Origin of the sequence: Haladaptatus caseinilyticus, assembly GCF_026248685.1 — an archaeon.
Taxonomy (GTDB): domain Archaea; phylum Halobacteriota; class Halobacteria; order Halobacteriales; family Haladaptataceae; genus Haladaptatus; species Haladaptatus caseinilyticus.
Map to the genome: position 1 here is coordinate 461372 of NZ_CP111040.1, position 115343 is coordinate 576714.

General features: G+C 50.1%; 115 protein-coding genes, 1 tRNA gene and 9 pseudogenes. 52 read left to right on the plus strand and 73 right to left on the minus strand.

The window, feature by feature from the left end; genetic code table 11:
* Positions 1-7 precede the first annotated feature (7 nt).
* Positions 8-247, plus strand: coding sequence for a hypothetical protein (locus tag OOF89_RS19290; protein ID WP_266081128.1), 240 nt, complete (start codon positions 8-10; stop codon positions 245-247).
* A gap of 144 nt (positions 248-391) precedes the next feature.
* Here OOF89_RS19290 and OOF89_RS19295 read toward each other — a convergent pair whose 3' ends face one another.
* From OOF89_RS19295 to OOF89_RS19305, 3 genes are all read right to left on the minus strand, one after another.
* Complete coding sequence (locus OOF89_RS19295) at positions 392-1828, minus strand: MATE family efflux transporter (RefSeq protein ID WP_266081130.1); 1437 nt, start codon at positions 1826-1828, stop codon at positions 392-394.
* A 142-nt stretch (positions 1829-1970) separates the two neighbouring features.
* Positions 1971-2129, minus strand: a complete 159-nt coding sequence (locus tag OOF89_RS19300) for a ribbon-helix-helix protein, CopG family (RefSeq protein ID WP_266081132.1) — start codon at positions 2127-2129, stop codon at positions 1971-1973.
* Positions 2130-2599: 470 nt separating this feature from the next.
* Entirely contained in the window at positions 2600-3775 is a 1176-nt protein-coding gene (locus OOF89_RS19305) for a low temperature requirement protein A (RefSeq protein ID WP_266081134.1), read from the minus strand.
* A gap of 256 nt (positions 3776-4031) precedes the next feature.
* Between OOF89_RS19305 and OOF89_RS19310 the strand changes: the two genes are divergently transcribed.
* The gene (locus tag OOF89_RS19310; protein ID WP_266081136.1) at positions 4032-5321 is read left to right on the plus strand and encodes a S8 family peptidase; all 1290 of its coding nucleotides are present in this window, start codon (positions 4032-4034) and stop codon (positions 5319-5321) included.
* Between the two features lie 89 nt (positions 5322-5410).
* On the opposite strand, the gene OOF89_RS19315 is transcribed toward OOF89_RS19310, so the two are convergent.
* The 7 genes from OOF89_RS19315 to OOF89_RS19345 all read right to left on the minus strand — a co-directional run bounded on the left by OOF89_RS19315 (position 5411) and on the right by OOF89_RS19345 (position 12000).
* On the minus strand, positions 5411-5680 hold the full coding sequence (locus OOF89_RS19315; protein ID WP_266081138.1) for a hypothetical protein: 270 nt from the start codon (positions 5678-5680) through the stop codon (positions 5411-5413).
* 810 nt (positions 5681-6490) lie between these two features.
* On the minus strand, positions 6491-6850 hold the full coding sequence (locus OOF89_RS19320; RefSeq protein WP_266081140.1) for a DUF7344 domain-containing protein: 360 nt from the start codon (positions 6848-6850) through the stop codon (positions 6491-6493).
* A gap of 169 nt (positions 6851-7019) precedes the next feature.
* The gene (locus tag OOF89_RS19325) at positions 7020-7238 is read right to left on the minus strand and encodes a hypothetical protein (RefSeq protein WP_266081142.1); all 219 of its coding nucleotides are present in this window, start codon (positions 7236-7238) and stop codon (positions 7020-7022) included.
* A 273-nt stretch (positions 7239-7511) separates the two neighbouring features.
* Entirely contained in the window at positions 7512-8222 is a 711-nt protein-coding gene (locus OOF89_RS19330) for a phosphoglycerol geranylgeranyltransferase (RefSeq protein WP_266081144.1), read from the minus strand.
* A gap of 150 nt (positions 8223-8372) precedes the next feature.
* The gene (locus OOF89_RS19335) at positions 8373-9173 is read right to left on the minus strand and encodes an aldo/keto reductase (RefSeq protein ID WP_266081146.1); all 801 of its coding nucleotides are present in this window, start codon (positions 9171-9173) and stop codon (positions 8373-8375) included.
* Between the two features lie 860 nt (positions 9174-10033).
* The gene (locus OOF89_RS19340; RefSeq protein WP_266081148.1) at positions 10034-10747 is read right to left on the minus strand and encodes a CDGSH iron-sulfur domain-containing protein; all 714 of its coding nucleotides are present in this window, start codon (positions 10745-10747) and stop codon (positions 10034-10036) included.
* A 119-nt stretch (positions 10748-10866) separates the two neighbouring features.
* Positions 10867-12000: an acyltransferase gene (locus OOF89_RS19345; RefSeq protein WP_266081150.1), complete on the minus strand. Its 1134-nt coding sequence runs from the start codon at positions 11998-12000 to the stop codon at positions 10867-10869.
* A gap of 405 nt (positions 12001-12405) precedes the next feature.
* Between OOF89_RS19345 and OOF89_RS19350 the strand changes: the two genes are divergently transcribed.
* The 5 genes from OOF89_RS19350 (at position 12406) to OOF89_RS19370 (ending at position 15660) form a co-directional block, all read left to right on the plus strand.
* Positions 12406-12834, plus strand: a complete 429-nt coding sequence (locus OOF89_RS19350) for a DUF4212 domain-containing protein (RefSeq protein ID WP_266081152.1) — start codon at positions 12406-12408, stop codon at positions 12832-12834.
* A complete protein-coding gene (locus tag OOF89_RS19355; RefSeq protein WP_266081154.1) occupies positions 12831-14474 on the plus strand; it encodes a VC_2705 family sodium/solute symporter in 1644 nt (547 codons plus the stop codon). The genes OOF89_RS19350 and OOF89_RS19355 overlap by 4 nt, the downstream gene beginning before the upstream one ends.
* A 3-nt stretch (positions 14475-14477) precedes the next feature.
* Positions 14478-14843, plus strand: a complete 366-nt coding sequence (locus OOF89_RS19360; protein WP_266081156.1) for a universal stress protein — start codon at positions 14478-14480, stop codon at positions 14841-14843.
* 1 nt (position 14844) lies between these two features.
* Entirely contained in the window at positions 14845-15063 is a 219-nt protein-coding gene (locus OOF89_RS19365) for a hypothetical protein (RefSeq protein ID WP_407661647.1), read from the plus strand.
* Positions 15064-15261: 198 nt separating this feature from the next.
* A complete protein-coding gene (locus tag OOF89_RS19370) occupies positions 15262-15660 on the plus strand; it encodes a DUF5518 domain-containing protein (protein WP_266081160.1) in 399 nt (132 codons plus the stop codon).
* A gap of 172 nt (positions 15661-15832) precedes the next feature.
* Here OOF89_RS19370 and OOF89_RS19375 read toward each other — a convergent pair whose 3' ends face one another.
* Entirely contained in the window at positions 15833-16726 is an 894-nt protein-coding gene (locus OOF89_RS19375; protein WP_266081162.1) for a DMT family transporter, read from the minus strand.
* 123 nt (positions 16727-16849) lie between these two features.
* On the opposite strand from OOF89_RS19375, the gene OOF89_RS19380 reads away from it, so the two are divergent.
* On the plus strand, positions 16850-17053 hold the full coding sequence (locus OOF89_RS19380; RefSeq protein WP_266081164.1) for a hypothetical protein: 204 nt from the start codon (positions 16850-16852) through the stop codon (positions 17051-17053).
* Positions 17054-17792: 739 nt separating this feature from the next.
* Here the strand turns inward: OOF89_RS19380 and OOF89_RS19390 are convergent.
* From OOF89_RS19390 to OOF89_RS19400, 3 genes are all read right to left on the minus strand, one after another.
* On the minus strand, positions 17793-18449 hold the full coding sequence (locus OOF89_RS19390; protein WP_266081167.1) for a dihydrofolate reductase family protein: 657 nt from the start codon (positions 18447-18449) through the stop codon (positions 17793-17795).
* A gap of 296 nt (positions 18450-18745) precedes the next feature.
* Positions 18746-19039 (minus strand): HalOD1 output domain-containing protein, encoded by a 294-nt coding sequence (locus tag OOF89_RS19395; protein ID WP_266081168.1) that lies wholly within the window; start codon positions 19037-19039, stop codon positions 18746-18748.
* A 655-nt stretch (positions 19040-19694) separates the two neighbouring features.
* Positions 19695-19934 (minus strand): hypothetical protein, encoded by a 240-nt coding sequence (locus tag OOF89_RS19400; protein ID WP_266081169.1) that lies wholly within the window; start codon positions 19932-19934, stop codon positions 19695-19697.
* A gap of 503 nt (positions 19935-20437) precedes the next feature.
* Here OOF89_RS19400 and OOF89_RS19405 point away from each other — a divergent pair.
* Positions 20438-21556: a mechanosensitive ion channel family protein gene (locus tag OOF89_RS19405; RefSeq protein ID WP_266081171.1), complete on the plus strand. Its 1119-nt coding sequence runs from the start codon at positions 20438-20440 to the stop codon at positions 21554-21556.
* 661 nt (positions 21557-22217) lie between these two features.
* Here OOF89_RS19405 and OOF89_RS19410 read toward each other — a convergent pair.
* Positions 22218-23165, minus strand: a complete 948-nt coding sequence (locus OOF89_RS19410) for an acetamidase/formamidase family protein (protein WP_266081173.1) — start codon at positions 23163-23165, stop codon at positions 22218-22220.
* A gap of 556 nt (positions 23166-23721) precedes the next feature.
* Here OOF89_RS19410 and OOF89_RS19415 point away from each other — a divergent pair.
* A complete protein-coding gene (locus tag OOF89_RS19415) occupies positions 23722-24051 on the plus strand; it encodes a HalOD1 output domain-containing protein (RefSeq protein WP_266081175.1) in 330 nt (109 codons plus the stop codon).
* Positions 24052-24203: 152 nt separating this feature from the next.
* Here the strand turns inward: OOF89_RS19415 and OOF89_RS19420 are convergent, their stop codons facing one another.
* Positions 24204-24326: a hypothetical protein gene (locus OOF89_RS19420; protein WP_266081176.1), complete on the minus strand. Its 123-nt coding sequence runs from the start codon at positions 24324-24326 to the stop codon at positions 24204-24206.
* 242 nt (positions 24327-24568) lie between these two features.
* Between OOF89_RS19420 and OOF89_RS19425 the strand changes: the two genes are divergently transcribed.
* Positions 24569-24784 (plus strand): hypothetical protein, encoded by a 216-nt coding sequence (locus OOF89_RS19425; protein WP_266081178.1) that lies wholly within the window; start codon positions 24569-24571, stop codon positions 24782-24784.
* A 167-nt stretch (positions 24785-24951) separates the two neighbouring features.
* Here the strand turns inward: OOF89_RS19425 and OOF89_RS19430 are convergent, their stop codons facing one another.
* Both OOF89_RS19430 and OOF89_RS19435 read right to left on the minus strand, forming a co-directional pair.
* Positions 24952-25275, minus strand: a complete 324-nt coding sequence (locus OOF89_RS19430) for a hypothetical protein (protein ID WP_266081180.1) — start codon at positions 25273-25275, stop codon at positions 24952-24954.
* A 1548-nt stretch (positions 25276-26823) separates the two neighbouring features.
* Positions 26824-27318, minus strand: coding sequence for a helix-turn-helix domain-containing protein (locus tag OOF89_RS19435; protein WP_266081182.1), 495 nt, complete (start codon positions 27316-27318; stop codon positions 26824-26826).
* A 266-nt stretch (positions 27319-27584) separates the two neighbouring features.
* On the opposite strand from OOF89_RS19435, the gene OOF89_RS19440 reads away from it, so the two are divergent.
* Positions 27585-29003 carry an amidohydrolase gene (locus OOF89_RS19440; RefSeq protein ID WP_266081184.1) on the plus strand — a complete coding sequence of 473 codons (1419 nt, stop codon included), beginning with the start codon at positions 27585-27587 and terminating at the stop codon, positions 29001-29003.
* A gap of 128 nt (positions 29004-29131) precedes the next feature.
* Positions 29132-31174, plus strand: a complete 2043-nt coding sequence (locus OOF89_RS19445; RefSeq protein WP_266081186.1) for a S8 family serine peptidase — start codon at positions 29132-29134, stop codon at positions 31172-31174.
* A gap of 140 nt (positions 31175-31314) precedes the next feature.
* Here OOF89_RS19445 and OOF89_RS19450 read toward each other — a convergent pair whose 3' ends face one another.
* The 3 genes from OOF89_RS19450 to OOF89_RS19460 all read right to left on the minus strand — a co-directional run bounded on the left by OOF89_RS19450 (position 31315) and on the right by OOF89_RS19460 (position 32721).
* On the minus strand, positions 31315-31692 hold the full coding sequence (locus OOF89_RS19450) for a hypothetical protein (RefSeq protein ID WP_266081188.1): 378 nt from the start codon (positions 31690-31692) through the stop codon (positions 31315-31317).
* Between the two features lie 556 nt (positions 31693-32248).
* Complete coding sequence (locus OOF89_RS19455) at positions 32249-32527, minus strand: MarR family transcriptional regulator (RefSeq protein ID WP_266081190.1); 279 nt, start codon at positions 32525-32527, stop codon at positions 32249-32251.
* Between the two features lie 109 nt (positions 32528-32636).
* Positions 32637-32721: transfer RNA gene (locus tag OOF89_RS19460), tRNA-Leu, on the minus strand.
* Positions 32722-32863: 142 nt separating this feature from the next.
* Here OOF89_RS19460 and OOF89_RS19465 point away from each other — a divergent pair.
* The 3 genes and pseudogenes from OOF89_RS19465 to OOF89_RS19475 form a co-directional block, all read left to right on the plus strand.
* Positions 32864-32986: pseudogene (locus OOF89_RS19465) on the plus strand (HepT-like ribonuclease domain-containing protein); the annotation flags it as partial.
* Between the two features lie 793 nt (positions 32987-33779).
* A complete protein-coding gene (locus OOF89_RS19470; RefSeq protein WP_266081192.1) occupies positions 33780-33995 on the plus strand; it encodes a hypothetical protein in 216 nt (71 codons plus the stop codon).
* 119 nt (positions 33996-34114) lie between these two features.
* A pseudogene (locus tag OOF89_RS19475) lies at positions 34115-34609 on the plus strand (RNA-guided endonuclease InsQ/TnpB family protein); the annotation flags it as partial.
* Between the two features lie 13 nt (positions 34610-34622).
* On the opposite strand, the gene OOF89_RS19480 reads toward OOF89_RS19475, so the two are convergent.
* The 3 genes from OOF89_RS19480 to lrp all read right to left on the minus strand — a co-directional run bounded on the left by OOF89_RS19480 (position 34623) and on the right by lrp (position 36377).
* Positions 34623-35234 (minus strand): response regulator receiver protein, encoded by a 612-nt coding sequence (locus tag OOF89_RS19480; RefSeq protein WP_266081193.1) that lies wholly within the window; start codon positions 35232-35234, stop codon positions 34623-34625.
* A gap of 295 nt (positions 35235-35529) precedes the next feature.
* Positions 35530-35778 carry an adenylyltransferase/cytidyltransferase family protein gene (locus OOF89_RS24655; RefSeq protein ID WP_407661659.1) on the minus strand — a complete coding sequence of 83 codons (249 nt, stop codon included), beginning with the start codon at positions 35776-35778 and terminating at the stop codon, positions 35530-35532.
* 140 nt (positions 35779-35918) lie between these two features.
* Positions 35919-36377 (minus strand): HTH-type transcriptional regulator Lrp, encoded by a 459-nt coding sequence (gene lrp, locus OOF89_RS19485; RefSeq protein WP_266081194.1) that lies wholly within the window; start codon positions 36375-36377, stop codon positions 35919-35921.
* Positions 36378-36757: 380 nt separating this feature from the next.
* On the opposite strand from lrp, the gene OOF89_RS19490 reads away from it, so the two are divergent.
* Complete coding sequence (locus OOF89_RS19490; protein WP_266081196.1) at positions 36758-37156, plus strand: TRAM domain-containing protein; 399 nt, start codon at positions 36758-36760, stop codon at positions 37154-37156.
* Positions 37157-37365: 209 nt separating this feature from the next.
* Here OOF89_RS19490 and OOF89_RS19495 read toward each other — a convergent pair whose 3' ends face one another.
* Both OOF89_RS19495 and OOF89_RS19500 read right to left on the minus strand, forming a co-directional pair.
* Positions 37366-38799, minus strand: coding sequence for a S8 family peptidase (locus OOF89_RS19495; protein ID WP_266081198.1), 1434 nt, complete (start codon positions 38797-38799; stop codon positions 37366-37368).
* 933 nt (positions 38800-39732) lie between these two features.
* Positions 39733-41061 carry a hypothetical protein gene (locus OOF89_RS19500; RefSeq protein WP_266081200.1) on the minus strand — a complete coding sequence of 443 codons (1329 nt, stop codon included), beginning with the start codon at positions 41059-41061 and terminating at the stop codon, positions 39733-39735.
* Between the two features lie 1310 nt (positions 41062-42371).
* On the opposite strand from OOF89_RS19500, the gene OOF89_RS19505 reads away from it, so the two are divergent.
* From OOF89_RS19505 to OOF89_RS19520, 5 genes and pseudogenes are all read left to right on the plus strand, one after another.
* The gene (locus tag OOF89_RS19505; protein ID WP_266081201.1) at positions 42372-42872 is read left to right on the plus strand and encodes a hypothetical protein; all 501 of its coding nucleotides are present in this window, start codon (positions 42372-42374) and stop codon (positions 42870-42872) included.
* The gene (locus OOF89_RS19510) at positions 42869-44371 is read left to right on the plus strand and encodes a UbiD family decarboxylase (RefSeq protein ID WP_266081203.1); all 1503 of its coding nucleotides are present in this window, start codon (positions 42869-42871) and stop codon (positions 44369-44371) included. Before OOF89_RS19505 ends, OOF89_RS19510 begins: the two co-directional genes overlap by 4 nt.
* A gap of 20 nt (positions 44372-44391) precedes the next feature.
* Positions 44392-44631: pseudogene (locus OOF89_RS24660) on the plus strand (3-octaprenyl-4-hydroxybenzoate carboxy-lyase); the annotation flags it as partial.
* 93 nt (positions 44632-44724) lie between these two features.
* Positions 44725-45753 carry a UbiD family decarboxylase gene (locus OOF89_RS19515; protein ID WP_328517197.1) on the plus strand — a complete coding sequence of 343 codons (1029 nt, stop codon included), beginning with the start codon at positions 44725-44727 and terminating at the stop codon, positions 45751-45753.
* Positions 45754-45756: 3 nt separating this feature from the next.
* A complete protein-coding gene (locus OOF89_RS19520; RefSeq protein ID WP_266081205.1) occupies positions 45757-46665 on the plus strand; it encodes an MBL fold metallo-hydrolase in 909 nt (302 codons plus the stop codon).
* A gap of 11 nt (positions 46666-46676) precedes the next feature.
* Here the strand turns inward: OOF89_RS19520 and OOF89_RS19525 are convergent, their stop codons facing one another.
* A complete protein-coding gene (locus OOF89_RS19525) occupies positions 46677-48092 on the minus strand; it encodes a 3-hydroxy-3-methylglutaryl CoA synthase (RefSeq protein WP_266081207.1) in 1416 nt (471 codons plus the stop codon).
* Complete coding sequence (locus tag OOF89_RS19530) at positions 48089-49264, minus strand: thiolase domain-containing protein (RefSeq protein ID WP_266081209.1); 1176 nt, start codon at positions 49262-49264, stop codon at positions 48089-48091. The genes OOF89_RS19525 and OOF89_RS19530 overlap by 4 nt, the downstream gene beginning before the upstream one ends.
* A 152-nt stretch (positions 49265-49416) precedes the next feature.
* Between OOF89_RS19530 and OOF89_RS24545 the strand changes: the two are divergent.
* Positions 49417-49745: pseudogene (locus tag OOF89_RS24545) on the plus strand (aldehyde dehydrogenase family protein).
* Positions 49746-49959: 214 nt separating this feature from the next.
* Positions 49960-51114: an acyl-CoA dehydrogenase family protein gene (locus OOF89_RS19540; protein ID WP_266081211.1), complete on the plus strand. Its 1155-nt coding sequence runs from the start codon at positions 49960-49962 to the stop codon at positions 51112-51114.
* A 314-nt stretch (positions 51115-51428) separates the two neighbouring features.
* Here the strand turns inward: OOF89_RS19540 and OOF89_RS19545 are convergent, their stop codons facing one another.
* From OOF89_RS19545 to OOF89_RS19565, 6 genes are all read right to left on the minus strand, one after another.
* Positions 51429-52283: an enoyl-CoA hydratase/isomerase family protein gene (locus OOF89_RS19545; RefSeq protein WP_266081213.1), complete on the minus strand. Its 855-nt coding sequence runs from the start codon at positions 52281-52283 to the stop codon at positions 51429-51431.
* A 316-nt stretch (positions 52284-52599) separates the two neighbouring features.
* Entirely contained in the window at positions 52600-52791 is a 192-nt protein-coding gene (locus OOF89_RS24810; RefSeq protein WP_456071291.1) for a PaaD-like zinc ribbon domain-containing protein, read from the minus strand.
* The gene (locus tag OOF89_RS19550) at positions 52788-53552 is read right to left on the minus strand and encodes a Phenylacetic acid catabolic protein (RefSeq protein WP_266081214.1); all 765 of its coding nucleotides are present in this window, start codon (positions 53550-53552) and stop codon (positions 52788-52790) included. Before OOF89_RS19550 ends, OOF89_RS24810 begins: the two co-directional genes overlap by 4 nt.
* The gene (locus OOF89_RS19555; protein ID WP_266081215.1) at positions 53549-53758 is read right to left on the minus strand and encodes a phenylacetic acid degradation PaaB family protein; all 210 of its coding nucleotides are present in this window, start codon (positions 53756-53758) and stop codon (positions 53549-53551) included. The genes OOF89_RS19550 and OOF89_RS19555 overlap by 4 nt, the downstream gene beginning before the upstream one ends.
* On the minus strand, positions 53755-54129 hold the full coding sequence (locus OOF89_RS19560) for a metal-sulfur cluster assembly factor (RefSeq protein ID WP_266081216.1): 375 nt from the start codon (positions 54127-54129) through the stop codon (positions 53755-53757). The genes OOF89_RS19555 and OOF89_RS19560 overlap by 4 nt, the downstream gene beginning before the upstream one ends.
* Positions 54126-55046 (minus strand): Phenylacetic acid catabolic protein, encoded by a 921-nt coding sequence (locus OOF89_RS19565; protein ID WP_266081217.1) that lies wholly within the window; start codon positions 55044-55046, stop codon positions 54126-54128. Before OOF89_RS19565 ends, OOF89_RS19560 begins: the two co-directional genes overlap by 4 nt.
* 545 nt (positions 55047-55591) lie before the next feature.
* Between OOF89_RS19565 and OOF89_RS19570 the strand changes: the two genes are divergently transcribed.
* Positions 55592-56074 carry a GNAT family N-acetyltransferase gene (locus OOF89_RS19570; RefSeq protein WP_266081831.1) on the plus strand — a complete coding sequence of 161 codons (483 nt, stop codon included), beginning with the start codon at positions 55592-55594 and terminating at the stop codon, positions 56072-56074.
* Positions 56075-56076: 2 nt separating this feature from the next.
* A complete protein-coding gene (locus OOF89_RS19575; protein WP_266081219.1) occupies positions 56077-56358 on the plus strand; it encodes a 2Fe-2S iron-sulfur cluster-binding protein in 282 nt (93 codons plus the stop codon).
* A 434-nt stretch (positions 56359-56792) separates the two neighbouring features.
* On the opposite strand, the gene OOF89_RS19580 is transcribed toward OOF89_RS19575, so the two are convergent.
* On the minus strand, positions 56793-58445 hold the full coding sequence (locus OOF89_RS19580; protein ID WP_266081221.1) for an acyl-CoA synthetase: 1653 nt from the start codon (positions 58443-58445) through the stop codon (positions 56793-56795).
* Positions 58446-58771: 326 nt separating this feature from the next.
* Positions 58772-59614, minus strand: coding sequence for an acyl-CoA thioesterase (locus OOF89_RS19585; RefSeq protein ID WP_266081222.1), 843 nt, complete (start codon positions 59612-59614; stop codon positions 58772-58774).
* A gap of 224 nt (positions 59615-59838) precedes the next feature.
* Between OOF89_RS19585 and OOF89_RS19590 the strand changes: the two genes are divergently transcribed.
* From OOF89_RS19590 to OOF89_RS19610, 5 genes are all read left to right on the plus strand, one after another.
* A complete protein-coding gene (locus OOF89_RS19590) occupies positions 59839-60723 on the plus strand; it encodes a 3-hydroxyacyl-CoA dehydrogenase family protein (protein WP_266081833.1) in 885 nt (294 codons plus the stop codon).
* A 162-nt stretch (positions 60724-60885) separates the two neighbouring features.
* The gene (locus OOF89_RS19595; protein ID WP_266081224.1) at positions 60886-61095 is read left to right on the plus strand and encodes a Clp protease/crotonase-like domain-containing protein; all 210 of its coding nucleotides are present in this window, start codon (positions 60886-60888) and stop codon (positions 61093-61095) included.
* A gap of 52 nt (positions 61096-61147) precedes the next feature.
* The gene (locus OOF89_RS19600; RefSeq protein ID WP_266081226.1) at positions 61148-61933 is read left to right on the plus strand and encodes an enoyl-CoA hydratase/isomerase family protein; all 786 of its coding nucleotides are present in this window, start codon (positions 61148-61150) and stop codon (positions 61931-61933) included.
* Positions 61934-62087: 154 nt separating this feature from the next.
* A complete protein-coding gene (locus OOF89_RS19605) occupies positions 62088-62672 on the plus strand; it encodes a GPR1/FUN34/YaaH family transporter (protein ID WP_266081228.1) in 585 nt (194 codons plus the stop codon).
* Positions 62673-62804: 132 nt separating this feature from the next.
* A complete protein-coding gene (locus OOF89_RS19610) occupies positions 62805-63311 on the plus strand; it encodes a gamma carbonic anhydrase family protein (RefSeq protein WP_266081230.1) in 507 nt (168 codons plus the stop codon).
* A gap of 53 nt (positions 63312-63364) precedes the next feature.
* Here OOF89_RS19610 and OOF89_RS19615 read toward each other — a convergent pair whose 3' ends face one another.
* Both OOF89_RS19615 and OOF89_RS19620 read right to left on the minus strand, forming a co-directional pair.
* Entirely contained in the window at positions 63365-64354 is a 990-nt protein-coding gene (locus OOF89_RS19615) for an MBL fold metallo-hydrolase (RefSeq protein ID WP_266081232.1), read from the minus strand.
* A gap of 1203 nt (positions 64355-65557) precedes the next feature.
* Positions 65558-65755 (minus strand): hypothetical protein, encoded by a 198-nt coding sequence (locus OOF89_RS19620; protein WP_266081234.1) that lies wholly within the window; start codon positions 65753-65755, stop codon positions 65558-65560.
* A 372-nt stretch (positions 65756-66127) separates the two neighbouring features.
* Between OOF89_RS19620 and OOF89_RS19625 the strand changes: the two genes are divergently transcribed.
* The 3 genes from OOF89_RS19625 (at position 66128) to OOF89_RS19635 (ending at position 67801) form a co-directional block, all read left to right on the plus strand.
* Positions 66128-66763 carry a hypothetical protein gene (locus tag OOF89_RS19625; protein ID WP_266081236.1) on the plus strand — a complete coding sequence of 212 codons (636 nt, stop codon included), beginning with the start codon at positions 66128-66130 and terminating at the stop codon, positions 66761-66763.
* A 91-nt stretch (positions 66764-66854) separates the two neighbouring features.
* Entirely contained in the window at positions 66855-67511 is a 657-nt protein-coding gene (locus OOF89_RS19630; protein ID WP_266081238.1) for a nucleotidyltransferase domain-containing protein, read from the plus strand.
* Positions 67508-67801, plus strand: a complete 294-nt coding sequence (locus OOF89_RS19635) for a hypothetical protein (RefSeq protein WP_266081841.1) — start codon at positions 67508-67510, stop codon at positions 67799-67801. Before OOF89_RS19630 ends, OOF89_RS19635 begins: the two co-directional genes overlap by 4 nt.
* Here OOF89_RS19635 and OOF89_RS19640 read toward each other — a convergent pair.
* The 3 genes and pseudogenes from OOF89_RS19640 to OOF89_RS19650 all read right to left on the minus strand — a co-directional run.
* Positions 67754-67993 (minus strand): annotated as a pseudogene (locus tag OOF89_RS19640) (type B DNA-directed DNA polymerase); the annotation flags it as partial. The gene OOF89_RS19635 and the pseudogene OOF89_RS19640 overlap by 48 nt on opposite strands.
* Positions 67994-68050: 57 nt before the next feature.
* A complete protein-coding gene (locus OOF89_RS19645; RefSeq protein ID WP_266081240.1) occupies positions 68051-68455 on the minus strand; it encodes a PIN domain-containing protein in 405 nt (134 codons plus the stop codon).
* Between the two features lie 3 nt (positions 68456-68458).
* Positions 68459-68740, minus strand: a complete 282-nt coding sequence (locus OOF89_RS19650; protein ID WP_266081242.1) for an AbrB/MazE/SpoVT family DNA-binding domain-containing protein — start codon at positions 68738-68740, stop codon at positions 68459-68461.
* Between the two features lie 144 nt (positions 68741-68884).
* Here OOF89_RS19650 and OOF89_RS19655 point away from each other — a divergent pair, with 144 nt between their 5' ends.
* From OOF89_RS19655 to OOF89_RS19670, 4 genes are all read left to right on the plus strand, one after another.
* A complete protein-coding gene (locus tag OOF89_RS19655) occupies positions 68885-69166 on the plus strand; it encodes a hypothetical protein (RefSeq protein ID WP_266081244.1) in 282 nt (93 codons plus the stop codon).
* Between the two features lie 166 nt (positions 69167-69332).
* Complete coding sequence (locus tag OOF89_RS19660; protein ID WP_266081246.1) at positions 69333-69887, plus strand: dihydrofolate reductase family protein; 555 nt, start codon at positions 69333-69335, stop codon at positions 69885-69887.
* A 334-nt stretch (positions 69888-70221) separates the two neighbouring features.
* The gene (locus tag OOF89_RS19665; RefSeq protein WP_266081248.1) at positions 70222-70620 is read left to right on the plus strand and encodes a cupin domain-containing protein; all 399 of its coding nucleotides are present in this window, start codon (positions 70222-70224) and stop codon (positions 70618-70620) included.
* Positions 70621-71084: 464 nt separating this feature from the next.
* Positions 71085-71909, plus strand: a complete 825-nt coding sequence (locus OOF89_RS19670) for an alpha/beta fold hydrolase (RefSeq protein WP_328517198.1) — start codon at positions 71085-71087, stop codon at positions 71907-71909.
* A 333-nt stretch (positions 71910-72242) separates the two neighbouring features.
* Here OOF89_RS19670 and OOF89_RS24815 read toward each other — a convergent pair whose 3' ends face one another.
* The 6 genes from OOF89_RS24815 to OOF89_RS19700 form a co-directional block, all read right to left on the minus strand.
* Positions 72243-72686, minus strand: coding sequence for a DUF7344 domain-containing protein (locus OOF89_RS24815; RefSeq protein ID WP_456071292.1), 444 nt, complete (start codon positions 72684-72686; stop codon positions 72243-72245).
* A complete protein-coding gene (locus tag OOF89_RS19680) occupies positions 72661-73329 on the minus strand; it encodes a helix-turn-helix domain-containing protein (protein ID WP_266081252.1) in 669 nt (222 codons plus the stop codon). The genes OOF89_RS24815 and OOF89_RS19680 overlap by 26 nt, the downstream gene beginning before the upstream one ends.
* 149 nt (positions 73330-73478) lie before the next feature.
* Positions 73479-73799: a HalOD1 output domain-containing protein gene (locus tag OOF89_RS19685; RefSeq protein ID WP_266081254.1), complete on the minus strand. Its 321-nt coding sequence runs from the start codon at positions 73797-73799 to the stop codon at positions 73479-73481.
* Positions 73800-73915: 116 nt separating this feature from the next.
* On the minus strand, positions 73916-74257 hold the full coding sequence (locus tag OOF89_RS19690; RefSeq protein WP_266081256.1) for a DUF7344 domain-containing protein: 342 nt from the start codon (positions 74255-74257) through the stop codon (positions 73916-73918).
* Positions 74258-74565: 308 nt separating this feature from the next.
* The gene (locus tag OOF89_RS19695; protein ID WP_266081257.1) at positions 74566-76665 is read right to left on the minus strand and encodes a type B DNA-directed DNA polymerase; all 2100 of its coding nucleotides are present in this window, start codon (positions 76663-76665) and stop codon (positions 74566-74568) included.
* Positions 76666-76669: 4 nt separating this feature from the next.
* On the minus strand, positions 76670-76918 hold the full coding sequence (locus OOF89_RS19700) for a hypothetical protein (RefSeq protein ID WP_266081259.1): 249 nt from the start codon (positions 76916-76918) through the stop codon (positions 76670-76672).
* Positions 76919-77721: 803 nt separating this feature from the next.
* Between OOF89_RS19700 and OOF89_RS19705 the strand changes: the two genes are divergently transcribed.
* Entirely contained in the window at positions 77722-78114 is a 393-nt protein-coding gene (locus OOF89_RS19705; RefSeq protein ID WP_266081262.1) for a HalOD1 output domain-containing protein, read from the plus strand.
* 821 nt (positions 78115-78935) lie between these two features.
* On the opposite strand, the pseudogene OOF89_RS19710 reads toward OOF89_RS19705, so the two are convergent.
* The 9 genes and pseudogenes from OOF89_RS19710 to OOF89_RS19750 all read right to left on the minus strand — a co-directional run.
* A pseudogene (locus OOF89_RS19710) lies at positions 78936-79145 on the minus strand (transposase); the annotation flags it as partial.
* A gap of 59 nt (positions 79146-79204) precedes the next feature.
* Positions 79205-79639, minus strand: coding sequence for a RidA family protein (locus OOF89_RS19715; protein ID WP_266081263.1), 435 nt, complete (start codon positions 79637-79639; stop codon positions 79205-79207).
* 1025 nt (positions 79640-80664) lie between these two features.
* Positions 80665-81186: pseudogene (locus tag OOF89_RS19720) on the minus strand (transposase); the annotation flags it as partial.
* A gap of 161 nt (positions 81187-81347) precedes the next feature.
* Positions 81348-82067, minus strand: a complete 720-nt coding sequence (locus OOF89_RS19725) for a metal-dependent transcriptional regulator (RefSeq protein WP_266081266.1) — start codon at positions 82065-82067, stop codon at positions 81348-81350.
* Positions 82068-82132: 65 nt separating this feature from the next.
* Positions 82133-83143 (minus strand): metal ABC transporter permease, encoded by a 1011-nt coding sequence (locus tag OOF89_RS19730; RefSeq protein ID WP_266081268.1) that lies wholly within the window; start codon positions 83141-83143, stop codon positions 82133-82135.
* Positions 83140-83928: a metal ABC transporter ATP-binding protein gene (locus tag OOF89_RS19735; RefSeq protein ID WP_266081270.1), complete on the minus strand. Its 789-nt coding sequence runs from the start codon at positions 83926-83928 to the stop codon at positions 83140-83142. The genes OOF89_RS19730 and OOF89_RS19735 overlap by 4 nt, the downstream gene beginning before the upstream one ends.
* Positions 83925-85019, minus strand: a complete 1095-nt coding sequence (locus tag OOF89_RS19740; RefSeq protein WP_266081272.1) for a metal ABC transporter substrate-binding protein — start codon at positions 85017-85019, stop codon at positions 83925-83927. Before OOF89_RS19740 ends, OOF89_RS19735 begins: the two co-directional genes overlap by 4 nt.
* A gap of 147 nt (positions 85020-85166) precedes the next feature.
* Positions 85167-85352, minus strand: a pseudogene (locus tag OOF89_RS19745) (transposase); the annotation flags it as partial.
* 144 nt (positions 85353-85496) lie between these two features.
* The gene (locus OOF89_RS19750) at positions 85497-85859 is read right to left on the minus strand and encodes a hypothetical protein (protein WP_407661648.1); all 363 of its coding nucleotides are present in this window, start codon (positions 85857-85859) and stop codon (positions 85497-85499) included.
* 210 nt (positions 85860-86069) lie between these two features.
* On the opposite strand from OOF89_RS19750, the gene OOF89_RS19755 reads away from it, so the two are divergent.
* The 3 genes from OOF89_RS19755 (at position 86070) to OOF89_RS19765 (ending at position 87170) form a co-directional block, all read left to right on the plus strand.
* Positions 86070-86378 carry a toxin-antitoxin system TumE family protein gene (locus OOF89_RS19755; RefSeq protein ID WP_266081273.1) on the plus strand — a complete coding sequence of 103 codons (309 nt, stop codon included), beginning with the start codon at positions 86070-86072 and terminating at the stop codon, positions 86376-86378.
* Entirely contained in the window at positions 86368-86784 is a 417-nt protein-coding gene (locus tag OOF89_RS19760) for an HVO_A0114 family putative DNA-binding protein (protein WP_266081274.1), read from the plus strand. Before OOF89_RS19755 ends, OOF89_RS19760 begins: the two co-directional genes overlap by 11 nt.
* Before the next feature lie 89 nt (positions 86785-86873).
* Complete coding sequence (locus tag OOF89_RS19765; RefSeq protein ID WP_266081275.1) at positions 86874-87170, plus strand: hypothetical protein; 297 nt, start codon at positions 86874-86876, stop codon at positions 87168-87170.
* 301 nt (positions 87171-87471) lie between these two features.
* Here the strand turns inward: OOF89_RS19765 and OOF89_RS19770 are convergent, their stop codons facing one another.
* From OOF89_RS19770 to OOF89_RS19775, 3 genes and pseudogenes are all read right to left on the minus strand, one after another.
* Positions 87472-87984 (minus strand): signal peptidase I, encoded by a 513-nt coding sequence (locus OOF89_RS19770; RefSeq protein ID WP_266081276.1) that lies wholly within the window; start codon positions 87982-87984, stop codon positions 87472-87474.
* 39 nt (positions 87985-88023) lie between these two features.
* The gene (locus tag OOF89_RS24665) at positions 88024-88455 is read right to left on the minus strand and encodes a choice-of-anchor W domain-containing protein (RefSeq protein ID WP_407661660.1); all 432 of its coding nucleotides are present in this window, start codon (positions 88453-88455) and stop codon (positions 88024-88026) included.
* Positions 88415-88616 (minus strand): annotated as a pseudogene (locus OOF89_RS19775) (transposase); the annotation flags it as partial. The pseudogene OOF89_RS19775 and the gene OOF89_RS24665, both read right to left, overlap by 41 nt.
* A gap of 51 nt (positions 88617-88667) precedes the next feature.
* Between OOF89_RS19775 and OOF89_RS19780 the strand changes: the two are divergent.
* On the plus strand, positions 88668-90059 hold the full coding sequence (locus tag OOF89_RS19780) for an ATP-binding protein (protein WP_266081277.1): 1392 nt from the start codon (positions 88668-88670) through the stop codon (positions 90057-90059).
* Between the two features lie 309 nt (positions 90060-90368).
* Here OOF89_RS19780 and OOF89_RS19785 read toward each other — a convergent pair whose 3' ends face one another.
* From OOF89_RS19785 to OOF89_RS19795, 3 genes are all read right to left on the minus strand, one after another.
* On the minus strand, positions 90369-90551 hold the full coding sequence (locus tag OOF89_RS19785; protein WP_266081279.1) for a DUF7437 domain-containing protein: 183 nt from the start codon (positions 90549-90551) through the stop codon (positions 90369-90371).
* Positions 90552-91193: 642 nt separating this feature from the next.
* On the minus strand, positions 91194-91634 hold the full coding sequence (locus tag OOF89_RS19790) for a type II toxin-antitoxin system VapC family toxin (RefSeq protein WP_266081281.1): 441 nt from the start codon (positions 91632-91634) through the stop codon (positions 91194-91196).
* On the minus strand, positions 91631-91906 hold the full coding sequence (locus OOF89_RS19795) for a hypothetical protein (RefSeq protein WP_266081284.1): 276 nt from the start codon (positions 91904-91906) through the stop codon (positions 91631-91633). The genes OOF89_RS19790 and OOF89_RS19795 overlap by 4 nt, the downstream gene beginning before the upstream one ends.
* A 75-nt stretch (positions 91907-91981) precedes the next feature.
* On the opposite strand from OOF89_RS19795, the gene OOF89_RS19800 reads away from it, so the two are divergent.
* A complete protein-coding gene (locus OOF89_RS19800; RefSeq protein ID WP_266081285.1) occupies positions 91982-92107 on the plus strand; it encodes a hypothetical protein in 126 nt (41 codons plus the stop codon).
* 330 nt (positions 92108-92437) lie between these two features.
* Positions 92438-93703, plus strand: a complete 1266-nt coding sequence (locus OOF89_RS19805; RefSeq protein WP_266081288.1) for a DUF7504 family protein — start codon at positions 92438-92440, stop codon at positions 93701-93703.
* A gap of 135 nt (positions 93704-93838) precedes the next feature.
* On the opposite strand, the gene OOF89_RS19810 is transcribed toward OOF89_RS19805, so the two are convergent.
* The 3 genes from OOF89_RS19810 to OOF89_RS19820 all read right to left on the minus strand — a co-directional run bounded on the left by OOF89_RS19810 (position 93839) and on the right by OOF89_RS19820 (position 96106).
* Positions 93839-94684: a mechanosensitive ion channel family protein gene (locus tag OOF89_RS19810; protein ID WP_266081837.1), complete on the minus strand. Its 846-nt coding sequence runs from the start codon at positions 94682-94684 to the stop codon at positions 93839-93841.
* 80 nt (positions 94685-94764) lie between these two features.
* Positions 94765-95811, minus strand: coding sequence for a YihY/virulence factor BrkB family protein (locus OOF89_RS19815; RefSeq protein WP_266081839.1), 1047 nt, complete (start codon positions 95809-95811; stop codon positions 94765-94767).
* A gap of 55 nt (positions 95812-95866) precedes the next feature.
* On the minus strand, positions 95867-96106 hold the full coding sequence (locus tag OOF89_RS19820) for an amphi-Trp domain-containing protein (RefSeq protein WP_266081290.1): 240 nt from the start codon (positions 96104-96106) through the stop codon (positions 95867-95869).
* 131 nt (positions 96107-96237) lie between these two features.
* Between OOF89_RS19820 and OOF89_RS19825 the strand changes: the two genes are divergently transcribed.
* Positions 96238-97227: a DHH family phosphoesterase gene (locus OOF89_RS19825; protein ID WP_266081292.1), complete on the plus strand. Its 990-nt coding sequence runs from the start codon at positions 96238-96240 to the stop codon at positions 97225-97227.
* Positions 97228-97797: 570 nt separating this feature from the next.
* Positions 97798-99042, plus strand: coding sequence for an inorganic phosphate transporter (locus tag OOF89_RS19830; protein WP_266081293.1), 1245 nt, complete (start codon positions 97798-97800; stop codon positions 99040-99042).
* Positions 99043-99161: 119 nt separating this feature from the next.
* Here the strand turns inward: OOF89_RS19830 and OOF89_RS19835 are convergent, their stop codons facing one another.
* The 4 genes from OOF89_RS19835 to OOF89_RS19850 form a co-directional block, all read right to left on the minus strand.
* Positions 99162-100388: an RNA-guided endonuclease InsQ/TnpB family protein gene (locus OOF89_RS19835; RefSeq protein ID WP_266081295.1), complete on the minus strand. Its 1227-nt coding sequence runs from the start codon at positions 100386-100388 to the stop codon at positions 99162-99164.
* A gap of 1001 nt (positions 100389-101389) precedes the next feature.
* Positions 101390-101761 carry a DUF7344 domain-containing protein gene (locus tag OOF89_RS19840; RefSeq protein ID WP_266081297.1) on the minus strand — a complete coding sequence of 124 codons (372 nt, stop codon included), beginning with the start codon at positions 101759-101761 and terminating at the stop codon, positions 101390-101392.
* A gap of 558 nt (positions 101762-102319) precedes the next feature.
* Positions 102320-102598 (minus strand): hypothetical protein, encoded by a 279-nt coding sequence (locus OOF89_RS19845; protein WP_266081299.1) that lies wholly within the window; start codon positions 102596-102598, stop codon positions 102320-102322.
* Between the two features lie 815 nt (positions 102599-103413).
* Complete coding sequence (locus OOF89_RS19850; RefSeq protein ID WP_266081301.1) at positions 103414-104355, minus strand: hypothetical protein; 942 nt, start codon at positions 104353-104355, stop codon at positions 103414-103416.
* Between the two features lie 829 nt (positions 104356-105184).
* Here OOF89_RS19850 and OOF89_RS19855 point away from each other — a divergent pair.
* The 3 genes from OOF89_RS19855 (at position 105185) to OOF89_RS19865 (ending at position 107896) form a co-directional block, all read left to right on the plus strand.
* A complete protein-coding gene (locus OOF89_RS19855; RefSeq protein WP_266081303.1) occupies positions 105185-105715 on the plus strand; it encodes a formyltransferase family protein in 531 nt (176 codons plus the stop codon).
* A 405-nt stretch (positions 105716-106120) separates the two neighbouring features.
* A complete protein-coding gene (locus OOF89_RS19860; protein WP_266081305.1) occupies positions 106121-106552 on the plus strand; it encodes a TIGR03668 family PPOX class F420-dependent oxidoreductase in 432 nt (143 codons plus the stop codon).
* A gap of 195 nt (positions 106553-106747) precedes the next feature.
* Positions 106748-107896: a M20 family metallopeptidase gene (locus OOF89_RS19865; protein WP_266081307.1), complete on the plus strand. Its 1149-nt coding sequence runs from the start codon at positions 106748-106750 to the stop codon at positions 107894-107896.
* 97 nt (positions 107897-107993) lie between these two features.
* On the opposite strand, the gene OOF89_RS19870 is transcribed toward OOF89_RS19865, so the two are convergent.
* Together OOF89_RS19870 and OOF89_RS19875 are read right to left on the minus strand one after the other, a co-directional pair.
* Entirely contained in the window at positions 107994-109175 is a 1182-nt protein-coding gene (locus OOF89_RS19870; RefSeq protein ID WP_266081309.1) for a pyridoxal phosphate-dependent aminotransferase, read from the minus strand.
* 2 nt (positions 109176-109177) lie between these two features.
* A complete protein-coding gene (locus OOF89_RS19875) occupies positions 109178-110290 on the minus strand; it encodes a mandelate racemase/muconate lactonizing enzyme family protein (protein ID WP_266081311.1) in 1113 nt (370 codons plus the stop codon).
* Between the two features lie 133 nt (positions 110291-110423).
* Here OOF89_RS19875 and OOF89_RS19880 point away from each other — a divergent pair, with 133 nt between their 5' ends.
* Positions 110424-111578: a hypothetical protein gene (locus OOF89_RS19880; RefSeq protein WP_266081313.1), complete on the plus strand. Its 1155-nt coding sequence runs from the start codon at positions 110424-110426 to the stop codon at positions 111576-111578.
* Positions 111579-111629: 51 nt separating this feature from the next.
* Here the strand turns inward: OOF89_RS19880 and OOF89_RS19885 are convergent, their stop codons facing one another.
* Both OOF89_RS19885 and OOF89_RS19890 read right to left on the minus strand, forming a co-directional pair.
* Positions 111630-112607 (minus strand): LLM class flavin-dependent oxidoreductase, encoded by a 978-nt coding sequence (locus OOF89_RS19885; RefSeq protein WP_266081315.1) that lies wholly within the window; start codon positions 112605-112607, stop codon positions 111630-111632.
* A gap of 112 nt (positions 112608-112719) precedes the next feature.
* Positions 112720-114057 carry a purine-cytosine permease family protein gene (locus OOF89_RS19890; RefSeq protein WP_266081317.1) on the minus strand — a complete coding sequence of 446 codons (1338 nt, stop codon included), beginning with the start codon at positions 114055-114057 and terminating at the stop codon, positions 112720-112722.
* 847 nt (positions 114058-114904) lie between these two features.
* On the opposite strand from OOF89_RS19890, the gene OOF89_RS19895 reads away from it, so the two are divergent.
* Positions 114905-115195 (plus strand): HalOD1 output domain-containing protein, encoded by a 291-nt coding sequence (locus OOF89_RS19895; protein ID WP_266081319.1) that lies wholly within the window; start codon positions 114905-114907, stop codon positions 115193-115195.
* Positions 115196-115343 lie beyond the last annotated feature (148 nt).

Genomic DNA, 115343 nt, shown 5'->3' on the forward strand with positions numbered 1-115343 from the left:
TTTCCACATGGCAAGTCTAAGTAGTGAAGACGAAGGAAAGTTTCTCATGGATGCTGAAGGCGAACAGTTGGGAATCGTGAGTGAGGTCAAAGGAGACACCGCGTTCGTCGATCCGGACCCAAGCATCCCCGAAGCCTGGCTGGAGGTCCTTGGTTGGAGTAGTGCGGATGAAGACCACCTTTCCGTTCCAGCCGATTCGATCGAAACTGTAACGGATAAGGAAGTGCGGCTTCGAGATGATTTGTGAATTCTTCGACTGAATACAAAGTCCAGTGAGAAACGAAACCGGAACTAATGCACTTGTGGGCGGATGTCGGTAGGGTTAGATGGAAATCCTCCGAGCTCATCGACTCTCTGTTTTAGCTCGGTAATGTGGTAAGCTACTGGTTGGCTAGTCGCTCGCCGTCGTCGGCCGATACGACCGACTGATTCGCTTCCAATGACCTCCGTTGAATCGATAGTACGTTACAAGCGCAGGAATGCCGGTTTCGACGACCAACGTGAGGGACAGTGCAACGAGACCGACGGAGGTCGTTGCACCGAGATAGGCGACGGGTAGCGCGAAGAAATACAATCCCAACGTCTGTCCATAAAACGGCCATCGTGTGTCGCCACCCGCACGGAGTGGCCCCGTTGCACTACCGATCACGCCATAGAAAACGACGCTCACACACGTCGCGTAGATTAAATTCTTCACAATCGGAAGGACGTCAGGATCGCTGACGAACACCTGACTGATGGGGTGTGAGAAGAAGGCAACAACGATTGCAATAAGGACGTAGACAGACACTGTAAATCGGAATACGTCCCTCGCATAGCCCTCGGCTTTCCGTTCAGCACCGGTTCCAAGTGCCTGACCGACAAGGCTGCTCGAAGCGAGACTCAATCCCCAGCCGGGTGTGTCCATTAGCGCTCGAATTCGAAGCGCGATAACGAATGCAGCGACAACGTTCGGTCCGAAGAGACCGACAATAGCGATTAAGGGGAGCTGGCCGCCAGTTCGAGCGAGGTTCGTAAGCACAAGCGGAGTTCCAATCTCTGTGATTTGGTGCATGAGTGATTGATCGATAAACGTGCCATCGAGAGTGATCGTCACAGGGAACGCACCGATCAGAGGGAGCGGTCCGACTACGAACCCCCATGCGAAAAGAATCGTCACGATAGCCGTGCTGACGACCGTTCCGATGGCCGCACCAAGGACTCCGAAGCCAAGACCGAAGATAAGAACGGCATTGATGCCGATGTTCACCACCGCGCCACCAGCACGGAGAAGCATGGGAATCCGTGCGTTATCGGCACCGACCAGTGTTCGACTTCCGATCAAGTTCGCTGCTGCGAAAGGTATCCCAAGCGCAACGACTTGGAGATAGGTCGTTCCATATTCGATCGCGAGGCTGTCGGAACCAACGAGTGAAATCAGGAAGTGGGGGAACAACCAAAGAACGAGCGTCAACGGTATCGTTACAGCGACCGCTAAAAACGTGCTCGTTTTGACGATGCGGCCGAGTTCGTCGTATCGGTTCGTACTGAACCGCTGTGAGATAAGCCCGATTGCGCCGTCCGCAATTCCACCACCAAACGAAAACGCGAGGCCCCAAAACGGCGATGCAAACCCGATACCTGCGATTGCCGCCGGGCCAACCGCCAACCCGACCATCGCAATATCCGCTGCCGATTTCGACATCCGGGCAACACCGGTGATGATTCGTGGCCATGCAAGTCGAGTGGTTTGGTAGACCCGATGCTCATCGATCAGGTTCAGCGCAACCAATAGATGGCCAACCTGAAGGAGCACACCTCTCACGGGATTATATGATTTGAGCTCCACAGAATCTACTGCGATATATGGTAGTTACGTATAAATTCCTTGCGGAGCATTGAGAAAAAATCTAATAAATGTTCGTGATTGAGACGAGCTACCAACGATCATATGACTCATGAGAGTTGCATATAATTCTGAGAGTTTTCGATCACTCATCGCGGCCTTTCAACCACTGATCGAGGAGTTCTCGTAACGCTGCATCGCGATTTTCCCGATGATTGGCGAACGCAATGTCATCGACCCGTTCGAGTTCCTCGGATGTGAGTTCGAGCGTCACCGACTCCATGTCGAGAAAATCCTGATTCATCGTAAAACAACACGAGGACCAGTCACAAATAAATTCGTCAGACGTCTGTCGGCTTACGGTCCTGCATTCGATGTTTTCACAAGCAGATCGGCTGTTGTTGTCGATGCTCTCTCTCTCGGGGTCGTCATCGTATGCCCTACCGATTGTAGTTGTGTATTTTCGAAGCATGTTTATGCGTGTACTTAACGCACAACCCGCGAGACTCCTGTTTTGTCATGGATTACCAGTGTATCGACTGCTCGAGTGAGATATGCATCACCGGGGGTTTCAAAGGAGGCTCCTGAACAGAGAGAACACTATTCATGTTCCTCACTATCTATGTTTAGAAGATACGTAGCATGACAGGTCGGGGGGCGATCTGAAGCCCTCCAGATAAACCCGACGTTCACCCCGACCGGCAGTATTATTCGCGCTTACGGTACAATAATAATTTTTGACGCTCGCTGACAAATAAGATCACAATTTTCCTATCACCGCCGTAAATCTGACCTGTTTCGTAGTCGGTTCCTGTGGTCTGACCAAACCGTCTCATATACCGCGAGCCCGACAAGCAAGGCGGTGAGAAGTGCGAGTGCCGCAAGGGACGGAATCCGAATGACCACCGGAGTCAATGCAACCGCTACGATGCCAACGGCGAGTCGGAGATAACTGACCGTGCGGTGGTCGCGGAATCGGAACGCATTGTGGCCGAACAGATAGAGTCCACACCCACCACAAAACGACACGGCTGGTATCACCTCAAGGGGGTGACCAACGTGGGCAATGGTTTGCTCGATACCGACGGCGATGAAGATAATACTCCCGACGATGAGCAGATGGATGTAGCTATAGGAATCACGCGCTAATACCGTTTGTTCAGTTCCTGCTTCCCTACTGAGGCGATTTTCGGCGGCGAGAACGATGTAATCGAAGTAGAGCCACCACAACGCGATGACGAGGATGATCCCAAGCAGCGCGGCTCCGACGACTGTCGGCGTCAGGGTTGTTCCCTCCGCACCGATACCGATAGCAACGAGTGACTCTCCGAGCGCGATGATCATAATGAGACGATGGCGCTCGACGAAATGTGCGACATGGACATGAAAGCCCTCGACACCACGGACGAACACGATACCATAATCGATGACGATGGCGAGGAGCCACAGAGCGCTTTGAATCGTGCCGTCGAAGAATCCAGCGACGACGAGAAGCAGGGGACCGCCGAGAAACCCCGGTGCGACTCGACGGACTGCAGTATAGGTTTCTGATGGTCCAACGACCATATAGAGGACGATATGCAGCAGTCTGACGATGAAGTACGCGAGCCCGAACAGGATCGCATTTTCGCCGAATGCGTCGGGCACCGCCAGTGCGACGATGAGCATCGCTGCCATCGCAGTTAGGACAACTATGCGAGCGAGCATCACCTCCTCGGCGTTAACCTCCCCGGTTAGCCACGAATAACATACCCATGCCCACCACAGAACACCCAACAGTGCGGCACCTTGTGCGAGTCCACCCCACGTGAGGTGATGGATGAGAAAGCTCGATACTTGCGTGAATGCGAAAACGAACACGAGGTCGAAGAACAGTTCGAGCGGAGTCACGGACTGTTCTTGGTCTCCTGCGTCTGTCGGTTTATCTTCCGGTGAATCGATTGAACTCATGATCTACTACTGGAAATGGGTACTGTCCGACTTAAAGCTGAGACGGCAGGTAATTCGGTTTGGGTATCAACATACGTTCGAACTGAGCCACGAGGCTCCGATGATTACCATGCGGTCGGAGGACGGACCGCCGATGGCCTCGAATCGAGGTGAATCTATCGTATAGAAAACTTCAATCATATACAAAAATATATAAATGTATTCTTTCTTTTGTCGATATATTTATTATTATTTGAATTGATTATGGTTTGCAGTAATGAATTTACAAGCAAAGCGCCGCACGCTTCTCAAAGGAATCGCAGCGACGACGGTCGGCCTCGCAGCAACGACATCAGGAAACGCAGCCGAGGAAGAAACGTATCTCGTAACAACGGGAAGTGACAAGGTCGCTCAGAAACTCGAGCGAAAGGGCTATATCGTTCAGAACGAGATTCCCGCCGCGAACCTTCTCATCGTCCGCGGGCCATCGAGCGAGACACAAAGTATTCAAGATATCTCGGGCGTCCGCGAAGCCGCACCGGATCTCGCATACGAAATCGGGTCATCACCGGTCGATTCGATGGCTCCATCGGTCGATGCGCAATACACCGATCTACAGTGGGACAAGCAGCTCACGGATGCCTTCGCCGCACACGACTTCGCAACCGGAGCAGGAACCCGTGTTGCGGTCGTCGATACGGGAGTCGATCACACACATCCCGACCTTTCTGCCAACGTAAACACTGATTTGGGACGGTCGGTGATCGACGGCGAGTTCGGTCCCGACGCCAGCCCAGTCCACCCACATGGAACACACGTTGCAGGGATAGCCGCGGCAACTGGGGCACAGGGTGTAGTTGGAATGGCTCCAGATGCCGAACTCGTTCCACTTCGTGTCTTCCCAAAGGAAGGTCCGGTCATTGAACGTATTAGCGACTGCTTGCTGGCAATCGATTATGCTGCACAGATTGGGGCCGACGTAGTCAACATGAGTCTCGGTTGGGAACCACGTCCGCCACGGGAAAATCAAACGGCACAGGGTGTCCGACGCGTTATCTGTGACAGAGTCATCAAAAGCGTCCGTCGTCGTGGAACGACAGTCGTCGTCTCTGGCGGTAACGAAGAGACCGATCTTCAACATGGCGGTTACCGCGATATGTGGACGAGTCTCGAGAGTACACTCGGTGTGAGCGCGACAGCTCCGAATGATGAGCTCGCGTTTTATTCGAACTACGGCCTCGGCGATATTGACGTCGGAGCACCTGGTGGTGGGTATGAAACCATCGAGAAGACGCTATCGAACGATACAGAATGGCCAAATCCGACGAACCGTATCCTGTCGACGGTGCCGAACGATTCGTATGCCTACTACATCGGCACTTCGATGGCGTCGCCACAGGTTGCGGGATTAGTGAGTCTCGTTCGAGAACTGTCCCCCACCCTAAAACCGAACCGGATCGAGGGAGTCATCAAACGAAACGCCGAAGGAAGTAACGGCCGAAGTGATCCTGAACTCGGTGCTGGCCGAATCAACGCGTTGCAGACAGTCGAATCCCTTCTGAAGTAGAACGGGATTCGATAGGCGGACCAGGTTGGGTAGCTTGAGATCGAATCGGAGAGTAATAGCCCCACGGCCCGCCAAATATACATTGTTACTTAGAGGTACCGCACATCACCACAATCAGTGCAGACGAGACGATCCCGTTCTTCAAGGAGAATACCGCCACACCGACTGCAATCTCCACAGAGGGTCGTCTCGCCGCTGGTTTTATCGACCAGCTCCTCAAGCGCTCGTTCTAAGTGATCGATCCGAGATCGCTGTTCCTTTACTTGTTGTTTGAGGAGACAGACCTGTGCGAAGAGCCAGGGTTGGTTTTTACTGTTGGATAGTAGCCTCTCCATATCGACTGATTGTTCCCCCTCCATATCCACAATCAGTTGGACAGCTAATTACTAATAGGTACGTGAGCCCCGGATGCTACCGAACGTCTGAACACTATTACGTCACTCTGTATTCTTTTTGTTCGAATTACAGGGAGAAAGTTATACAGAAAAGGTCGTGAGTACGATGATACATTGTCATCGGATATTTTAGATCTCATACAACATCAAAGGATACTGTATGAGGAAAATGTCTTATTTATTTTCATTCTGTCTAAATTCATACCATTTCAGGCACCGCATAACAATACCGGAGTCGGCCGTTGAACGAATTGCAAGCGTTACGGGAAGTCTCTCCGACGCCACGCTTCCCGAACGCTTGAACTGACGCCGTGCCCGACGTCATACGCACGAAAATGGTCGTGTCACGTCCCGGCTCGGCCATACGCCCTCCAGGGTTTCCGGGGACGAGAACGGGTTGCTTGTTGGTAGAAGCACCATCGACGCTTCGACTCGTGTCGTCGATGGCGGCCACTCCGTGGCCCCGGTGGTTCGAATCCACCCCCGTTCGTTTATTCGGGGTCATTCGCAGTAACAATCGACAATATCGTTAGTAGAACAGTTACGAGCGCAATCATCGCCAGTTGTAGAATAGACTTGCTTCAGAGTGTTTTCCCAATACAAGTACTATGTGAAATCGATTATTTATTTTGGTAGAAAACACCGATAAGCGGGATAAATGGAGTATCTGAAGGACTTCTAGCTCTGGGTTAGGTGTCGTCGTAGTTCATCGAACAAGGATTCCATTAGCCCTACAAGAGGATCAACAGAAGTCGGGGCATCCACTCGAATCAGCTATCGAATATCGTTCGCTGCAACAAGTTTAAGATGGGCAAGCAAGTGGTCAGCAGTCGCCAAGATCTCTACCGATTCGGAATCTGTATCGTAGTGAATGATTCCAGCATCAACCAACTTTGGAAGGTGCTGGTGGTGAAGCCCCGTGAGGATACGTTCATATTCCTCGTAAGTCGGGGCATCTTTCCAAATGGCAATCTGTTCCGCGAGATCACCGAGTGAAACAGCCCCCACTTTTTGTGAGAGGTAGTGGAGTGTATACCGACGGTGGTCATTTGCAAGAAGGTCAAACATCGTCGTGGGGGGGAGATTAATCGAGTCTGTGCTACCTACCTGTGCATTTGGCGTTTCAGTCTTCATATTGTCTCTAATCCATACTCGGCCTACACCACAGCAGGCGACTCATCAGCGTTTAGCCAACTTCAGCGAGTAGATAATGGTTTGTAGTACTCAATTATAAATTTTCTCAGTTTACTATTTATAAACATGATTTTATAGTTAACAAATGGCGTAAAAATGATGTTGAGACTTATTTTTCGATAAAATCTGGATCGTACGAGGTCTCATCGGTACGAACTTTGGTGATATCGACTGTCCAGTTCGGCACATCGGTGATCGCGGGAGTAATTTCCCAGGAACCTTCGATCGCTGCTCCGTCCGCGAATGACTCTAAGATGAGCGCTTTGAGTTTACTCTCAAATGCTGCTGTTGCTGCACCTGCTTCTTCAAGGTTGTCGGTAGTATCCATTGGAATCGTGGAGACGCAGTGTCAGCGACCTCGCGACCTCCACTGCAACAAGTCGAACTATGAGAACATACGTTCATCGGCCCGAACGGTGTTTAAAGGACGCTCCCAGTAACGTATTACTACGAAGTCCACAAAGCGGCGGAAAATCCCGTTGTTGGCCACGTACCGCTTGTTGATGGTGTTGTTGCACTCATGGGACATCGTCCCATCTTGCTTCCTCCTCGCCTGTGTGTACGCATTCCCCGTTAACACTGTATATCTCTCGTAGAGGATCTACTCGTTACGAGCATCGTCGACCCCATTAACGGTTTCACGAACTGCATCGATCCCTTTCTCGTGTAGTAGATCACCGACAACGACCGTATCAGCGACTGTTGCCATCTCGTATGCCGAATCATAGTCATGGATGCCACCGCCATAGAACAGCGTCGCCGTGGACAGAGCATCCCGTGCCGCCGCAACGATGGCAGGGTCACTAAGCGTACCGGAAGATTCGAGATAGACGATATCCTGTCCGAGAAGTTGTTCGGCAACTTCGGCATATGCAGCGACGTCTACGGCAGTGAGGTCGCAGGTGGCTTGGGTGTACGTGGCGACGGCCGACACAGGATTCAGAACGATATACGCTTCAGGGAAGGTGTGTGTCCAATCGATAGTGTCCGTCGAACGAACCCATTCCATGTGTGCCCCCGTTATCCACGTCGTGTCACCGGCGTTCAACACGAGTGGGATGAGATACCCATCGACAGTAGCGTGGTCTTGGATCGTCGGTCGATAGGTGGGTTCGATATACACCGGAATCTCCGTGGAGGCGAAGACGTCGAGCAGTGGTCGAACTCGTTCTTCGGTAATACCAGTAGTGCCGCCGATAATAATGGCGTCAGTACCTGTCTCGGCGATAGCGGAGTACGCATCCTGCTTGCGGAGTGATTTATCGGGGTCGATCTTGGTGATGTGATTCCATGTCGCCCACCCAGGTGGCATAGCGTTGATAGTGTGATCACAGTCAAACCCTTTACCCTCCTGGACGGGTCACATGAAGATCGGATTGGCCGAAGTGCAATCGGATGAAAGAGAAAGTATCTCCACCCGACTACGAAAAATCATACGTGAAGCACGCGAACGGTTATTGGGTTATTGATTCCATGGCGCATCATCGGGATCGACGATGCGTTCCGTGCGTTCAATACCGTCGATAGCCGCAATATCGTCATCATCCAGATCGATTTTCCGCGCGTCAAAGTTATCCTGCAGATGTTCTTTCGTTGCCGTCTTTGGGATCGCAACGACGTTTTCTTTCTCCGCAAGCCATGCGAGCGAGACTTGATATGGAGTGGCATCGTGCTTCTCCGCGACTGTTTGAATCGCCTCCACCTCGGTCACCGTTCCACGGGCAACCGGTGAGTAAGCGACGAGCCAGTGGTCGTGTTCGCGGGCATATTTCTGCAATTCTTCTTGTTGGAGCAGCGGATGCATCTCCACTTGGTGTGCGAATATCGGCGCGTCGAGGGTGTTGCGTGCCTCGTCGAGTTGGTCCGGCGTGAAATTGCTCACACCAACCCGATCTACGGTCCCGTTGTCGTACAGTTCGTCGAACGCTGGTAACGTGTCCTCGGCTTCGTAGGTGTTTCGCGGCCAATGAACGTACAGCAGATCCAGCTTGTCGACCCCGAGTTTGTCGAGGCTTTCTTCCGTACTCGAAAGCACATCGTCGTACGCGAGGTTATCGTCCCAAACCTTCGTCGCCAGGAATACATCCGTGCGGTCGATGTCTGCCTGTTCGATCCCCTCGCCGACGGGCCTCTCGTTGTCATATTCCTGGGCAGTGTCGATGTGGCGATACCCCATCTCTAGTGCAGTAGCAACGATATCCGTGCAATGGTCGGAGTCGGTGTTGTCGTAGGTACCAAGTCCGATCGGTGGCAGGTCGTCCATACCAAAGCTTGCGTCAGAACACTTGTGAATCATGTGGCCGACTTCATATTAATCAATTAGTAGTGACCGTAACCGTCCTACAGTACCCGATGCGCCTCGGGCTTTTCCTTCCGAATCACTCGGCAAGTCAATCCGAACCCTCACAGACAGTCAGACGTGAATATCCATACCTTCGTAACTTTACTCGTCATTGATGGTTCCAACGGTCGTGGAACCTAGGCATGATCAGGTATGACCGTCTGAAACATCCCACATTCAGACAGCGTGTCCGTATTCACAAGAACATAGATCGACGAATCCACGATGTCGATATTATTTCTTTATATTCTCACCAAAATAATTGTGCCACGAACCCAGCCATATAGATTTCAGAATACGAGCACCCAATCATTTATCCGTATCGCAGTCTGCTACATGATATAGTGCTACCAGCAGATTTTCAGCGATCACAGTCGGAGGATACCGATGATCAGCCGCTTATCGATTGTGATGCGTGTCAGTCTGTCCTCCAACCTGATAGCCAGCAAGCTGTGTCGTTTCTCCTTTTGGACCACCTTCGAATTCCGATTCTCAGCTGTGATGACCATCTTCAGCAGTTCACTTCGATCTGTGAGCTGACCTCCGACGACACAGCGACGCTCCTTCACCACCAACCCGCAGGTGGTATCTCATGCCCTAGCTGTCGTCTCACATCGTACAATTCAGCTCAATCGATTGTCCCTGTCCAAGACGGAGCAATCATGCCGATAGCATGTCCGGAACATCAGTCAATGATCATTCAACGGTTCCAGACCGGTCTCCAGACACACCAACAGCTAACCTCCAGTCTCGATTCGACTACGAGCTATTTCCCGTGAGTTCTATTCTTCCGTCGTGAAGCCAATCCTATCGTGAGTCCCATCACAGAACGGTTTGTTCGCCGACCCACCGCACCGACAAAGTGCCGCCTCATCATGTCGAGTTGATACTCCCTCGCTGTTCCGGAGTTCAAAGGTGCCATCGAGGATAAGCGGCCCGTTTGGCGTCGGCGTCACGATCAACTTCCCATCGGATTGGTCGGCGCTATCTTCACTATCGCTCGGATCTTCGGTATCATCTTCCTCAACTTGCTTGCCTTCGCTACCTTCACCAGCGACTGAGTCTGCTAACTCGTTTCCCGCAGCTTCGAAGACCCGTGCATGACTGTTATCGCAGAGTGGTCCGTTCATCGTATGTCCACAGCGACAGAGACCGATTCGCGTATCCTCTAGAACAACTTCATCATTTGACCGAATCACGATGTCGCCGTGGAGGTACAGTGGCCCATTGACGGTGGCAGTGACGATATTGCTCGACGGAACCGGTTCCGGTGTACCATCGTCGGTTCGCTCGTAGTGAAGCGCTCCCGTCGGACACCGTTCGATTACTCGCGCTACCTCGTCAGCCTCGGCGTTATCGGCATCTACCCAAGGTCGCTGATTCGGGTCAAAGACGCCGGGAAGTCCCTTGACACACTCCCGGACGTGAATACAGCGATTATGGTCATAGCTAACCTCGATGTTCTTCCCGTGGTATTCGTGGAGATCCTCTTCCATGATCATCCTTCGCGAGGCACCGACTTACCAATTGAGACGGGTCGATTGGCACTCACATGAGCGAACCACTACGAGGAGTTGAGTGCCGTCCAATAAGCACCTTTCGCGGTAGTACGACTTCAGTTTTCATCCGGGCTTCTCTCTCGTACCGAAATCCGACTATGTGACCAGATGCGGTTTAACCACGGAGTATGACTTCCGCCAAGTTCGATAACGTGTATCTTGGCCATGAAGAGATAGATCGCCAGCGAGAGAGCGTATACGAGTGGGGTCAGGGTCAGCTGCCACAGAAGGGTCGACGAAAGGTCAATCCCGATCTCTGGACGCCAAACTCTGTTTATTGTCCGGAAGAGACGGATTAATGGAACGTGAAGCAGATATATCCCGAGGGCGTGTTTCCCTACTTTCGGGAGGATCGTGTTTTTCCCCCACTGCGGGTTCGAGAGCACGTATGCAAACAGAGCAAGGACGAAGAATATCGTCGATACAGTGTATTCTGTCATGAATATGTCTTGGCGAAGCACGTGATCACGAATGATGTAGCCGATCGCGTACTGCTCAACGAGTTGAACTCCGGCGAGGAGGCAGGCCGCACCAAAATAGATGTGACTCCGGTTTTCGTTTGGTGTCCAGTTAATCGAGCTGATTTGGTATCCGAGAGCGACGTAGAAGAATCCGAAGAAGAGGGCATCCCGTGTTCGAAACGGAACATTGCCTATTATTTGATAATTTATTCCGATGAGGCCAACGATGTGAACAAGCGCGGCAACGGGCAACAGATAGCGAGTTTTTCCAAACCTGACGAAGCAAGCGACGAAGATAAGGGCGAAGATCAGTGCTGTCAGAAACCATAGTGGTACGGCAAGTGCGCTTCCATAGTATAGGAAATCAATCGTGGAGATGTCGCCGAGACCGCGAGCGATGAGGGCATTCGCTACAGGAACACCTTGGAACAGCGCGAGACCGACTATTGCCGTTATGGAGAGTAGTCTTCCGAACAGATAAATCGATCCCAGCTTCCGAATGGAGCCGCTCACGGTTGAGATGACGTTGTCGACATTCACCGTCTCCGCAAGGAAGTATCCGGATGTTGCGAAAAAGAACGGAACGTCGAACTGACCGATGGTGTCCAATACGAAATATATGTAGTTCCCGTAGGTACCGAAGCCCCGAAATGGTTGAACGTGTGCGATAACAATGAAAAATATAGCGATTGCCCGTAGCGTATCTATGCTGTGAATTCGATCACTCATCGTAATTTCAAAGATCCAGTAAATAGTCGCCTCCTCCTATTTAAGACCCCTACGATTCTAGCAGAAAATCGAACTCAGTCCCGTCTATATAACGTTCAGTGGCCGTCGACTCATATTTCGATAGGGGAAGTGGCGAATATATCCTAAAACGATGGGTATCACAGAGCGTGGTTCGTGAGTCAGGTGCAATTCGGATCCCCAGAGACTTGCCGTGGCTAAGCGAACGGCGTAGCTAATGTAATCGACGATGGATTCGAGCAAACTGGTTGGTATGTCGGATACGATCAGTCAATCACTCGATCCAAAACCGGAGTACGAGGCAATTATTACCGGTCAATCCCATTCATGTCAATATTTCGGCCAAATATGATTAATTTAATGAATGGAAATTAAGGTCAAACGACGATGACAGATAACAACTCACAAGGAGAAACGACGATTCGCGACAACGAGACGGATGGCGGAATCCAGGCTCGTCGACAAGGCGTCAACTATCTGGACGCACAGATCAATATCTTCAAACCATCGACCCCGTTCATGCGTGACCATCTCAAAATCGTCTGGACGATGTTTGTCGCATGGGCAATCATTGTGTTTGGCCCCGTAACGGCGACGTTTTTAGCCCCTGGCGTCATGACGAGCATCACCGTCCTTGGATTCCCACTTCACTACCTTCTGACCGCGATAGGAGCACCCAGTGGTGCACTGATCCTTTCGTTCATGTACGCGCGCAAGCGTGACCAACTGGATCACGAGTACGGCATTGACCACTCCACTAAACAACCCACATCCGATACCGAGACAGTGGTATCCGACGGAGGGGCCGACCAATGATGTCCACCCCACTTCAGTTGCTTCCCGACGCTCTCAACGCCTCATTCAAAATCGTCCCGGCAATCATGGTTTCGGGGATGCTACTGCTGTTCTTGGGCATTGGATATGCGTTCCGCGTGGCCGACACTGAGGATCTGTGGGTTGCTGGTCGCTCGATCGGCAACGTTGAGAACGGGATGGCTATTGGTGCCAACTGGATGTCTGCGGCGTCGTATCTCGGCATGGCCGCGCTCATTGCGTTATCGGGATATTATGGACTCGCCTTCGTCGTCGGGTGGTCGACCGGGTACTTTGTGCTGCTCATTTTCATGGCCGCACAGATGCGCCGATTCGGAAAGTACACTGCACCCGACTTCGTCGGCGACCGCTTTAACTCCGATACGGCACGTGCTATCGGCGCACTGACGACGATTCTCATCGGGTTCGTCTACTCAGTCGGTCAGGCCCGCGGCATGGGGTTGGTCGGGATCTACGTGTTTGGTGGCGACTATGCGACGATGGTCATTCTCATGATGGGGATCACTGTGGGCTATCTCGCACTGTCGGGAATGCTCGGCGCGACGAAGAATATGGCCGTCCAATACGTTATCCTCATCGTGGCGTTTCTGGCCGGACTCTACGCCGTCGGCTACACGCAAGGATATTCGACGTTCCTCCCGCAAATCGAGTACGGTGCGATGTTAGGATCGCTCAACTCGGAGTTCACTGAACCGTTCAGTGGAAGTGGCTACTATCTGTGGATCGCGACGGCGTTCTCGCTTATCGTCGGTACCTGTGGACTTCCACACGTGCTGGTGCGGTTCTACACCGTCGAGAGCGAACGAACTGCCCGCTGGTCCACCGTCTGGGGCCTCTTTTTCATTTGCCTGCTGTACCTGAGCGCCCCCGCGTTTGCGGCGTTCGGAACTGATCTCTACGCGAAGAACGTCGGTCCGGTCTACGGAGCCAACGGGATGAGTGGTGCCGAAGGTGACGTCATCGTCGTTCTCGCATCACAACTCGCGAACCTCCCGACGTGGTTCGTCGGCCTCGTCGCGGCAGGCGGTATCGCTGCTGCGATTGCAACGACTGCTGGACTGTTCATCGCCGCCTCGTCGGCCGCCGCCCACGACATATACACGAATATTGTCAACCCCGACGCGACACAACGTCAACAGCTCATCGTCGGTCGTATCACCATTATCGTCCTCGGTGCCATCGTGACCGTTACTGCACTCGACCCACCAGCCTTGGTCGGCGAACTCGTTGCGCTTGCCTTTTCGCTCGCCGGACTCGTGCTGTTCCCGATGTTCTTCCTCGGTCTTTGGTGGGAGAACGCGAATCGACAAGGCGCCCTCGCTGGGATGACGACCGGACTCATTATTTGGACCGCTGCCGTCTTCAACGAGCTCATCCTCGCAACCGAGGCCGGTCCACTCGTGCCTGCCTACGCCGAGGTATTCCCCGCAGTAGGTGCTGCACTCGCCGGGACGCCCCTCGTGTTCGCGGTTACCATCGGCGTCTCATTGGCCACCGATGAACCGCCGGAACGGATCAAACAAATCGTCCGACAATGTCACAGCCCCGAACCGATGGGGCAACAACAGAGTGCGGAAGACATCGTCGATGCGAAGAGAGGAAACTACCCGGCGGACGACTAACCAATGTACGACCGGATCCTCATACCCACGGATGGGAGCGAAACTGCGGAGCTAGCGGTCGATTCGGCGCTCGAAATCGCCGAAAGGTTTGGGGAGATGGGTGACCTCAAGGCACGAGCGGAAAACGCAACACGGTACGTCGTCGAACAGGGGAAAAAACGCGGTCTTTCCGTCATGGAGCATTTCAGCGCCGGTCAACTGCATCGGAATATCATCGACTTGGCCGAGGGGTACGATATCAACTCGATCGTACCGGAGAGCCACGGTCGCAGCGGTGTTCGGCGCATGCTCCTTGGGAGCGTTACCGAGCGCGTGCTCCGTTCGACCCATCGGTCGGTGTTAGTCGTGGATGACCGGGAGGGGAGATAACGTGCCGTTCGTCAGTACCATCTTCGACCACGTTCGTGAGCATCGACGAGGAATGGTCGTAGACCTCGCGTTCGCCGTCACCTGGGTCGCGGCCGTTACCGCGCTCTTCGACCTGCTTCAGGGGCCGACATGGGCGTATCATCTATCGTTGTTCGCCGGAGTCGTCGGATATTTCGGGTTCTTCATGTCCCTCGAGGCGGCACTCGACGCCGATACGTAACGTTTGGCGTACTTATTTTTGGCAGTTATTCTGTATTGTCAGTTCACGTACTACGGTCGCATCGGATTCCGATCAGCCAACGATACTACAGCACCATATTGGTACTCTACTGACATGATGGTAGAAATGAAAATCCCAAATAAGACAGATGTTTTTATAGAGTACTTATCATGTTATAGCGCCTATCTCTGCCCGATCATGAAAATTGATTGGAGAGCAGTAATCACTGGGTTCCTGACCGCGTTCGTCCTCGGACTACTTGCCGTTTGGTTCGTCCCAATGACAGAGATGTCGGGACTCGTCCAAGCGCTGCCGGGCCTTGTCGGTGGTTTCGTCGCCGGTTACATGGTTGTCGGAGTTGGACGTGGGGCCGTCCACGGTGGCCTCGCGACGGTACTTGGTGGTGTCGTCCTGCTCGTCGTGTGGGCACTGTTCGGGGCCCTGTTTGCCGGTCTCTTCCCGGCCTTTACGGGGCTCGCGCTCGGGCTGTTCGTCCTGATCTTTCAGGCGATTCCCGGTGCCATTGCGGGCGCCATCGGTGGGTGGATGAAAGGACGTCGCGACACGACCCGCGAAACCGTCGGAACCCCTCGCTAAGGGAACAACCGATGGGTCGGTATCAACTTTTCATTGAGAACACATAGACAGCTGGTCGAGAGAACTGCCGAATAATGTCTATTTATCGTTAATTTGACAAATTGGGGAGTTCCCTTTAGATACCGCTCCAAATAGATTCGAAGGAGGAAAGGGATTGTCAGAATTTTGCCCGTCAATTTACGATATTAGCGATTGCTCGACGCTTGAGGAGCAAGAACCCAGTGAACACGATCATGAACCCGATGATAGTGAGAGGTGTGATGGATTCCCCCAGTACGACGACGCCGACAATGGTTGCAACAATCGGTACCAAATAGGAGACAAGCGAGGTTTCGAGTGCACCGCGGACGTCGAGAAGGGTGAAGTAAATGAGGAAGGCGATCGCGGTGGCAAAGATTCCGAGGTATGCGACGGCAGCGCCACTTTTGATCGTGGCGGGGAGTGAAAACGTCTCGCCGATGCTGAGACTGACGGTATGCAAAAACAGTCCGCCGATGAGCATCGACCAGCCGGAGAGCGCAGCCCTATCCAACGTTGGATTCACCCGCTGAATGAGAACGCCCCCGAGGGCTACGCCTGCAACCTGGAGGAGGATCAACAGACGACCGACGAGACCACTCCCAAGTAAGTTGGCCGGGTCCGGACGGATAACCAACCCAACGCCGATAAATCCCAGGACGATTCCGACTGCACCAACCGCTGAGACGCGCTCCTCCGGCAGCAATCGCAATGCCCACAACGACGTCATGATGGGGAGCAGACTCTGTAGGATTGCGGCCAACCCGCTCGAAACAGTCTGTTGGCCGATAAAGAGGAATGCGTTTGCGCCGACGAGGAAGACTCCTCCAGCAAGGACAGCACTAGCGTTCGTTTTGTCAGCAGGAATCCATGTAGTATCATTGTAAAGTGCGTATACTAAAAGAAGAATCGCGGCGACGTCATAGCGATATGCAGCGAAAAGCACTGGCTCGAGCGATTCGAGACCGAGGGAGATCGCGAGGAACGAAAATCCCCAGAGGGTCGCAAGCGTCCCGAACTGTCCGACAACTGTGACACGACGGTTCACGAATCGTCGAATGTTCGTCGGCTAGTTATCGGACTCGCATCACCGCTCGCTGGACTATTATCCCAACATCTTCTACCACTTACCATAGTGATACTAGTTACAGCCGATACCATTGTATGCGTTATGAAACCGGGGTCATGTTGCCTCCTCGTCTTCGAGATAACGCTCCTGTATGCTACCATAACAATACCGGGCAGGGATCACGCACTTGAGGGGCTTCGCGAAGCGATCGGTGATAACTTCGAGGGGAAATTCGTTGATGAACTCCGCCAAGAGGGGCGTGATCAAGCCGTCGACGATGCGGAGAATGATGTTCGTCGAGACTGACTTTCTGCTCGCGCTCGCGAAAGGCGAGTTCGACGAAATTCAGCCATTGTTACAACTCATGCACGATCACACTGACGAGCTCCCCGACAATTGGATATGAATGCATGAAGACCCTCGTCAGTGTCTCTCCTAAAGCTACCAGTATATTCGGTGAGATATTCACTACAAATTGCACACAGATTGGTTCAAAATCCAGGAAAATCTACTTCTGCTTAATTTAATCGAGACTCAGCCGCTCCGCCCGACCAAAGAGTCGCCTTATACGATACCAGTAGGAACGTGGACGATAAAAACAATAGATCGCCACATCGGGTTTAGAGCCACTCATCAGGAAGTTCGTCCGCGTGATTGTGCATCAATTCGAGCAGTGGCTGAACATCGTCAAAACGCGGACCTTTTCGCACCGTATTTAAGTCAATATGTTGTGCATGCTCATGCAAATCGGAGCAGTCCCAGACGATCTCTTCGATGCAGAAATACGCTCGGACAACTGAGTAAACCAATTCACCAAAAAATCTGGGAGAAAAATGGGGTGGGCCGGTCACCTCGACGTCGTATCTCTCATGTTTTGCATCGTTAACGCTTGAAGATTGCAACAAGACTGACTTTTGAGGATTAAACTCGCTAAAGGCCGCTCGAGCTAAGGCAGCGACTGGTTTTTGGTGAATACATTACTCATAGGGTGTACTATTCTTGCTCCGATTTTGCACTAGTGAGGGATTCGCGTTAGCACCGAAACTCACTCCGTTACATCATCCAATGCGAACGAGCCAAGCTCAATCTCGCCCGACCGCTCATATCGAAGCATTTGCACCCCAGTACTCGATGTCTCGGCCGCCGTGAGTTCAAGGGCTCCAGGGATTGTTCCCTCTTCGAACAATCGTTTTCCGTCCCCCACCATCACGGGGAATACCCAAAGCCAGAACTCGTCGATGAGATTGTGGGCAAGCAGTGTCTGAATTAAATTCTGACTTCCCTGCACCAGAATTGTGTCACCTCGATTCCTCTTGAGATCAGCAACAGCCTCCGCAACGTCTCCTGTAAAGAGCGACGAGTTGTTCCACTCTACTCCATCGAGCGTTCGAGAGGCGACGTATTTGGGCATGCTGTTCAGTTTTGTCGCCACGGGGTCGTCATCGCTGTCGACATTGGGCCAGTGCGCGGCGAAAATCTCGTACGTCTTTCTGCCGAGCAGCAGCGCGTCGACCTCGGCAAACTGACCGTCCATGGCCTCGCCCATCTGCTCATCCCAGTAGTTCACCGACCAGCCACCCTGTTCAAAGCCACTGTCACGGTCCTCATCAGGGCCACCTGGCGCCTGCATTACTCCATCGAGCGTCAGGAACGTTCCAACAACGAGTTTTCCAGTTGTATCGTCCGCGTTTGTCTCGCTCATTGTAGGCTTCTAAGACGCTGTATCCGGTAAAGACCGTTCTGGTCCATCGAATCGATGTCCGCTGAAGGTATCTTCTCGATTCAGCACGGCGGTTGTTGAGTCGTCTCATTTGAAAAAATCGAGTGATACAGATGGATCACGAACTGCGCACAGATTATATCAGGGGTGCCATGGGACACTTAAATTCCGCTTAGAATGAACGACTCAGTGAACCAATTGGCACCCTTATCGATAAGGAAGACACAATACTCAATGCCAGCATACGGTCTACGCATGAGAGGTATCGCCGCTCATTCCTAATCCTTTGTACACCTACCGTTTGTGGGATCAATCTCAACAGCACCTTCACTTGACACAGTCACCCAGTAGCCTGCATACTTAAACGAGACATTACCACTCGCCCGTGACGACCCATCGATTTGCGGTGCAAAGAGTGCATCAAGGGCATCTGGATCAATCGTCTTATACAATGGTTCGATCGCATTGACTGAGCGGTCATCCACCTCTGCAATTACGGTGAGAATTTGATTGGATAGCGAACGAGATGGATTATCACGTGGTGATTGTCTGCTGATGTCAGTTGCATCCATTTTGAATTGATCTCTCCCACAAGAACAGCAGCCCTGATATGGCAGGGTGTTATTGTAGCTACTGTCCTCAACGAGTAGGATAACTAGGGCCACTACTAAGTAACTAATGGTGTTTTATTGACCATACCGCTCAGCACTATCCACTGAAACCTTAGTACGACACATTCGACTTGTAATTATTTTACCACGGCGTGCTGGCCAATCTTCTGGAGAGCGATAAGACAATTCCGAGGAGGAAACACCCAATAAATCAGTTCAAGAGCGTTTTTAGATTGTAAATTCGTTAAATTTATTTTAATATATCCGGTGAAAAGTCTCGACAAGTTGGCACATGTGACAATAATTCACCATAAGTGTAAATATTGGTCAATGATTGGTAGAGTGGTTCGATAGTGCGTTTTCAATAGTTCAGACCGCTACTCGGGAAGAGAAGCACATTACAGTTGACAGCAGAGATAGAGAATTTCAGTTCCAGATTATTTGGTTTTTTGCTTGCCACAAAGCATTTAACACAGTATGCTAATGTATAGCATGTGGCGAGGCCGCTCTGATCATCACTGGATCTGGCGCCATCACTCCTGATCCGTCTTTGCCCCGCCACATCCCTCTTGAAAAATAGCTGCCAATTCGTGAGTACTCGGTAGTAAGACGGCCACTACTGCGTAGATTCGTAATCAGTAAGTCGAAGCTTGCCCTTAACTTCGTAGAGATAACCCTTGTTGTAGAGTCGTTCGACAATATCCGTTGCACCTGGACGATTCAACTCCACCTCTTTTTCAAGAATCGAGTACGCTTGCTCGTAACTCACCTCCTCCGCAGCTGGAAACTCTCTTGCAAGCGCATCGAGGGCTTCTTGGGCAAGTGGTGTGAGTGGCAACTTCTCATTAGAACCCATTCGTACTGCCACGTTCGAATTTTGAACAAGTAAATCTCTCGGAAAAGGTCTATTCGAGACCTATATGATTACTTCTGACAAGGGGAATTAAGCACACAGTGTGGAAGGATGGGCTTGGAGTAAACACAGTAATTCATACCGTCTACCGGGTACGCTAACTGCATTTAATTCATAGAATCCGAAGAATAAAGCCTTCAGTCAATCGGAGTAGAAATGAAACTGAACACACACGGGAGAAGTCATCACCCTATATTTCTCACACCGAGAGCACGATTGTTGGAGTAACCATTCATGAGTTAGTCGTGATATTGGTTTGATTAGCATTTCATCGATGACTTGATAGAATTCTTACTATGAGTGAAATATAATTTCGGTACACTCTTGTGACGCCACTGTCTTCCAATGTGACGCATGGCACGCATCGCATACCAATTATATCAACAGGCCGAGGTCCCCCGCTTTGAGAGTACCTCCCAATACCAATCCACGAGAAAGGAGTGTCGATGATTCTCACATCACTTCTCCAGTGGATCGTCAATCAGTTTCCGGGATCTGAGGGAAAGTTTTTCCTATCACTCGTTATTGGTATCGGGGTCATCCTAAGTGAATGGGTACTCTGGAAATCCTCACGAGTTGCGAAGCGCGACTATCCATCCCGCCTAGTAAATATTGGTCTCCTCATCATGAGTCTGATTCTTCTTGGAATTAGTGGGAGCCTTTTTGTCATCATCTGGGAGCAAACAAACCGAGCAGTAGAGAGTGTAGAAGCGCTTGGTGCGGTCAGAAGACTTGGAGTTCAGTTCGTACTAACACTCGGTGTGTGTGCAGCTGCGTACGTGAGCGCTGGAATGGTTGATCGAGTCGTCGACCGACTTTTACAACAGACTGAGGAGATCACACGCCATCAGGGAAAGGTCATTTCGCGATTGTCTATTATTGGTGTATATGTCGTCGGATTTCTCGCAATATTAAGCGTCTGGAAGATAAACCTTCAAGGGCTATTTGTGGGTGCTGGACTGCTTGGTGCTGCAATCGGATTAGCAGCGAATGAAACGCTTGGGTCCCTACTTGCTGGCTTTCAGCTTATGTTTTCCAGACCATTCGAGATTGGCGATTGGGTACAAATCGATGAGCATGAAGGGATCGTGACTGACATCACGATTTTCACGACCCGTATCGAGACATTCGAAGGAAAATACATCATGCTCCCAAACGACGTTGTCAGTAGTAGTACAATCATCAATATTGGGCGGAAAGGACGACTTCGACTCAATGTTGAAGTTGGAGTAGACTATGAAGCAGATCCTGACCGTGCGATGGATATCGCGAAGGAGGCAATGAAGAATATTGATGATATTCTAATGGTACCCAGTCCAGACGTAGTCTTGAAACAGCTGGGTGATTCTGCAGTTCTTCTCGAACTACGGTTCTGGATCGAAAAGCCAAGCAGTCGTCGGAAGTGGCGTGCAGTGACAGCTGTTGTTCGAGCAGTGAAACTCGCCTACGATCGTGAGGAAATCAAAATTCCATATCCACAGCAAGAAGTATCTGCCCGCGAGGAAACTGGTGGGTTTCGGGTAGTCGATGGCGAATCAACAGTTACAATTCCCGAGCATGATTGAGGTACTAAAAAAGAATAGGTGAATCGAACGTCGTCAAGGTTCGACTGGTCGTGGTGATAATCGATCCTTCGGATGAAGGATATTCTGGATGATGCCATCTATGTCGGGGGTAGGCACCTTCTCAGGTTCGTCGGATGGGTAGTGTGGAACGGGCATAGGTTCTCGCCCAAGCCTAAAATACTCGATCAAACGTAATAATTGTTTCTACTATATTGTGAGCGTTGACGAGAAGCCACCCCTAATACCCGCAAACACCGTTATCACTGAACTCACGCCGCGTGCATCGATATTTCATCACTTTTGTCAAGTCTCAATGTACCTTATAGAGTGTTACCACTCCTATTTGTTTGACTACGATGATCGTCATGTACTAAGGCCTCGTTTGTCTTCCCTTGTACCTCAGTAGCTTCAATAGTCAAAATCGGTCGATGGTCGTCGAATTGATCGGGTTGGAACTGGGTCATCGGGAAGAGTGGTTCCTCCCCAGAAACCAATGACCGAACAACGCGCCCGGTTACAGGCGAAAGCATGACGCCCTGACCGTGAAGACCGGTCACGACCGCGGGCACATCCAGCATCCCCTAAGGGTGTCGATGATGAGAAGGCTGTCAAGTGCTAGGTCGGTAAACAGGTAGGCGTTCGTCGCGGGAACCTGTCGATGTTATTGGTTCGGAAAAATCGATCGGGGAACGTAGGCCGAAACGACCCAATTTGGCTTATCGACGACCTCGTTGATTTTCAGGTCAACAATTGCGGAACATAGTAGGTATGCTTCTGTTAGTGTTAAGTCGTGGCGTTCGTACAGATGAGTTATCATATATCGTGTGGCCTTCTTTGTCGCGTCCATCAAACTATCGCTGATACCAGTCGTCGCATACATACACTCATCGCCACCTGAGAAGGGTCCAGTCGTCTCAAACTGCGGCTGTTCGATGTTCATATCCGAGATGAGCCGGAGCCGTACGGTTACTGTCATCGACGCTTCGATGCCCGTGACACAAACTTCGCCATCGCCTTGGGCAGCGTGGCAGTCGCCGATACTAAATAGAGCTTTATTAACTTCGACTGGTAGGTAGAGCGTCGAGCCTGCTGTGAGATGCTTTACGTCGAGATTTCCACCAACACAACGTGGTGGGATCGTGCTATGCTTACCTTCTGCAGCAGGTGCAACGCCAAGATTACCAGGAAACGGATCGAGTGGGACTTCGATTCCATTGACAAAATGACCGATATCGTCATCAAGTTCCCAGACGTGCAGACCGGGGTCGGGGAAATCCTCGGGAAGCAAACCCAATTTCTCCTCACCGGGGTAAAAGTATGAAAAGCCGATCCCCTCGTGCTGGAATTCGAGAAGTTCGACCGCAAGTACGTCTCCTGGCTGGGCATCAGCCACGGCGACGGGCCCAGTTAATGGGTGACCAGTAGAATCGTCTGCGAGGGAGTACACGTCAGCAACAGTCGACGTTGCGTCCAATCGGTTGTTCGTTGCATCGCGACAATCAAATGTCACAATATCATTAGACTCAACTGTTCGAACTGGTTCGTGATCACGGCTCCAGGTTGTATGAATATGATTATCTACTGATGTAATATTGTGGTCGGAAGTCATTTGTGTAGGTCGTGGTGTGTTCTCGGCTAATATAAAATCGCAGTGAGTTGTACTACCGATTGGTGCACTTTATATCGGTCTCACAGACACCACTCAGAGTAGAACAATGCGACTAATCTATTCATTTCCCCCTCTTCGTCACGTGTTCCATTCATATTTACGATTGGCAAGACAGGGTAATGCTCGGTGGCGGCGTTCATTGCGTGCTGTTGGGCCCGGTCGAGTAAGACCGTTAGTCAAAGCATGCGCATTTTCCGTCAACGTTCGCTAGTCAATAATCTCCGAGAGTATCAGTCGAAGTACCATAGAGAAAATAGACTAAAGCGATGGTTAGTTCGGCAGCTCCGTCCGTCCCGTTCGTACACCTAGCTAATACGGGAAGTCATGTCCGTAACCGTCTCATTCTTTGCTTTGTTCGTCACTCGTAGACTCTCTCACCGATTTTGCTGATAGGGCCGGATTTGACCGCATACTGCTAGCTTAGTATCACAGAGTACCGAACATAACCGGTGTTTTGTTTATTGAGCTTGCTACAAACTATGCTGGCGTACGGACCATGAGTAATGACACATCACAACTCAACAAGAATGGAAACCTAGGCACCAGTGACACCCATTCTACGGCGTTTGATCACAGTACAGATAGCGCCAGCGAGGAACTCATCAAAGCTGTCGCAAAGCTCAACGATGCAGATCCCGTCGAGCTACCACTTCTTGCGGATTTTATTGATCCGGAAGCACTTGATGCGCTATTTAGTCCGCGAGAGGATGGAACACCGCGTGAAACCAGCGGGCAGGTGGAATTCACCTATGACGCGTATCACGTCCTGGTCGACAGCCGAGGAATGATTAACCTCTACCCCCATAAATCAAAAGCGGACAGCTGAATTTAGTATCATAAATAAAATAAATACTCGCCAGTTGCGATTTCTATAGAGACCAGATTGATCATTAGCCGATGAACCTCGTTAGCGGTTATCGACGGTTAATAAATGAAAAAGATCAATCCGGCAGTTTTTCATTCCGTTTGCACACATGGTCAGTACAGGAAGCCATCGAGGCCGTCACAGTCGCAGTCTGTTGATTCTGCCTTTCTGACGGGAATGTCGAACGATTGGAATCCAAGTAATTCGTCTTCTTGCGGCACATCTGCAATTGCCACGACTGATGATGTTATTTACATACAGCGACAAAAGCGCGACTGGTGTGTATGTTTCGTAGCGTTATGAGTGCTACAGGATGAACACATCTCGTCTAAAATACGTTCTGTATTAGATCCCAAGAGAACCTTTCTTACACTTGGTTTTTTGATGCATATGTGACTGAGCAAAAATATTGTTCACCGATTCTTATTTGTCATCTTCTCATGCCGCCAGCTCGCCGTCGACGAGTCCAGCAGTACATTTGAAAATAGGTGCGAATATTGGGAGCCTGGCAACGCCGCTCGGCAACCCTCAGAACGCATTCATACTTGCGGAGAGTGGCATCGGCCCGGCGACGTTCGTCACGACGCTTGCGCTAATAACACTCGTCGTGCTTGTCCTCACGACAGTCGTCTTGTGGTCAATTGCTGACGGGAAATCAATGCAAGCGGTCGTTGGCGTACTCAGAATGATCTGAGTCTCCAGGGTAGATCTACGTCGACGAATTTCCTGAGAAATGACCGGAACAAACGATTCCCAGCGTACCGTCTTCGGACGATAGTAGTCACACTCTTCTATGACTGGCTAAGCTATGAATTGATCGTATAAAATAAAAACTGCGTCGACTGCTTTTCGATTCGTGCTTTAGTAATCGTTTCGAGGCTTCTTGCGGTCTTTTTTCTTGTCAACCCACTGGTTCTGCTCGGCGTTGTTCTCAGCGGATGCGACACCAATCTGCTCGTTGTTGTTCTCTTGCTCGTTGTACTGGACCGCAGTCGCGTCACCGTAGAAGGCGTCAGCGTATGCAGCACCCTGGTAGTTGCTGTTACTCTGGTAGACGTCTTGATACTGGTTGACTTCAGCGTTTGCTTCCTGGTCGATCTCCTGTTCATTATCGGCGACTGCCGTTCCAGCGAACAAACTCGCCACGACAGCCATCGCCATCAGGAGTGTAAGCGTTTTCTTCATGGTTGTATCTCCGGGTGGGAGATACGCAATCGAACGCCACGTCGCTCGTGGCGTCGATCCCACCCATCGAGGCTCTCAACTAACATGTATTTGAACGGGGGAAACCGTTGAATCTGTTTGGCCGCTTTACGAACGATTCAATCTCTGTCAAACGAGAGTTTTGTAGATAACTGTTGTACAGCGTCGATCTCAATTGAGATTGTCACAACGATCGATTGTTGCAATTACCGACATTACTCTCCTTCTTCGAACGACTGAATCGTTGGTTAACATGTGATTGAGAAAATTCCCACACTCGTTATGCTATCTTCTTCAGGGAAATATGAACATAACTCGGATAAGACGATATTATTCATGTCGAATTAGACATCAGCCATATTCCCCCGGCGAATCTCTTTGGACAAGTTGTAACTCTCCTGAGTTCCTCCAATTCAGGTATTTTGAGGGCTAATATCTGGAAAGAATAGTGGTCAGAATCGACGCTGATTCACTTTGTGGTGATCTCTTTTCCATACTGACGACAGGTGCAATGGTATTTTGGTCATCAGCAAGTTGAATATCGTGGATGACCACCTCGTCACAAGTTCGACACCGAGTGAGTCACTCCAGCTCCAGTTGTATTCGATCTGTGGGGCGATGAGCATGTGCGCAACGAATCGATCGTCAGTGTCGTTATCAACTGCGGCCATGTTGGTTCTCAGCCGTCGCAGGCGGGGTTGTTGTGTACGAACAGCGAATGATGGGTTTCAGAGTACCAAGCCGACATCAACGCGTCGGTCAATATCACCGATCGCCTCAACCCGTGGAAAAGAGTCCATCGCCGATCCGACAGATGGATGGACTACTAACACAGGAACGGGCAACGGCACTACTCAATTCAGCAACCAACATGCATCGCGATGTTATCAACCATATTCGAATCCGTCACGAACGAGTCTGTGAGTGAGCTACGTGAAGGTCCTATCGGGATCGGCAACCAGTACGTCAAAGCCGGGTCGTTGCGTTCCACTTTCGTGAGGTGGATGTAAGCCCATTCCATCGTCTACTCTTGACCAATTGCTGTAAGCACCAGTACACGATAATGATATTGATTGGGTTGGCTAACACTATTTGGATTGGGTGCAACATAGACCATTATTGACTTGTTGGAGACTGCTCGTACAACAAGAAGCTGGGTCGATCTCAATTCTCTGACCGATAGCAGCTAGCAATCGGATCAATCATTTATCAATGTAACCCAAGCATTGTCCACTGAAATCAGGATTAGTATAGTATACTAACTAATGTATACCAAGTGATGATGAATGATACAGTATCTGGTCGACATACTGCTGAACAGAACACCCAATAACCAACCACAAATTCAACGAAAGAGACAGCAAATTTCTGATTGAAACAACATCTGACACCAGATCACTGCTACTAGAACAGCGGATACTGGCGCGCGAGATGTTTAGCCATCAGTCTAGGGGGCGTAACGCACCGCTAGGGTAGTGGCTGGGATCAACGCGTCGATCAGCAGATCCCAGAAGTAAACAGTCACGGACGCTATTCCGAAACATCGTCAAGATCAGCACCATCTTTCAACTCTTGCCGCTTCTCGCCGGATTCTTCACTACTTGGGACCAATCCGGCCGGATTCTTTTCTGTTGACGGTGCCGCGTTCTCTGTTTCGTTGTCTAAGTCTTCTGGCGGATGCTTATCGCCGTTTTCGTAGACAGTACCATTACCCAGCGAGATTGCAGTCTCCAGTTCATCGCTCAATCGTTTGAGGATCGTGTCCGTATCAACCGACTTTAACACCTCGTCTAGTGGTCGTGGGGCCCACCAGATAATTCCCGAGTTGTGAATCACCAGTCGCTCGATACGGCCCTGATCGTGGAGTTCGGTGAGAGTCATACGAGTAGCTTCTATACTTTCGTTAGTGTGGTCAGCGATTTCTTCGGTCGTTACCGCAGGACTGTCTGCATCAAGCACAGCGTTGTGTGTTCGGTCAAGTGTTTCTTGATGATCGGTCTGATCGGGGGCGTTCTGTTCGTCCATAGGCTACTCTAAACGGCTATGTCGGATAAGCTATCTGGGCGTTTCTTGTTTTCTGAGCGGACTGTCAACAGTGTCGATAGCAGTGCGGAAAAGTCAATGGATATTTTTCCCATCTTCTTTAGAAGTATTACGACTGTTACGGTTATCGAATTCAAAACTCCGGCCCCGAAGTTCACGTAGTCTACGGAACACATTATATGGTAGTACACTGGTGAACATTGGGAAGGGGCCAAACGTTGATAGTCACGGCCTGCGAGCGGAAAGTCATGACGAAGGCGAATGTATTCGAAGACATTGAGAGTGACCAAGGACGTTTGATGTCGATGGCCCAACGAATTTGGGAAACGCCAGAATTAGGTCTCCACGAAGAGAAATCCATGCAGGTACTTATAGACCGATTGGAAGAGGAAGGGTTTGAAATTGAAGTCGGACTGGGTGGGATGCCGACAGCATTTGTAGCCTCCTACGGTAGTGGTGATCCGACGGTCGGGATTCTTGGTGAATACGATGCACTACCAGACCTTTCCCAAAAAGTAAAGCCGGAGCATGACCCCGTCGAGCAGGGTGCACCGGGGCATGGTTGTGGTCATAATCTCTTCGGAGTTGCAGGTGTTGGCGGGGCAATCGGAGTAAAGCGTGCTATCGAACGCGGTGAGATTGATGGAACCATTGAGTTCTACGGCTGTCCAGCAGAGGAAACGCTTGTTGGCAAAGTCTTCATGGCTCGCGATAATGCATTCGATCATCTCGATGCTGCGATAACCTGGCACCCAGGGAGTCTTAGTACACCTACGCTTGACCGATCGCTTGCACTTGACTCGATCCAGTTCACTTTCGAAGGCGTCTCAGCTCACGCCGCTGCGTCACCGGAATCCGGACGAAGTGCGCTTGACGCCGTTGAACTGCTCAACACCGGAGTAGAATACATGCGCGAACACATCTCAGAAAAGGCTCGCGTCCATTACGTTATCACCAACGGCGGCGACGCTCCTAACGTGGTTCCTGCAGAGGCAACTGTCTGGTACTATGTTCGCGCTCCCACACGTGCAGAAGTTGAACGCATTAGTGACTGGTTATCCGATATCGCCGGCGGTGCAGCGGCAATGACCCAGACGGAAGTAAATCACCGATACATTACAGGATGCTGGGACTATCTTCCAAACCACACAGTGACAGAGATCATCTGGGAAACTATGCAAGAGCTCGGAGAGATCGGCTATTCAAATGCCGACCGGGCGTTCGCAGGCGATCTCAAAGAGACAATTTCCAACGAGCAAATTGACTCAAGTCTCAAAGACGTCCCCGAGGAATATAGCGATGAGATCAAAGGGGCAAGTCTTTATGACGAACCAGTTCCGCCACACGCCGTAGGTGACGTTGGTGGAGGTTCGACTGAGGTAGGCGACGTGAGTTGGATTACTCCGACCGGCCAGTTCCGAGCAGCTACATGGGCGGTAGGGACGCCAGCTCACACATGGCAGGCAACTGCAGCCAACGGTGATTTCGGAAAGAAAGGAGCCGTCTATGCTGCGAAAGTTCTGGGTGGAACGGCTTACACGCTGCTTAAGAAACCAGATATCGTAGAGCGAGCGAATAAGGAGTTCGATAACACAACAGGTGAACAGAGTTACGAAACGCCACTGCCACCGGAAGCTGAACCCCCGTTCGATATCACTACACAGTAAGAGAGGTGAATCCATCAGTATGACGGTGCTGCTTTCCTGGAGCGGTAAACCAGAGCATTAGATCGGTTTCTAGGAATTTTTTCAAATACAAAGATTAATATTTTTAGACCCTATAATTGTATTCAAGAATGATCATACCGACACGACGACAACTCTTAGGCGCTACTGCGAGCTATATTGGAAGTTCTACAATTGGATTCACTGAGCAGAGAGCACAGGCTTCCCAGGCATCGCAACAATATATTGTTGGAACCACATCACCTGAAGCAGTTAAAGCAACAAATCGACGGGCTACGGCTGTCTCACGTGTTCTGGACTTTGAATGGCTGGGGAAAGCTATTGTCGGTAAGTTTTCACCACAAGCAATTGATGCCTTACGTCGTCGATCCGGTGTTTGCTACATTGAACGCAACGGCACTATGAGGGCTGTTAATCATGAGACAACCGCAGGTCAGACTTTGTCGTGGGGAGCAGACCGCATCAACGCTGATCATGCAAATCACAAAGGATATTCTGGTAATGGAGCTGATCTTGCAATTCTAGATACTGGACTCGATAGCGATCATCCCGATCTTCAAGCGAATATCGGTGATGGCAAAGCATTTGATGTTGCATGTGGGCAATTCTACGCCGGTAATTCGTGTCCAACAAATGAATTAAATGGAAACACGTGCCATTATTCATGGGACGATGATGACGATCACGGGTCGATTATCGGGGCAATAGCTGGGGCCCTAGACAATACGACAGGTGTTGTTGGGGTCGCTCCAGAAGTTACACTCCATTCACTCAAAGTATTGGATTGTGCCGGAATCGGTGATTACGCATCGATTGCCGCAGCAATAGCATATACTGCTGATCAAGGATGGGACGTTGCAAATATGAGTTTCGCTGGCGAGCCATCCCAAATCGTTCATGACGCATGTAAATATGCATATAAGAAGGGTGTTTTACTCGTCGCTGCCGCTGCAAATCGCGGCTGCGACGGTTGTGTTCGCTATCCAGCAGCGCATCCCGAAGTGATCGCGGTCTCTGCTACGACACGATCTGACACGATTACATCAATCTCCTCTACAGGCCCTGAAGTGGAACTTGCCGCACCAGGTGAGTATATCCAGTCAGTGGCTTCTAACTCGTATGCGGTTGTCACCGGAACGTCAGCAGCCACCCCACATGTTAGTGCAACGGCTGCTCTCTTAATGGCAAATGGACAAAGTAACGCCAATTCGAAAGTGTATGATACCACAGATACCCTAACAATAGAAAGCTATACGAATCCAGGTGGCACACGAGAGCAGCTCCGTGCGACCGCAGAAGACATCAATTTGGCTCCAAACGAACAGGGATATGGCCTTGTCAACGCTGAAGCTGCGATTGCTATTGGTCAACGAGGGAAAATCACCACCAACCAACCAGCTCGGAGCTCGTGGCAATTGTTAACATTCGATAGTTTCTTCGCAGACCCTGTTGCGATAGCAGGCCCTCTTTCGACGAATGGGTCCCAACCTAGTCATATCCGACTACGAGAGGTAACAAATACGAGCTTTAACTACCAGATTGAAGAATGGAGCTATTTGGATGGTTCTCACACACAAGAAACGTTCTCCTATGTAGTATTGGCACAAGGAGCATATACGACACCGTCTGGATCCCGGATGGAAGTAGGAATTGTACCAGCGACTCACGCATTTGACCGGCACTCGTTTTTCCAGTCATTTACCGAAGTTCCAATTATTCTCTCGAATTCTCAAACAGTCAATGAAACAGATCCAATTGTCACACGTTCACGAAATGTTTCAAATATGGGTTTTGACCTTCGACTACAAGAAGAAGAGGCAGGCGGGCAGCACGCCACAGAAACTGTGGGTTATTTGGCGTGTGAGCCAACCGTGAGTTCGATTAATGGTGTGTCGTTCGAAGTTGGTCGGACACCAAATGCAGTTACTGATGACTGGTACTCGCATTCATTTGAACAAGACTATCAGGTTCCACTCATCTTAGCTGATCTTCAAACGTCTGATGGTGGTGACGCCGCAGGGGTCCGATATCAAAACCTGAATAATTCAGGTGTAGAATTCAAAATTGAAGAAGAGCGAAGTAGAGATACAGAATCCGGACACACGACTGAAGAAGTAGGCTATCTCGTATTTGAGGGCCAGGGGCTTATCTAAGTGAATCCAGGAAACAACATCATACAATCAGTGGTGTGGTCGGTTACCACTTTTTTCAGTTGTTTCTATATGTGTAAAAACATATGACGGTGCGATATCGTTCATTGACTCGTGAAAAGAGAGGCAGAATGATCGATGACTTACTGCGCTTTAGGCAACTCGTCGGTGGGCAGGGTGAAGGTGATGTCCTGGTCCTTGTTCAGATTGACTAGCTTAGACTGGCTGCCAGCAATAACTTCGTACTGACCACGTGGAAGAGTGACATCAATCTGACCAGCGTTGTCAGTTGTTCCAGTGAAAACCTTGTCGCCAGTCTTTTTATTGATGACTGTAACTTGTTTGTCGGCGACTGGATCGCCATCGTCACCATTAACCAACACACCGAGGTTGTGTGTACCCGCACAGAAATCATCGACCATCGCATTTGCTGCAACTGTGGTACCGATTGAACTGTATATAAGCCCAACTGCAAATACGACAGCAAGCAATTGTTTTATTCGTGTGTACCAATTCAACATCTCAATTACAAAAACGACCCAACCATTAATAAATTCTATGTTTGAAGTATGAAAAATAAGAGAGGATAGTGGGACTCACATATTGTGAGAACAAGCAAAGTCACACCCATATTCATTATTTATTATACTATTTTCAGGCATGGATGACAACTAAGCATAGAATGGCTGGGAATCTGCTGGCGTTACTCGCGCAGTTCGAAATCATCGAAGTATTCAGTAAGCGCAACAATAGCAACCGCTACGTCCTTACTCACTATAATCGCAACTAAATGGACACTCTCAGCCAGGTTCTTCAGGGAATTCGTGAATCTGAATTTCTGGTAGTGACGGTCCGATGGGTGGTAAATACGCTTGAGAGCGAACCGAGCCTCGGCGTATCGACAGCTTGAGGAATTTTATGAGGGTGAGAAAGAGAGCCCACGGGTAGTTGTCTAGTTGATTCCAGAATGGATACACTAGATACCGAAGTTAGTGACTGTCATTATTTATACTTCTTTTTAACTTAGTTTCGAGTTGATTGTAGAGAGCCGTCGTCTCTTACGCCAATTGTGCGTAGTTAGTCGAAGGTAAGAGAATAGCAGCGTTTTCGTGCGTCGGTAAATAGGAAACGTGAGTCGACGAGATCGTGTTCTTCGAGTCGAGTAAGTGCGTAGCGAACTGTGCGTGCTGGGAGCAAGGTTTCATCGGCGAGTTCAGCTTGCGTGAGCCCATCTCTGTTGTATTCGAGTACTTTCGCAACCAGCTTTGCACTTGGTGGAAGCTCGGAAAGCAAGTCAGTTGGTGGCTTTGTATTTCGTTCGTCTGTGCTCTCTGGAGCTGGGGCGCGTTGTTGCATTGATCACCAAATGTAACTAGTAACTCAAAACACCGTTGATATGGCAAAGACATCTGTCAAGTTGAAAGGGCACGCCACGGATATCGTTCCGGTTGAGTGTGAATCCGAATGCGAGGGATGGGATTCGAACCCATGGACGCCTACGCGAGCGGGTCTTAAGCCCACCGCCGTTGGCCTAACTTGGCAACCCTCGCACGCCTGTCGATTACTTCGTTCAGAATAAGTGGTTTTCTACTTGTAGGAGAGCGCTAAGAGATGGTTTTGTGCCGAGAACAATATCAACCGAATCTCGTCTAGGTGGAATAGCGAAAAAATCCAAGCACTAGTGAGGCAGAGGTTATCACAATTGAAACACAGTCGAAGATGGAGGAGGCCGTATGGTTTCGGAATATCCTCGCTCATCACTACACTGATGTCAACCACGAAATCGTCTTTGCTGTCCTTACTAATGACCCCTAGTGGTTCGAGCGGTTTCAACAGGAACTGGCGTAGTGGACCCCGCAACACAATAGCACACAACCAACCAAATACCTCCTTATCTGTCGGTCGGAACGTGTATCGATACTCGTCCCATCTCCTCTCAATCTGATTGCTGTGGCTCATTACAAGCAGACACGACTACCGGAGGACCATTCGGTAACCTGGGGTCTTTCCTAAATATTCCAATATAGAAAAGATCAGTAAAAATTGGTGTGAGTATTGGTTGAGCCGGCCTCCCATCACCGAGACAAAAGTTGATGTTCAGTTACGGTCTGTTTGGAGAGGATAGTACGTCGCTCTCCAGAATTTTCTTTGCGGGACGAGTCTCAAAACGTCCGGAAGAACCGGTCGTCAGTAGCCTGATCTGATCGTTTCTGATTGGAGTTTTCGATAGCTCAGAATCCACCAACGCTCACTGGTAAAAGGCAAGGAAAGCCAATGCGGGGCTCTCACGCTTAGCCAGATGCGTCAGCGTCGCATGATGGTACCAGCAAGTCGCTTTGGCCAGTTGTGAGAGCGCGGTTAGATCATCAGACGGTGAAATAAAATGCCTTTCGGAGACACAAATATAGATTGTAGTAACCCACATACGGAATCGATGGACACTACGAAACATGTTCCGAGAACTGCTCAGTTTTGAACCGCAACATGAATAGCTACAATTCATAAGTTATGGGTTGGTTCTTTATATTTTATACTACAATAACCAAGAACTTCAATAGTAGCTATACAGAACTCTTATGTATCTGGATCCATTATTCTAATATAGAGTATGGCAGGGTATTATGACGTTATTCTTGGCTTGATTCCACTCACATTGATCGGTATCACCGGTGTAGTCAGTGTTGCTGGACTTTCGCTGACAACAGCTGTACTAGTCGGTGCAACCGTGTCTATCCTTCTTATCGGTCATGCACTATTTATAAACGGACCTGTTACTCCTGAATCAAAATCAGCTACTCCTCTCCGGACTAATTCGGCTGACTAAATTCCCTCCCGTACAGTCTGGTTTTCGAGATGGGCATTCGAGTATACTATTCTTACCGCATGTCACATTTTTATTTGATTTAGCTAACTTCAGGCGCTAAGCCCCCTTTCTCAGCGAGCGCCGACCACCGACGGAAGCGTCGGGACTTCCTTCAAAGGTTGTCGAACTACTATGCCCGCGAGTACGACTTCGTGGCGGTCGAAGATTTGAACATCGTGGGAATGATGCAGTTCGATTCAAATTCACGCAACCGAGCATCCGCCGCGTGGGGCACTTTTCTCCGGATGCTCGAATACAAGTGTGAACGGAAAGGAACGCACTACGTTCCAGTAAACCCTCGAGGGACGACCAAAGAGTGTGCGACGTGCGGTGTGTCGTCGGACAAACCGCTATGGGTGCGCGAACACTCATGCCCGTCCTGTGGATTCACGGCGGATAGGGACTGGAACGCGGCGTATAACGTCCTTATACGAGGGTTGAAGAACTCAGATGTAAGAGCGGGATGCTCCGAATCAATGCTTGTGGAGACTGCGCTCCCTACGGGAGCTGCTGTCGTTCCTGCAAAGCGCGTCCTCGAAGCAGGAAGCCCCGTCCTCAACGCGCAGAGCGCGTAGGGCGGGGTAGTTTTCACTTCTTTCCGGGAGACGCATCGAGTGCATCATCAAGACCACTTTCCAGTGACTTGCGGATAGATTGGCTAGGTCCCGAGTCAGCAAGCGCAGCTTCGAATCGCTGTTGATATTGATGATCAACGGCAGCAGCGGCCTGTTCAGAATCGAGGATCCTGTGATATCTTCTAACTGTACTCTCGCTCACATTGAGTGTTTCAGCAATCATCTCGGTTGAGCTCTCATTCTCACGGAGATCTCGAAGCTGGTCTAGATCAAAAGGGGAATCAAAATCTGTCTCGCGTAGTAAGTGAAGATGAATTCGTGCACGTGTGACGGTTTTGTCTCGGCTCGCATTCCCCAGTTCACGTGCAATCGCTGTATCAGTATATTCGTCGTAGAATAGTTGGACAAGCGTTACTAGTTCTTCTAATTCGAGTGAAGTTCGAAATTCATATTCCTGCTTTATCTCCTGAATGATGGTTCGCAGTGACTCATTGGGTCCAGAATTGTCTCCAAGCGTTCCGGGAGCCTCTTTTTGATCCTCGGTAAATGTAGGATTGTCAGCGATATCCAGAAATATCTCGCGGAGTTGCTCAGTTTTATCCTGTGTAAAATCTGTTTTAGCCATTTCAGGCTAGAAAACTAGTCACTGTATCCATATCAAACTGTCGAACATGATCTCCAAAGAAGTATTCGTAGTAGAAATTAGTCCTCATTATTGATATCCTCCTTGCGCTCAAGCGCGAAGATTCCCCCGAGTTAGGATATTACGTTTCACAGTCAAACAACCGGTTCTCGTGAAACGAAACAGCCCCCATGGCGGTCGAATAAGCGAACCGCTGTATCACAAAGAGGCGTTTCACGCGTGGATTGTTGCTGTAAACAACACCGAAGTGCGGACACATGCTCACTACGTGCTGAACTCACACGGAACTACGGTTGATGTCAACCACTGGAAACAGGTAGATCTGAATCTCAAATGACGAGACAACGTCTGAGATCATTTGGGTCTGCTCACCACCAGTAAATGGATTTCGAACAGAGTGTGATTTCTCCGCACTGCCAATTCCAATGATCTTCTCATCAACGTCCGCCGCTATTTGCTCGAGAAGAGAGAGATGTCCAGTATGAAATGGTTGGACCGACCAATCAGCAGTCCCCGCATTATTCAGTTGTTCGAATCAAGGGATAAATAGACTCTGTTACGGGCGATTGTTTGACTTAGCAGCCATCTTAGATAGATTCACAACTAGAAGAATAATATAGGAACACTCAGCCACGTGAAGAGAGGTTATTCAACCAATTGTTTATCTTAGTTCTCCGCTTCAATTTCGAACTGTTCGTGCTCACTAGCGGCATTCAGGACCACGCTAGTATTGCTTTCATTAATGTCTGCATCACTAAGCAGCGTTTTGATCTGTTGATTCATGTCATCGGTATCTGTGTACTTTCCGACCGCGATAATGTCATGGTCGCCAGTGACTTCGTACACGCTGATCATTTGTGGTTGTTCTTGGAGTCGTGCAGTGACGTCCGGCAATGCCGTTCCTTCTACTTTGAGTTGGATGACAGCAGTTACATCATAGCCTAACGAATCATAATCAATCCGAGAAGTGTAACCGACAATGATACCTGCGTTTTGCAAATTTTCGAGATGATTTGAGACAGTAGTCACCGAAACATCCAATTCTTTGGCAATGCTACGGAGGCTAGCTCGACCGTCGTTCAACAAGACATTGATTAATTCTGTATCTAAATTTTCGTAGGTCATTACGCATATGATGTCTTTCCAGGACATTATTTCTTAGCCAGTGTCCAAATACTGCCGGTTAAAATACATCCCATCAATTGTCCTACTACACACCGAACAGTCTCCCTGTGTTTGTCGATGGGTTTAGTACTCATACGATCCATTTAGAAATTAACTTGCACAAATCAACAAGTCCCGTGTCGCGTGGATATACAATGACAATGTCGTCGGCAATACAGATCTAACGACTCACGATGCACTACAATTCATCCTGACTACCTTACTACAGTGCGTCCGCATAGGGAACGACAATCGTACGACTGGCCATGGCATCAGTATCCATCACCTAATCCTTGTGAATTGATATAATGCTTATGTCGTTGCATTATATGGCATAAAGCATGGAAATTCCCGATACGTTACTCTGCTTGTTCAGCGAATCCATCGAAGAACAGCAAGGATCCTATACAATAACTGTCCCTAAGCAAGAGGTGACAGACGGAGATATTCACGAAAATGGCTCGTATCGAGTCGCACTAATTGGCTCTCGAGAGACACGTACAGATAGCTCAGACGGATCTGACGAGTGGCTTGAACCACCCGTCGAGGAGGGAGATCGACGGAATGTTGAAATCGACGATATTGGGAACCAAGGCGATGGAATCGCCAGTGTTGAACGTGGCTACATTGTGATCGTCCCCGATACAGATCCCCAAGAGCAAGTAACGGTTGAAATTACGTCTGTGACTTCCAGATTTGCGTTTGCCGAGGTTGTCGACCGCGAGATAGATGAAGAATAGTCACTGGACGACTTACTCACGGGAATCTAAGTCGTTGAACTCGGCTGCAGTGATCATCTCAAGAAATTCAACACAGATATACCGATACTGGATGCTGTTTGTAAATCCACGGCTGATGTATGGCTTTTCTTACCTACAAATTTATAATAATAATCCAAAGAGTGTGGGTTGTTAATTTGTTCAGGTAAATAGCGGGAAGACCATGTCCGCTACTCTCCGGCGCGTTTGACGAGGCGCTTCAGGTTGAGGTGGCCAGCACCGTGGTAGGTCTCCCCACCGGGCGCGCTATTCGCAGTTTCCTGAATGAGTGATTCGACCTCTTCGACACTAGCGTTGGGCCGAAGCGAGCGAACAAGTGCAACCGCACCTGCGATTTGGGGAGCGGCCATCGAAGTACCTGCCTTCCAGCCGTAGCCAGGGACGGTATTACCGCTCTCGTCGGTCTCGTAAATGGTGGAGTAGACAAGGTCATTTTCCGAACCGGGAACTTCGTTATCGAGTGCCTCGAGGTCGGCATTACCGCCGGCAGCGCTGACATCGACTGCACCGCCGTAGTTAGTGTAGAAGGCTGGCTCGGTCGTTGGCTCTTCCAGTCGATTGCCTGTGAGCCACTTTTCTTCATTGTCACTGTGCTTGTTCCCCCAGCCAACACCGATAGGGCCGGTTGCAGCGACGCCGAAGACGCCCTCAGCCTCTGTTGGGATGCTGAGGGTGTTTTCGGGACTCATGTCGAGCGAGTCATTACCTGCGGAGTTTACGATGACCGTTCCTTGTGAGCGGACGTACTCCGCGACTTGTTCTGCGATGCGGAGTTCTTCCGTCAAGAATGGATACTGGTCGACGTATACATATGGCGCGGGGAAGCCGACGCTGTAGTTGATAGCATCACAGCCCGCTTCGGCGGCTTTCACCCACCCGGCGTAGCCGTCACCTTGTTTCCCTTCCTCGCCAGAGAACATCCGGTAGGAAACAATTTCAGTGTTGGGAGCTGTCCCGAGAACACCGCCGCCGGGACCGTCGTTGCTATTGGTTGCGGCGATGATGCCAGCCACATGTGTTCCATGGCTGCCCGCGCCGTTGGGGCGCCAATCGTACTCATCTTCTGAGACGTTCTCAGAGAGCTCATCATTGACGACGTCCGCGAGATCAGGGTGACCGTCATAGACGCCGGTATCGACGACGGCGACTCGGGTACCTGCACCAGTCGTCACGTCGTGGATAGTCTTGCCGTTGCCGGGTTTGTCCGTCAAGTCGTTGTTGATGTTCTGTACACGTTTGTCCCACTGATACTCGCTGTTTGAGGCTGAGCCGTCGTGATTGTGGTTCGAACCCTTGCCGCTGATCGCTGGTCCGTCCCGCGATCGGACAGCACCGATGCGGTCATCCCCTCGGTTGATAACACGATCGGCGACCGTTGTGCCATTCACGCGCTCTTGGTCGCCGCGTGCAACAAGTACATCCGCCTGCGAGAGGTCATGGATGATCTCGATGTCGTCGGGGATTTCTGAGCGATCGACATCACGGAGGTTGATAAAGAATCGCGAGTCTGAGGTGGTTGATGTCGCAGTACTGACGCCGAATGTCGCCGCTCCAAGTGTTGTACCAGTTAATTGGAGAAATGTCCGCCGGTTATGTTGTGGCATGACATATTCATTTATGAATTTCTTATTATTAAATATTTCTATTTATCTAATAAATTTGATTGTTAATAAGTGTGATTTGGTTCTTACGCGCCTTATTTGAGGTCAAGATTAGCTGTTCAGCAACGTTTCTCAAGACGTAACGTGGAGGAGCAACAAAAGACGAAAGCCGAACAGCTTCATGACAGAAACAGTTAGAATTGTCCGTTAGAGGGCAAGGGCTAATCAGCAATCTCGTTTGATTGTGTAATTATTGACTGGGAACGTGTGAGAATGGATCTCCGGGAGGGAGGCTACGCTGGATTCGAGTTTGAGGGTGGGGAAACCGCTGTGCCGGGGTTATCCGGTGCAATAGCACCGCACAGAAAAGAAAACTAGTGGCAGTGCGATACTAGGGGACAGTACGCAGCGGAAGCGACTGACAACGATATTTCCACAGCGATGCATGAGTCGGATTTTCCGGCGGTAACCACTCGAACGAGATCCGGCATAGAGTGAAAAGCGACTTTACTGCGTCCGACCGCTATATCGATATCGCAGAATAGCGCAAGCGTATCGCACCAAGGAAGCAAAGGTGAGCGAGGCAGAGCTGCAGAATCTCACTTAGAATCTTCGCCTCGAGTCAGAGGAGATATCCGAGATATGTGAGTGCGTATTTCAAAATACAGCTACCGCGACATCACTGGGATTCACTTGGTATGGACCATTCGTAATTATCAAGTTGGGAAAGAGTCAGGGGGATGTCAGTCGATAGAGTCAGATAGTCGAAAATGCGGCCCAGGATAATCCAGAGCAGAAGTGTTACCGGTAGGCCGATTATAACCGGGAGAAGTACAGTACCAGGACTCCGCCCTCGTACGAGGACATCCTGGGAGACAGGCACGATCCACATCGCAACAAGTGCAATTGTAAACCAGTGTCGTTGGGAGAGTACAGTCATTCCCAGTCCCCCTCTGCAGAGGGTAATCGAGAGACGGCAATCGCAAGAAACAGAAACACCCAGAAGGAATGCGTTAACACAGCATTCGAAGGTGCAAGGGCATTCAGGGGAAAGACAAGCAGCATAGCAAACATCCCGATGAAGAGTGCGCTTCCAGAGTTGAGTGCGCGAATCCCTAACTCATAGCACGTAATGGCAAGCGTCGTGAGAAACGTCACAACGCCGACAATGCCGAATGCACTGGCGAAATACAGAAGCCAGTTATGCAACTCACCGGTTTGTCGGGTGGCAATCTCACCGCTTGCGACTGCGGCTTGCGTATTTCCGACTCCGACGCCCACACCATACGAATCCACAAAGAGACTGGCACCAGCACGAGCGAGCTGCCAGCGTTTCCAGAGCGAAAGGGTTGACTCTGAAAAAGGATTCGGCAGGACGACCAATAGGAGAATGATTGCAAATCCGGCGAAAACACTCCCGACAACGACGTTTCGTTTTAGACGTTGCGACCATTCGACTCGGTCGATGGTTCGGCGAAGCACGACCAGACAGACCACGAGACATACGGTGAGTAGCATCGAGACGAGCGCCAGCCGAGAGCGGTTTGCCCAGGCAACGACCACCGAAAGGAAGACAAGACCGATACATCCGGCCCGAGCGATTGTGGGATAATTCCGATCGGGAACAATGCCATATGCAGTGAGTGGCCCAACTGCAAACGCCAAGAAATATGAGAGGTTGTTTTGGTTATTAAACCACGCAGAGGCTGCATCAGACCCGAGGCGAGCATGGCGGGGCAGAACCTCCTTAACAAAGAGCCGACTTGTGTGTAGGTGTGAATCAGTAAAGATTTCCCAAAAGGCGATGAGTTGGGCGCTCGCCACAAGTGCGAATATGACGACGAGATATCGCTTGACAGCAGCTTGCGAATCTGCAGTGAGACAAAGCATTGTTCCGACGAACAGTGCCGTGAGAAGGGTGATGAGTTCGAATAGCGCGCGTGAAAGTCCAGATACAAAGACGAGACTAAGTGTTGCATACCCGCCTAATCCGATCAACAACCACACTGGAATTGGAATGGTCATGATGAGAGGTTGTACTCGGTTATGAGTATAGAGATAACGAGCGAGTAAAAGGCCGTAAATCGGGGCATAGAGCCGGAATACGGAGACGGAGATTCCGCTAATTGTGACGATGGTGAGAAGTGGTCCGAGGATAGCCGTGACCATAAGGAGGGCTGTTGCGGCGGTGAGTTTTGTGGTGATTTGGCTATCCCACAGGTAGCGTGCGGGCAAGGTTTGGCTTTCGAAGTGCCCAGACTTCATGCGTCACACGCCTCAATACGATCTAACAAACCGGCGATCGCCTCATTTGAGTTATCAAAGCTGTGAGCTACGCGGTAAATATACAATCGCCGTATGATATCTGGTCCCAATTGGAGACGCGATGAGTTTTGTCGTTCGATCATAATTGTACCATTGATACTTCTATTGTGTGTGTACTTTAGATATTAATATAAAGCTAATGCCAGTGATCACGTGAGTTTCGAGGACAAATTTCGAATACCATCAGTCCAGACAAGTCTCATAATTAGCAAGTCAGAACCTCTACGCCCCCAGGCGTACAAAATGATCGACGTTCCGCGTCACTACAAACTCATCAACACTTTCCAGTCGCCGTTCGCGGAATTAAGGGAACAGGATGGGTGTATTTCCTCGCAAGTGGAATGATGGCCTATATTATTGATAGTCTCGGGGTTGTCCTCCTTGTCGCCTCCATGGTTGCAACACAGGTTGTTGGCAAAATCGCGCGAACCGCTCCCTATCGGTATGACCTTGACTCACCGATAACTAAATCAGGTCCCAGCCATGTCTCCAAAGGAAAGTTCACTGGTCACGGACTGAGTCTGGGAATCTTCGTCCAATTCAAAGTGGAGATACTGCATTCGAACCTGACTCCGGAAAACTTCCAATTCAAAAATTGACGGTATGGGTAACTAAATTGGTCACCATCTACCTTTTGCCCAAGGTAGTGGGGAGAAGTTAGCCAGAGTATTTGAAAATTATGACCTAGTGTACATTAGACAATCATACATAAAAACTGACTGTTTATAGATCCTAATGGTTGTGTACATAATATACAATACCATGGAGGAATTTAAAGAGCTAGTTTATAAGTGTACGACCATTATATGAATATATCCAGTTAGATTATAGAATTGTGATAGAATTAGAAATCTATTCCCATGCCAGTATATAATAGGAGTAAATTGTTAGAGGTAAAGCTCACGATCTGATCGTCAAGGTAGATCTCGGAGGGGAAATAATGGAACAGAGTTTAACGTCAAACATATCATCTGTCATCATAACTTGCTCTAAAAATCGGGAGCAGTCATTCACAAACATACAATATAGAACCATTGTGGAAATGTTATTTTCTACCGTCAATAATATAATATTACGAGGATCGTTTGCAACGGGTAGCTACAAAATGGGTTTCTGGTTCTGTTAATTCTTATTGTTTCGTCGTAGGACCCAAGATCAATCCCCTAAGAGTAGAAAGAACTTATATACTATCACACGGTGTTCATTGACATGGACTATATTTCTTCCAAAAGCGCAAAAAGGTGGGAACGGTGACCGCTTACACTACCTCGGAGGAGCATCTCCCAGAGGATCCTAATGGGGAGGTGACTTTACAAGTCACAGATGGGGACACGAAAGAGATATTCACAACACGAGCGTATATTTCACAAGATCCAGAGGAACTCGCCGATCCAGAGTCACTTACAATCGTTCGAGGTCCACATGAGAGTGTCGAAGAGGAGTGGTTCATCGAGATTATAGAAACAGAGATCAATGAGATTGAAATCGACCAAGAAGTATTGAGCGAGTGCATTAAGCAAAGTAAAGAGAATTCAAATGTTGTTAACGCCCGATCGGATGAAGTTCGAGCGCTATTACTGTATTTAGTCGAAACGAATAGATACGGCTCCGTCTCAGAGGCTGTTCGGGGTTTGTTAGAAGATCACCTCGCTGATCACTATCCGGATCTCGTGAACGAATACGTCGACATCCGGACAGAGCTTGAGCGAGAAGAGCTGTCCTCTCAATTAGGTGGCAACCGAAACAAATGAGCGCAGAAAGTTTTCGCGATTATCTTTCGCTTCTCGATGCCGCAAACAAGACAACACGGATCTCTCAGCCGGTGTCTTGGAATCTTGAGGCAAGTGCCCTCACGATGAAGGCAGATCTCACTGATGCCGAGATTCCGATTTTCGAGAATGTCGGAGGTCAAGGATCTGCCGATGCACGACTCGTTGGCGACCCCTATCGTGGTCCAAGAGGCCGTCCATGGGATCGAATGGCTATAGCACTTGACGTCCCAACGGGATTAACCGGTGATCAGTACTACAAGGCGATTATCGATCGGCTACAATCACCGATTCCACCCACGACTGTTGATAGCGGATCAGCCCCTTGCAAGGAAGTTGTACGGACAGGCTCTGAAATCGACCTATTTGATTTTCCGTGGCCATATATTCATGAAGGTGATGGAGGACGATATTCGAATCTACATACCGCAATTACAACCGACCCTGATTCGGAATGGACAGACTGGTCGTACCACCGTGCGATGATCCATTCTCAAAAGAAAGCGAGCATTCTCCTTCTTGCTGGTGAACAGACGCCAAATCTCTACTATTACAAATACGAACGACGCAACGAACCCATGCCGATCGCAATTGCGCTCGGATCAGAACCGGCAGTATATTTTTCGTCGGTGATGTGGATTCCAACCGGTCGTGATGAGGCAGACTTTGCAGGAGCATTAAAACAAGAACCAATTGAACTCGTCAAGTGTGAAACCAACGATCTTTTGGTTCCTGCCAGTGCAGAATTCATCATCGAGGGAACGGTATTGCCTGACGAACGATTAGACGAGGGCCCGTTTGGAGATTATTTTGGATATATGAATGGCCCTAGGCGATCAATGCCCGCATTAGAGGTCGATGCTATTACACACCGTAAGCGACCGTATATCCCGTTTTGCGTAGAAGGGGCCGGTGTCGGCCACACACACAACTCAAGCTCGACTATGGAAGTGGGTTGTGTTGGGCCCGATGCAACGCTTGGGCTTCGAGCTGCGGGATTTAATGTGGAAAAATGTGTTCCTTGGCGGTTCACTCCACGGACGGCGTACACAGTTTCTACTGAAAATCCACGACCAGGCTATCTCCATGAACTCGCGAATTTTATTTTCACGACCTGGGGAATGCTCCATATCGATTTCTTTGTCTTCGTTGATTCAGATATCGATCCATTGGACCAGCGTGCTGTTCTCGAAGCGATTACTATCAACGCAGACCCAAATCAAGACTTCCATCAATTCGGTGTAGAAACGATGCCGAAAGTACCACTCAACATCTACCAAACCCCTGAAGAAAAAGGAAACGTTGAAACGGGGACTTCAAAGACAAAGACAGCAAAGGCATACATCGATGCCACAAGCGATTCTTCTCAAGTAAAGTCCGGATATCTCGACGATGATGAGATCATAGATGAAGCACGAAAAACCCTAGAGGAGGCGGGGTTAGCGTTCAAAGCAGTATCTTCTCCGGAGACCTCACGATGACTGTTCGAAACCTCATTTCGATGCTTGAGTCACAGGATGATCTCCTCCACATAGAACAGTCTGTTCACTGGGCTAATGAAGCACCGGCAATTGGAGCACAAGCAGCGAAGGAAAACGGATCAGCAATCCTTTTCGAAAATGTTCCAGGAAAGACACGGTTGGTGAGTGGGGCGTACGGTGGACCGGATCGAATGCTCCCGAGGAATCGAACCCCATGGTCACGACTTGCGATGGGAGTGGGGTTGGATAGTGACATACCATACGATCAGTTCGCTCATTGGTTTACGAAGCCATCAACCAGAGATTCATTGCCTGATTCTGTGTCTCTTGAGGCGAATCCAGTTGGAGTCGACATGTACTCACTTGGATTGCCAGCCCTTTCGGGCGAAGCACCAACAATCACCCTTGGACTGTGTGCGGGACCTATCGACGATAAAACGGTGTGGGCGCCAATCCACGCGCGTGTAGAGGACCATGATAGCCTCATCGCCTCAATTCCTGCAGCACTCGGAAAACAATTGACTCATGGTACCGAAATCACTATTGCGATTGGAGTACCCACCGCATGCCTCATCGCTGCGAAATTATCGTGGATTGGTGAGACAAACACAGGAAATGCCCTCTCAATGGCACGAACGTATAGCGATATAGCATTCGCCGATGAACAAGGTGGTCTCATTCCGGCAAGTTCCGAGGGTGTCATTAGTGGAACGGTAGGTGAGAGATCCGACTATCAACCACGGCACAGAGAAGGATGGGAGAAAGCGACCGAAACTACGACCCTGAAAATTCACGTCACCGATCTAGCGCTACGTGAGGAAGCAATACTCCCCTTTTCACCACTTGGAGCCCCTCTTGCAGACGATATTCATTTGGCAAGCATCGTAGAGTCGGTTCGGTTGCTACGGCGATTGAATAACTATTGGGGAGTGAGTCCCGTCAAATGGATCCACCTTCCAGCGGAAACCCACCTCGGGATGTGTCTCGTGGCGACAGAGATCCTCTATGCAGGATTCGAGTGGCAACTCGCGAATACCCTCTTTGCGTTTTCACAGTTGTTCGACAAAGTACTCATCCTCGACGAAGATACACCACCTGGAAACTTGGCGAGAGCATTCGACGATATGTGGATCAAAGCACATCCATCCCATGATTGGCATTTCAGCGAACCACAGGCACCTGCTGCAACAGCAACTGCCTACCGGCGCGATGGGAGGACTGGATCAAGGTTATTTATCGACGCAACATGGGATCCCCGATGGGATGACGAGTTCATCGCACCGCGAGTAGATTTCGAATCTTCGTATCCAGAAGACATTAGAGCGTTCGTGCTCGACAATTGGGATGAGATGGGATTTTCAACGGATCCAGGAGGGCAGTGACAGATGGAACGAATCGGTGTCGGCAAGGGAAGCCCCGAGGGAACGAACAGCGCATATGTCTTCCCAGAACGGAAAGTGGTGATAGACCCAGGGCCACCAGGTAAAGACTCGTGGCAACAACTGAAAGATGGCATTTCTGCTGCGGGTTTGCAACCGGCAGACGTCTCAACAATATTTGTTACCCATTGGCATATTGATCACGCTGGACTCGCCCCTCGGCTAGCCAAGATAGCCGATGCTAACATTGCTATGCATAAAGCAGATGCACAACTCGTTGCGGAATATGGGGATGAACGAGAGCGCCGGGTTGAACGTGACATGCAGAATCTTGAGCAATGGGGAGTTCCAGAGAATATCATCCGGTCAGTACGGGACCAAGATACACCTTCACCTCTCCCAGACCGAATTCCAGTTCGAGAACTATCCGATGGAGACCAATTCAACGGGTTAGAGGTGATTCATACACCGGGTCATACTAGTGGACATGCATCAGTGACAGTTGATGGGCAGCTATTCGTTGGTGATGCTGTCCTCCCAACCTACACTCCGAACGTAGGTGGGAGCGATACACGAATCAAACAACCACTCCAAACATATTATCAGACACTCGACCGGCTCCAAACACGTGAAGAAATTGCGTATCCAGGCCACGGGAAAAATGTCTCTCTTGGGGATCGGATTGACGAAATATTTGCCCACCACAAGAAGCGCTCAGAGCAAGTTTTGGGACTTGTTCAGAAACAGGGACCGGTGACACCATGGGAAATCGCAACAATTCTCTTCGGGGATATGAGCGGAATTCACGTTAAGCTTGGCGCTGGAGAAGCAGCTGCCCATCTTACCGACCTCGCTGAGAAGGAAGATATCGAATTCGTTGCAGAGGATCCAGATACGTATTCCTCCAAGAAATAGAAAATTGCAGTCTATGATTCAACCGGGCTGAACTTAACACCGTATCGTGGAACACCTTCTTGTGTGTAGATCCGTCGAATTAGCGCCCGAACATCGTCACCGACAGCAACCGTCGTAGGATCAGTGTCTGTGAGCTGTGCTGGCAGTGTAATGCTATCATCTTTTGCGAAACCAACCTCAATAATTGCAACCCCGTACTCTCCATTTCGTCGCTGTTGTTCAGTGAACTCAGGTGGTGCCCCTCCTTGTCCAATGACCGTCACTGCTCGAATAGTACCTTGACGTGGGAGTTCGACCTGCTCGAATTCAACGCTACAGTGGCACTCTGGACAGGTTCCTTCCGGTGGAAACGCAAGCCCAGAACATTCCGGACATCGACCAGCTACAAGACGATACCGCTGGTCGAGCGTTCGTCGCCAAGAGGGTAGACTAACGTGAGCACCTCCGCCGGAGACATCAATAGTCCCAATGTAACCCCGGTTGCGGAGATACGTCGAGTAGGAGATCTCTTCGGTATGGGATTCTTGCATCCAGTTATTGTCGATAGCTCCGCAGAATAGCATTGCAGTGACGCCACCACCACTCCCAAAGAATATGGCGAGAGTTCTCTCATCACGATCAATTGCAGAGAAACTCTTAGTCAATGCGAGTGGTACACCGGCAGCACCAACATCGCCAAACTGGTCTGCAATAATACCTCTATTTACGGCTGTTTCATCGATCCGGGTACCACTTATGATCCGAGAGGGAAATCGAGCGTCAGGCTGATGAATCGCTGCTGCAGCGATGTCATCAACATCACGATCAAATTGCGAGATGGCTTCCGTGACACACCGTTTGATCTCACTGCGTTCATACGACGTTATCTCAAGCTCTTCGACTGATTCAGTACCTTGCTCCCGATATCGAATACCGGGAAGTTCATCGACAACAGTAGCTGTTTCGAGGTGCTCTACCTGTGCCGAATCAGTGATGAGAAATGCCGCAGCACCGGCTCCAAACGGATGATCTATGTCCGCTGGATCGCCTCGTGGTGCATCTGCTGCAATAACAAGCGCAACTCCATCGGTTTGGAGCGCTGTGGATAATGCTGGTGCTCCCGAACGAGTACTTTGGGTAAACGTTCGTGCCGAGATAGTCTCAGAAAGTCCCAGCATACGAACGAACCGTGGAATGAGTTCTTCCTCTTCAAGAGGAGGAGAAGTCGTCGCAAAATGAACAGATGAAACAGTATCGACATCAAACGAACTGTGATCAATCGCAGATTCAGCTGCGGCAACAGCCATCGTCAAAACGTCTTCGTCCGCTGTTGGTACACGCTTTGTCTTGATACCAGAACCATTGTATTGGCCCCACGAATCAGCGACTGTTTTGGAACTAATCTCGTAGCGAGGGAGATATCGGCCTACGGTTGCAATTCCCCTCATACTACGCCCTCCTGCATGCGTTCGAAGACATGGACGGTCGCACTTCCACCACTCCCTCCGACGTTATGGGCGAGCCCATAGCGTGGCTCTTCGACTTGTGTGTGTGCCTCACCGCGGAGCTGTTCGAAGATTTCTACGATCTGGCCAGTGCCAGTTGCACCGATGGGATGACCTTTCGATTTCAACCCGCCGCTTGTATTGACTGGCAGTCGCCCAGTGGGATGCGTTACTTCATCACGAAGAAGTTTCCCTCCCTCGCCACGGTCACAGAAGCCTAGATCTTCATATGCCATGATTTCTGCAATGGCAAAACAGTCGTGGACCTCTGCAAAATCGATGTCATCAGGACCAATTCCAGCATCATCATACGCGCGTTCTGCCGCACGTCTGCTCGCGGGAATGTCTGTGAATGTATCCCGTTGGAATAGGCCGACTCGATCGCTCGAAGCACCCATACCTGAAACACGAACTGAGATTTCATCGAGTTCGTTTGCCACCTTCTCGCTTGCAACCAGTACAGCACTTGCACCGTCCGTCGTTGGGCAGCAGTGATACAGATTGAGTGGATCAGCGACGGTCGGTGCTCCTATAGCGTCTTCCAGAGTACACTCGAAACCCAGTTGCGCATTTGGATTTGCTGCTCCATTCCGATGGTTCTTGACTGCAACGCGTGAGAGATCCTCAATAGTTGTTCCATACGCGGCCATGTGCGCACTTGCCATCTGTGCATAGACCCCAGCAAATGTCGTGCCAGAAAGCCGTTCCCACTCAGTCTCGCCACTCACCCCGAGCCACCATTTTGTATGGTCGGAGCTCATATCGGTCATGATCTCGTATCCACCGGCCAGTACGAGATCTGCGATACCGGCTCGAACAGCCGTTACGGCATTTCTGAATGCATAGCCGCTGGCAGCGCAAGCATTTTCGACACGGGTAGTTGGAATCCCATGAAGTCCGATATACTCAGTTACCGCTGGACCACTCAGACCAAGTTGACGTCCGCCAACTCCGAGCGTTCCGATAAACGCCTCATCAATACGATTTCGGTCGATACCAGTACCGACACTTGCAAGCGCACGATCAAATGCAGTTGCAAACAAGGATCGATAGCTCTCATTGGGGAAGGAGCCAAACGGTGATTGGCCAGCCCCGATAACATATGCCTCCGTCACACTCGTTGAAGGGGATGAAAGATAAAAAATATACTGGATAGCTGCCCTGTTTCAGTTGATCACTTAGGTTGATACTTAGATGGAAGCTCGTCGTACTAGCCAGCCGGGCAGAGGGTACGCTACTCGGAAGCGGTATCCATGATAGTGCTCGAATGGGTCTCGTTGTCAGCGAAGACCAGCGCCAAGAAATCCTTGGATATATCGAAACAGGAAAGGAGGAAGGAGCAACGCTTGTCACGGGCGGCGATGTTCCAGTCAAGAAAGAGTGGGACTTTTTCGTCGAGCCAACAGTGTTCATGACGTCACAAACGAGATGACCATCGCTCGTGAGAAGATTTTCGGCCCAATTCTCTCGGTAATACCGTTCGAAGATAGAAAAGAAGCGCCCGAGATTGCGAATGAGTCTCCATACGGACTTCTGGCCGGTATCTGGACGTCTGATTTGACCCGCGCTCATACAGTCGCAGAGTATCTTGAATAGAGGATGATAAGTGTCAATAAATAACCGGTGACGTTCCCACAGACTCCGTTCGGTGGATACAGAGAAAGTGACTATGTCGAAACATGGTCGTGAAGCAATCCACGAGTACACACAGATGAAAATGTCAACGTCAATTTTAGATAAGCTAGAATCTTACTTGAAATCGTATCTCGAAAGGTGAGGTTTTATTCGCTGTACCATACTATAGATACATATGGCTCTCATCGAGAGTGCGTTATCAACAGAGAACCGAGAGATACGTGACCGAGCAGCGGAGTTTGCAACGGACGTCGTTGCCCCACGCGCAGAAGAGATCGAGGTAACCGACGAGTTTCCACGAGACATAATGGAGGCCGCTGGAGACTACGATCTGCTTGGAATATTGTTACCGGAAGAATACGGTGGGTTGAACTCAGATTTCGTGTCGTATTGCCTTGCTGTTGAAGAGGTCGCCCAAGAGAGTGGTGCTGTAGCAGAAAGCATCCAGGGGCACACATTCGCGGCAGTCCCCATCGCGCAGTTTGGAACGGAACAACAATGCGACGAATATCTTCCATCGATGATTGAAGGCGACATGATGGGGGCAATGCTATTGACCGAGCCAGGAGCAGGAAGCTCTCCATCTGAACTCTCCACTACTGCGGAAACACACGCCGGAGATTATATCATTTCCGGTGAGAAGGCGTTCGGGACAAACGCAGGGGTTGCTGATCTTCATCTCGTCGTTGCTCGTGTCCAACCGTCCCCCGATGACTCACACGGTGTGAGCGTCTTTCTCGTCCCGGGGATCAACGAAACATCCGGGTTCACATTCGATCGAACAGAATTCATGGGGATGCGTGGTCACGTGACAGGTGACTCGACGCTTGAAGGCGTTGTAGTACCGGACAATGGACTCCTTGGCGAGATTGGGCAGGGCTTCCGCATTGCAATGGGAACAATAGATATGGCCCGAACAGGGCTCGGTGCCATTGGGACTGGAATTGCTACTGCAGCATTCGATCACGCAGTTGAATATGCTGGTGAGCGTGAACAGGGTGGTCAACCTGTCGGAACCTACCAGGCCGTTCAGGTTCTGATTGCCGAGATGGATGCTCAGCTCGATGGTGCTCGACACCTTGTGTATAATTCCGCTACAACGATCGCTCATGAATCGGGCGATACACGAGCGTCGAGTAAGGCAAAGTTCGTCGCTAGCGATGTCGCTGAGTTTGTCACGCGAAATGCCTTGCAGGTTCACGGCGGGAGAGGCTATAGAAAGGATCTCCCACTTGAGCGCTATTATCGCGATGCGAAGATCCTTAGCATCATCGGAGGAACGACGGAAATCCAAAAGACGACTGTCGCTAGTGCTGTGCTTGGGCTATAATTGGTGAGCTAAAGGGATTCCAGGATGATGGTCCCTTTCACTACTACAAAGGCTACGCCACTGAAGTCGGGTTCGCAACCATAATTTAGAGTTTTGGTACATAATTTTAGCGAGATTGATATACAATGTCGACTCAATGAATAATACGGTGACGTAGTGTCCGATGGCGAGAAAGAAAATAAATACCCCAGCATAAGTTAGCTCTCCACTATTCGCCAGTCGGAGAGCAGTTACTGAGCTACGACGTCTGGGAGCTTTGACGGTATTTGATTGATGGATGAGTACTGGGGTATTTGACTCGTGGGATCACTGACTTAGCGTTCGGATTCAACCTGGGAGAGTTTCTTAACTTCTTTGTCACCGAGTTCAGCACCAACGAAATCCGGATCACGTTTTTCGAGGAATGCGGCAATTCCTTCTTTTGCACCTGGAGTGTCAAAGAGTTGGTTCTGGAGTTCACGTTCGTGCGCTAGTGCGTCCCAGAGGGACAACTCCATACCTTCGTTGACAGCTAGCTTGTCGAATCCAACTGCCTTGTTCGGGAGTTGGGCGACCTCCTGTGCAAATTCGAGTGCTTCTTTTTCTGCGTCGCCTGCCGAGACCAATTCATCGAACAATCCGATGTCGTGGCCCTCTTCTGGATCGAGTGTTTCACCACTGATCATCATTTTCAACGCTTTCGAGCGACCAACATAACGGGGGAGGAGTTGTGTCCCTGCCTCTCCGGGGATAAGTCCGAGATCAACTTCGGGCACACCAATGTTGTACTCCTCATCGTTACCGATGTATCGCAAGTCGCATGCGAGTGCGAACTCGAGACCGCCACCCATACAGTGGCCATCGACGGCAGCGATGAACAGCGTGTCCGTCGTTCGCATCTTCATGATCGCCTCTTTGCTCGTCTGGCTCGCTTTTCCAATGTGATCGGCACTCTCGTCCTGGAGCACATTAATGTCAAACCCGGTCGAGAAGAACCGGTCGTTCCCGCTAGCAAGAACGGCAACACGAACCGTTTCGTCGAATCGAACGCTTTCAACAGCCGACTGCAACTCGATGATCATATCGAGGTCGTGTGCGTTCGCCGGCGGGCGGTCGATACGAAGGATGCCAACGTGGCCATCCATTTCTGTGCTAAAGTTCTCTAGCTCTAAGTCTTCGAATGACTCCATACAATTATACAGTAAACGCCCATCCACATATAGGTTTGGAAGGAAGATTGATGATAATTCTCAGTTCAAAAAAGCAGTATCGAGATGAGACAGCGATCAGGGCTCACTTGAGGGAAATCCAACCACAGTATTCGATCACCAACTCGGAATCTGTGTCGAAATTGATACCTCGGTAAACAATAACCCCAGGTCGATTGGTAGGGAGCATTGCCGACTATCGAATGTAGGGGGCGAATTCGAAGTGAAGGTGACAAAATGTCACGTGAGCACGTGAGATGGGACGTGGAGTGGTTGGGAGTGTCCGAATACCGTTGTGTTATCGATTCGTATCCGGGCGCTTGCCATCATACTTGAGCCGTTCAAACATGGTTTGACAGTTGTCACAGTAGTACTGGGCCTTCGAGATCTCGGACCCAAACGCGGACTCTTGCTTGACGTTGGTTGACATGCAGAAAGGGCAGGTCGGGGTGAACTCCTCCTGCGTCGTGGGGTCATTCATGGTACTCATTGCATGGCGAACTCCTTGTTATGTTCACCAGTGAGGGATTCGATAACAGACGAAGCGATCGTTTCACTTCCCACGCGTCGTCGAGTCGAGTTCCAATCATCTTGGGAAGGACCCGTACTGTCGATAGCTACAATCGACACTGCAGTATCGTTGAAAAGGTCTTCATAGTGTGAGAGGATGGCAGTCCGAAGTTCCATAGCAGACCGATCAACAAACCCATTCTGTACCAAGGGATCTTGCTCATCAGTATACGATTCCGGACCAATGAACGATAGGACTGCTGGGAGTGTTTGTTCCAGGGCTTCTTGAAGCTCATCGGGTTGGCTTTCTGCAAGCGTCGTTAGACGTGCATCGTGGTAGTCGAGATGGAAGTATTCGTCTTCTCCAATCTTTTTCACGAGCCCGTCGAAATCATCTACGGTGATTGATTCGAGCATATACCATGCTGCGCGATCAGTAGTTGCAACGGCCACGATATACTCAAGCCAAGTTTCGTTCGATGAATCCAACGGTGGTGGGTTCTGAAATTCCTCTGGTTCACGAGCTCCTTCGAGCCAATCAGAGTCTCGACCTTGCTGTTCAAGCAGACGCATCAGCTGTCGAATGTGCCCTGCTTCATCTTGGGCAGCACTGGCACCACCGATATTGTCCTCGAGAGACGGTCCCGCCAACATCCACTCGGCGTAGCGGTGGGACAACAAGAGCTTCGTATCGGTGATTGATTGAACATATTCCAGTGCTTCTGTAGACCATTCACTCATAACTCTCCCTCCGGGGTTGGTATATCATGCTCGCCAGTAACCTCCAAGAGGTTTTCTTCCGCGACGACTGCCATGTAGTTCCAGTCCTCTTCATTGAACGTTGTTCTCGCGTACGATTTTGCTAGACGGCTGTTATCCGCTTCAACCCTACCAACGTGATTAATCTCGTCTCCAGGTTTGATCTGTGCAAACACTTCGTATCTCATAGACTGATTCCGGCGTTCCGCATTTTTTCCTGGACTTCTGGTTCGAGCATGTCTTTCGACCACACGGGGTCCCAGACGATATCTATCGTAACGGATTCGACCCCTTCGACTGGACGAAGGATACTCTTGATATCGGTCTGAATGAACTCGTATGCCGGACAGCCCATACATGGGAACGTCATCTCGACTGTGACATCACCATCTGTTTCGTTGACTTCATAGATCATCCCCATTTCAACCAAACTAACCGGAATATGTGGGTCGGGAATCTCGTCAATCAACGTCCAGAGTTCCTGCTCGAAGGTCGATGTTTCCTCATCTGGCCCAAGCGTGAATTTGTCAGTATTCGTCGGTGCGGTGTTTATGCTCATGTGAGTGCCTCCAATTTCCCGGACTGGATCATGTTAACGTATTTTTCGTTTGCTGGCCCACGAGACCGCCAACGGTCGATGACATCAGACCACGAAATTGGTTCGTCGAACAGCCATTGTTTGTTTTCCTCGTCAAAGGCAACCGGAAAGTCATACTCAAGGACGTACTCGCCTGTTTCATCGTCATAATGCGCTGGAACTTCGAGATCGAGTTCATTGCACAACGGAACCGTTCGTTCCATCCATGCTTGGCGGAGTTCATCGTTGGTCAAGCCCTTGATTTGATAGTCGATTTGATCGCTATGCTTTTTCTTGTCGTCCGGGAGTCCAAACCATTCGATAGCGATCGGGAACATCCAGTCGACTGCTGACTGAAGTTTTTGTTTCGTCTTGTCGTTTTTCGTCGCAAGCCTGCGCATCCACGTTTCACCATGTCGGAGGTGGAATTGTTCTTCTTTGCTTACCTTGGTGAGGGCGCGCTTCCACGGTGCATACGAGGTATTTTCGTGGATATCGCCGAGGAGCACGATCCCTGCTCGGTCAAACATCCCGTGTGCGGACACTAGTTCTGCGAAGTTATCGATGTGTTGGTCGAAGCCGTACGTATTGCGAAACTCATGAGGTTCGCGTCCGTAGACGAGCTCTTCCCGGTTCATACCGAGATCCTCGAGTAATCGGTAGGCGATATGACCATGGCCAAGTTCGTCCTGAATCACACTCACACAGGAAGTTCGAGCATTCAAACTCGGTGCATTTAACGACTGCTCGTAATAGGCTGGGGCACTCATCAGTTCAGTGTCTCCGGACACTTTGAGGATCGTGATCAGCGCATCTCGATAGCCATCCGTCATTTCATCTGTCGATTCAATCATTCGCCCATTTTGCAGTTCTTCCTTGAACTGCCGTTCGCTAACCATCGTGATTACCTCGTATTCCCATTATTTACGGTAACATATAATACTTGCCATGCCATAGCATATTTCGACAAATTTCTGTTCGATAATACATTTTTGAAGGCATGAGATGCCGATCACAGTGGTATGAGTTTCCCGGTCAGCCACCGATTGTCACCATTGATATGTATGTTCACACAAATTCGTTCTGGTGGCTCGAAGACGGAATTCATTCACCAATGCCAACGCAAACGATCATCACGAGAATCCAGATATACGCGGCCTCGTGGGATAACGAGTTCTGTATGAACGCTGTGAACTAGCTAGCATCCCGATAATGATCCACACTGGAATTAGAACCAATATTCAGGCGATTCAAAACCTCGAGCTGCCACAACAACCGATCGATGTAACTCTTCGCGGCAATGCAGAGCAACAATAGGGCCGTGAATGATTCTGCCCTGTTCAGCATCGCCTTGCAATGTCCGTGGAGGAGTGTGGAACGCCTCATTTTACGTCTCGGATTGAGGGGGATAACTTATTTACCCCACGTATTCAATTTCATACTCATGGATGTAACAACCAGACATGCAGATGCTGAAGATGGTACTGCACTTCTTGACCTCTGGCACGGCTTTACCGACCATCTCTCAGAATACGATGATCGATATCGTCACAAGGAGAACGCAGACGAACGATGGCTCACCTATTTCGAGAATCAGTTAGTCGATTCGAAATACGGAACCGTCGTAGTTGCAGAATCTGACGGTGAGCTTGTTGGTGTCGTCGAAGCCAGGATCATGGGCAACCACCCCATCTTCCGTCTCGAAGATCATGGCTATGTTAACGGTCTCTATGTAATCGAACCTTATCGCAATGAGGGGGTTGCAAGATCAATGCTCGAGGCTGCGGTGGAGTGGTTTCGTGCCTCGCCTCGGCATGTGAACTTCTATCGGATCAATGCGATAGAGGGTGATGAGACAGCACAAGAAACGTACGAGGCGCTTGGGTTCACGCCCGTCGAACACGTCTATGAAAAGCAACTGGAGTAATCATGAAAGAGAAACATGAAGTAGAATTCATTAACGAAGAGACCACCATCGAGGTTTCCGAGAACCAATCAATTCTGGAGGCCGCAGAGGAATCTGGTCTCGATCTTCCCTATCAGTGCCGCATGGGCGTTTGTGGTGTCTGTTCTGGGCTCGTCATTCAAGGCGAAGTTGATCAGACTGAAGCAATGTTTCTCTCTGATTCGGAGCAAGATGAAGGATATGTGCTTACCTGCGTCGCTAAACCGCGTTCCGATGTGAAAATAAAGACGAATACCGGCCCATAGCTCCCTCTTACGTTGAAATTTTTGGTTTTCGGTATCATAGTGAAGAGGAGAGATTATGGAACCCATCTGTTTACAGGAAGTGTAAACACCAACTAACGGTGTGATACTCTGCTTAGGGGAAGAACCAAAGAGAGCCATCCATTACATAATTAGTGTTGTAATTCCCTCTCGACCCACCCATTACAAATCTAAAACTGTAATGGGGAATGGTGGTAGAACCATTACAAAGAGATGAGGGTGAAGAAGTAGCAAGCGTGAGTTCGGAGGAATATGAGAGCTTCCTTTATTGAAAACAATAGGCATAAACAGATGTGTAATCAAAAAGTGTAAACACCAATGAAACCCCTCAAAATCGGTGCTATCCAGGTGATTGAGAACAAACTACGGATGCACTATTCAAGGAGTAAAATGGAACTCTGGAGTCGTTACTTCACTCAGGCTGGGTTTTCAGCATGATCTTGTTCCTGTTCCCGGAGCTTTATTCGTTGTATCTTTCCTGTCTCAGTTCTGGGGAGTTTATCAACGAATTCGATTTCGCGGGGATACTTGTACGGCGCTAGCGTTTTCTTGACCGAATTTTGCAATTCGACTATAAGGTCGTTATCCGCGCTTATCTCATCGTTTGGCACGATGACTGCTTTAACGATCTGTCCCCGCTGTTCATGTGGGCTACCAATCACGGCAACTTCACTCACTGATTCATGTTCTTCAAGAATTGCCTCAACTTCGGGGCCAGGGATATTGTATCCGCTAGAGATAATCAGGTCATCATAGCGGGATTTATACTCAAAACGGCCATCCTCACGTTGAACGAAGATATCCCCTGGAAGACTCCATCCATCATCAACAACTTCTGTCTGCTTGTCTGGCCGATTCCAATATGTCATACCGGTTGGCCCACGTACAGCAAGTAACCCTGGTGTTCCGTGGGGAAGATCTTCACCCGTATCCGGATCGACAATCTTGCACTCATATCCTGGTACTGGGAATCCAGTAGCAGTCGGATCAATTTCGTCAGTGTGGCGGTGACTGACAAAGATGTGCAGCATCTCAGTAGTACCAATGCCATCGAGAATTTCGATTCCATACTCTTGCTTTATTTGTTCGAATGTCTGCGGTGTGAGCGGCTCACCGGCGCTTACACCCAGTCTGAGAGAAGAGATATCGTACTCTTTAGGTCCATTTGGATGCTTCGATAAAATCTGATTGTACGCTGTTGGAATTGAACAGAATACGGTGATGCCGTGGTTTTCGATGGCTTCAAGCAGTGTTTGGGGGTTGGCATTCTCGACAAGACTCGTACTCGCACCGAACCGTAACGGGAACGTCACTAGATCTCCATACCCGTAGGCAAACGGAAGCGGTGGATTACCACCGAAAACGTCGTCCTCCGTTGGTTCAATACAATACCGGGCATAAGTGTCGGCGGTCGCCAATAGTTGTCGATGGGTATGGTACGTCCCTTTTGATTTTCCCGTCGTTCCACTGGTGTATAACATGAGCGCAGGATCTCCCCGGTGTGTCTCGTGTCCACTGAGTTCAGGGGAAGCGTCGTTGATCAAGTCATTATAACTGTGAAAGTCATGGCCGATACCATTGCGTTCGGCGACAATAATCTCCTCAAGCGTCTCGAGATTATCGTGAGCCGCCTCTATCTCATCCAAGAGGTCATCGTAGACAACGGCTGCGATTGCTTTCGCATCGTTGATGATATAGGTGAGCTCTTTTGCTCGCAACAATTTCATCGATGGGAGTGGTACAGCGCCAATTTTTTGAGTCGCAAGGCAGGAGACGATCGCTTCTGGTCGGTTCGTAAATCGAACAACGACTCTATCACCTGGCTCAACTCCTAGTTCTAAGAGCGCATTTCCTAATCGGTTAACTTGCTCTTGGAGCTCACTGTATGTGATTTTCTCGCTCTCAAAGTGAATTGCGACGTTATCTCCACGTCCCTCGGTTACATGTCGATCGACGAGTTCAGTTGCAGCGTTGACCGTCTCAGGGTAGTGAACCTCCGGTACTGCGTGTATCAGGTCAGGATGCTCCGCTTCACTCGGGAGATATGACTGTGGAATTTTGGCTTGCATAACGCTAGATTGTTTATTATGGTTTCAGATAAAATACCTTCCGGTTGGAATCGTATTTTAACCATACGAAAACAACCATCTAGATCAAAACCAGTCTGGATTAAACTCTGAGCCACAGGTTACATATCGTCCGTAAGAACCTCATTCCCGGCAAAACACGTTCTATACAGCGCATCCCAGGGGTGTTATCTCATCCACATCGCGTCAAACACTGAGGATGCGGTCAAAAGACGGCCGCTATGAATCACTTAAAGAATTATTATTTTTGCAATTGTAGATCTTCTGGAAACAGAATGTGCACTCCTGGATTCGAGGTACGGTAATTGTCACTCCCCAAATGGCGCGAGCATTGGCGTATCAAACAAGACGGGTTGTCCTGACTGATCGTAACACCCATATTCGGTAATACCTTTGATATTCGTCTGACCCCCGCTCGTAAACTCGTGTGCGATTCGAATCGTTTCCTGATTAACTTCGAGGACATCAGACGAGACGGATAATGTCGACTCGAAATACACAGGCGATAAAAATTCCCAGCTCCAATTGCGAAGGAGATACGGTTGTTTTTCGCCTCGCAATTCGTTCTGGCTTGTTCCCTGTTCGCCGAGGAACTCTTCAAGCGAGATATCCGCAAACCGGGGATATTCTTCGAAATATGCTAACTCCGCTCCCTCAATATGGGGACTACGGATCTCGAATGACGTCGAAAACGAAGGCAGTTGTTCGCCGCTAGAAGTCTTTGTATGAACACCAACTGTGGCATCGCGATCATCACAAGCCTTGATGAAATCCGAACGCGCCCTTTTAGGTAATGCCAACGCAGTTCCGGTTGGTGAAATCGTGACGTGGGTCATTTGGGCCGTTGCCAACCGCTCACCATTACCGTCTATCATCTCATACAACAATTCAATACTTGAGTCGCCTACGGTTTGTGGTGTCGTTTCAACGGATACTGTTTCACCGATCGTGGGATAACGGTCAACTGACGTATCGACAATCACTGGTGCGTATGGAATTCCATCAGCAGCAAGGATTTGTTCAAACGAATAATCGAATGCCGCTGCAATCTTCTGTGTCGAGATCAGCTGCCAGTCAAAAAACGTTGCGCCATGGACAAGCGGTCCTGCAAGTTCGCCGAATTGCACTGGCTTATCAACGATAGTTTGCATGTTTCGATACGTTGCGATCAATGATTATTAAGGTATGGATCCTAAATTTAGATATCAAGATCTTGCTGTCGTTGTGACTTCTCTCCCGTGCGTACAAAGGCGATTAATACGACGGTACATACGTAGAGGACTCGAGCACAAACTGTGTCTCGCTTTGGCCCGTTCTTGCCAGGTGAAGCAGTGTAATGTCAAAGGTTAAGTTGGCGGCAGTACCGTTCATCGATATGCGAATGACAGTACTAGGCGCAGGTACAATGGGTCATGGCATCGCACAAGTCAGTGCAATGGCTGGGCACGAAGTAGTCCTGCGGGATCTCGACGAGGAGTTAGTCTCAGAGGGAATCGATGCCATCCGGGCAAACCTAGAGGGGGGTGTCGAACGGGACAAAGTAACCAGAGAGGAAATGAGATCGACGCTCGACCGCATTGCCAGCAAAACAGATCTGCAGTCAGCAATCGAGGGTGCCGATCTCGTGATTGAGGCGGTACCAGAGGACCTCTCTCTAAAAAAGAACGTATTGTCAAATTCCGAGGGATTTCTCGACGAGGAAGCAATACTCGCGACAAACACCTCATCGATTTCTGTGACTGAGCTGGCTAGCGCACTCGAACGGTCTAGCCGGTTCGTCGGGTTACACTTCTTCAATCCGGTGCACGTCATGGCGCTTGTCGAAGTTATCATCGCCGAACGAACAAGCGACAAGACCCATACGTTCGTAACGGACTATGTTGCTAGTCTCGAGAAAACACCGGTCACTGTGCAAGACTCGCCAGGATTCGCCTCATCCCGACTTGGAGTTGCTCTCGGTGTTGAGGCGATTCGAATGGTCGAAGAAGGAGTGGCATCACCGCAAGATATCGACACTGCAATGGAACTTGGATACAATCATCCGATGGGACCACTTGAGCTGACGGATGTCGTAGGGTTGGACGTGCGCCTCGATATTCTCGAATATCTTCGGGAGGAACTTGGAGAGCGGTTTAAGCCACCGCAATTGCTTAAACGGAAGGTGCGGGCTGGCAAGACCGGGAAAAAGTCCGGCGAGGGATTTTACGTTTGGAAAAATGGCGACCGTATCGCGATGAGCGACGAATGGCACTTCCAATGACGAACAACACAGTTACCATATTGGCTGCGGATGCTGTCTCGAATCATTGGTGTGGGGCAAGCGATGAAGTTTATCGTGTCGGGTGGTCTTATCGATACCGAAGAGGCTGCTGAGATTGGCTTCGTTGATACAGTTTGTACATAGGAAGATATCGAACGTTGTGTGAACAGTCTCGCCGTGTCGATCGCGGAAAAGAGTCCTGTTGCACTGGAAGTTGCTAAAGAAAGTATTCGTGTGGCCTCGCGAATGGGAATCGATGTGGGTATTGATAATGAGGTAGAACTGTTTATCCGACTGTTTACCACTGTTGGTAAAGACAAGGGTATCGACGCCTTTTTCGAGGGATTTGATACACAGTGGAAGAGGAGGTAGGGGCGATTTTCGTCAGGATCATTCCCATAAAACCATATAGTTTGACCCTCGTATGAGCACTATGCAGTTTGAAACGCTTACTGTCGAGATATCCGATGGCATTGCAACGGTGGCGTTATGCAACGAGCCTGTGAATACTATCAGCCAACATGTTCGTCATGAACTCGCAGACATCCTCGAGATACTCCGCGAAGAGCGAGTACGAGTCGTCGTCTTCCATGGCGCTGAAGATGTCTTTTCTGTGGGTGCTGATATCGGACTCTTCGAAGAAGCCCAAAACTGGACAACACAGGAATTTCGGACAAACTCTCGCATCCTTGGCCGCGTATTTGAGGGTCTTACCCAACTCGAAAAACCAGTTATTGCAGCCATCGATGGCACTTGCGTTGGTGGGGGACTCGAGCTTGCATTAGCCTGTGATGTGCGAATTACAGCACCCGATGCAACCTTTGGATTTCCCGAACACAATATTGGTCTGATCCCTGGACTCGGTGGCTGTTCTCGCTTTGTACAATTAGTTGGCCCTGGTAAGGCAAAAGATTTCATCTTTACCGGAAAATTGTTTGATGGCGAACGTGCCTGTGAGTTAGGAGTCGTTGAACGGATTGCAGATGATCCGATGGATGCAGCCGAGGACTATGCACGGGACCTTCTTCAGCAACCCCCACAGGCCCTCGGTTTAGCAAAGCGCGTGATTGATTCGAATACGAATCAGAACCCACAAACAGCAAGCTTGCTCGAATCGCTTGCCCAGAGCACGCTTTTGCAAACCCAGGATCATGAAGAAGGAATCAAAGCGTTTCGAGAGAAGCGAGATCCCAAATTTACGGGAAAATAGCTGGGATTCCCTTTTGGTCAACTAAATAATAGCAGTTGCGTAATAGCTGCCAAAATCGAGGATAAACCAGACTCCATCAGAATATAACAGGCACATATAGCCGTTAGCATAAGGTATATCTATACCATTACCAATTATTGGGTCGTGTTGAATCATGACACAAAGTAAGTCCGTCAATCCTGGAATCTTTCCCCTACTACTATTCGGATATTCGCTTGCCGTATTAGGGGCAGAGCTACTCATCGCGCATGAAGCAGCAGGCGCATTAGTATTCGCCATCTTCATTGCAGCAATTGGAGAAAGTATCGGTGGATTATGGGAAATTTCACAGGGCAAAACCTATCTCGGGTCAGTTGTCACGACATTTGGCATCTGGTTATTCGGCTTATTCATGCTCGAGACGGTCGGTCAAGTCTTGGGGTTAGTAACATCACAAGCATTGGCGACCTATTTTCTGGTTCTGCTCGTTCCAATTATTCTCTTAGGCTATCCAGCCTTCAAAAATCAATTAGGATGGCAGATCCAAGGTGCATTCGTATTCTTGTTTCTGCTCGTGTTATTCGCTGGTGTAAACTTCATTATCACGAGCTCAGTACTCAATCTTGCAGCCGGCACGTCTGCATGGTTAGCGGCAATTTGCATCTGGTTGCTTGCCGCAGAAGATATCTTTGCCATTGATATTGGATCAGATATCGAAACAACATCCGCAGAAATAGGTGAGACACAGCATCTTGAGTGAACAAACGATAGTTCCAACAAACACTGAGCACGTCACATATAGACCGTGAAGTAGGCATTTATCCCACGAAGAACAATAATGCCGAATCTTTTCCCGATACAACTTTATTACTCGGCTAATGGTACTCAGCATATGCAAGAATCAATCTTTGGTGTGAAACCAATCGTAGCAGAATCTGCATTTGTTTCAAAGATGGCTTACCTGATTGGTGATGTAACTGTGGGTGAACGATCCAGCCTGTGGCCGTTTGTATGTTTGCGCGGCGGTGAACGAAGCAATCCGACAATAGTCGGCGAGGAATGTAACGTACAGGAGTTTACGATGCTTCATGGAGCGTCGATTGGAGATCAAGTCTCGATCGGGCATAATGCCGTTGTAGATTATGCAACCGTTGAAGATCATACACTCATTGGAATGCAAAGTACAGTTCTCGCCGATGCAACCATTGAGTCGAATTGTTTAGTTGCAGCAGGTAGTGTCGTTCTACAAGGTCAAACGGTTCCAGAAGGGCATTTAGCATATGGAGCGCCCGCTCAAACACGACCGCTGACTGATGATCAGCGAAATGAGATCTCACGGGTCCACCAACACTATGTCGATCTTGGACAGGAATATAAAGACACAGAAAGATATGAATGAAATACGCTTAACGTATACGAATTATTTGTAAGATACAAACTATTTACAATAGACTATAATTCAGCAGTATCGAAAAGATCGTCAAGATGAGCTGCTGCATTTGGTTTTGTTGTATACGTCCCTTCTTTTTCAGTCAATAAGTTGTTATTAGTAAGATGGTTCAAATGAGCGTACGCCTCACCCGGACCATGAAGGATATGAATGCCTTCTAGATCCCCGAATAGCTCTGCACTAACTGTCCATGCGTCCATAGCAGAATTCTCAGATAAGATGTCGATAATGCGTTGACTCCGCTCATAATGATGATTGATGATTTCCTGAGCACGAGCTGTGGGATCATCTATGACGTATCGATGTCCCGGGTAAGCACGTATGTAACCACTATCTCGAATCCGGTAAAGTGTTGTAAGATATGATTCGAGCGGATCTGAAACGCGCACATCTGCTCCACCAACGTTCGGCGTATAATGTGGTAAAAGTGAATCACCAGCAAACAGTGCCGTTCCATTATCGGTTTCGAACGTAAATCCAATATGACCAGCTGTATGTCCAGGCATATGGACGACAGTAAGCTGCTGATCTCCGAGCGTAATAATGTCACCATCAGTGTGTGTTATTGGAGTAGGTGGTTCACCACGAAGTTCATCATGGTGGTCCATGAAGTCAAGCAACTCGCGCTGTGCGGTCGTTGGCATTCCCCAGCTATTGAAAAATGCACGCTGTTGTTCGCGAAATTGGTCAACTGCCTCCGGTTCTCGTGATATGAGTGGCGCATCAATAGGATGAGCATGGACAACTGCCCCGCTCTCTTGTTGGAAAGAGCCCGCAAGGCCAATATGATCTTCATGTAAGTGTGTCAATAGAATGTGGTCGAGATCGGCCACTTTTACACCGTGATCGGCGAGTCCCTTTCGAAGTGCCTCCTCTGTTCGAGGCAATGAGACGCCTGTATCAATAAGGGCGGTTTCGCTACCACGCAATAGGTAAGCATTGTTCTTTCCCTCAAACTCTGTATTGCTCAATTGGACTGCGTCAATGTTCACGATTAGTGAGATGCCTTACTCCGTAATAATAGTCTGGGGATTATTAGAAATAGGAGGCCAGGAACAGTCTAGTTATATTACATTGAGAAGCAAGCAATATTTTGCACTTATATGTAGACAAGTATGTGAAGGCCAGTTGGGAATATAGATTAGACCACTACCATTGTTGCCCTATGATTGTATAATTCATACAATATTGGTGAGGGAGCTATCTTCTATATTTCACTAAATCATCAGCCAGACAATAATCCAGTGATCGGATTATCTAAACTGGCCGAGATGAAATCGCTTTTTAGCTGTCCATAATGAATTGCCAATATTATGATCACCCACTTAGTTTTCATTGAACTATAATATTTTATATATTAAAATATTTATTCTTATTTTAAATTATTATACTGGAGTATTAATTCTAGAATTAATTATTTATTTAAAGAATTTCATAGACGGAATTGTTGTATATGTCCATTACTATAGTCAGCAAAGAGGGCACGATATTATTTATAATTTATATAAGTGTTTGGCATATTCGGGCTAACTCACTACGCATGTTCGCATTGAAGAGCTCTAAACAATATTATTCGAACGTACTGATTCGATTCAGATTCACACGGAAAGGCACACGCTCACGGGCGTTGTCTATCATGTGTGAGCATTGCGACCCGGAACTCACCTGTCGAGGGCCAAAGTCGGTCGAGCACGTCTTGTACATCGCCACCCTAACTCCCGGTCTATAGAGACGACAGCGACGGTGGTGAATGCTAGAGGTCTAAGGGAGAATAACACCGTTGCAAGGAGAACACAGAACGAAAAGTGGCCAATCGTCGGAGCTTACAACAGTAGTCATATTGTGAAATAATTCTCAATAATACATAATATTTGTTCGATGAACCCATCTGCTAACCCGTTTGGTTTTTCGCTTACCACAAAGCATTGCCATTAAATGGATCGAAAACGAATTTCCAACATATTGACAATCAAGAGAAGGGCGAGGTCTGCGAATTTTCTAGTGAAGCTAAAAGCTCGTCAGTAAGAATTCAGAGATGATCAACAACTTCTAGTCTTATCAGGGAACCAATACAGCTACTAGTACTAAGGTGAGAGAAGATGAAAATCATACACAGTTACAAAAAACGGTGCGTTATTTAATCAGGTTTGTCTAACATTTAAACAATTTGACCAACTCCAAACTCACAATAGTATCTATGCGATCTGCTCATCTCTTTGAACTAATTCGTTCATAACCCCAACAGCAATCCCTGCACCAATACTCGTTAGAAGAACTTCTGCTTGAGGGGGGTGAAACAATAATCCATTCACGAAAACAAACAAAACGCTAAATCCAATTGAAAAGATGATTGCCAGAACCACTGAATTTTTGATGAGCAGTGGACCAGACATATAAAATGATAAGCAACCTAGCAATAAAAAATCAATTGCAAACACGATTTCACCCGTTGAGATATGTTTTCCATTGTTATATGCGATTTTAAGGCCGTGATATCGCCTTTCGTACCTCGAAAAAGTCCAAAGAAAGGGGGAGGTACGAAGAGCGAACAAGCAGATGTGACGAGTGGGCGTTCACGGAAACTCAAAGATTACCGAGATCGCATAATAGTCAGTTTCAGAGTATAGATCAAACAGACGGTGGACGCGATGCACGAACTCTCGAATGGACGTCTCGGGAAAACCAAGCGCCATCGATTCAAGTCGTCAATAACCTGTTCCACCACCCAAATAGCAAAGATACTACACACTAATGATTCCGGTACAATGCCTTCACTCCTCGAACGACTCCTCGGCAGTGACACTCCAGACGAGCAAGTCGATTTGGAATCGCGACAGAACAAAGCGGATGAAGCACTCCACGAAGCCGTTGAACATGACGGCTATGCCGTTGAAGATTGTGGTGTGACAGGTGTCGCGGTTGTCAACGAAGGGCCTGACGGAGAACCAATCGTCGTGCCAATCGCTCGGTTTTCTCTCGGAGAGGATGTCGAGAATCCCGATCAAGATCTCGTGTGGGATCTCGTCGGCGAAGCTGCACTCGCGATGCAAGCCCCCTTCGACGATATCTTCGTCCGTCACTATGATATCCAATTCACGTTTGATGGCGACAAGCTCTTCGAGGCAGAGGAGTGTCGGCGCGTTCTCCTAACAGACGAACTCGTTGACCGATATGCAACTGACGCTAGCTTTATGCTCGCAGATCTGCGTGACGCTGTATTCGCTGCGGATGATATTGACGATGAAATTGCACCAGTCGCATGGAGCGAGTGTACGAACTATAGCCAGACGAACAATGCAGCGATCATTGTTGCCGGGACGACTGCAGCGGCGAGCGCAAGTGCGAGTGCAGCGAGCTGTGCTGGTGCCGGAGCGGCTGGTGGTGCAGGTGGCACGTGCTGACTGGTTGCTCTCTGACCTGCCTACAGAGCGATTAGGTGCCATAAGCACAACAAATATATGGGACGTAAACGTTTATGCCACACATAACAGTATGCGTGTAGAGTTACGCCTCCCATTGCCAGACGAACAGATATTCAGGTATGAAGCGATGGACGATATCCTCGAAATTACGGCTCAAAACCCGACACAAGAATTCTCGAATCGTGAGTTACAAACACTCACCGGATTCGGCGGTCCAAGCGTTTCGAAGGCACTCACACTGCTTGCCGCACTTGGGTTGGTCACACGCCGGAACGCTGGTCGAAAAACCCTCTACCAAATCAACGATGATCATTTGCAGGAAGCCGACGACCCATTGCTGGAAATTCCCCAGACTACCTTCCGACAACCGCTCGAACGATTCAGAGACCGCGTCACCAAGGAACTCTCATCAATCGCTGGCATTGTTTGCTTTGGCAGCGTTGCACGCGGCGAGGCGGATCGCGTCAGCGATATCGATCTGTTCGTGCTAACAGACGACGACAACGAACTCGTAGCCACACGACGAACAATTTCGAAGATTAAATCGGATCTCGAAACACAGGCGATCAACGGGCAGCGATACGAATTCGAAACCTTCGTCGAATCACCTGCCAGTGCCCGCCGACGAGGCGAAGATCTTCGACCGATCTTCCAAGAAGGAGTCGAACTCTACACAACAGACATGCTCCAGGACGTCAAACAAGGGATCTTCGGAGGGAATGAATGACGTCGAAAGAAATCGAGAACGCACTCGCTAATGCTGAAGACGCGTTCCAACGCTCACCTGACAATCCAGAAACAGGGTTGGAATTCGTGACCGATCCAACTATTCTCCAATTGCGGAAGGCCTGTCGGTTGCTCGATGCAGCCCAATTCCTTATCGATCGCAATGGCCACTACACGGTGATCATCGAAGCATCATTCGTTGCAATCGAGCGCTCAATCCAATTCTATGTCGAAGCAAGTGGGTACGATACCGAAGTATTTCGTCAATACACCAGCATCCGAATCACGTAACGGGACGAACGATATCCAGTCGTAGTGAGCTTCATGCTCAAGCCGAATTGCCACCTCTTCAGAAATCTCAGAGACAAGCGCAGACAGCGATGTCTGTTCCTCCCCGTCGATCGGTGTCACCCACACGCTATCGACGATGCCGTGCACAACGCGCCAGCCATGCTCCTCGAGCACTGCTTTCGTCTCCAATAGATCGTCTGTGTTAGTATTAGGTACTAACAACCGGTCAGTCGAGAACCGACCGTAGAATCAATCATCCACTTCTGACGGAGCAAGCGGTACCCGTTCAAGACCAACAGTATCGTAATCTAGTTCGGTTGAGAGTACCTGCTCGCCCTTTGTCGCGACAAGACCAGCGTGGAGAGCATCGAATGGCGTCATATGATACTCGTCGATATACGTTGCAGCTGCAAGAATCGCATCTTCGTGAATTTCTGGGACGATAGGAACCAGTTCGAGCAAGTTCGTAATAGCTCGCGGCGCATCGATCTCATACTCTGCCTCAATGTGGTCATAGAAAAGGACCAGAACCTCGGCGTACGAAAGAATGGAGGTGTGGATGTCATCGTACTCTTCGAGGGCCCCCAGTGCCGAGTCTTGGAGCCAGTCGTCGTCTTTCACTAAGGCGGTGAGAAAATCGGTCTCAACGTACACAAGCTATTCCTCACTCTGTTCGTGTTCTGCCTTGCTGCGATCACGGTGACGCTCGTTGATCTGTTGAGTCGCAGACGTTCGAGCCGCTTCTTTCAGCTCGGCGGCGTCTTTGTCAGCAAACGCATCCCCGACAGCGTCTCGAAGGCCTTCGAGCGGATTGTCATCAATCGGAATGAGTTTGATCCCGTTCTCTAATTCGACGAGACGATAATGCTCGCCAAATCGTTCGCGTGTTTTTTTCGGTATCGTGATACGACCGCGTTCATCAGTAGCTATTTCGGACATACCCATTATTAGACTAGAAGTGGGCATGTATAACTCTGTTCCCACACCAGTGGCAAGTACCCATATACATATCTAGTCAAGGTCGACGCGAGAAGCGCACGGAGAGCCAGCAAGTCGACGATAGAAATCTCAACATCGTTGAACATGAAGAACGTCGCCAAGACAAACGACGAGATGGTCGCACGACTCGGATATCGCGAAGTCGCGACGCACTACGGGTGTGCGTACAAGAACGATGGCTATCGGGTCATGGAAGAGATGGCCGAGCGCGTTCCTGGCGTGACCTACAAGGAATCTCGAACGTTGTCAGTGGACGATGCAATGGGCGTCGGTGGGTATCACATCGAAATCACGTTCGCCCATCCCGACCTCGCCGGGTGGATACGAGCACACGAAGCAAACGCGGAACAAAACGGAGGACGCTAATTAGAGCGTTGTAATCACGGGGGTTCGTCGAACCCCCGCTCGAACGCGGTCCCATCCGGCCTCGTGGCTGCCTTCGAGCAGGTGCGCGACGTAGATACATACCGTTAATCAGTTCCCGGCCCTTCTGTCGTCTATATTGAATAGTCGTGACGATCAAGAGGATACCATGGCCAACCTCATCTACGTTATCAACACATCACTCGACGGCTACATCGCCGACGAGAACGGCGACTTCGACTGGACAGAGCCATCTGAGGACGCGCATGCCTTCTTCAACGATTTCCAACGATCGGTCGGTACCTCCCTTATCGGCCGTCGCATGTATGAAACGATGCGGGTGTGGGACACCTTTAACCTCGACGACCTCTCCGAGGTAGAACGCGAGTTCGCCCAGGCGTGGCGGGATACCAGCAAGGTTGTCTATTCAACCACCCTGGACACTGTGCCGGAACCACGGACCCGTCTGGAGCAAACGTTCGACCCCGAAGTGGTACAGGCCATGAAAGACCAAGCCGACCGCGACCTGTCCATCGGTGGTCCCGGTCTCGCTTCCGAGGCCATCCGCGCAGGTCTGGTCGACCGGTATATACTGCGCTTGGTCCCGACGATCGTCGGAGGGGGAACCCGATCCCTCCCCGACGCAACGCGGGCCGACCTCGCTCTCAACACGACACGTCGTTTCGACGACGGCTCCGTCCTCGTCGATTACAGCCTCCGATAACCAAATTGCCCTCTAAACAGGCAGTGGGATAGACCACCAGTCAGTTCAACGGACCGGATCACCTTCACCTAGAAACTACGCGGGGCTATCTACGGACAATCTGCGACCATCGGCCGTGCAAGATATGCGCTCTGTATCTTGCAGCCACTCAACAAATTGACGAGCTGCTGGCACAAACGACGATCTGGACATTGAGGCTAAATTCAACAGAACTAGACCGACTCCGGAATAGTAGTTCGGATAGGGCTATACACTTTGCCAACGTATTCATTTTATGGCACCGAAAAGGTCACAGACAAACGAATCGAGAGTGATTACTAGGCCTGGTGTCCAAATGACACTGCTCGCCACCAGTGACGATACCAATGGTGCGTGGAGTCTAATCGAGAACGAGGCCGACCCCGGCCAAGGCCCCGCACCCCACTGGCACGAGGAGATGACGGAGGGAATCTACATTCTAGAGGGGGAGGTCAATTTCGAAATCGATGGCGAAGACCGGCAAGCGGGGCCAAGCGAATTCATCTTAATACTACCTCGGAAGGTTCACACGTTCACCGTAGTTTCGAACGAACCGGCGAGGTATCTGATCCTGGCCTCACCCGGTGGATTCGAAGGATACTTCGAGGAACTCCAGGAGCTAAGAGCCGAAAAAGACGAGTGGCCTCCGTCGGATATGACCCCCGTCATTGAGGTGATGGAACGCTACGACACCTACCTCCCACCCGTCGAGTAATACATACCAATGGACAGTTCCGCAATCGAATGTCTTAGTTGGTGACTGGTCCATGCCTTGTATTCAGCGATACCAATAGCTCATCACTGATCGAGAGTTTCGACACAGGTTTGATTTTGGTTCTATGAAGATGCAGACGTGCAACAGCTCCTTCCTTTAACCTTATACTCGTTAGAGAAATGATTTGATAATCGCCTGTATCGAGGTACCGTCGGTGACGTGTTTTCTCCGAGAGAATCAACTCACAGCGGGAAATCCGTCACCGGAATGACGGTGCATTCTCGAACTGCTGAAACGTCTCTTGGAGCGCTTCGCGAAAGAACTCGAGACCATCCGTTCGGTCGGAGCGAACGTGCCACTTGATACTATCATCGCCCATCGGAAGCTCGACGTCGAACGTCGCCCACCATTCACCAGTCAGAATAGTGGGCCAGAGAGAATGCAATCATCACAAACGATTTTCGATGCGCAACGCGAACTTCGAGGTCATGGCAGTTATCCAGTGTAATGGAGCGACCCTCTATTACGAGGAATACGGAGATGGGCAAACGATCATATTTCTCCATGGGGCGTGGGCGGGACTCAGGTATTTCGAACCACAGCTGACGGCACTTTCGAACCAGTATCGGACGGTCGCCCTCGATTTCAGAGGGCACGGTCGATCGGAGAAAACAGAGCAGGGCCACACGGTACGACAATATGCCCGCGATGTCCACGAGTTTCTCGATCGATGTCACTTTGATAATGTTGTGCTCGTCGGCTGGTCAATGGGCGCGGCCGTGACCTGGGAGTATGTCGACCAGTTTGGGACCGAGCAGATTCGAGGGCTGGTAAACATTGACGCCGAGCCATCCCCATTGCAGCAACAGGACGACAAATTTGGACGAATGAATCTAGAGGAACTCAGTACCGTGTTCGTCGACATCCAAACCGACCACCTAAATCTCATCGAGCGGGAAAACCAATTACTGGTAAAAGATTCTCCGTCGCGGGATCTCGAAACGATGATGTTCGACGAGGCGTCGCGTACCCCGCCACCGATTAAGAGCGCGATATTTGCCGATGTCCTACGGAAACCGCCGTACAATCTCAGCGATATTGATGTCCCAACGCTGGTGTGCGCTGGCGCGGATGAAAAGTGGCGGAGCGTCGCCTCCGTGGAGCACGTCGCAAATCTCATCCCGGATAGCAGGTTCGAACTGTTCGAAGAAAGTGGCCACTGTATCACCGTTGAGGAGCCAAAGCGTTTTAATCGAGTCCTGAGCGATTTCGTCGACTCTGTTTGCTGAATACGCGCTTTGTATATTGGCCGATGAATTGAACAGCAAAACTACGGACGATAGTCCGGGCCACAGACGGGTTGCCGGAGATTAGCGTGGCCGGGACGAAAACACGCCCGAGAGCGATACGAATCTAACACAAAATCACACAAACGCGGTTGTTGACGTCCCGAATTGACACAGTTCGGGACAGACGCCGTTCGGCTACTCGTAAGTACGGCAGTTGTATCGGCAGCTATCGGCTAGAAGTTAGCGGGAAGGAGAGGGGCGATGCTGACCATCGCGTCTGTGGTCGGAGAGAAGCAAGATGGAGGTCACACACTGGAAAAATTCGGACGAAATTTATGCTGAGCAATCACTGATAGGGATAACTTCGAGAAAATCTTCAAGTAGCATGCCATTGCGATAGCGGACGTCCTCATTTCGTCGATCGTATTCGATAACCCCATGATCAGCGAGCTTTGGAATATGGGTATGGATGAGTGAGAGCCGGACTTGTTCAGCCGTCGTGGCTTCATCACTTTCCTCAGAGAGGTATGTAACAAGCTCGTTGAGATCCGCTACATCAGTGTCTTCCGCCATTAGATACCAGAGAAGCTGGCGTCGGCGATGGTGAGCGAGTATCCGACAAATTTCGTCCAGTGTATGCAATGAACGATTTTCTGAAACCATATTGCTGGATGTATCAGGGTAAGATACACAAGCAGTAGGGCTGTTCACACGGGGTATCTTTAACCAATAATGAACAGAACCCCCTCCTTCAGATGGCATCGTCCCCTGATGCATTAAGCAATGCGTGTTCGAGCAGCGCCTCGTTCCCGCGTCGGATGAGATCGGAGAGCGACTGCTGACTGATATCGAGCTCCGCAGCTAACTCAGAGAGCGTGATTTGCCTGGGCGTCCGAAAATACCCACGTTGAAGCGCGAGTACCAGTGCATCCCGCTGTTTTTCGGTGAGCACACTGTCAAGGAAATGGTCACCCGCTTCGGTGAGCGTGTGCAGCTGGCCAAGTGTATACTGGATATCGTTCTCACGACAGTGGTTGTGGAATGTGGTAAGATCCTCCTGAGTGGGAAAGAGAATTTCGAACTCCCACGCGTGGGAGTTATACCCATATGCACTTCGAATGATTGTCTCTGCGGCGGTAAATCCTTCAAAGAAGCCGTCTTCGGGAATATTCCAGTTTAGGAGATACAGACGGCGATCATCCACCTCCTCGATTGCCACGAGTTCTTGGACCTGCTCATGAGCCCGGACGCGTTGTTCAAATCCGTCCAAATCCGTATTCCATGCCCAAAATAAGGGGATGACATTCGTCCCAACAGGGACGATGCGCTCGAATTCGATGTGGGTTTCTGTCCCTGCGGTGAGGAGACGACCAAGCGGGAAATTCGTCGCTGGAAGAGAGAGTTCAATAATGGTTGCCATCGATCCGTCCGGTATTCATTCCACAACTCCTTAATCGCTCGTATGGAACCGAGTTTAGCGGATTCCGATTCGAAACTGTAGACGGAAAGGTCGAACTGTTATGTGCCATAGCCTGGAAAACCAGCGAACACGGCACTTCGTCGTCGTATCTATCGGTCAGGAGCGTCGATTTCAACAGCGCCCTCACTCGACACAGTCACCCAATAGCCTGCATACTCAAACGAAACTTCGCCACCAGTATGTGGCGACCCATCTGCTCGCGGTGCAAAGAATGCAGTGAATGCGTCTGGATCGATCGCCTCGTATAACGGTTGTAGTTCCTCCCTGGATTGTTCGTCTGATTCTGCAACCATTCGAAGAATTTGCTCAGTTACCGAGCGAGGTCTACTATTGTGCGATGGTCTATTCTCGATATCAATTGAGCCCGGTTTTATGAGTTCCTCACAAAAGAACAGCCACGGTGATGTCACAAGGTCTTATTGTGGCAACTGTTCTCAACGAGTCCATAAACTGGAACCACGAATAAGGAATTATTGAGGTTTTCTAAACATTTGGGCACAGCATCGTCTCTGGGAAGACTAGACTCTCATTCCGTCGTGCGATTACTCCTACTCCTTCGTTCGCTAACTTCTAGCAGTGCCTCAAGCCGATCATTGCTCTGATAGCGAATGGTTCCTTCCTGCCAATTATATTTGATTAGACCGTAATTAGCCATCTTCGGCAAATGACGGTGGCGCAGATTCATCCGAAGACGATCACGAGATATCTCAAGATCGTCGATGAGCACATCAACGAGTACTGAGACTGCAGTTGAGACCCCGTCCATCTCCGAGAGGAGGCAGAGAGTATAGCGGCGCTGTTGGTTGGCGAGGATTTCAAACAGTGCGTCGAGCGATAGTTCCGCTGGATCGGTGGTATCACGTGTCATTGTCTGTTGCTCAGTAAAATACTGACGAACATCTGTAGCCATAAGTTTTCTTTTTGATATTTTTGGAGCATGGGTCGATATCCGCCGAGTGGTGTTTTTTCATAGGAATGTTAGCTAGCATTTTAATCTTTTGGCTAATAATATATAAATACTTATTTGTAAGCAATAATGTGAAGGAGATCATTTAACCGATTAATTTCACCACATCACTCTGTGCTGCAAGAAATCGGGGTGCCATCTGTCTTATTAGCTGAGGTCTTCCTTACTTTCGATGGACCCTGAGTTACTGAATGGAGACATTCCTCTAATCATCCAAACGACGCCAAGCTAGACTCGGTATACTGCCCTAACTCCTGCTCGATATCCGATTCGCGCCACCCAAGCGGTGACAATACACTCGCTGCTGCCCGAACCAACAACTCTTGATAAAACCCGACATCATACTCGTCCACCTCTTCATTTGCCAACATTACCCGCTCCCGCAATTTCTTCGCATCATCAACCACCACATACGACACACTCTGACCAGGCGCACGCGCCAACCCCAAATCAGACGCCCGCTCCAGCGCTGCTACACTCCGCGTTGATTGCGTATAATCCTCCTTCTTCTTCGAAACGCGATTCGTGATCACCAACTCATTCGGATCAACCGCTCCACGCTCAAGGCGATCGACCCACGACCGCAGTTCCTCACAAACCATTTCCGGATCACGATATTCATCCACTGCCTGAATCAACGCTTTCTGCGCATCGTCGATGTACGACGGCGTACTCCTTTGACGACACTCAATGCCCCGATATTTGTACTCGTCTTCAGCAGCGACTTTCCCGAAGTACTTCGTCAACGCACCGGCATCCGAATCACGTAACGGCACAAACGATATCCAGTCGTAGTGGGCTTCATGCTCAAGCCGAATCTCTACCTCCTCGGAAATCTCCGAGACAAGCTCCGAAAGTGACGTCTGTTCCTCGCCTTCAATCGGCGTCACCCACACGCTATCGACGATACCATGCACAATCCGCCATCCATGCTCCTCGAGTACCGCTTTTGTCTCTAACAGGATCTCCCGAGCAAACGCGTTAATCGCTTCGTGGCACTCGATCCGCCCGAACTTCGCATTTGAAAAGCCCTGATAGCCGAAACAAGACACCAGAATCCACTTGATCGCACTGGATTGGCCTTCCAATTCATCACGACGCTCTTCGTCCTCAGTCTCTCGAATCTCAGCTTTGATTGCATCCCTGTCTTCAATCAGCGGCTCAAGCACATCCGGAAGATAGCCCCGCTCGTTACAAATTGAATACCCGATGCCCGGCACGTCCCCTCGACCAGCATGGCACTCACACCGAATCTTTTCCGGACTCACGTTCCGCGTGACGATGATATTCGGATACAACGACGAGAAATCGAGTTCATGAACGTTCTCGTGCATGCCGACATCCGGTGCAAAGGTGAACCCACCACGGTCGGCGTCGTGCAGCTGGCGCATCGTTTTGAACTTCTCGTGACGCCACGATCGCCAGGGCACGAGCACATCTCGCCTACATGCTTCCTGAATTTGAATTCCGGTCAAGATGTTCCCAATCGACGACCACGCCAACTCCTGCAGTGGTTTTCCCGACTGTTCGACGAGATATAGACAGCCATCGAGGTTGGTCTGATTCCACATGAACGTGTTCGAGCCGTCGATGATAACTCGTCCAGGAAGATTGTACCGTGCTGGTGAGTGCCCGACCTGTCCGTAGCTTTCGTAGGTCGATTCACCTGCCAACTGCTGCCATCCGGGCCGTCGTCCAAGCTGGAATTCCATGTCGAGTCGATCAGCCTGCTGGAAGAGAACCGGAATGAGATCGCTGGTATTCAAGAAAAGAACGTCCGGGTCAACCGACTCAACACGAGTCGAAAGCGTCGTTAGCACGTCCTCCCCACTCCCAGTCACCGTCTCATCGTCAATTGTGAGTTCAGTAACCCGCTCACTCGCGAGTTCTGTCTCCGAAACAGCAATCTGCATCTCCGAGAGTTCGTGGGTCGGCAGTGGGTCAATTTCCTCTTCGAGACAGTAGCGGAACTCCCGCGAGAAGTCGACGTTGTAGCAGCGATACTCACCGGGCGAGCCCCACTTACTTACCATTCGTGCCACCGAATTCACCGCCTTGAGGTCGACTACAGCCACTTGGAGTACTTGCTCGGGGTCGTGCCGGAAGCTCACGCGTTCTTCGACGATAGCAACCCGAGCAACAGCGGGATGATCACGGAGTGCAGCACGTGCCATGGAAAACTCACCATCGTTATGCACAGAGACGTAGATCGTCGGCGTATACGAGTCATCGACCTCGCAGGTCACCCCCGTCTCGGTTAGCGACCATTTGAGCACGTCGTCGTTGACGTAATCGATTTTGTACACCATCGCCTCATCCCTGATCGTTCAAATCGTCCTCTAAGTGATCGAGTCGATCCACCAAGTCGTCGATTTGGGTCTGTTGTTCGATCAAGATCGAGATGAGGGTCGGCGTCTCGACAAACAGAGGTTTGTGGACCGTGCTGGGGTCGGTATGCAGCTGTGCGTACTCCAAGAGTCGATCGAGGACTACTCGATCAGTTGGTCGAAGTGACCGGCGATACTCGTCCCATCCTGCCTTGATGTGGTTGGTGTAGCTCATTACAAGTAGACATAACCACCGACATACCCTTAGGCAAGCCAGGGTCGCTTCCGAATGTTCCAATACCAGAAAGTTCGATAGTAATCGGTGTGGGTGTCGGTCGTGCTGGTCACCATATTGGAGAAAGAAAACACTCTGCTCACTCGCTATTGTCTGCCGGTCGAATACAGCAATAAGAACCCACTGGAAACTCGAGATATCCCTGGAATTTGGCGGGGTGAATTTCATATTCTGTTCGTAAAATATCGATGCGGGCGTAATGTTGTCGAATGTATTGGTGGATGAGCTGGTGGTGAATATCACGCTACTTCAGGATCGTACGAAAGATGATTGCAGATGGTTCGGTACCTCCTCAATTGACGGAATGTACCCTAATCTGCTATCGTCAGTCACGATCCGAGAGACCAGCTAATAGCCACGAAATTCGACCTATTCCGTTCGTTTCCGATTCAGGTTTCCGAAACTCCAGTTCTCAATACGGGTTCACTGACCAACAGATGTGCTCACGTATCGAAAGAGACAGCGGGGGAAAGGGAGAACTAGCCCTCACAACCACGCACCACCACACAATTGGGTGATGGCGCCAGACGGTGTCGTGGTGCTGGCCTGTGTGAGAGCGTATCTCCACCAATGGGCCAAGAGATAAAATAAGTTTGTCAGACATAGATTGATTTTATTATATAAATTGTTCAAATAACTAGACAGCAACCACCACACACGATTTCTAGTGTCGCTTTCTTTCAATCCAGTGAATTCTGGGGTAAGCGGGCGTTACTCAAGGTTCTGGAGAGCTAGTAGAAAGTATGAACAGCAAATCAATGAGAACCAAAACGACCAGCTGGTTCGGCACCACCACAGAGCACTCTGGACTGAGTCAACCCCAATATACACTGGTCGCCTTCGAGACGATCGACCTCGAATCATCGACGTCGGAGCTTGTTACTAGTGTCGTCGACACACTCATTGACGTGATCGAGCCAGCAGACGGTCAGACCACGCTCTCGCTGTACGAATATGTGAATCCAGATGCACTCGAAGATATCATCGCAGCAAGCGCATCAAAAAAGAGTGATGTCGAAGTTCGATTCACGGTTGAGGACTATCTCGTTACTATCCGAAGTAACCATACCGTTCTTATCTACGAACCGCTCAGAGCACAACGCGATACTGGTGAAAACTCATTCCCGGCTAGTTGATCGAGGGAAGCGATACAAGCTACTCGATTACCCTTACCCGCGTTCACAGATGAAATCGACCTAGCCATTCAGAGCCGTAATCAATGAGTCGGCGTTTTACCCTCAACTTCGTAGAGCTGGCTCCTTATTGTACAGCCGTTCGATAATATCTTCCGCAGCAGGCCGCTCGAGATCTTTTTCTCAGCCAGAACAGCATAGCTTACTCGTAAGTAGATCTACCACTTAGTAGAGTTGTTCTCGCAAGCGCCTCAAGCGCTTCTTGTATAAGTAGTGTTCAACACGTGTCTCAAACACCCTCTGCTGAGTTCCAGTATTTGCTTCGTTGTCTTGTAACCCGATCAAGAGGCCCGATCCGTAGTCAGAGCCATTCACTGTATGGCTCCGATATTTTCTGAGACTCTCTTTCGAGAATCGTATCCCCCCAGATTTCAGCGGAAAACCCTCCTGTACTGGCGGTACGGGTTTTGTGCTTCGCAGAGGGTGTCGACCTGGTCATTTCCACTTCCCATTACTAAACTAAGCGGAAGTAGATCCCAAAAGAACCGATCTATCGAAAACACGCGATAGACGCCAATACGCGCAGAAATTAGAAAGTATGAATTATATAATGCTATATCAAATTCTGATTTTCGGAAGTTGAGACTACAGTAGGTATAGAGGGTCCAGAATGTACGATTTGAGGTAATCCCCCTTTGCCAGCGTCTCAAACTGAACCACAGAAGCCGACTCCAATCAATCATCTAACCATTTGGCGAATTAACGACGATTTAAACCAGAGCTGCCGCTGCTCATCCAGCGTTCATTACCTTGAAACAGGGTTTCTAGCCAATTCCAGTCCGTTTCAGTAGTGTGAGCACTGTGTTTGCCGTCACAATCGGTGATTGTTCGTACTCACCGGTCACGTCGATCTGCACCAATAGATCAACAGCACGCTAAATCGAATACAGCAAACAGGCAAACACGAGGTAGAAGAATCGCAGCACGAAGTTTTTCGACGTTGTCGCAGTCATGAACCGTTTGATTGATCTATATCATATTAACGGGGAGAGCACTACTATCCATTATATCACAGATATGGTGTTAATCTGAATCACTCATCACTTGGTAAATCGAGAGTCATCGTCTCCACCTCCCACTCACCATCAGGGAGACGTGCTTCCACTTCGAGTTCAACAAGCATCCCATCGTCAATTAGGTCCGCGACGCCGACCATCGTACTTGCGGGGAAATGAGGAAGCGAAAAGAATTCATGACGTACCTCATGGATTCGTGCTCTTGTTTCTGCGGTAAGAACCGACTCCCGAATGTAAAAACGGGTGACGGTCACGTCGTCCATCGACCCATCCAAATGATCCACAAGAAGTACCTTTAGGAACTCGAGTAGTGTGCGAACCTGCTTGGGCGCAGTATCGTCCTCAGGCCAAGCGAGGCCCGAGAATTCGACATGACGGTGGTCATCGTGATGGGTGATAACCGCAAGTGATGACGCGGTGGTCTCGGCCGATCCGTGTTCGAGATCGCTCAACTCAGGCGCGAGGATGGTTTTTTCATATCGATTTCACGCGGTGACGATAGAAAAAGATACCCCACAGACATTAGCAGGGAAGACTCTCACGCTTCCATCTCACAGAGCAGAACAGCCTCCATGCTGAGTGGATCCATTATATGCTGCACAACGCTGTGAATTCTCCCTTGGGCGTACAAGGTACTCTGACAATACATAGCCCCAGTTACCGAGTAGCTGATTCAGTAGCAAGCACCTCGAACGAAACCTCGGAGTCGCCCTGCCCGTTTGCATTGAGACCAGCCATCTCAACTTCTGGCGCCAAGTGGAAGATGAGACTATACCGGCAAGAGCATTGTAGATTACTCCAGACAGCCAGTCATGTTTCTGTATGCACGGGAATCAATCGGATATGATTCTTGTTTTTACTGGAGGCCAAATGTAAACTCGTCACCCATACATAATATTCATTTATCGCATGGTCTTATTGTGAATATGAATAATTCGGCAGAGAAGCGTGTAGATCAGACGATCACGATAGGAGCTGCTGTCCTATTGGCTGTGATGGGTCTCCCTGCAGTACTTTATTTTACTCTCTCACACTTTATTGGGGCATTCACCGCGAATATCGTCGCGTTAGCAACTTCGTTACTGGCCGCCCTAGCGGTAATATATGCATTCAGAAGAACAGGCACTTTCTCGGGATAAAATCTGTCTCGTTTCGACCACTAATGAGCTGGCTGTCGATTCTAGAGTACTTCTCAACTCCGCCAGCAAATATTATTGAAATTGATAAGCGATAATAGCTCCTTCTCTATGCATTGAGCGCACTAGTCTCATCTTCTGCTGATTTTGGAAGTTGCGACTATACGGGCTATAGCACCGCCAGAATGCACGATTTTAGCCGAACCAACGACTCAACCCGCTTCAAACTCCGGTCGAGACACCGGTTCTAGTTAGTATCCCAACTAGAATTGCATATTTAAAGAAATCAGGCCAGCGCTGCCGCTCATCACCCCAATTATCTCTGGCTCAATACAGAGTGATTACCCGATTCCAGTCTCCTTCTTCAACAGCGTGAGCGTATTGTCCGCAGTCACAATCGGGGAGTGCTCGTACTCACCAATCAACTCAACTAGAACGAGTAGATCAATTGCCCGCCAGATCGAGTAGAGAAGACAGGCGAATGCAAAGTAAAAGAAGCGGAGTCCAAAATCCTTCGACGTAGTGGCGGCCATGAACCGCTTGATACTCCGATAGCCACTTTCGATCTCCCAGTGATACCCGTACTCGCTGAGATATCTCTCGCCACCGTTCGACATGAACACCGAGTACTGGCGATGATCAGTGTACTCGGTATCCTCTTTCCGGCGATAGATTAGTGTCGTACTGTGCCACTCGTCGCTGCCGAGATGGGGATTTCGGTCGGTTACATACCGGTTTTGATCCCACTGGAGGAGCCGTTTCGCTTGTGCTTTCTCGCTGGTCTGCATCCGCTTTGGGACGACGTAAGTGAGCCCACGCTGGCTGATCATCTCCAGCACATGCTGGCTGTCGAACTCACGATCCGCTCTCAGGGTTCTCGCGGTGCTCTCGTCGTCCCAGCACTCAAGCATCGGTTCCAAAGTGACGGTGAGCGGTTCTTGGGTGGTCATAACATCCGTCTCCGAGAACTGTTCGCTCTTTGCCTAAACAGTGCCAGCGTTCCCATGCTATCACCGGCTACGGATTATGAATCATCCAACGGTGTAACCAGTATCTGTGAGGCGAGTTTTTGTGGGAGACTCGTCTGTTCACCGACTTCTCCGATAGTGACGACCACCATTCCAATTGGCGTGATTTCATCGAGGTAAAGGCATTCAGTCGGTTCCAGCCCAATCGAAACAAGATATTCCAGCACCTCGTCATTCTGTGTCAGGATCCGTGTCACCACTACACTCGCCGATTCTTTGACCTCGACCAGCGAGGTAACGTCTTCTGACTGGGGGAGGTCAAGATTGCTGTCAGGTATCGGATCGCCGTGCGGGTCGATCTCCGGCATATCGAGTTTCTGTTCGATTGCTCGACAAAACCGGGGACTGAGGTGATGTTCCAAGATATCGGCTTCGGTGTCGACCTCACTGATCGTGTACTCGAACAACTCCGAGAGCATCGTCTCCGCGAGGCGGTGTCTGCGGATCACTTGTAGTGCGAGTTCTTCACCCTCGGTCGTAAGACGAATGGGGCGATACCGTTCTCGGTCGATCAGCCCCCGATTCGAGAGCGTACTGAGCATACTCGTCACTGATGCTTGAGTGACGTCAAGCCGCTCAGCAATCTCCGAGTTGGAGACTCGGCCGTCGGCTTCCTTTTCAAGCCGGTAGATACGACGGAGATAATCCTCCATCTTTGGCGTGGCTGGTGGTGACAACTCGGGCGTGTCCGGGGGGTCAGAATCGGCGGAACTCATTTAGTCTATTTATCATCGGATGGTCAATCTTCGCACTATTTCACTTTCTGGTCGGGGAGCAGTCGTCAGTCCCCACTCGATTCGGTTTCGCCGATGTCGATGCTCCCCATCTCAGGGGTTGCGTCCTCGCCGAAGGCAGTCTGGAGTTTTCCAAGTACGACGGCGATAACGTAAATCGCAACTGCGACGAGGACGATAACGCCCCCAGCAGTCGCCTCGCCGTAGTACGACGCTCCAATTCCGAGAATGACGGCCAGTTCGGCAAGCACGACCGACACGAGTAGGGACTCGTTGAAACTCCGAGCGACCTGACTCGCTCCCGCAACGGGGACGACGAGCATAGCGGCGACGAGGATGACGCCCATGATCTGCATCGCGCCGACCACGACCATCGCTGTCAGCATCACCATGATTCGATTGTACCAGCTCACCGAGAGGCCCGAGACCGCCGCGGCAGTTTCGTCGAAGGTGACATACAGTAACTGATTGCGTGTAAGTCCGACCACACCGATGATGATCATGAACAGCGTCAGCAATATCGCCGCGCTCTCGTTCGAGACCGTCGACAGGTTACCGAAGAGGAACTGATTCACGCCGACAGCAAGTCCGCCCGCGTTGATGCTAATCAGCGTCGTCCCCAACGCGAAGCCCGATGAGAGCACGATGGCCATCGAGACGTCGTTGTAGGCGTCGGTCGCCTCCGAAATGAGCTCGATGAACAGGGCCGCGATCATCGCAACGATGACTGCCGTCAGATATGGGGAGACCCCGAGGTCGATGACGGCGTTGAGGAACAATCCCACGGCGACGCCAGCGAATCCAGTGTGCGCGAGTGCGTCACCAATTAGCGCCAGCTGACGGTGAACGAGGAAGGTTCCGATCAGGGGAGCCATCACACCGATACAGAGCCCCACCAGAATCGCCCGGTGCATGAAGCCATACTGGAGCAGTTCTAACCCGGTCACACCAGCGATCCAAGATATGAATCCCGACCAGAGCTCCAAGAACCAGTACAGTGGCCCAAAAACGGGATCCAACGGTCCCGCTTGAAGCGGAGTAATGGGTAGGTGGGTCATCGAGAACCACCCAACAGGTTCGCCGTGGTGCCAAAGGCGCGAGCCAAGGCGTCACTCTCGACGAACTCACTGGCTGGTCCGTCGAAATATATCTCACGGTTGAGACAGATGACGCGTTCGGCGTGTTCGGTGACCGCGCCCAGGTCGTGTTCGATGAGCAGGATCGTGATACCGTTGCTATTCAGCGAATCCAAGAGGTCGTAGAACGCTTCGACCGATTCCATGTCAACGCCGACGGTCGGTTCGTCAAGCACGAGCAGGTCGGCCTCGCTGGCGAGCGCTCGTGCGATAAACGCTCGCTGGCGCTGGCCGCCAGACAACTGTGTAACACGACGATTGGCAAACGCCGTCATGCCGACCGTGTCGAGCGCCCGGTCTACGATGTTCCAGTCCTCGCTGGAGAGGCGTCCGAAGCCAACATGCGGGAATCGTCCCATCTTCACGACTTCCCGGACGGTGATCGGCATCTCCTTCGAAGCGCTGGCATGCTGGGCAACGTAACCGATGCGAGAGCCATCGTCAAACTGGTGTGAAAGGTCGCCAAACAGCCTTGCGATTCCATTGTCCGGTCGGAGCAACCCTAACATCAACTTCATCAGCGTCGATTTCCCCGATCCGTTCGGACCTATGACCGCAGCGTACTCACCGTGGTCGATCCGAAGTGAGATGTCCTCAACGACCGGGGTAGACGTGTATCCAAAGTCAAGATTGGATAGCCTGATGACCGGTTCGACACTGCTCGCCGTCCTCGAATCCGTGGAAGTTGTAATATTCAGTGTACTCATTGGAAGTTCATCCACTCGTTGGCCCAGCCGTTGGGTCCGGCCTTTTCCGGCTGTTTGTTGCCAAGCACGACCTCGAACGTGGGCATGTTGATGTTGTAGGCGATCTCTTCGTACCCCCAGTTGTTCTGAACCCAATCTTTCCGGACGCCTGCGTACGGCGTTACAGGGAGGTATCCCTCGACCTGTGTTTCATTGAGCAGCTGCTTCGCGGGCTTACGCGACTCGAAGACACCATTGGCGATGTACTTGATGTTATTTTCTTTGATGACTTCTTTCGCCTCGGCGATGTCCGAGGGCTTGACGTCACCACTGGCTGCGAGATTCGTAACAAGTGGAACCATCTCTGCGTCGTACTTGACGCCGATGTACTGGAAGGCGTTGTGCGCCGCCAGTTGAACCACGTTTCGGTCAGCCGCGTCGAAGATTGCCTGGTAGTCCTGATCGATCCGTTCGAGGACGTCGGATTTGTACGTCTCAGCGTTGTCCCGGAGCGCACTTTCCTGATCGGGCGCGAGTTTGGCGAGCCCATCGGCGATGTTGTCGACCGATGCCTTCGCTCGGTTGGGGTCGAGCCAGAAGTGTGGATCCTTGCCTTGCTGCTCTCCGACACCTTCCTCTTCGGGATCCAGGGTTGCCGCGAGATCGACCAGTTCGACGCCCTTTCGGACGTTGATCAACTGCGTGTCGACATTGTCGTCTTTAAGCGTCTGAATCGCGCGGTCGGCCCACGGTTGGAATCCTGGACCGACGTGGAGAAACGCGTCCGCTTCAATGATGTCTTTCGTGACGCTCGCATTCGGCTCCCATCCGTGACCGTGCAATCCGGTTGGAACGAGGTTGTTCACTTGGATGGGCGTCTCGTCGACGATCTTCCGTGCAAAGTCGTAGAAACTGAAAAACGACGCGACTGCGACGGCAGGGCCGTCTCCAGATGCACCCTCGTTGCCAGAGTCGCTCCTAGGTGTGGTATCATTGCTACCGCCACTGCTCGTACATCCGGCGAGACCAGTTGCAAGAAGTCCTGCACCGGCAGTAATGGCTCTTCTGCGTGAGAAACTGTACTGCGATTGCGACTGCTTCGTGTCGTCCATCGTCGGCTAGCCACTGATAGGGCAAATAATATAGTAGTTTCTATCAAAACTACAGTTTAGACTAGTCTAATTCTCTTTTTGTCGTAGCTCTTGTCGAAATTTCACTGCCAGCAGCGTCGTTAGTTTCGTGAGAGCAACAGCACGCTAAATCGAATACAGCAAGCACGCGAATGCGAAGTAGAAAAATCGCAAAACAAAGTTCTCCGATGTTGTTGCGGCCATAAGCCGCTTGATGCTCTTGTAGCCGCTCTCGATTTCCCACGGGTATTCATACTCACACAACAACCTCGGATTCCCGTTCGTCATGAACACCGAATACTGACGATGATCGTTCTATCCCACCAGAGACTTACTATTTGTTGGAACCGTCGTGCAAGGCATAGAGAATGTACGCAGCAGAAGACTTCTGTAATTGGTTTCCAGCGAAAACAGGTTGATTATCTGAAATCGAAACGAACTCAAACAAATTGGCGAACATTAGTCGGCTCTCCGGGTGAACAAGTAGCCAAGGCTAGATATCACCAGTAGGTGAATGGCCACTCCCGTGAGGAGGAAGACCGGCCTCCCGAACGTAGCGATTGATCGTCGCTTCCCACCGTCGTAGCTTCCGGTCGTGTCCTTGCCGTTCGTGACTTCGAGTTCGTAGTGGCGGCCGTCGTCCATCCGCGAAATGTCCAAGGGGGTAACGCCGAGAACTTCGGTCACGCGAAGGCCGCAGTCGCCCATCAAACGAATGGCGATCTCGTGTTTGAACGAGTCGGCGGCGCGTGGAATGGCAAGATATTCCTCTCGACTGAGCCAGACGTTATAGGTGCCGTCTTTGTTCCGTTCCGTCCTCATTGCGTGTTAGTCATGAGTTTCGTGCAATGTAGAGGCTGGGGACGGCGCTATCGAAATGGTGAATCGCGTGGTTTCGGGCGTTTCACGGGTTGGTGACTGTTTGGTTTGTATCTACACAAACACGAAATTGGGGCGACTCGCGGGTTCAGTTGTATCGCCTGTTGTAGTTGATCACAACACTCATTGTGTTGGGGCACATAGCAACAGTAGATGACACAGGACGATTCGGGCGCCGAATTGTTGTTCCGAGAAACGGAGACGTTTGCCGAAACATACACCGACGTTCGTGCGTGGGACGTACCTGTGTCAGATCGCTATCCCGAAGGGGTGAAATATTCGATGCAATACGGCGAGCGCGATGGTGTAACCATCATCCGGTACGACAATTTTCCTGACCATCCAGGAGCAGCCACCCACCACAAACATATCGGTGAAGATCGTGTCGTTGATATCGAGTTCACCGGTGTGTTCGACGTATACAAACAATTCAAACAGGAGGTAGACGAGCATGAACACTAATACCCAGTCCGATGAGCGAGTCCTGCACATTCGCTTCCAGCGAAGCGATAAGAAGCGTACCAAGGAGGCGCTGAAAGCGATTGATCGGGGCGAGTCTCCGAAGCCGTACTTCGAGACCGTCTTTCACGAGATCGAAGATCTCCAGACAGTGACGCGTCCAACCAGCCTGACGCTGCTGCGAACAATCGCTCGCGAGCGGCCCGCAAGCATCCGAGCAACCGCCCGGCTCGTTGATCGCGACGTGCGCCAGGTCCATCGAAATTTGGAGGAGCTCGCCGAACTCGGTGTAATCGATCTCGAAATGGACGGCCAGACGAAACGCCCGACTGTCTGGTACGATTCCATCGAGGTTGATCTTCCTCTCTTCGACTTCGAGACAGACTCAGAAACGCCCGCCGAGGCGTGAGGAAAAGCGTAATTAGCCTCCCCCCAGGTACGTATTTCTGGATGGGCTTGCAACTTGGTCTAGGGTGTATTCGCTAGGCCGTGGCAGGTATGGACGACACGTTTTGTATAGAAGTATTAGTTGTCGCGAGGGCATATCCAGAAATAATGACACACAATACCGTTAGTATGATTAGATACGGTCTCGGTGTTGGGATCGGACTGCTGCTTATGGGGTGGGCTCTTCAGACGTTTCTATGGACTGGGTATGCAAAAGCAAATCCTGCTTACCAATCAGTCTCTACATCAACTGGATTTGTTCCATTCTGGGCGGCGATATTTGTCATCGGAACCATTGTCACATATGTATACTTCATGGAGGGGTTGGATTACATTATCAATGGGTAGCTCCAGAAGCCGTGTTGGTTCCTAAAAGCCAATATCTGGGAGTGAGAAATAACTAAACAAAGCGATTGTGCATGAACCACAGTGGCACACTGGAGAGTGTCTACTGCCCTATGTTGCACTAAGCAGCTGTCGGCATACAGGGAAATAACCCTAATACATTGGGAAAGGTCGGAGCGTAGAGGATCCAGATTGAAAGAAGATGGATGACAATTATTCTGTACACGAGTCCAATCCCACCAAGATGATGGGCGGCGACACGCCCAACCGTATATCTTCGCTCTCAATATGCCTTCATCAAACTCTAGAGTTCGTTGACGATCAAGAGACCCATTGGGAGTCCAACTAGAGCAAGGTTGCCGAGTGGTGTACTCGCAAAGGCGATGAAATAGCCAAGCAGCGGGATCTGGAACGTGACAACCCCGATCAGTGCTGAGGCGGGGATTGGAACTGGATCAACTTCTTCGTTCGCGTCACCTTTCGTCTGGAATTGTATCGTCCCATTTTTGTGTGAAATATTAGCAACCCGATGCGTAACAACCTGACCACTACCACTCGTCGTCGTGTTGTTCACTTGCTCAGAAAAGGTGATGATATCGCCTCTCTCAACTGCTTGAGGGGAAACACTATCCACAAAAATTGCATCGCCTTGTCCAACGGCAGGCTCCATACTTGAGGAGACGATGACGTAGCTGTGATCTGCTCCAACGACCTGTGGCACTGCAAAGATTGTGAGAGGCGTGAGACAGAGCAGCACGACGACTGCGAGGATGATCGTTCCACAACGCTTTTGTAGTACTGTTGAAATTGAAACCATGATATCGGTAATTTGGGTGTGATTAGTAGCTATTACTATTCATGTGACTTGCCCTACTCGGAGCTCAACATACTGATTATTTGAACTTGGCTTGATCCCCGTCCATGTCATGCGTGCAGATCCTTGGAGGACAAATCCAGAGGCGAAGGGGACGTTGGTGATGCGTAAGACTCTGATCCCATTCGAAATCGAGAGCGATTCTGAGAGTGCTGTTCCATTTAATGTGAGGTTTGAAATCGTCATTGTCTCATTTGATGCACCACGAATCCTGATGAACAAATCATTATACGGTCCTCGATTTGATGGTGAGTAACTCACAGCATTCCCGTTTTGATTGACGAATTGCGCTTGATTGCTGGATCGTATGTATCGGAAAGTAAAGGGACGTGTTTCGCCATTGGACCAATCTTGATATGCTGTTTGTGTTGTCTGAGATGGATTCGAGCAGGTGCTGGCTGGCGAACCCTCGATCCATCAGCATTCCGTCGATATGAACAAAATCTTTCACACTGTCAAGCAGATTTTCAACGATCTCGCGGCGGCTGTCTCCCATTTTGACCGACCGAGTCCAAAACCAGCAGAACCGCGTTGCCGACCAACTGCACTGTCGCCCACTGATAGGCATACTCGTTGCACCTGATGGAAATAGCTAAGTCATTATCGTAATAATCATTATCGTACGAATGTTCTACAATCGGAGTAGCGAACTCGATGCACTCCAGGCGGAACACAATCGCGACCAGTTCAGCCTCATTATTATCTACGGACGTCGGCGCGTCGGAAAAACAGAGCTCATTAAAGCGTTCTGTAACGGGAAAGAACATCTCTATCATCTTGCTACGCAGGACTCTGCGAAAGTTCAGCAAGAGAAACTCGCCGATGAACTCGCAACTCACCGTGATCAGCGGGTACCGCGACTTGACGACTGGTATGACGTGGCCGGCTACCTCGAAGAGACGCTCGCCGACGGAAAACGACTAATCGCTCTCGACGAATTTCCATATCTCGTCGCGTCAAGTGACACGGTGCTCTCGGCGTTCCAAACGCTCGTCGATAGCCTTCAAGGTGAGTCCTCCTCAACGCTCATTCTCTGTGGGTCGAGTATCAGTGTCATAGAGTCAGAGGTGATGGGTCACGAGAGTCCGCTCTACGGCCGTCGAACCGCCCAGATAGACCTCCAGCCGTTTTCGTTCGCCGGCGCGCTTGCTGTTATCGACTATTCGTTCGAAGAGAGCGTTCGCTCGTTCGCAGTCACGGGCGGCATGCCGATGTACCTCACCCTGTTCGACTACAACGAATCACTCAAATCGAACATCCTCCAGCAACCGCTCTCGAAAACGTCGATACTCTACGATGAACCCGAATTCCTCCTACGGACGGAGCTTCGGAATCCTTCCCGCTACATGAGCATCCTCGAAGCGATTGCGAACGGTCACACGACGCCGAACGAGATTGCAGGCCAAACCGACATCGGATCCGGACCGCTTTCGGGATACTTGCAACGACTTCGTCGCCTCCGGTTGGTAGATCGGGAAGTCCCGGTAACCGCACAAGAAAAGAAGTCGAAGCGACCGCTGTACCGCATCGGCGACGAGTTTCTTCGATTCTGGTTTCGGTTCGTTGAGCCGAACCGGTCGGGTATCGAGCAAGCGCCCGGTCTCGTCCTCGAGGATCGTATCTTACCAGAACTCGATCAGTTTGTCGCGGCGACGTTCGAAGATGTGTGTCGGGAAGCGCTTTGGGAACTCAACCGCACGGAACAGTTGAACGGCACATACGGCGCAGTCGGTCGGTGGTGGTACGGTGATCAGGAGATAAATCTCGTTGCACTCGACGACCGGACACCGTCAGCACTGTTCGGCGAGTGCAAATGGACAACCACCCCAGTCGGGATAGGTCTTGTCGAGGATCTCCGCGAAAAGGTAGATGACGTGCGGTGGAAAACGGGTGAGCGAGACGAGGAATTCGTGTTGTTTTCGAGAGCCGGTTTCGAGGACGGACTTGCGGACCAACTCGATAGTCGATGGTCGTTGTTTGATTTGGAAGCGATGGCAGCCGTGTTCAAAGACAATTAGCTTCTGCCGATAGCGCTGCACGATATCCATCGTACTCGAAACGACCGGGTTTACATACGCAATCTCATCCGCGAATGTGGCCCACCCACGATCCAGGGCGAGATCAATCGGCTCATTTGCTGATGTGTATCCTCCCGGTCCACCACTCAACTCTTCGTACACTCGCTGTGGAATCGTGAACACGATATCGTGTTCCTGGACAATACGCTCTAGAAACGCGAATCGACCAGACTCGGGGCGTACGAAGGCAATGAAGATGTTGATGTCGGCGATATGTGTTTCAGTATCAGGGATAATTGAGAGAGGTATTTACTCAGAGTGCTCTGGAAGATCCTCGTCGTCAATATCCACCTGTGCGTCGATTGCATCGAGATCCAGATCGTCCTGGGCGTCTGGCTCTACATCGACAATGATCTCACGAAGTTCTTGAAGGATGGTTTCGGCCTCGAGTACAGAGAGATCCAACTCACGAGCCATGATTCGCGACGTCATTTTGCATTTGACATACGCACGTGCATACTCAATCGCAATTGCGAGACCTGCTGTGCAGACTGCCCACCCGCCCGCGACTTCCCCATCACTTGGCTTTCGAAGGTTCGAATCGGGATGATCAGTTCTCTAACGAGCCGACCGATGGCAGCGCCAAACGGTGTTCTTGGGCGTGTGTAGAAATGCACCGGGTGTTGTCGCACCCAGCACCAGTCTTCCAAATACCACGGCGGGAAGACCATGAGTACAAAACAAATCGCAGCGCTTGAAGCTGACGAGACGTCACAGAAACGCGCACAGGCCGAACAATTTGCCTTCGACGTCAATGGGCCTCGGACTCATCGAAATTACCAACGAGAGTCACGACAATCCCGCTGAGCAGCAACTTGTCGTCCTCATCGACGACCTGGCCGAGGAACTGATGGCCTGCACGTGCCCACATCACGTCCACCGAAACACTGACTGCAAGCGCATGGCCGCCGTCGAAACCGCAACCGACAATGGGACGCTCGATGCGTTCCCCTCCGAGGACGACAACGATACCGAACCCGAAAACTGCAACTATGAAGGCCTCGGTGACTTCCCGTGCTGGCCGTGCGTGCGAAGGGGCGGAAGGAACTACCGAACTGATTCTCTTCTATCTTCTTATTTCGTAGACATATGGGAGGGGTCTGTTCGATGGACGATTCCATCAAAATCTGAGTCAAAGCTGAGGATAGAATCGATATCATACCGTTCACAGAGCGTCACAAGGCTTGCGTCAGTCACACTTAGATCGTGGTCTTGATACTGGATCCATGTATCGACTGTCGCATTAAAGTCGTCGTGCCCCATCTGGATTATCTCGAATATCTCTGGAAATGATTTGCGTCCAAGAATGCGGTCGGAGACGGTTTTTGCAGACTCAAATGAACCAGTCCGCATTCGAGTTAATGTGACTGTTTCATCATAGACATAGTCACTGGTGTACGGTTGTCCATACTCACCAGTAAGTACTGAATTCATCGCAGAAATAGCAACATCATGGCGTTCTGAGTCTTTATCGTGATGTGCGTAAAAAACACCAGTGTCGATAAGAACGCTCATCCGTACAACTCTTCGTCGATATCTGACTCCGATGTTTTCACGCCAGAAGAGACCATTCCTTGATGGAATGCTTCTCGCTCGCTCGGATCCAGTGTTGGCATTTCATCGCGAAACGAATCGATGAGATCTGCTTTCGAGTCAACCGCCTGTGCAACGATCCGGGCGAGAATTTCCTGCTGTGTAACTTGCTTTCCTGCTTTCAGACGAACCTCTGCTTGGAGTTTTTCCAAATCAGACTTCGTTCCTTCGTCCATTTTCACCGACGTTGCCATGCTAGTAGATTCTTCTACTCAGCAATAAATGCTACTCTGTTCAGTAGTAGTATTGTGTCGTCTACTGCATAACACATGGCCGCCGTCGAAAGCGCAATCGAAGAAGGTACGCTCGAGGCATTCCCATCGGACGACGAGCGTGTCAGTGGCTCATACACCGGCTACGACAGGTACGGCAATATCGATCGCAAGTACTGGTAGTATGGTGGCTGTGGCGCGGAAGCCACTCAAAAGGCCACGCTCACCGACTGCCGCTAGCTCACTCGCTTCTTTCATTTGTGGCACGCCAAACGAAACTAAAGGAAGTGGTCCAGCGAACGCTCATAAGGGGTGAATGCGTCGATTGATCGTACTCCAATGAGTTAGTTTCCATTTTAATACTCTTCTTCCAATCTTAAACTGCAATATTAGATATACCCTTCAACAAAAAGATTGGCAAAGTCAATACTACTGTACTTATCACAACAAGCCACGATACCACACCCCACACCAACAAGCTTTCAGTCCCGCAACGCGATAAACGCTATTACTATGGTCAGCGAGCAGCACACGATTCGCGATATCTTCCAATCAGAGCACTGTCAGCACTTCAGCCCAACTGAAGACAATGGTTCCCTCAGTACTCAGCTCAGTGAAGCAATGGGAACTGTCATGGATATCGATCCACGGATACTTGATCCTCTCTACAACGAGATCAACCCCGAAGCGCTCAACGAAATATTCACTCTTGATTCCACTCACCAACGTACACCCGAAGTCATCTTCTCGTGGCATGATCATGCGATCCAAGTTCGACAACCAGGTGAAATTTACATTACAAATGAACCGCTCGTCCCTGAGCTTGACGCAGATCTTCCACTAGCTACTGAATTCGCTGGCGCTCCATTCGGATCAACAGATGCTATCACATACGAATATGCTCCAACCGATGATCTCGGAACGGAAGTCGTCCTCGCTGTTACGAATGCAATTGGGATTGACTCTCAAGCAGTGACAGAACGGCTCGCCGACCGAATCAATCCAGATGCACTCAACGAGCTTTTCCAGCCGTTGGCTGATGGTACACCACGAACCAATGGCTATGTTTCGTTCGGATTTGAAGGGTACTTCGTTACGGTTTCAGGAAATGGGATGGTTACCATCCGATCTGAACTTGGACAACTCAAAGAGAAAGGCGGAAACATTCTAGTCGTCGGGGACGTTCCAAGTGATGTTTTCGATGCTGAACGTTCCTATCTCATGAACGATCCCGATTCGACCCGCTATGATCTATTTGCGTTACTCGATCGCTCTCCAACCGCGCTTCAACGCCAAGCGACACCAGCTCAGCCACCGCTGAACACTGTTGAAATTGTTGATTATCAAGCAGCAGTCCGATCAACGGCGGCGGCAGTAACCAGTCCACAAGAAAACGTCCAAATAACTCCTATCAGTGGGACTCTAACCGATCTTCAAACTGCTCTCATTCATTCAGTAGCATTGCAGGAAGAGTATGTTAGGGATGATCGGCCAATTGACGTTCAACTCTACGTCGATACGCTTCAACCGGTGGTGGAAGCAACGTCGACTGACATTGCGATGTTTCTAACTCCCATCTGTCGTGCCGTCCGTGGCGTTAGGGGACTGGGCTATTACACGCTTCCACAGGATCGAGATTCATTCCCAATGGATGAAATCGAATCAGTATTCGATGCAACAATTGAGCTTCGTGTGAGTGAACGGGGTCCTGAGCAGCGGTGGATCCTCCCAAAAACAGGATACACGACGGAGTGGTTCCCAATAATCGAGAACAGATAGCGAGCGAAACATAGTCTGTTCATCTAATTTATCTCGGAATACCTCTCTGAGTTCACCATCATTTTAATCCGCATATGAACCATCGAAAGCTAGTAACAAAAGGCCCCTTGTTAGATGACGCCGGGCCGTTTCCAGTTACTCCGTGACCTCGATCGACCCTTCAAGTGTTCGAACCGGATAGGGCATGTCAATCGCTTCGGCATCTAGCCGCTCTTTCACTGCTTGAACTAGCTCTGACCGAATTCGTGTGAAGTTTCCTCGCCCGGGCTCACCGATCCAAAACCGAGTTTGCAACCCGACATACGAATCAGCGAGTTCCGTCACCCGAATATCGGGTGCTGGATCTGCGAGAATTTCATCGTGTTGTCGTGTCTCGTCGAGAATTACATCCTTTGCATGGTCGATGTCGTCATCATAGCCAATTCCAAAGACGAATTTCTGCCGGAGCTTATCATAGGCAACTGGATTCTTCACCGCATCATTCGCTAAGTCGCCGTTCGGAACGGTAATCCGCTCATTATCGAACGTCCGCACTCGTGTTACACGTAAATCGATATCCTCGACTTGTCCCTCACCGCCACTCCATTCAATCCAATCACCGATCGTGAACGGCCGGTCCTTGAGAATAAAGATTCCAGCAACAAAGTTGCCAAGGAGTTCCTGTGCGGCAAACCCAATCGCGAGGACAATTGCACCGGCAAACACACCGAATGCGGCGATAACGCCGCCAAAGCCAGCAACCGTGAACGCAAGCGCGATAGCGAGTACCCAGACGAGGATTCCTGCCACATTTTCTGCCAAACTCCGAACAGCTGGATCGTGCCCTTGTTCTTTCAGTACCCGTGTGAGCAGTGGAATGAGGACACTCCGTCCGATCAGATATACCACGACGAGTGTTACGAGGAACAGTACTGCGGGAATCACGTAATTGCCGACGATGGCCGAAGTTGAGAGTGTATTACTTGCCTGCAGTGGGATCATTGAACTCCAGTCCAACACTAAATTCAGTACCATAGTTCGAATCGACAATCGGAGAGACGTTTTATGAAGGTTTTCCCAAATTAGACCTCTTTCTCATCGCTATTTTCGTTCCACCGCACTCGAATCTCATACTGGTTGCCATCATCTGTTTTCGATATTTCCTCAACCAACTCAACTGTAGCAGGCCGCTCCGTGATCGAGTTCAAGAACGATTCATCGGCTGGAACTTCTATCGCTTCCATTCGCTCATAGCGTCCGAACATTCGTTCACGAACGAGGCGAGCATACCGAGCAGCTTCATCGCGGTTGAGTGATCGTTGTCGTGTTTCTGTCTGTGTGTCAGCTGTTTTCGTTTGGTGTGCGAGGACGGCATTTAGCACTGCTCCAGTGAGCAATACTAACCCACTAAAGTAGAGCCATGTCACCAAAAGAAGCACTGCACCGAGAACACCCGAAGCGCTTGAGCCAACTACGTGTACGTAAATCTGAAACAAGCCCTGAAGTGCTGTCCATCCCACTGCCGCAAATACCGTCCCAGGCAAGACCGCACGTGGTGTGGTTTCGACCCCAGGGAAGAGATAATACATTGGGAAAAAAGCGATGACGAGTGCCACGATCAATACGATCGGGTTGAGCAATTCGATAAATGGAACTGCAGGAAAGAGGGCGAGCAGTGTGCCTGCAACAATCGTCGCAATCACCGCAAACCCAATCGCGAACAGGACGATAAGGCCGTCACGTATCTGGTCGAGAATGGATCCGTTTGTTTCAGCTGCGTAGATTTCGGAGAAGGCAGTATCCAATCCCCGGAAGAGTTTCAACGCCCCCCATGTGAGCGTTAGTATTCCCACGATCGAAGCGCTTGCTTGTCCTTGTTCACTGTTGAGTGTTGTTTTAGCAAGCTGCCCAATCTCGGGAGAAAGAGATTTCGCAAAGCTGACCACCTGGGTCTGCAAGTTGGTGCTTCCAATCGCTGCAAATGCCAGAAATGCAAGGAGCAGGAGCGGTAGAAGGGAGATGAAGGCATGATATGCGATACTTCCTGCGAGAAACGTCACCTGTTTCTCCTGTATTTCGGTCCGAACCGACTGAGCGACTATGATACCGTTCTGAATTGATGGAGACATAATCAATAAAGGTAGTCTAATCTCAAAGTGCTACCAACGATATACAATTGTTCTCCTATTTGGGTTTCCAGTCCAGTTTGATCGTCACCGACTCGCGACTCCCGCGGAGGACGGATGAAGATTCTCGAGTGCCGATTTCATACCCGACAGAGTCTGCTGGTGAGAGGGTCACCGTTTTATTTCCGACATCGATGTTGGCATCTCCACCTTCTCGAAGTTCATGTGCAATTGCTTGCAATCGATCAGCGACTTCTTCTCGCGATATTTTCTCTTCGTGGAGTGTTTTTTCGGACATCAAGAATACCTATCTCAAACAGTTCGGATAGGTGTTTTGGGCAAGGAGTTCGGGTGAAACGGATTCCTGTGCTGGTGCTCAACATCCAACTGGCCTATAGATTCATGCCAGAGTAGTCAAGTATTCTTGTTGTGACTCGTGTACAGCAGGTAGTTGACCATCTTCAGAATCAGGAATCTCTGCTTATCGTCTGCCATAACAATCCCGACCCTGATTGTCTTGCGAGTGCACTTGCGCTTAAACGAATCGGAGAGTACTCTGGAGTTGAAACAGTCACTATTGCATATAATGGTGGCATTTCTCATCAACAAAATCGAGCCCTCGTCAATCGTCTTGACGTCCCATTGGTGAACTTTGACGACGAATTGTTAGAGAACCACGATAGTGTGGCATTTGTCGATCATTCGGTTCCTGGCGAAAACAATGATGTCCCATCAACTGCTGGCATCAATATCGTTCTCGATCATCATCCAGCAACGCATGTAACAGCCGATGTTATTGACCGTCGTGAAAATGTAGGTTCGACCGCGACAATTTTGGTTGAATATCTACACGATCTTCAGATCGTCCCCGAAAGTGCTCTTGCAACCGCACTGTTGATCGGGATTCGCTCCGATACACTCGGGTTTACACGTAAAGTATCTGCCCAAGAATATGCTGCAGCAGAGTATCTCCATCCGTTTATTGATCAGGGCCTTTTCGCAAACCTATTGAATGTCCCGTATACGTCAGAGACGATCGATGCACTGAGTGAAGCAATTGAAAATCGCAAGATCCAGCAATCATCCTTGGTCTCTTTTGCTGGAGTGACCACCGAGCGAGACGCTCTTCCTCAGGCAGCTGATTTTCTGTTGAACCTACAAGGGATCAATATTACAGTCATTTTCGGCGTGATCAACGACGAGGTTCAGTTTAGCGCACGGTCGGCCGACCCAGCTACCCACGTCGGGGAATTGCTGGACCAAACGTTTGGCTCGATGGGTAGTTTGGGAGGTCATCAGCAAATGGCTGGTGGGTGTGTTCCTCTACTCAAAGGCGACAAAGACCATAGACAGATAGTTGAGATTGCAATCTCGATCATCACCAATCGCCTGTTCCACGAACTCACAGAGTTCGATTGATTACTGATAAAACCCGCTCAGCGAACCTGATAAGCGAGGTACTCGAAGGCTATTGCGCCCATGATACACACGGAAAATCTTAGTGAACTACCCTGCTCGGCTTGACAGCCTCGCTGAGGACAGGGCTTCCTGTTTCGATGACGGCGCTGTATCCCCCTCCCTACTCGATCGCGGTGCTCGTTCCTTGAGGAAGGGTCCTTAGCGCCTGTATTCAGGAAGGTGAAACACGTTCAAATGCAAAGCTAACCGAACACAAGCTCTCACTGTCTTCAGAATTCAGAGGGTTCTGGTGTGCGAATAAGATGCGAAGCATCTTTTTAACGCTGTAAACGGTAGGGTAACCTCGCCATTACATGTATGACGGATAGCACAAACACCCATCAATAGATGGAAAACAAATACTGAGACAGCGTACGAATCCACACGCTCAAAATATGCAGACTTTGGAATAGTGACGGAGAAGAATTGAAGTTTAGGATAGTGAATAACAGCAGGCTGGACAGTACAATCCCAGAGCTGGTTTCCGGAATTTTATATAGGTGCTAGCAACGTTGATTTAGAGAGAAACCAATGGTATCAGTGCTAACCGTCGCCGGGGTGGTCGTCGCCATATTCGTTGGCTTCAATATTGGTGGCTCATCGACGGGTGTCGCGTTCGGTCCAGCAGTCGGCTCACGCCTCCTACGGAAGGCAACCGCAGCAGCCCTGTTCGTTGGCTTTGCCTTTCTCGGAGCCTGGACCGTCGGTCGGAACGTCATCGCAACGATGAGCAGCAGTATCGTACCGGCAACCCAATTCACGCCTGCCGCAAGTGTTGCCGTCTTGTTCTTCACCGGTGCTTCGCTCCTTATTTCGAATCTCTATGGCGTTCCAGCCTCAACGTCAATGACAGCCGTTGGCGCTATTGTTGGATTGGGCCTTGCGACGAACACACTGAATAAGGCATTGATGTTTACTATCGTCTCAGCATGGATCGTCGCACCACTGATCAGCCTCAGCATTGGAATCGTTGTCGGGCGTTATATCTACCCGTATCTGGATCGCTATGTTGCGTTCACAAAGTTTGATCTCCACTTCATCCAGCTCGACCGTTCTGGGGCGATTCCTCGACTCTACTTGAATCCAAACGCGACACGACAGGATATCATTGGATCGATTTCGGTGGTTGTCATTGCGTGTTACATGGCGTTTTCGGCGGGGGCGTCAAACGCGGCAAACGCTGTGGCTCCCCTCGTCGGCGAAGGAGGGACACTCACTGTCAGTCAGGGCGTCCTGCTTGCGGTAGTGGCCTTTGGTCTGGGTAGTTTCACCATCGCCCGACGCACACTGGAGACGGTCGGAGACGATATTACAGAGCTACCAATTCTCGCTTCATTGATTGTCTCCATAGTCGGTGGCACAGTCATCACGATTCTGTCCTACTTCGGGATCCCAGCAAGTCTCGCAGTAAGTACAACATCGACGATCATTGGACTCGGATGGGGACGGGCAAGCCGAGCAGCGACGCTCGTGGAGTTTGCGACGCCAGAACGTGAACATCCGGATTTAGAGGTCGCAACAGGAGCGCTGGTCACCTCTCGCGCTGAGGATATGCCTGCAAGTCCAACAATTGGCGATGTTGCTCGTCATGAGGAACCAGCAGAGAAACCGGAGGAACTGCCAGACGTGCCTGACGTTGGTGCAGAGGGACCGGCAGACCTCGATCAGCGGAGCCTGTTCGATCCAGCGGCAGCCAAACGTATTGTTACAATGTGGGTGTTGACGCCCTCGTTAGCTGTTGTGACTTCCTATCCGGTATTTGTATTTTTGCTGTGAACGCCGTTTAACTGATTTTGCGTGAATAATATTGACGACGTGACCGACGTCGCAATGGCCTGCACGTGTCCGTATCACGTCCACCGCAACGCCTTCTGCAAACACATGACCGCTGTGAACTACCCCGCCCTGCTCGGCCGTATGGCCTCGCTGAGGACGGGGCTTCCTGTTTCGAGGACGCGCTTTGCAGACACAACCGTGTCCGTAGGGAGTGCAGTCTCCACAGGCGGTGATTCGGAGTGAACCGCTCCTACTTTGGTGATACCGCGAGAAAGGATGTTCCACGCCGCATTTGCGTCTCTATCCGCTTCGAACCCGCACGCCGGACACGCGTGTTCGCGCACCCACAGCGGTTTATCGGTCGAAACGCCACAGGATGCACACTCTTTCGTCGTCCCACGTGGGTTCACTGGAACGTAGTGTGTGCCGTCACGTTCACACTTGTATTCGAGCATTCGGAGGAACGTCCCCCACGATGCACCCGCTCGATTCCGGCTGTTGTCTGGGAGTTCCATCAGTCCTTTTGCATCCAAGTCTTCGACTGCGACAAGGTCATACTCTTTTGCGTAGTAGTTCGACAACTTGTGCAAGAAGTCCCGGCGCTTCTGTTTCAAGTCGGTGTGACGTTCTGCCACCGCACGGCGCTGCTTCTCCCAATTCTTGGAACCGTGTTGCTTCCGTGAGAGTGTACGTTGGGTGCGTTCCAACCGGTCGCGTTCCTCGGACAAATCCAGCGATTCGACTGCCGTTCCGTCGGTATCGTGTGCGTACTTGAGAATTCCTACGTCGATGCCAACGCACTTTTTGGGATTCGCCGGTTTCTCGGGAGCTTCATCGGGTGTCTCGACACCGAGGATAGCGTACCACTTTCCAGTGGGTTCCTGCTTAATCGAGACAGTCTTAATGTCCGCGTCGTCGGATAAGTCGCGGTGGAAGGTGATGGGTATGTCACCGAGTTTCGAGAGCCATAGTCGCGTCTGACCGTTCGTGTTCTTGAGCTTGAAGCCAGATTGACTGTAGGTGAAACTTCGGTACTCTTCGGGTGCCTTCCACTTGAGCGTCCCAACACGGTAGCCGTTGTCTTTGCGACCACGGAGCGTTGAGAGGTTATCGTACAACCGCTGAACGACCTTTTGAAGCACTTTCGAGTGAACGTCTTTCAGGTCGTTCCACCACTTTTTGAGACTCGGCAGGAGTTTCTGTTCGGAGTATACCGACGTGTCGCCGTTCCGGTTCAAACGGTGGAGAAAGTGGTTGTAGACCTGTCTACAGGTATCGACCGTCCACGCTAACCGCTCTTCAATATCGGCGGGTGGGTTCAGTCGGTATCTGTAGTTGTAGTTCATCTACGAGTGGTCTTCGATGTGTTCGTCAAGTTTCGCTTGAACGAGGAGAGACTCATGTGGTTTTCCTGAATCCACTCCTCTTGATCGTCGCGGATAGAAATAGTTTTACGTTTTACACAAATAATTTATGAAATCTGCATACAAATAGTTTGTGATTACGTGGGCCTGCAACAGAGCAGTGGATGAACAGATGATGACGGCACTGTATCCCCTCCCTACTCGCTCCCTTCGGTCGCTCCTTTAGGAAGGGGCCTTAGCGCCTGCAACTCAGGTAAAAACCACAATCGAAGAGGGGACGCTTTACGCATTCCCGTCGGACGACGACTGTCTCAGTGGCCCGTACACCGGCTACGATACGTATGACTGGGTCAATCATAACTACTGGTCGTGTGAGGAGTGTGGCGCGGAAACTACCCAAAAGGGAACATTCATCGACTGTAGCTGATCCATTCACCGTTTATATTTGTGTCACATTAAGCAACGCTCTCCGATGTGGTGGCCCAGCGAATGCTAACCGAGTGCGCTGTTGGTTCGACCCAACGCGACGACACACCGACGACTGAGCGCGGCTTGTTCAATCGAGCGTAAGCACACACGGCGGACGTCGCGGTCGAGTACTTCTCCTTGCTGGTCAAACCTATCGATTGGGAATTCCACATGAAGCACAACGACGACCAAGCGTCACAGAATACAATCATCGATAAGGAATACTGGTAGAGCCTGCATTGGCAGGCTTCGTCCTTATACGGATACAAATCCAATATATATGTGTGGGGTGGTAACATACAACAAGAACAATTGATACTCAACCTACGATGTTACACATGGTAGTCATCGTTGGACGGAAATTTTCTCCATTAGGCGTGAGAAAACCATCGTCACTACTGATGTGCTCATTTATCTCACGTCTCATTTTATGATACACAGTTTTCACTACAGTCGAATTCATCGTGGCAGCCCCATACTGTCACTGGAAAATTCTGATAAGAAGCAGCCCCTCGTCAGTGCTGCTCATCATCCAGCGATTCGAGAGCAGCTTCAACTATCGAATGGCTCCGATAACGAACCATCTCTGATCGTGTATCGTACTCGAGCACTTTTCGATCTTCGAGATACGGCAGATGTGTATGAATCAACTCCGTGCGTAGTGACTCGACCTCCCACCCCTCGTATTCCGTTCCTTCGAGTACCTGTGGATTCTCTCCGAAGGTGCGACAGAGCGCGTCGACAGAGATCGTGTCCTTCTCTCGGTCAGAGAGTTCTCTAAGAGTTTCTCGTCGAAGCGGATCTTTGAGTGCGGTGAATACACGTTTGAGTTGGGCGTCGGTCGGATCACTGGCGTCCGTGTCAAATGGATTGTTCTCACTAGTCATGGTCATTATCCGGTGGTGAAGTGCAGTATCACGTCGCCGCATGCTACAGAACCGTGCTGTCGCTAGTTATTGTGCGGCGAAATACTACCGATAAGCGACCGGTCGCTACGTTGTAATATACGTCGATTGACTATAAATAGTTTTCTGAGTATCGAGATAACTTATACCACAGTTCTACGCTCTATCGATTGCACTCACAGCCAGAGTGGTCATTTTGGGTGTTCAGCCAAGAGAATCATTCCACTCTACCTCCCTCGCAGTCCATAACCGACACCGAAAATGTTGGATTGCCATCCTACATATCCCTCATCAGGAGTTCATATCCGTAATTCTCCTCCCTGGATTGCCAACCAAATATGGGGTTTCACCGTCCGAAAGCTGATTGCTACACCGGGAACACGCCCATTTCGTCAAAGACATCTAAATCGGTGCGTAGATAGTGTATGTGAATTTCGGTCAATTTTCGAGCGGTAGCGATTTCACCCGCTGTTCGTTCTCGGCTCGTGTGTACCAACCCACAAATCAGTCACTCATTTGTAGGGCAATGTGTGATATTAGCTATTGTTCAGACGACTCAAATTGCTCAATCTTCTCTTGGAGATGCTGGTAATTCAGCTGCTGTGTGTGCATGTACTCGCCTTGGATGTATAGCGCCGCTTCAAGCAGTTCACGAGACCACACTGACAGCTGATCATGTTCAGGATGCTCGTCCACCCACCGATTGATGCATTGAACAGAATCTAGCAACTGTGTCGTCGCGGTTTCCAGATCCGTGATCTCCGATGCCGTCATAATTTGTCGCTCGACATCATCTGCATCCCAGTCTATCTTACCCATAATCTTTGCTAAGAAATAGTATTCAATAGAGCTAGGGATTCCTCGAAATACTGTCTTCTGTTTATATCGAGTTCCAAATAGCCTCAAAGAAGGCGGCGACAAAAGCGAAATTGCTGAACGAGCGGTGTGAACACCAATCTCCACAAACCGTTTGAAACCACTGACAAGCCTGGAAAACCGTGAGCCAACTACTGGTTCTTCCTTGTTCAGTAAATCGTTGAGCCAGTGAGCGTAAGCTACCCCGCACCAAACCTCTGCATGTCGAGCGAAAACAAGTTACTCACAAAAAAGATGGTGTCAGCTCGACAAGCGTGGGTGGAATTAATTTCCTGCGGACGACTGCCCACTCCACGTTTCAAGATGGGACCGGCAACATTCTCGTGTGGTTCGGACACGGAAATAGTGCGCCGAGTGCTCAGTGAAGCATAGGAAGGCGCTCTGAACGACTTAAAAAGCCATACGCTGACTTCCCCCTTCCTGCGTTTCGGATGGCTACGAATGTTTCCGAACTAGAGAGGTCCTCGTCAGTGCTGTTTATCGTCCAATAACTTGAGAGCAGTTTCAACTACCGAATGGTCTCGATAGCGGATCATCTCTTATCGTGCATCGTACTCGAGCACTTTTCGATCTTCCAAATATGGCAGATGCGTGTGGATCAACTCTGTTCGTAGTGACTCAATTTCTTATCCCTCGTATTCCGTTCCCTTGAGCGCTTGTGACTTCGCTCCGAACGTGCGACAGAACGCATCGATAGAGATTGTGTCCTCTTCTCGTTTAGCGAGTTCTCGAAGCGTTATTAACACTATTTGATGTTCTCAAAATAGATTGGCGAAAAAGGAGACTACTCCGCTTAATAGAGATGCAAACCAATCCACAATACCGCCAAAGAACGATTGTCCCCCATCGTCAGAAGTGGCTTTCGGCGATTTCTTTGGGGTAGTTGTTTCTTTTTGTTTTGATGCATCTGCTGCACCTTCCTGTTTCGTCGAGTTTGCTGGCGTTTGTCCTGGACACGGTTCACTTTGTATCGTAATTGGTTTATTCATTTTGAGCTTCGTTCGCGTAGGATTGTTTGGATTACCCGACAGTACTTCCCAGGTCGTCAATTTCTCATAATTTGTCGGTTCTTCATTCCAGAGATTTGCTTTCTCGTTGAACGCCGGATTGATTTTCAGTTTAAAACCGTTGCTGAGGCCGCGGAGGATTCCACCATCAGATCGATCCGTTTGCCAAGTCCAGTGGACAACACTGCTTGCGGTCTTCTTTCCATCCCAATTCCTATGTTTTGAAAGATCAAATGAATCGTAATTCGTCTGTGCATCGTAATTATCGTCCTTGACTACCCACTTGCTATCAAATGGTAAATTGCTCATCCTAAATGTAACTGCACCAGCACTTCCACCACTATTCACCTTATCATGTACGATGACAAGACTTAGTCCGTTGGCGCCTTTGTAAAGAAATAAAATACTCGAATTTTTTCGCTGAAGACTTTCCGTCCCGAACGACGCATACAAATATGTTGAGGGATCCGTATCTGGTGTTCGGTAATCGTAGAAGGAATCGACGGGGAGCCCATCGTATTGCAGAGGCTCGATTGGTATACATTTGCCATCTTGAATGAGTGAATATCGTGTTCCAGGTTGCTGTGCACTGCCCGATGCCATACCACTAATGAGCGCGGATGAAAATGCTGTTGTTTGAATAAACTGTCGTCGGTTAAGAGTCGGTGCGCTGATGGAATTCTTTGACACCATTAACTCCGATATGATCTCCTATATCTTTGTTACACGCCATAAGAGTAGATGCCATCACTGATTATTCAAATACAGGACCGCTCTACCCAACTATTAGAATGAAATTAGGCAAAGATTACAGATAGTCACGATTTTACAACAGATGAGGATTATCACCCACCTGTAACCAGTCCTCTCAGTACTGTTGTGATCCCCATTCGGCCGTTAGAGAACCCATTCAGACCATCCCAGATGTTCCGAAACCTTTTCGAAAACTCTGTTCAGGATTTGAATATCTATCAGAAAATTTTCCTAATGAGGAGATAACTAAGGAAAACCACTCTAATTCAGAACTCACGGTTAGTACCACATGTCACCATCAAGATCTCCAGTAGAAGAACATTCATCTTCAGATTCGTCCACACAGAATCCGGAAACAGTACACTCCAATCCAGATGCCCCGCCCCCGCAGGACGACCTTTCAGTCGGAATCCTTCTTTCCGGAAATACGATACCTGCATGGCAAAAGCGTGCTATTGAAAAAATGATTTCTCGACCGGATGTCGAAGTTACGCATCTCGTTATTCGAACTAATTCGTCACCGGCTGATCTTAATGAGTATCTATTCAACTTATTTCCAGCTGGGCTCTACAATTATGTAAAATGTTGTTATAACCGACTTCAATCACATACACTATGGTCGCTACTCGGTGTGTTCCGGCAATTATCGAGTACACCGAACTATCGAAAACCGAAGCAAATCGATTCAATCTCGTGTCTGTCCGACGCAAAACGGATGTACTGTTCAGCAATTCCAACGTCCGGATTTGGAAACCATCTTCCAGACTCAGTGACAAACGAGATTGGTGCAAATACAGATGTAGTCATCCGATTCGGATTCGGTATCCTTACCGATCCGTTGTTATCAATGCCGAAACACGGTGTATTGAGCTTCCATCGCGGAAATTTGAGAACCTATCGAGGACAACCTGGCGGTCTCTGGGAATTTCTCAATGATGAATCAACGGCCGGCGTAACACTCCAGCGAATCGGAGACTCGCTTGATGCCGGGGAGATCATCGTTGAAAAAGATGTGGATATTTCGACTGCACATACGTGGCGAGAAGTTGAACGACGGCAAATAGCGGTTTGTGAGGAGATGCTAACCATCGGTATTGGGCGACTCCGAGATTCAACGTACGAAGCAACAACGCCGGATTCGCTTGGAGAAGTGAAGACGATACCACGTGGAAAAGAGAGTCTTCGGTATCTCAAGAAAACGATTCTTGGAAATCTTCGTGCGCTCACTATTGGTCGATTTATACCCTCGTATGATGCTCAAAGAGGACGATCTCACTGGCCGATCGATTATACGGAGTGACGCTCTCGCGGCTCACGTGTCCGCGACAATTTGGTGGTTCCTGTTAATACACAAACCCTCAATGAAAGTCACAAGAAGCCTGCAGATCACCAGCACGTGGTCTCCATCGACGACGTGATGGCCTGTACATGTCCACACCACGTCCATCGTAACACCTCCTGCAAACACATGGCCGTTATCGAGAATGCTTCCAGTGGCTAGAGCATTGATTTCTTCATACTTTCGATATTGATGATCGAAGATGGCCATAACTTGAGTGGTGCACATGTCCCGATTCCAAAGATTGCTTGACATCGAGAGGAGACCGTTCGAAAAACTCTCCTGTATAACACCACCTGAAATCATTCAGAGATAGTACTAATATGGCGACAACGATATTTTGAAGTCTGCAACCGTAAATTCGGTATGTTCGATAAAGAACAGCGCGACTACATCACTCGTGCTCGAATTGGTCGACTATCAACAGCCGACGGGGATGGTCGACCACATTTAGTACCTGTTTGTTTTTCCTTCCTGGATGAGACGATCGTCACCCCTATCGATGAGAAGCCAAAAAAGCGCTCACCGACAACACTACAGCGTAGCCAGGATATCAATGAAAATTCCCGTGTGGCTCTCCTTATTGATCACTACACGGAAGATTGGTCGAAACTTGGTTGGGTTCAAATTCGTGGTACCGCAACTCACCTTCTTCCAAATGAACCGGACCACGCTCCAGCAGTCTTCTCATTACGACAGAAGTACGAACAGTATGCAAATCATGAGCTAGAGGAACGTCCAATCATCCGTATAACGCCAGGGAGTGTCCTTACTTGGGGGGAGCTCACTCACCAGTGATGGGGTGTCAATCGACTACAATGACGACTCCGATTCTACCGGGCGTCACTAATAGTAATCAGTCGAAATACAGCGAGATGACCAGCATACCACATACCACCGAGTCTATTTCTATTATCGTACAATACAGTCTGTACAGGCCAGTAACCGGCGACAAAAATACGCAACCGAACAACGCGCAAGACACACGTACTGATGAATGAGAAAATTATCGAATTAACGAGCGATCTCATCAGGCACAAAAGCGAGAATCCACCGGGCAATGAGCACAGTGTCGCCGACTATCTCAAAGCCCGCCTGCAATCGTCACCAGTGCCGTTCGAGATCGAATCTTACGAGGTTGCCCCTGGTCGTCCAAACGTCGTCGCTCGTGTTGGAAATCCCTCGAACGGTTCCGTGCTCTTGGCGGGACATACCGACGTCGTTCCGGCGCATGCAACCGACTGGAGCGCCGATCCATACGAACCTACTGTCCAAAATGGACGTCTCGTAGGCCGCGGAGCCGCTGATATGAAAGGAGCACTCGCGGCGAAGATACTCGCAACCGAAGCGTACTACAACGAAACCGACGAACCGGGTCAAGTAATAATCGCGTTTGTCGTTGACGAAGAAGCGAACGGAGCAGGGATGAAGACCCTCGTTGATCAAGGTATCGATGCAGATGCTGCCATCATCGGTGAACCGACCGATCTCCAAGTCTGTACTGCCCAGAAAGGAGTTGTTCGCTACAAAGTGACAGTACGTGGTGAAAGCGGTCACTCTGGACGACCGGACGACGCTATCAATGCAATCTCGGGTCTGAACCGAGTCATAGAGCGTATCGAGACGTTCGATGATCGTCTTCGTAAAGAAGAGAAACATCCATTACTGGCTCCAGAAACGATAACGGTTACCGAGGTCGAGGGCGGTATCGCTCCGAACGTGGTTCCAGATATGGCGACTGCGACGGTCGATTGGCGATTCCATCCCGGGAGGACCGATCCAGATAAATTCGATCATCGCCTTCGGGAACTGCTTGATGGAATCAATCTCGATAACAGGCCATTGTCTATCGAATTGGGACGTACGGTCTTTGCTCGAGCCGCGGAGATTACCCCAGATCACGAGTTTGTCGATATACTGTGCGATGCGGCTCAAACGGCTGGCGTCTCTGCTGATGTAATTGGATTCAATGCGGCAACAGATGCCCGCTTTCTCATCCATGACGCAGGGGTCCCGACCGTCCTTTTCGGCCCTGGTAGCATCGAACACGACGCCCATACTGTCGATGAGTCGGTTCGGGTCACTGACCTCACAGTGACCACTGAGGCGTATCGGGTAGCGCTTACTCGCTTCCTTTCCTGATCGTTCGTGTGTACCCCTTCGATCAACGAGATCGATAATGAAATCCCGAGCTGACTCTGCTATCAGGCTATCAAAATCACACTCGATCCGAATAACATCACTGATGGTCGACAGCGAATGCTTTGATACGATCGAGCCCCTCTTCGATTCGGGATAGATTGTTCGCAAAGCTCAATCGCAGTTGTCCCTCACCAGCCTCGCCGAACCCTGCCCCTGGCGTGGTGACGACATCATAGTCTTCAAGGAGTTCTTTTGCCATCGCAAGACTTGAGTCGCCGAATTCGGTCACGTCGATGAATACGTAGAAGGCACCTTCGGGTGATGGGCAGGAAATCCCGTCGATGTCCGCGATTCGATCAACAACATAGTCGCGTCGCTCTTCGAATGCTGACCGCATCGCATCGACCTCGTCCATGGGACCGTTAAGTGCCGCAATCGCGGCATGCTGGGAAATACTCGAGGTGCAGGCAGTCGTGCTCTCTCGTAGGACGGTTGCCGCAGAAATCGCATCCTCAGGGCCCAATAGCCACCCAACACGCCAACCGGTCATTGCAAACGTCTTCGAACAGGATTCGACAGTCAGAACGCGATCTGGAGAATCAACATAGCCTGCAATTCCAGTCTGATACTTACCGTACAGTAGTCGGCTATACACCTCGTCAGCGATTACGTATGCACCACGATCTACTGCGGCATCAACAATTGTTCTGACTGCATCTGGATCGGCTACCCGTCCAGTGGGATTGGACGGTGTTGCAAGCACCACTGCTGCAGTCCGATCGGTCATCGACTCGATCACTTGTTCAGGATCGAGTGAAAATCCGTCATCGGCATCGAGTGGAACTTCAACCGGCGTTGCACCGGCCAAAATCACTTGCGTTCGGTAGTTTGGCCACGAGGGTGAGGGTAGGATAACCTCATCACCTGGATTAACCGTTACGAGCATCGCAAGCGCAAGTGCCTCCATCGCACCAGTTGTAACGAGTACTTCCTCGGTCGGATCAACCGTGAATCCGTGGGCCGTGTCGGTCGATTCAGCGATCGCTTCGCGTAGCGCCGGGAGACCAGCATTCGAGGTGTAATGTGTCTCCCCAGCGCTCGCTGCGTCAAAGGCTGCCTGTATGATGTGAGAAGGGGTATCGAAGTCCGGTTCGCCAATCTCGAGGTGGACGAGATCCTCATTACCCGCTGCCTCCACTCGTTTGGCGAGATCGAACATCTGCCGGATCGGTGATTGCTCAACCGCGGACATACGGTCGGCTAAACGGTTTTCAGTCATGCTCATTGCCTCTCGATGACCCTTCGATCGGTCCGTAGTTCATCGAGGTCGTCGCGATCGATTTCGACGCCGAACCCAGGTCCTTTGACGCTGATTTCTGGAACCGAAAAATCGAGGTTAGTGATATTCGCCGTCGTCATGAACGGCCCAACCATCTCGTTCCATATCACGTTCTCAAAGGCGAGGCAAAAATGCACTCCGGCAGCAGTCCCGACACCTCCTTCGACCATCGAACCAATCTGGGTGGGTCGGTCATCAGCTTCCGCGACGGTATTCACCCGAATCGCTTCTTCGATCCCGCCAGTCTTCATCAACTTGATGTTGTAGATGTCGCCAGCCCCACGATTCACGAGGGCAAGACAGTCGCTGGCTGTTTCGACCGACTCATCCGGCATCACCGGAATATCGACACGATCACGGAGTGCAATGAGGTCATCGACGTTTTCCTTGACGACTGGTTGCTCGATCACGTCAAGGTATTCAGTGATCTCCCGAAGTGCACAAAGGGCTGTCTTTGCGTCTCCCCACCCCTGGTTAGCATCTGCTTTGAGACTCACCGATTCTGGAACCGCTGCGGCGATCTGTTTTACCCGTTCGATATCGGTTTCTGGCTTGCTGCCGACCTTGATTTTTATCTGCTCATATCCAGCTTCGACAGCATCGATTGCGTCTGCTACCATCTCATCCGGATCTTTTATTGATAATACTTTGGGCACGTCAATCACCGGCTCCGTGGCATTACCCCCTAATAGTTGGTACAACGGCATCTCAGCAGCTTTCCCCCGGATATCTTGGAGCGCAAGTTCGATCCCAGCGTGAGCTGTTCGCGAGCCATCAACGAGGGCCGCCATATCGCCCACGATTCGTTCGATGTTGAGCGGATTCGTGTCGAGGATGAGTGGTGCAAGAACATCCTCGATCACAGCCGCGGTCGATCGTTGGGTTTCACCGGTCACCTCGTAAGCGGGAGCTGCCTCTCCCAACCCTGTAATTCCAACGTCGGTTTCGATCTCGATGAGGACGCGCTCAAGCTCAGGAATCGGTTTGAGCGCGGTTACAAACGGCTCTTCGAGGGGGATGTCGTATTGGTGGACAGTCACTCGCTCTATGCGCATAGGTACCACTACTACAGATGGGGGGATCCTTGAAGACTCGTTCGCCCAAGCTTCATTGTAGAAGAGACACACACTGGTTGATCGGCGCCGTGTCGCAGCATATATTCAATACACAGATCGTTGAACCTCGTCTATGGAATTCGCAGCATGGTGTTTCCCCTGGGATCTACTTGACGAGGGTGTCGAGAACGTTGTAGACCGGTTAGCAGATATTGGCATTAGCGAGGTCAACTTAGCGACCAATTACCACCATGTGCAGGCGTTTCTACCACATAACCCAAAGCGCCGTACGATCTTCGCTCGTTCGAGCTCCTATTTCCAACCAACCGACGACTACGGGCGGCTCACACCAATTCCATACGAAGGAATGAACGGAGACGATTGGCTGGAAAGGATCGACAGTGAACTCGCAACAACGGATCTGTCACTCAATTCTTGGACGGTCGGGTGTCACAACTCACGGCTCGGCCTGCAGTATCCGGATGTGACGTTACAGACACCATATGGAGATTCACTGGCGTTCGGACTTTGTCCGTCAAACCCTTCGGTGCAGGAATATCTCCGCTCCCTGCTGACCGATCTCGATGAACGAGCATCCTTTGAACGAATCGAACTCGAGTCGTTTGATTACTTCCATGGTCGTGGGTTTGGCTGGCATCACGATAAATTTCACACAGATCTCGGCCGTCTCGGAGAATTCCTCTTTGGGCTTTGCTTTTGCGATCACTGTCAGGCAACCGCATCAAGTACTGGCATTGATACCAAAGCGGTTCGCAAGACCTGTGTCGCTACGATCAATGCGATTGCCGAGGGGATACTTCCTGCCGATTTCGATCTCACCAGTTGGTTTCGCGCACACCCAGATGTCGCCGAGTACACTGCTGTTCGGACTGACACCCTCGCAAACCTTTTTGCTGAGTTTCGTGCAATCGTCGAAGCCGATCTCGGCTACTATGCTGGCTTGATCAACATTGCAGACACGTGGATGCATGGGGCCGATCTCTCGAAACTATCCTCTCATCTCGACTTTATTACGGTTACCGCCTACGAATCCTCATCGACGGCCGTTCTCGACGAGTTTCGAACGGCGCACACGCTCGCCCCTGATGCGGAGTTGCACGTCGGAATCCTTCCCGGGCACCCGGTCATTCATGACCCCCAATCGGTGGCAGAAATCATTGATGCGCTGGCTAACGAGGGTGTTCCACGGGTATCGTTCTACAATTATGGATTGCTGCCGGAACGAAATCTCAATTGGATCGCCAACGCGACTGAACCTTATCGATGAATCAGCGGACAGACGCCCGTGGACAGTTAGGGGGACTCCGCTCATGTTCACCTATTTTTGAAATTGCGGGAGAATCTCGTTCGCAAACCGACGGACGCTGTCCATACCCGTTTGCCCATCCATTCCCGGGAATTGCGTCCGGAAGATCAAATGGTCGACGCCGATGTCTCGATATGTCGCGACCATCTCTGCTACTTCGCTGACCGTCCCGATCATCGTCTGTTCTTCGATGTCCTCGAAGCCTGGTCGCCCTGTGAATTCTGGATTTCCCCATTTGATGTATTTTTCAGTGAGGTCGAGTAGATACGGATCGACCGCATCGTAGGCAGCCTCGGTCGTCTCACCGACAAAGCCGTCGACCATGATCGTCACATTGCCTTCATCAGGATCCTTGCCAAACTCTTCTAACGACTCGCGATACAGCTGAATATCGCGTTCGAGATCCTCCGGAATGGTTACCGCAGCAGTGAACCCGTCACAACGGTAAGCCGCCCGCTTGATTGCCACGCTGGCGTTTCCACCACCCCAGAACTTCGGTCGGGGATTCTGTACTGGCGTAGGTCGAACAAAGCCATCTTCAAATTGGTAATAGTCTCCACTATGGTCAAAGCGCTCTCCCTTTAGCAGTCGCTTGAGGATTTCCAACCCCTCGATGAATCGTGGAACACGCTGATCCATCGGGACGCCGAAATTGACGAGTTCGCTCTCGCGGTACCCGAGGGAGACTCCCCACCGAGTCCTCCCGTCCATTAGGTTATCGATGGCGCTGATGCGCTCGGCGAGGTGGATCGGGTGGTAAATAGGCAGAATGAGAATATTCGCCATTAAATCGATTTGGTCGACACGAGCGGCCATTGCCGTGAGACAGGAAAAGGCATCATAGAAACCGTCGTCGTAGAAATGACGTTCGCCGACTGCTGCGGTGTCATATCCTAGTGTTTCAATTTCGGTCGTCTGCTCTAGCATTTCCTCGAACGAAAAGTCCGTTCGACGGTCATCGTACTGATTGAGATATACCCCGAATTCCATGCTCGTAACTTCGACCCAATCGTCAATAATTATTGCTTAGGTTGTCTTCGCCAGTTTGATGGACGTAAAATCACTGAAAACCCGTCAAAAGTGATGGAAACACGGTCTCAGTTCAATCAGCAGTTCGAGTATCGGTTGGGACCCGGTTGCGAATCCACCCCTCAATTGGGTTCTTGAGTGTGTAGTAGATGACTCCGGCGACAACTGCGCTGGTTAGTGCCGGAACAAGATAGGGAGCCCCCGCAAGACCAGGGATCCATCCGTTTGCCCAGATTGCATAGATTGCACCGACGAACCACGCAATTATGGCAGCAGGATGCCAACCATGTAGATACCAGTATTTACCGCCACGCTGGAAAAGGGCCTGATCGTCGATCCCGTGTTCGAACACATAGTAGTGGACGAGCATCACCCCAGTCGTCGGAACAAGTGTAATCGTCAGTGCTCCCAGGAAGGCTTCGATACCACCGAAACTAAAGATACCTATGATTGCCAGTATCGTTCCGATGGCACCAGTGAGCATCGTCATATTCACACGTTTCATACCCGTGAGTTGGGAAAGAGCGATTCCACCGACGTAGACGTTGGTCACGTTTGTCGTCCACGAACCGGCGATAAGGAGTATCAGTCCGACCCATCCGAGGCCGAGCTTGACCATGATATTCACTGGATTCCAATCACCTGCCGCGATTGCTGCGAGGATACCAATTACAGCTAAAGCGATACCAAAAACGATCCACGCAAGTGTCGCACCCCACGACGGCTTCTTCGGGTCCACAGGTGTGCCGTAGCGACCGTAATCCATGGCAACGATAAAGAATGCCGCTGTCGCAGCAGGGAAGACATTCAGTGCCACCCAGAACGACATTCCGCTCCCACCACCGCCTTCCAAATTGAGCCCATATTGTGTGAGTATTTGATACACTACGAGCGCGAGCAAAACAGTCATGACTGGCACTGCGATCTTGTTCAGCACTTCGATCCACTCATAGCCAAAAATCGCAACTGACGCCATCACGAGCCCAAGCACTAATGCAAGAATCTCAAACATATATGGGAAGCGGATGCCGAAATTAGTGAGAATTCCTTGCGTACTAGCTGCGACAATGCCGGTCTGAACACCAAACCATCCGACTGTCGCTAGTACGACTGCCAGCGAGGGAATTGCGCGTCCGTTAATACCGAACGCGGCCCGCATAGCAGTTGTTCCTGCTGTTCCTTCTTCAGAGGCAATGTACGTCCCGTAATAGACGATGATTCCGACCAGAATGATGCTTACGACGACAGCAGCGATACCAATCCACAGTCCAGCTCCGACGGTCAATGAGCCCAGAAGGAAATTGGTGATAACGATACTGAAACCGGCCCAAATGGTGAATATTTGCCAAAATCCGCGTGTTCTTTCTGACTCCGGGATGATATTTACTCCTTCTGTTTCGATTAGTGGCATTGCACTGCCTAGTCGAGACATACAGCAAAAAACATTAGGGATAATTATTGAGACGGTAGCTGATACCGGTTGCCACCTAAGGTTTTTCAATTCGACCTATCGATGGACTATTCCCATGACCTGTTGGAGTAAGCTGCTGGCACATAACGGTCTCAGCATACACCATAGAATCCCGTTCTAACCATCCCTGGAACGTCACCTACTCGATGTCGTCTAGCTAAAAACTCGATGCTGTAGTGGGTCACTCCAGGTCGAGGAAGACGACGGCCACTGACCGAATTCTCGTTTAAGTGATTCTCGCGATAAGGAATAGATACGAGGAAGATTTTCGAGGACTGCAGATATCTGTTTGAATCCTTGCAATCGCTCCTACATCACGTACGAGCTTGCGTTGGTTAGTAGTTCATACTAACTCTCTGAGACTCCATCGCTGTAACACGACCACAGATAGCGTCCGAATTTCAACCACTAGGAGAGTGAACTCATCCAAATGCGTTTAGTGGCTGTACTATTGGTACGACTTCACCGTCGAGAACACCTTTGACCTATCGGTCGAAACCGTCGACTAGAAAGTCTCAAACCGAGCGCAACAACAGGTAGGCGTCACCAAATACGATCTAGAAACGGACAAAAAGTGGATGAAAACCAGCAGAGGGCTGCTCGAGTGATATTGACCGTTTGACCCTCAGTGTGATATTGATACGCACTCTCATACAGCTATATAATGATCATTCGTATCTTTTTCATCAATAGCCAGAGCATGTTTATAACTACCGTCCATAGCACAGATGAAGTACTCACGAGGGGGGGTTCGAATGTGGGGGCTTCAAAACGAGAGTAAGACACAATGGGAGAGAGCAATGCTAATATACCAAGCGGCAATCGAAGTAGAGCAGCGAGACCATCCATTACTGTCCGCATTCAGGAAGCGATTGCGGCACGAAAACAGTCTGAATGGAGTGACTGTCCGCCGCTGTACGACGTTATTGACCCAGATGCACTCGATAGATTGTTTGTGCCTACACAAACAGGCACCGGACGCCAGGGAACAGTGACCTTTCAGTACTGTGGTTATCAGGTAACAGTCAACAGTGACAGAACGGTGGATCTCGATCCAATCAACGCAGACGAGAGCTGATCTTCTATCACTATTTCTTAGCTGAAAGTTGGTTTTGCACATCCCGAATTGTTTGGATTTTAGCGCGCTAGTACCAGTCAACAGGACACATTCCTCAAGATGCCACAGCTATCCCACAGTCGATTAAATCTATTCGACGAATGAGCGA

Coding starts and splice junctions, on each gene's coding strand:
- OOF89_RS19290 (WP_266081128.1), top strand. CDS start 8: ATGGCAAGTCTAAGTAGTGAAGACGAAGGAAAGTTTCTCATGGATGCT.
- OOF89_RS19300 (WP_266081132.1), bottom strand. CDS start 2,129: ATGAATCAGGATTTTCTCGACATGGAGTCGGTGACGCTCGAACTCACA.
- OOF89_RS19305 (WP_266081134.1), bottom strand. CDS start 3,775: ATGAGTTCAATCGATTCACCGGAAGATAAACCGACAGACGCAGGAGAC.
- OOF89_RS19310 (WP_266081136.1), top strand. CDS start 4,032: ATGAATTTACAAGCAAAGCGCCGCACGCTTCTCAAAGGAATCGCAGCG.
- OOF89_RS19315 (WP_266081138.1), bottom strand. CDS start 5,680: ATGGAGGGGGAACAATCAGTCGATATGGAGAGGCTACTATCCAACAGT.
- OOF89_RS19320 (WP_266081140.1), bottom strand. CDS start 6,850: ATGAAGACTGAAACGCCAAATGCACAGGTAGGTAGCACAGACTCGATT.
- OOF89_RS19325 (WP_266081142.1), bottom strand. CDS start 7,238: ATGGATACTACCGACAACCTTGAAGAAGCAGGTGCAGCAACAGCAGCA.
- OOF89_RS19330 (WP_266081144.1), bottom strand. CDS start 8,222: ATGCCACCTGGGTGGGCGACATGGAATCACATCACCAAGATCGACCCC.
- OOF89_RS19335 (WP_266081146.1), bottom strand. CDS start 9,173: ATGGACGACCTGCCACCGATCGGACTTGGTACCTACGACAACACCGAC.
- OOF89_RS19340 (WP_266081148.1), bottom strand. CDS start 10,747: ATGGAAGAGGATCTCCACGAATACCACGGGAAGAACATCGAGGTTAGC.
- OOF89_RS19345 (WP_266081150.1), bottom strand. CDS start 12,000: ATGAGTGATCGAATTCACAGCATAGATACGCTACGGGCAATCGCTATA.
- OOF89_RS19350 (WP_266081152.1), top strand. CDS start 12,406: ATGACAGATAACAACTCACAAGGAGAAACGACGATTCGCGACAACGAG.
- OOF89_RS19355 (WP_266081154.1), top strand. CDS start 12,831: ATGATGTCCACCCCACTTCAGTTGCTTCCCGACGCTCTCAACGCCTCA.
- OOF89_RS19360 (WP_266081156.1), top strand. CDS start 14,478: ATGTACGACCGGATCCTCATACCCACGGATGGGAGCGAAACTGCGGAG.
- OOF89_RS19370 (WP_266081160.1), top strand. CDS start 15,262: ATGAAAATTGATTGGAGAGCAGTAATCACTGGGTTCCTGACCGCGTTC.
- OOF89_RS19380 (WP_266081164.1), top strand. CDS start 16,850: ATGAAACCGGGGTCATGTTGCCTCCTCGTCTTCGAGATAACGCTCCTG.
- OOF89_RS19390 (WP_266081167.1), bottom strand. CDS start 18,449: ATGAGCGAGACAAACGCGGACGATACAACTGGAAAACTCGTTGTTGGA.
- OOF89_RS19395 (WP_266081168.1), bottom strand. CDS start 19,039: ATGGATGCAACTGACATCAGCAGACAATCACCACGTGATAATCCATCT.
- OOF89_RS19400 (WP_266081169.1), bottom strand. CDS start 19,934: ATGGGTTCTAATGAGAAGTTGCCACTCACACCACTTGCCCAAGAAGCC.
- OOF89_RS19405 (WP_266081171.1), top strand. CDS start 20,438: ATGATTCTCACATCACTTCTCCAGTGGATCGTCAATCAGTTTCCGGGA.
- OOF89_RS19410 (WP_266081173.1), bottom strand. CDS start 23,165: ATGACTTCCGACCACAATATTACATCAGTAGATAATCATATTCATACA.
- OOF89_RS19415 (WP_266081175.1), top strand. CDS start 23,722: ATGAGTAATGACACATCACAACTCAACAAGAATGGAAACCTAGGCACC.
- OOF89_RS19430 (WP_266081180.1), bottom strand. CDS start 25,275: ATGAAGAAAACGCTTACACTCCTGATGGCGATGGCTGTCGTGGCGAGT.
- OOF89_RS19435 (WP_266081182.1), bottom strand. CDS start 27,318: ATGGACGAACAGAACGCCCCCGATCAGACCGATCATCAAGAAACACTT.
- OOF89_RS19440 (WP_266081184.1), top strand. CDS start 27,585: ATGACGAAGGCGAATGTATTCGAAGACATTGAGAGTGACCAAGGACGT.
- OOF89_RS19445 (WP_266081186.1), top strand. CDS start 29,132: ATGATCATACCGACACGACGACAACTCTTAGGCGCTACTGCGAGCTAT.
- OOF89_RS19450 (WP_266081188.1), bottom strand. CDS start 31,692: ATGTTGAATTGGTACACACGAATAAAACAATTGCTTGCTGTCGTATTT.
- OOF89_RS19455 (WP_266081190.1), bottom strand. CDS start 32,527: ATGCAACAACGCGCCCCAGCTCCAGAGAGCACAGACGAACGAAATACA.
- OOF89_RS19470 (WP_266081192.1), top strand. CDS start 33,780: ATGGCAGGGTATTATGACGTTATTCTTGGCTTGATTCCACTCACATTG.
- OOF89_RS19480 (WP_266081193.1), bottom strand. CDS start 35,234: ATGGCTAAAACAGATTTTACACAGGATAAAACTGAGCAACTCCGCGAG.
- lrp (WP_266081194.1), bottom strand. CDS start 36,377: ATGACCTACGAAAATTTAGATACAGAATTAATCAATGTCTTGTTGAAC.
- OOF89_RS19490 (WP_266081196.1), top strand. CDS start 36,758: ATGGAAATTCCCGATACGTTACTCTGCTTGTTCAGCGAATCCATCGAA.
- OOF89_RS19495 (WP_266081198.1), bottom strand. CDS start 38,799: ATGCCACAACATAACCGGCGGACATTTCTCCAATTAACTGGTACAACA.
- OOF89_RS19500 (WP_266081200.1), bottom strand. CDS start 41,061: ATGAAGTCTGGGCACTTCGAAAGCCAAACCTTGCCCGCACGCTACCTG.
- OOF89_RS19510 (WP_266081203.1), top strand. CDS start 42,869: ATGAGCGCAGAAAGTTTTCGCGATTATCTTTCGCTTCTCGATGCCGCA.
- OOF89_RS19515 (WP_328517197.1), top strand. CDS start 44,725: ATGTACTCACTTGGATTGCCAGCCCTTTCGGGCGAAGCACCAACAATC.
- OOF89_RS19520 (WP_266081205.1), top strand. CDS start 45,757: ATGGAACGAATCGGTGTCGGCAAGGGAAGCCCCGAGGGAACGAACAGC.
- OOF89_RS19525 (WP_266081207.1), bottom strand. CDS start 48,092: ATGAGGGGAATTGCAACCGTAGGCCGATATCTCCCTCGCTACGAGATT.
- OOF89_RS19540 (WP_266081211.1), top strand. CDS start 49,960: ATGGCTCTCATCGAGAGTGCGTTATCAACAGAGAACCGAGAGATACGT.
- OOF89_RS19545 (WP_266081213.1), bottom strand. CDS start 52,283: ATGGAGTCATTCGAAGACTTAGAGCTAGAGAACTTTAGCACAGAAATG.
- OOF89_RS24810 (WP_456071291.1), bottom strand. CDS start 52,791: ATGAGTACCATGAATGACCCCACGACGCAGGAGGAGTTCACCCCGACC.
- OOF89_RS19550 (WP_266081214.1), bottom strand. CDS start 53,552: ATGAGTGAATGGTCTACAGAAGCACTGGAATATGTTCAATCAATCACC.
- OOF89_RS19555 (WP_266081215.1), bottom strand. CDS start 53,758: ATGAGATACGAAGTGTTTGCACAGATCAAACCTGGAGACGAGATTAAT.
- OOF89_RS19560 (WP_266081216.1), bottom strand. CDS start 54,129: ATGAGCATAAACACCGCACCGACGAATACTGACAAATTCACGCTTGGG.
- OOF89_RS19565 (WP_266081217.1), bottom strand. CDS start 55,046: ATGGTTAGCGAACGGCAGTTCAAGGAAGAACTGCAAAATGGGCGAATG.
- OOF89_RS19570 (WP_266081831.1), top strand. CDS start 55,592: ATGGATGTAACAACCAGACATGCAGATGCTGAAGATGGTACTGCACTT.
- OOF89_RS19575 (WP_266081219.1), top strand. CDS start 56,077: ATGAAAGAGAAACATGAAGTAGAATTCATTAACGAAGAGACCACCATC.
- OOF89_RS19580 (WP_266081221.1), bottom strand. CDS start 58,445: ATGCAAGCCAAAATTCCACAGTCATATCTCCCGAGTGAAGCGGAGCAT.
- OOF89_RS19585 (WP_266081222.1), bottom strand. CDS start 59,614: ATGCAAACTATCGTTGATAAGCCAGTGCAATTCGGCGAACTTGCAGGA.
- OOF89_RS19590 (WP_266081833.1), top strand. CDS start 59,839: ATGCGAATGACAGTACTAGGCGCAGGTACAATGGGTCATGGCATCGCA.
- OOF89_RS19600 (WP_266081226.1), top strand. CDS start 61,148: ATGAGCACTATGCAGTTTGAAACGCTTACTGTCGAGATATCCGATGGC.
- OOF89_RS19605 (WP_266081228.1), top strand. CDS start 62,088: ATGACACAAAGTAAGTCCGTCAATCCTGGAATCTTTCCCCTACTACTA.
- OOF89_RS19610 (WP_266081230.1), top strand. CDS start 62,805: ATGCAAGAATCAATCTTTGGTGTGAAACCAATCGTAGCAGAATCTGCA.
- OOF89_RS19620 (WP_266081234.1), bottom strand. CDS start 65,755: ATGTCTGGTCCACTGCTCATCAAAAATTCAGTGGTTCTGGCAATCATC.
- OOF89_RS19625 (WP_266081236.1), top strand. CDS start 66,128: ATGCCTTCACTCCTCGAACGACTCCTCGGCAGTGACACTCCAGACGAG.
- OOF89_RS19630 (WP_266081238.1), top strand. CDS start 66,855: ATGCGTGTAGAGTTACGCCTCCCATTGCCAGACGAACAGATATTCAGG.
- OOF89_RS19635 (WP_266081841.1), top strand. CDS start 67,508: ATGACGTCGAAAGAAATCGAGAACGCACTCGCTAATGCTGAAGACGCG.
- OOF89_RS19650 (WP_266081242.1), bottom strand. CDS start 68,740: ATGTCCGAAATAGCTACTGATGAACGCGGTCGTATCACGATACCGAAA.
- OOF89_RS19655 (WP_266081244.1), top strand. CDS start 68,885: ATGAAGAACGTCGCCAAGACAAACGACGAGATGGTCGCACGACTCGGA.
- OOF89_RS19660 (WP_266081246.1), top strand. CDS start 69,333: ATGGCCAACCTCATCTACGTTATCAACACATCACTCGACGGCTACATC.
- OOF89_RS19665 (WP_266081248.1), top strand. CDS start 70,222: ATGACACTGCTCGCCACCAGTGACGATACCAATGGTGCGTGGAGTCTA.
- OOF89_RS19670 (WP_328517198.1), top strand. CDS start 71,085: ATGCGCAACGCGAACTTCGAGGTCATGGCAGTTATCCAGTGTAATGGA.
- OOF89_RS24815 (WP_456071292.1), bottom strand. CDS start 72,686: ATGCATCAGGGGACGATGCCATCTGAAGGAGGGGGTTCTGTTCATTAT.
- OOF89_RS19680 (WP_266081252.1), bottom strand. CDS start 73,329: ATGGCAACCATTATTGAACTCTCTCTTCCAGCGACGAATTTCCCGCTT.
- OOF89_RS19690 (WP_266081256.1), bottom strand. CDS start 74,257: ATGACACGTGATACCACCGATCCAGCGGAACTATCGCTCGACGCACTG.
- OOF89_RS19695 (WP_266081257.1), bottom strand. CDS start 76,665: ATGGTGTACAAAATCGATTACGTCAACGACGACGTGCTCAAATGGTCG.
- OOF89_RS19700 (WP_266081259.1), bottom strand. CDS start 76,918: ATGAGCTACACCAACCACATCAAGGCAGGATGGGACGAGTATCGCCGG.
- OOF89_RS19705 (WP_266081262.1), top strand. CDS start 77,722: ATGAACAGCAAATCAATGAGAACCAAAACGACCAGCTGGTTCGGCACC.
- OOF89_RS19725 (WP_266081266.1), bottom strand. CDS start 82,067: ATGAGTTCCGCCGATTCTGACCCCCCGGACACGCCCGAGTTGTCACCA.
- OOF89_RS19730 (WP_266081268.1), bottom strand. CDS start 83,143: ATGACCCACCTACCCATTACTCCGCTTCAAGCGGGACCGTTGGATCCC.
- OOF89_RS19735 (WP_266081270.1), bottom strand. CDS start 83,928: ATGAGTACACTGAATATTACAACTTCCACGGATTCGAGGACGGCGAGC.
- OOF89_RS19740 (WP_266081272.1), bottom strand. CDS start 85,019: ATGGACGACACGAAGCAGTCGCAATCGCAGTACAGTTTCTCACGCAGA.
- OOF89_RS19750 (WP_407661648.1), bottom strand. CDS start 85,859: ATGAGGACGGAACGGAACAAAGACGGCACCTATAACGTCTGGCTCAGT.
- OOF89_RS19755 (WP_266081273.1), top strand. CDS start 86,070: ATGACACAGGACGATTCGGGCGCCGAATTGTTGTTCCGAGAAACGGAG.
- OOF89_RS19760 (WP_266081274.1), top strand. CDS start 86,368: ATGAACACTAATACCCAGTCCGATGAGCGAGTCCTGCACATTCGCTTC.
- OOF89_RS19765 (WP_266081275.1), top strand. CDS start 86,874: ATGGACGACACGTTTTGTATAGAAGTATTAGTTGTCGCGAGGGCATAT.
- OOF89_RS19770 (WP_266081276.1), bottom strand. CDS start 87,984: ATGGTTTCAATTTCAACAGTACTACAAAAGCGTTGTGGAACGATCATC.
- OOF89_RS19780 (WP_266081277.1), top strand. CDS start 88,668: ATGTTCTACAATCGGAGTAGCGAACTCGATGCACTCCAGGCGGAACAC.
- OOF89_RS19785 (WP_266081279.1), bottom strand. CDS start 90,551: ATGACGTCGCGAATCATGGCTCGTGAGTTGGATCTCTCTGTACTCGAG.
- OOF89_RS19790 (WP_266081281.1), bottom strand. CDS start 91,634: ATGAGCGTTCTTATCGACACTGGTGTTTTTTACGCACATCACGATAAA.
- OOF89_RS19795 (WP_266081284.1), bottom strand. CDS start 91,906: ATGGCAACGTCGGTGAAAATGGACGAAGGAACGAAGTCTGATTTGGAA.
- OOF89_RS19800 (WP_266081285.1), top strand. CDS start 91,982: ATGGCCGCCGTCGAAAGCGCAATCGAAGAAGGTACGCTCGAGGCATTC.
- OOF89_RS19805 (WP_266081288.1), top strand. CDS start 92,438: ATGGTCAGCGAGCAGCACACGATTCGCGATATCTTCCAATCAGAGCAC.
- OOF89_RS19810 (WP_266081837.1), bottom strand. CDS start 94,684: ATGATCCCACTGCAGGCAAGTAATACACTCTCAACTTCGGCCATCGTC.
- OOF89_RS19815 (WP_266081839.1), bottom strand. CDS start 95,811: ATGTCTCCATCAATTCAGAACGGTATCATAGTCGCTCAGTCGGTTCGG.
- OOF89_RS19820 (WP_266081290.1), bottom strand. CDS start 96,106: ATGTCCGAAAAAACACTCCACGAAGAGAAAATATCGCGAGAAGAAGTC.
- OOF89_RS19830 (WP_266081293.1), top strand. CDS start 97,798: ATGGTATCAGTGCTAACCGTCGCCGGGGTGGTCGTCGCCATATTCGTT.
- OOF89_RS19835 (WP_266081295.1), bottom strand. CDS start 100,388: ATGAACTACAACTACAGATACCGACTGAACCCACCCGCCGATATTGAA.
- OOF89_RS19840 (WP_266081297.1), bottom strand. CDS start 101,761: ATGACTAGTGAGAACAATCCATTTGACACGGACGCCAGTGATCCGACC.
- OOF89_RS19845 (WP_266081299.1), bottom strand. CDS start 102,598: ATGGGTAAGATAGACTGGGATGCAGATGATGTCGAGCGACAAATTATG.
- OOF89_RS19850 (WP_266081301.1), bottom strand. CDS start 104,355: ATGGTGTCAAAGAATTCCATCAGCGCACCGACTCTTAACCGACGACAG.
- OOF89_RS19860 (WP_266081305.1), top strand. CDS start 106,121: ATGTTCGATAAAGAACAGCGCGACTACATCACTCGTGCTCGAATTGGT.
- OOF89_RS19865 (WP_266081307.1), top strand. CDS start 106,748: ATGAATGAGAAAATTATCGAATTAACGAGCGATCTCATCAGGCACAAA.
- OOF89_RS19870 (WP_266081309.1), bottom strand. CDS start 109,175: ATGACTGAAAACCGTTTAGCCGACCGTATGTCCGCGGTTGAGCAATCA.
- OOF89_RS19875 (WP_266081311.1), bottom strand. CDS start 110,290: ATGCGCATAGAGCGAGTGACTGTCCACCAATACGACATCCCCCTCGAA.
- OOF89_RS19880 (WP_266081313.1), top strand. CDS start 110,424: ATGGAATTCGCAGCATGGTGTTTCCCCTGGGATCTACTTGACGAGGGT.
- OOF89_RS19885 (WP_266081315.1), bottom strand. CDS start 112,607: ATGGAATTCGGGGTATATCTCAATCAGTACGATGACCGTCGAACGGAC.
- OOF89_RS19890 (WP_266081317.1), bottom strand. CDS start 114,057: ATGCCACTAATCGAAACAGAAGGAGTAAATATCATCCCGGAGTCAGAA.
- OOF89_RS19895 (WP_266081319.1), top strand. CDS start 114,905: ATGGGAGAGAGCAATGCTAATATACCAAGCGGCAATCGAAGTAGAGCA.